Source organism: Gluconacetobacter diazotrophicus PA1 5 (genome assembly GCF_000021325.1).
Lineage (GTDB): Bacteria > Pseudomonadota > Alphaproteobacteria > Acetobacterales > Acetobacteraceae > Gluconacetobacter > Gluconacetobacter diazotrophicus.
This window is the reverse complement of sequence record NC_011365.1, coordinates 2,348,140-2,463,482: the sequence shown is the minus strand read 5'-3', so window position 1 is coordinate 2,463,482 and position 115,343 is coordinate 2,348,140. Positions and strand designations below refer to the sequence as shown.

The 115,343-nt window shown below is 68.1% G+C and carries 102 protein-coding genes, 2 tRNA genes and 1 pseudogene (2 of these 105 only partly in view); 76 read left to right on the top strand and 29 right to left on the bottom strand.

What is annotated here, in order from left to right:
- Positions 1 to 627 carry the 3' portion of a zinc-dependent alcohol dehydrogenase gene (locus tag GDIA_RS11195; RefSeq protein WP_012554202.1) on the top strand. The gene continues 405 nt to the left of window position 1, outside the view, so the window shows 627 of its 1,032 coding nt (coding positions 406-1,032); its start codon lies beyond the left edge, outside the window; its stop codon occupies positions 625 to 627.
- Here the strand turns inward: GDIA_RS11195 and GDIA_RS11190 are convergent.
- The gene (locus tag GDIA_RS11190) at positions 609 to 1,934 is read right to left on the bottom strand and encodes an MFS transporter (RefSeq protein ID WP_012224900.1); all 1,326 of its coding nucleotides are present in this window, start codon (positions 1,932 to 1,934) and stop codon (positions 609 to 611) included. The genes GDIA_RS11195 and GDIA_RS11190 overlap by 19 nt on opposite strands.
- A gap of 329 nt (positions 1,935 to 2,263) precedes the next feature.
- Here GDIA_RS11190 and GDIA_RS11185 point away from each other — a divergent pair, with 329 nt between their 5' ends.
- The 5 genes from GDIA_RS11185 to GDIA_RS11165 all read left to right on the top strand — a co-directional run bounded on the left by GDIA_RS11185 (position 2,264) and on the right by GDIA_RS11165 (position 5,836).
- Positions 2,264 to 2,824 carry a type 1 glutamine amidotransferase domain-containing protein gene (locus tag GDIA_RS11185; protein ID WP_012224898.1) on the top strand — a complete coding sequence of 187 codons (561 nt, stop codon included), beginning with the start codon at positions 2,264 to 2,266 and terminating at the stop codon, positions 2,822 to 2,824.
- A 69-nt stretch (positions 2,825 to 2,893) separates the two neighbouring features.
- Entirely contained in the window at positions 2,894 to 3,073 is a 180-nt protein-coding gene (locus GDIA_RS11180; RefSeq protein ID WP_012224897.1) for a hypothetical protein, read from the top strand.
- Between the two features lie 572 nt (positions 3,074 to 3,645).
- A complete protein-coding gene (locus GDIA_RS11175; protein ID WP_012554201.1) occupies positions 3,646 to 3,819 on the top strand; it encodes a hypothetical protein in 174 nt (57 codons plus the stop codon).
- 359 nt (positions 3,820 to 4,178) lie between these two features.
- Positions 4,179 to 4,832, top strand: a complete 654-nt coding sequence (locus GDIA_RS11170; protein ID WP_012554200.1) for a hypothetical protein — start codon at positions 4,179 to 4,181, stop codon at positions 4,830 to 4,832.
- A gap of 80 nt (positions 4,833 to 4,912) precedes the next feature.
- The gene (locus GDIA_RS11165; protein ID WP_012224891.1) at positions 4,913 to 5,836 is read left to right on the top strand and encodes a DUF6328 family protein; all 924 of its coding nucleotides are present in this window, start codon (positions 4,913 to 4,915) and stop codon (positions 5,834 to 5,836) included.
- A 102-nt stretch (positions 5,837 to 5,938) separates the two neighbouring features.
- On the opposite strand, the pseudogene GDIA_RS11160 reads toward GDIA_RS11165, so the two are convergent.
- The 4 genes and pseudogenes from GDIA_RS11160 to lepA form a co-directional block, all read right to left on the bottom strand.
- Positions 5,939 to 6,598: pseudogene (locus GDIA_RS11160) on the bottom strand (IS256 family transposase); the annotation flags it as partial.
- Between the two features lie 73 nt (positions 6,599 to 6,671).
- On the bottom strand, positions 6,672 to 6,830 hold the full coding sequence (locus GDIA_RS19905) for an Arm DNA-binding domain-containing protein (protein ID WP_407635490.1): 159 nt from the start codon (positions 6,828 to 6,830) through the stop codon (positions 6,672 to 6,674).
- 156 nt (positions 6,831 to 6,986) lie between these two features.
- Positions 6,987 to 7,077, bottom strand: a tRNA-Ser gene (locus GDIA_RS11155).
- Between the two features lie 128 nt (positions 7,078 to 7,205).
- Positions 7,206 to 9,011, bottom strand: a complete 1,806-nt coding sequence (gene lepA, locus GDIA_RS11150) for a translation elongation factor 4 (RefSeq protein ID WP_012224887.1) — start codon at positions 9,009 to 9,011, stop codon at positions 7,206 to 7,208.
- Positions 9,012 to 9,180: 169 nt separating this feature from the next.
- On the opposite strand from lepA, the gene GDIA_RS11145 reads away from it, so the two are divergent.
- From GDIA_RS11145 to GDIA_RS11125, 5 genes are read left to right on the top strand one after another with little or no spacing between them, the layout of a single operon-like run.
- The gene (locus GDIA_RS11145; RefSeq protein WP_012554199.1) at positions 9,181 to 10,476 is read left to right on the top strand and encodes a TolC family protein; all 1,296 of its coding nucleotides are present in this window, start codon (positions 9,181 to 9,183) and stop codon (positions 10,474 to 10,476) included.
- Positions 10,473 to 11,636 (top strand): efflux RND transporter periplasmic adaptor subunit, encoded by a 1,164-nt coding sequence (locus GDIA_RS11140; RefSeq protein WP_012224885.1) that lies wholly within the window; start codon positions 10,473 to 10,475, stop codon positions 11,634 to 11,636. Before GDIA_RS11145 ends, GDIA_RS11140 begins: the two co-directional genes overlap by 4 nt.
- A gap of 1 nt (position 11,637) precedes the next feature.
- Positions 11,638 to 14,733: an efflux RND transporter permease subunit gene (locus GDIA_RS11135; protein WP_012224882.1), complete on the top strand. Its 3,096-nt coding sequence runs from the start codon at positions 11,638 to 11,640 to the stop codon at positions 14,731 to 14,733.
- The gene (locus GDIA_RS11130; RefSeq protein WP_012554198.1) at positions 14,721 to 15,419 is read left to right on the top strand and encodes a winged helix-turn-helix domain-containing protein; all 699 of its coding nucleotides are present in this window, start codon (positions 14,721 to 14,723) and stop codon (positions 15,417 to 15,419) included. Before GDIA_RS11135 ends, GDIA_RS11130 begins: the two co-directional genes overlap by 13 nt.
- Positions 15,416 to 16,801, top strand: coding sequence for a sensor histidine kinase (locus GDIA_RS11125; RefSeq protein WP_012224875.1), 1,386 nt, complete (start codon positions 15,416 to 15,418; stop codon positions 16,799 to 16,801). The genes GDIA_RS11130 and GDIA_RS11125 overlap by 4 nt, the downstream gene beginning before the upstream one ends.
- Before the next feature lie 12 nt (positions 16,802 to 16,813).
- On the opposite strand, the gene GDIA_RS11120 is transcribed toward GDIA_RS11125, so the two are convergent.
- From GDIA_RS11120 to GDIA_RS11105, 4 genes are all read right to left on the bottom strand, one after another.
- Complete coding sequence (locus GDIA_RS11120) at positions 16,814 to 17,902, bottom strand: MFS transporter (RefSeq protein WP_231854244.1); 1,089 nt, start codon at positions 17,900 to 17,902, stop codon at positions 16,814 to 16,816.
- A gap of 304 nt (positions 17,903 to 18,206) precedes the next feature.
- The gene (locus GDIA_RS11115; protein WP_012224870.1) at positions 18,207 to 18,995 is read right to left on the bottom strand and encodes a copper resistance protein B; all 789 of its coding nucleotides are present in this window, start codon (positions 18,993 to 18,995) and stop codon (positions 18,207 to 18,209) included.
- Complete coding sequence (locus GDIA_RS11110; RefSeq protein WP_043458902.1) at positions 18,992 to 20,764, bottom strand: copper resistance system multicopper oxidase; 1,773 nt, start codon at positions 20,762 to 20,764, stop codon at positions 18,992 to 18,994. The genes GDIA_RS11115 and GDIA_RS11110 overlap by 4 nt, the downstream gene beginning before the upstream one ends.
- Before the next feature lie 79 nt (positions 20,765 to 20,843).
- Positions 20,844 to 21,188, bottom strand: a complete 345-nt coding sequence (locus GDIA_RS11105) for a hypothetical protein (RefSeq protein WP_012554196.1) — start codon at positions 21,186 to 21,188, stop codon at positions 20,844 to 20,846.
- Between the two features lie 253 nt (positions 21,189 to 21,441).
- Here GDIA_RS11105 and GDIA_RS11100 point away from each other — a divergent pair, with 253 nt between their 5' ends.
- From GDIA_RS11100 to GDIA_RS11090, 3 genes are all read left to right on the top strand, one after another.
- Positions 21,442 to 22,134 carry a CBS domain-containing protein gene (locus GDIA_RS11100; RefSeq protein WP_244410078.1) on the top strand — a complete coding sequence of 231 codons (693 nt, stop codon included), beginning with the start codon at positions 21,442 to 21,444 and terminating at the stop codon, positions 22,132 to 22,134.
- 62 nt (positions 22,135 to 22,196) lie between these two features.
- Positions 22,197 to 22,643 carry a host attachment protein gene (locus GDIA_RS11095; RefSeq protein WP_012224863.1) on the top strand — a complete coding sequence of 149 codons (447 nt, stop codon included), beginning with the start codon at positions 22,197 to 22,199 and terminating at the stop codon, positions 22,641 to 22,643.
- Positions 22,644 to 22,820: 177 nt separating this feature from the next.
- Entirely contained in the window at positions 22,821 to 23,018 is a 198-nt protein-coding gene (locus tag GDIA_RS11090) for a hypothetical protein (RefSeq protein WP_012554194.1), read from the top strand.
- Between the two features lie 28 nt (positions 23,019 to 23,046).
- On the opposite strand, the gene preA is transcribed toward GDIA_RS11090, so the two are convergent.
- From preA to GDIA_RS11070, 4 genes are all read right to left on the bottom strand, one after another.
- The gene (gene preA / locus GDIA_RS11085; protein WP_012554193.1) at positions 23,047 to 24,327 is read right to left on the bottom strand and encodes an NAD-dependent dihydropyrimidine dehydrogenase subunit PreA; all 1,281 of its coding nucleotides are present in this window, start codon (positions 24,325 to 24,327) and stop codon (positions 23,047 to 23,049) included.
- Positions 24,328 to 24,330: 3 nt separating this feature from the next.
- The gene (locus tag GDIA_RS11080; RefSeq protein WP_012554192.1) at positions 24,331 to 25,653 is read right to left on the bottom strand and encodes an NAD(P)-dependent oxidoreductase; all 1,323 of its coding nucleotides are present in this window, start codon (positions 25,651 to 25,653) and stop codon (positions 24,331 to 24,333) included.
- 91 nt (positions 25,654 to 25,744) lie between these two features.
- On the bottom strand, positions 25,745 to 26,674 hold the full coding sequence (locus GDIA_RS11075) for a LysR family transcriptional regulator (RefSeq protein ID WP_012224853.1): 930 nt from the start codon (positions 26,672 to 26,674) through the stop codon (positions 25,745 to 25,747).
- Positions 26,675 to 26,683: 9 nt separating this feature from the next.
- Positions 26,684 to 28,630 carry a tetratricopeptide repeat-containing sulfotransferase family protein gene (locus tag GDIA_RS11070; RefSeq protein WP_012554191.1) on the bottom strand — a complete coding sequence of 649 codons (1,947 nt, stop codon included), beginning with the start codon at positions 28,628 to 28,630 and terminating at the stop codon, positions 26,684 to 26,686.
- A 266-nt stretch (positions 28,631 to 28,896) separates the two neighbouring features.
- Between GDIA_RS11070 and GDIA_RS11065 the strand changes: the two genes are divergently transcribed.
- Both GDIA_RS11065 and GDIA_RS11060 read left to right on the top strand, forming a co-directional pair.
- Positions 28,897 to 30,630: a methyl-accepting chemotaxis protein gene (locus tag GDIA_RS11065; RefSeq protein WP_012554190.1), complete on the top strand. Its 1,734-nt coding sequence runs from the start codon at positions 28,897 to 28,899 to the stop codon at positions 30,628 to 30,630.
- Positions 30,631 to 30,640: 10 nt separating this feature from the next.
- Positions 30,641 to 31,999, top strand: coding sequence for an L-serine ammonia-lyase (locus GDIA_RS11060; protein WP_012224846.1), 1,359 nt, complete (start codon positions 30,641 to 30,643; stop codon positions 31,997 to 31,999).
- A 36-nt stretch (positions 32,000 to 32,035) separates the two neighbouring features.
- On the opposite strand, the gene GDIA_RS11055 is transcribed toward GDIA_RS11060, so the two are convergent.
- Positions 32,036 to 32,521 (bottom strand): hypothetical protein, encoded by a 486-nt coding sequence (locus GDIA_RS11055; RefSeq protein WP_012554189.1) that lies wholly within the window; start codon positions 32,519 to 32,521, stop codon positions 32,036 to 32,038.
- A 374-nt stretch (positions 32,522 to 32,895) separates the two neighbouring features.
- On the opposite strand from GDIA_RS11055, the gene GDIA_RS11050 reads away from it, so the two are divergent.
- From GDIA_RS11050 to GDIA_RS11035, 4 genes are read left to right on the top strand one after another with little or no spacing between them, the layout of a single operon-like run.
- Positions 32,896 to 33,879: an autoinducer 2 ABC transporter substrate-binding protein gene (locus GDIA_RS11050; protein WP_012554188.1), complete on the top strand. Its 984-nt coding sequence runs from the start codon at positions 32,896 to 32,898 to the stop codon at positions 33,877 to 33,879.
- A gap of 8 nt (positions 33,880 to 33,887) precedes the next feature.
- A complete protein-coding gene (locus GDIA_RS11045) occupies positions 33,888 to 35,438 on the top strand; it encodes a sugar ABC transporter ATP-binding protein (protein WP_012224840.1) in 1,551 nt (516 codons plus the stop codon).
- On the top strand, positions 35,435 to 36,466 hold the full coding sequence (locus GDIA_RS11040) for an ABC transporter permease (RefSeq protein WP_012224838.1): 1,032 nt from the start codon (positions 35,435 to 35,437) through the stop codon (positions 36,464 to 36,466). Before GDIA_RS11045 ends, GDIA_RS11040 begins: the two co-directional genes overlap by 4 nt.
- Positions 36,463 to 37,440 (top strand): ABC transporter permease, encoded by a 978-nt coding sequence (locus tag GDIA_RS11035; RefSeq protein WP_012224837.1) that lies wholly within the window; start codon positions 36,463 to 36,465, stop codon positions 37,438 to 37,440. Before GDIA_RS11040 ends, GDIA_RS11035 begins: the two co-directional genes overlap by 4 nt.
- Here GDIA_RS11035 and GDIA_RS11030 read toward each other — a convergent pair.
- From GDIA_RS11030 to GDIA_RS11020, 3 genes are read right to left on the bottom strand one after another with little or no spacing between them, the layout of a single operon-like run.
- A complete protein-coding gene (locus GDIA_RS11030) occupies positions 37,413 to 38,252 on the bottom strand; it encodes a TIGR01459 family HAD-type hydrolase (protein WP_012224836.1) in 840 nt (279 codons plus the stop codon). The genes GDIA_RS11035 and GDIA_RS11030 overlap by 28 nt on opposite strands.
- Positions 38,249 to 39,523 carry an FGGY-family carbohydrate kinase gene (locus GDIA_RS11025; RefSeq protein WP_012554187.1) on the bottom strand — a complete coding sequence of 425 codons (1,275 nt, stop codon included), beginning with the start codon at positions 39,521 to 39,523 and terminating at the stop codon, positions 38,249 to 38,251. The genes GDIA_RS11030 and GDIA_RS11025 overlap by 4 nt, the downstream gene beginning before the upstream one ends.
- On the bottom strand, positions 39,516 to 40,652 hold the full coding sequence (locus tag GDIA_RS11020; protein ID WP_012554186.1) for a class II aldolase/adducin family protein: 1,137 nt from the start codon (positions 40,650 to 40,652) through the stop codon (positions 39,516 to 39,518). Before GDIA_RS11020 ends, GDIA_RS11025 begins: the two co-directional genes overlap by 8 nt.
- A gap of 163 nt (positions 40,653 to 40,815) precedes the next feature.
- Between GDIA_RS11020 and GDIA_RS11015 the strand changes: the two genes are divergently transcribed.
- The 8 genes from GDIA_RS11015 (at position 40,816) to GDIA_RS10980 (ending at position 47,033) form a co-directional block, all read left to right on the top strand.
- Positions 40,816 to 41,604, top strand: a complete 789-nt coding sequence (locus tag GDIA_RS11015) for a DeoR/GlpR family DNA-binding transcription regulator (protein WP_012554185.1) — start codon at positions 40,816 to 40,818, stop codon at positions 41,602 to 41,604.
- Positions 41,601 to 43,148: an acetate and sugar kinases/Hsc70/actin family protein gene (locus tag GDIA_RS11010; RefSeq protein ID WP_012554184.1), complete on the top strand. Its 1,548-nt coding sequence runs from the start codon at positions 41,601 to 41,603 to the stop codon at positions 43,146 to 43,148. Before GDIA_RS11015 ends, GDIA_RS11010 begins: the two co-directional genes overlap by 4 nt.
- The gene (locus tag GDIA_RS11005) at positions 43,051 to 44,046 is read left to right on the top strand and encodes an ABC transporter substrate-binding protein (protein WP_231854241.1); all 996 of its coding nucleotides are present in this window, start codon (positions 43,051 to 43,053) and stop codon (positions 44,044 to 44,046) included. The genes GDIA_RS11010 and GDIA_RS11005 overlap by 98 nt, the downstream gene beginning before the upstream one ends.
- 49 nt (positions 44,047 to 44,095) lie before the next feature.
- On the top strand, positions 44,096 to 44,407 hold the full coding sequence (locus GDIA_RS11000) for a putative quinol monooxygenase (protein WP_012224819.1): 312 nt from the start codon (positions 44,096 to 44,098) through the stop codon (positions 44,405 to 44,407).
- Between the two features lie 182 nt (positions 44,408 to 44,589).
- Complete coding sequence (wrbA, locus tag GDIA_RS10995) at positions 44,590 to 45,189, top strand: NAD(P)H:quinone oxidoreductase (protein WP_012224814.1); 600 nt, start codon at positions 44,590 to 44,592, stop codon at positions 45,187 to 45,189.
- A gap of 26 nt (positions 45,190 to 45,215) precedes the next feature.
- Positions 45,216 to 45,833, top strand: a complete 618-nt coding sequence (locus GDIA_RS10990) for a YceI family protein (protein WP_012224813.1) — start codon at positions 45,216 to 45,218, stop codon at positions 45,831 to 45,833.
- A 7-nt stretch (positions 45,834 to 45,840) separates the two neighbouring features.
- Positions 45,841 to 46,452 (top strand): cytochrome b, encoded by a 612-nt coding sequence (locus GDIA_RS10985; RefSeq protein WP_012224810.1) that lies wholly within the window; start codon positions 45,841 to 45,843, stop codon positions 46,450 to 46,452.
- A 14-nt stretch (positions 46,453 to 46,466) separates the two neighbouring features.
- On the top strand, positions 46,467 to 47,033 hold the full coding sequence (locus GDIA_RS10980; RefSeq protein WP_012554182.1) for a YceI family protein: 567 nt from the start codon (positions 46,467 to 46,469) through the stop codon (positions 47,031 to 47,033).
- A gap of 29 nt (positions 47,034 to 47,062) precedes the next feature.
- Here the strand turns inward: GDIA_RS10980 and cysK are convergent, their stop codons facing one another.
- Positions 47,063 to 48,049: a cysteine synthase A gene (gene cysK, locus GDIA_RS10975; RefSeq protein WP_012554181.1), complete on the bottom strand. Its 987-nt coding sequence runs from the start codon at positions 48,047 to 48,049 to the stop codon at positions 47,063 to 47,065.
- Positions 48,050 to 48,235: 186 nt separating this feature from the next.
- Between cysK and GDIA_RS10970 the strand changes: the two genes are divergently transcribed.
- Positions 48,236 to 48,685 carry an RrF2 family transcriptional regulator gene (locus GDIA_RS10970; protein WP_012224804.1) on the top strand — a complete coding sequence of 150 codons (450 nt, stop codon included), beginning with the start codon at positions 48,236 to 48,238 and terminating at the stop codon, positions 48,683 to 48,685.
- Between the two features lie 52 nt (positions 48,686 to 48,737).
- Here GDIA_RS10970 and GDIA_RS10965 read toward each other — a convergent pair whose 3' ends face one another.
- Positions 48,738 to 49,298, bottom strand: coding sequence for a hypothetical protein (locus tag GDIA_RS10965; RefSeq protein WP_012554180.1), 561 nt, complete (start codon positions 49,296 to 49,298; stop codon positions 48,738 to 48,740).
- A 360-nt stretch (positions 49,299 to 49,658) separates the two neighbouring features.
- Between GDIA_RS10965 and GDIA_RS10960 the strand changes: the two genes are divergently transcribed.
- The 8 genes from GDIA_RS10960 (at position 49,659) to GDIA_RS10925 (ending at position 64,792) form a co-directional block, all read left to right on the top strand.
- Positions 49,659 to 50,216 (top strand): hypothetical protein, encoded by a 558-nt coding sequence (locus tag GDIA_RS10960; protein WP_012554179.1) that lies wholly within the window; start codon positions 49,659 to 49,661, stop codon positions 50,214 to 50,216.
- Between the two features lie 60 nt (positions 50,217 to 50,276).
- Entirely contained in the window at positions 50,277 to 52,313 is a 2,037-nt protein-coding gene (parE, locus tag GDIA_RS10955; protein ID WP_012554178.1) for a DNA topoisomerase IV subunit B, read from the top strand.
- Positions 52,314 to 52,351: 38 nt separating this feature from the next.
- A complete protein-coding gene (locus tag GDIA_RS10950) occupies positions 52,352 to 53,296 on the top strand; it encodes an EamA family transporter (protein WP_012554177.1) in 945 nt (314 codons plus the stop codon).
- Between the two features lie 37 nt (positions 53,297 to 53,333).
- Positions 53,334 to 54,962, top strand: a complete 1,629-nt coding sequence (locus GDIA_RS10945) for an ABC-F family ATP-binding cassette domain-containing protein (RefSeq protein ID WP_012554176.1) — start codon at positions 53,334 to 53,336, stop codon at positions 54,960 to 54,962.
- Between the two features lie 88 nt (positions 54,963 to 55,050).
- Positions 55,051 to 55,986 carry a 2-hydroxyacid dehydrogenase gene (locus GDIA_RS10940; protein WP_012554175.1) on the top strand — a complete coding sequence of 312 codons (936 nt, stop codon included), beginning with the start codon at positions 55,051 to 55,053 and terminating at the stop codon, positions 55,984 to 55,986.
- Between the two features lie 595 nt (positions 55,987 to 56,581).
- Entirely contained in the window at positions 56,582 to 59,776 is a 3,195-nt protein-coding gene (locus GDIA_RS10935) for a TonB-dependent receptor plug domain-containing protein (protein ID WP_012554174.1), read from the top strand.
- A gap of 600 nt (positions 59,777 to 60,376) precedes the next feature.
- Positions 60,377 to 61,918: an asparagine synthase gene (locus GDIA_RS18620; protein ID WP_012554173.1), complete on the top strand. Its 1,542-nt coding sequence runs from the start codon at positions 60,377 to 60,379 to the stop codon at positions 61,916 to 61,918.
- Positions 61,919 to 62,143: 225 nt separating this feature from the next.
- Entirely contained in the window at positions 62,144 to 64,792 is a 2,649-nt protein-coding gene (locus tag GDIA_RS10925; RefSeq protein ID WP_012554172.1) for a M1 family metallopeptidase, read from the top strand.
- Between the two features lie 54 nt (positions 64,793 to 64,846).
- On the opposite strand, the gene GDIA_RS10920 is transcribed toward GDIA_RS10925, so the two are convergent.
- Positions 64,847 to 65,722 carry a slipin family protein gene (locus tag GDIA_RS10920; protein ID WP_012554171.1) on the bottom strand — a complete coding sequence of 292 codons (876 nt, stop codon included), beginning with the start codon at positions 65,720 to 65,722 and terminating at the stop codon, positions 64,847 to 64,849.
- Between the two features lie 225 nt (positions 65,723 to 65,947).
- Between GDIA_RS10920 and GDIA_RS10915 the strand changes: the two genes are divergently transcribed.
- Genes GDIA_RS10915 through GDIA_RS10895 form a run of 5 tightly spaced genes read left to right on the top strand, consistent with a single transcriptional unit; the run spans position 65,948 to position 70,513 of the window.
- Positions 65,948 to 67,153 (top strand): aspartate aminotransferase family protein, encoded by a 1,206-nt coding sequence (locus GDIA_RS10915; protein WP_012554170.1) that lies wholly within the window; start codon positions 65,948 to 65,950, stop codon positions 67,151 to 67,153.
- Positions 67,150 to 68,145 (top strand): ornithine carbamoyltransferase, encoded by a 996-nt coding sequence (argF, locus tag GDIA_RS10910; RefSeq protein WP_012554169.1) that lies wholly within the window; start codon positions 67,150 to 67,152, stop codon positions 68,143 to 68,145. Before GDIA_RS10915 ends, argF begins: the two co-directional genes overlap by 4 nt.
- Complete coding sequence (locus GDIA_RS10905; RefSeq protein ID WP_012554168.1) at positions 68,142 to 68,462, top strand: hypothetical protein; 321 nt, start codon at positions 68,142 to 68,144, stop codon at positions 68,460 to 68,462. Before argF ends, GDIA_RS10905 begins: the two co-directional genes overlap by 4 nt.
- 17 nt (positions 68,463 to 68,479) lie before the next feature.
- A complete protein-coding gene (gene hslO / locus GDIA_RS10900; protein WP_012554167.1) occupies positions 68,480 to 69,442 on the top strand; it encodes an Hsp33 family molecular chaperone HslO in 963 nt (320 codons plus the stop codon).
- A gap of 54 nt (positions 69,443 to 69,496) precedes the next feature.
- Positions 69,497 to 70,513: a hypothetical protein gene (locus tag GDIA_RS10895; RefSeq protein ID WP_012554166.1), complete on the top strand. Its 1,017-nt coding sequence runs from the start codon at positions 69,497 to 69,499 to the stop codon at positions 70,511 to 70,513.
- Between the two features lie 23 nt (positions 70,514 to 70,536).
- Here the strand turns inward: GDIA_RS10895 and GDIA_RS10890 are convergent, their stop codons facing one another.
- A complete protein-coding gene (locus tag GDIA_RS10890; protein ID WP_012554165.1) occupies positions 70,537 to 72,663 on the bottom strand; it encodes a protein-disulfide reductase DsbD family protein in 2,127 nt (708 codons plus the stop codon).
- Between the two features lie 89 nt (positions 72,664 to 72,752).
- Between GDIA_RS10890 and hrpB the strand changes: the two genes are divergently transcribed.
- The 9 genes from hrpB to GDIA_RS10845 all read left to right on the top strand — a co-directional run bounded on the left by hrpB (position 72,753) and on the right by GDIA_RS10845 (position 81,285).
- Entirely contained in the window at positions 72,753 to 75,314 is a 2,562-nt protein-coding gene (gene hrpB / locus GDIA_RS10885; protein WP_012554164.1) for an ATP-dependent helicase HrpB, read from the top strand.
- Positions 75,315 to 75,406: 92 nt separating this feature from the next.
- On the top strand, positions 75,407 to 76,513 hold the full coding sequence (locus GDIA_RS10880) for a S1C family serine protease (RefSeq protein WP_012554163.1): 1,107 nt from the start codon (positions 75,407 to 75,409) through the stop codon (positions 76,511 to 76,513).
- Positions 76,514 to 76,590: 77 nt separating this feature from the next.
- On the top strand, positions 76,591 to 77,271 hold the full coding sequence (locus tag GDIA_RS10875) for a winged helix-turn-helix domain-containing protein (RefSeq protein ID WP_012554162.1): 681 nt from the start codon (positions 76,591 to 76,593) through the stop codon (positions 77,269 to 77,271).
- 19 nt (positions 77,272 to 77,290) lie between these two features.
- Complete coding sequence (locus tag GDIA_RS10870) at positions 77,291 to 78,838, top strand: sensor histidine kinase (protein WP_012224752.1); 1,548 nt, start codon at positions 77,291 to 77,293, stop codon at positions 78,836 to 78,838.
- Positions 78,839 to 78,858: 20 nt separating this feature from the next.
- Positions 78,859 to 79,188: a hypothetical protein gene (locus tag GDIA_RS10865; protein WP_012554161.1), complete on the top strand. Its 330-nt coding sequence runs from the start codon at positions 78,859 to 78,861 to the stop codon at positions 79,186 to 79,188.
- On the top strand, positions 79,185 to 79,910 hold the full coding sequence (locus GDIA_RS10860) for an SIMPL domain-containing protein (RefSeq protein ID WP_012224750.1): 726 nt from the start codon (positions 79,185 to 79,187) through the stop codon (positions 79,908 to 79,910). Before GDIA_RS10865 ends, GDIA_RS10860 begins: the two co-directional genes overlap by 4 nt.
- A gap of 70 nt (positions 79,911 to 79,980) precedes the next feature.
- Complete coding sequence (locus tag GDIA_RS10855; RefSeq protein WP_012224749.1) at positions 79,981 to 80,208, top strand: AbrB/MazE/SpoVT family DNA-binding domain-containing protein; 228 nt, start codon at positions 79,981 to 79,983, stop codon at positions 80,206 to 80,208.
- On the top strand, positions 80,205 to 80,597 hold the full coding sequence (locus GDIA_RS10850; protein ID WP_012224748.1) for a type II toxin-antitoxin system death-on-curing family toxin: 393 nt from the start codon (positions 80,205 to 80,207) through the stop codon (positions 80,595 to 80,597). The genes GDIA_RS10855 and GDIA_RS10850 overlap by 4 nt, the downstream gene beginning before the upstream one ends.
- Positions 80,590 to 81,285, top strand: a complete 696-nt coding sequence (locus GDIA_RS10845) for a GNAT family N-acetyltransferase (RefSeq protein ID WP_012554160.1) — start codon at positions 80,590 to 80,592, stop codon at positions 81,283 to 81,285. Before GDIA_RS10850 ends, GDIA_RS10845 begins: the two co-directional genes overlap by 8 nt.
- A gap of 52 nt (positions 81,286 to 81,337) precedes the next feature.
- Here GDIA_RS10845 and infC read toward each other — a convergent pair whose 3' ends face one another.
- The 4 genes from infC to GDIA_RS10825 form a co-directional block, all read right to left on the bottom strand.
- The gene (infC, locus tag GDIA_RS10840; RefSeq protein WP_012224746.1) at positions 81,338 to 81,859 is read right to left on the bottom strand and encodes a translation initiation factor IF-3; all 522 of its coding nucleotides are present in this window, start codon (positions 81,857 to 81,859) and stop codon (positions 81,338 to 81,340) included.
- Positions 81,860 to 82,136: 277 nt separating this feature from the next.
- Positions 82,137 to 84,062, bottom strand: a complete 1,926-nt coding sequence (gene thrS / locus GDIA_RS10835) for a threonine--tRNA ligase (protein ID WP_012224745.1) — start codon at positions 84,060 to 84,062, stop codon at positions 82,137 to 82,139.
- 41 nt (positions 84,063 to 84,103) lie between these two features.
- Positions 84,104 to 85,006 carry a glycosyltransferase family 9 protein gene (locus GDIA_RS10830; RefSeq protein ID WP_012224744.1) on the bottom strand — a complete coding sequence of 301 codons (903 nt, stop codon included), beginning with the start codon at positions 85,004 to 85,006 and terminating at the stop codon, positions 84,104 to 84,106.
- 323 nt (positions 85,007 to 85,329) lie between these two features.
- Positions 85,330 to 86,181 carry a tetratricopeptide repeat protein gene (locus tag GDIA_RS10825; RefSeq protein WP_012554159.1) on the bottom strand — a complete coding sequence of 284 codons (852 nt, stop codon included), beginning with the start codon at positions 86,179 to 86,181 and terminating at the stop codon, positions 85,330 to 85,332.
- A 150-nt stretch (positions 86,182 to 86,331) separates the two neighbouring features.
- Here GDIA_RS10825 and GDIA_RS10820 point away from each other — a divergent pair, with 150 nt between their 5' ends.
- The 25 genes from GDIA_RS10820 to GDIA_RS10695 all read left to right on the top strand — a co-directional run bounded on the left by GDIA_RS10820 (position 86,332) and on the right by GDIA_RS10695 (position 110,380).
- Positions 86,332 to 87,621, top strand: a complete 1,290-nt coding sequence (locus tag GDIA_RS10820; RefSeq protein WP_231854238.1) for a glycosyltransferase family 4 protein — start codon at positions 86,332 to 86,334, stop codon at positions 87,619 to 87,621.
- On the top strand, positions 87,611 to 87,865 hold the full coding sequence (locus GDIA_RS10815) for a hypothetical protein (RefSeq protein ID WP_012554158.1): 255 nt from the start codon (positions 87,611 to 87,613) through the stop codon (positions 87,863 to 87,865). Before GDIA_RS10820 ends, GDIA_RS10815 begins: the two co-directional genes overlap by 11 nt.
- Positions 87,862 to 88,041 (top strand): hypothetical protein, encoded by a 180-nt coding sequence (locus GDIA_RS10810; RefSeq protein ID WP_012554157.1) that lies wholly within the window; start codon positions 87,862 to 87,864, stop codon positions 88,039 to 88,041. Before GDIA_RS10815 ends, GDIA_RS10810 begins: the two co-directional genes overlap by 4 nt.
- Before the next feature lie 83 nt (positions 88,042 to 88,124).
- Positions 88,125 to 88,679 (top strand): dCTP deaminase, encoded by a 555-nt coding sequence (dcd, locus tag GDIA_RS10805; RefSeq protein ID WP_012554156.1) that lies wholly within the window; start codon positions 88,125 to 88,127, stop codon positions 88,677 to 88,679.
- Between the two features lie 10 nt (positions 88,680 to 88,689).
- Positions 88,690 to 89,952, top strand: coding sequence for a UDP-N-acetylglucosamine 1-carboxyvinyltransferase (murA, locus tag GDIA_RS10800; protein WP_012224739.1), 1,263 nt, complete (start codon positions 88,690 to 88,692; stop codon positions 89,950 to 89,952).
- A gap of 105 nt (positions 89,953 to 90,057) precedes the next feature.
- Positions 90,058 to 90,765, top strand: a complete 708-nt coding sequence (gene hisG / locus GDIA_RS10795) for an ATP phosphoribosyltransferase (RefSeq protein WP_012224738.1) — start codon at positions 90,058 to 90,060, stop codon at positions 90,763 to 90,765.
- A complete protein-coding gene (hisD, locus tag GDIA_RS10790) occupies positions 90,762 to 92,075 on the top strand; it encodes a histidinol dehydrogenase (RefSeq protein WP_012224737.1) in 1,314 nt (437 codons plus the stop codon). Before hisG ends, hisD begins: the two co-directional genes overlap by 4 nt.
- A gap of 140 nt (positions 92,076 to 92,215) precedes the next feature.
- Positions 92,216 to 92,434 carry a translation initiation factor IF-1 gene (gene infA / locus GDIA_RS10785; protein ID WP_003622234.1) on the top strand — a complete coding sequence of 73 codons (219 nt, stop codon included), beginning with the start codon at positions 92,216 to 92,218 and terminating at the stop codon, positions 92,432 to 92,434.
- Between the two features lie 13 nt (positions 92,435 to 92,447).
- On the top strand, positions 92,448 to 93,086 hold the full coding sequence (locus GDIA_RS10780) for a Maf family protein (protein WP_012554155.1): 639 nt from the start codon (positions 92,448 to 92,450) through the stop codon (positions 93,084 to 93,086).
- A complete protein-coding gene (locus GDIA_RS10775; protein WP_012554154.1) occupies positions 93,083 to 94,189 on the top strand; it encodes a ribonuclease E/G in 1,107 nt (368 codons plus the stop codon). The genes GDIA_RS10780 and GDIA_RS10775 overlap by 4 nt, the downstream gene beginning before the upstream one ends.
- Positions 94,186 to 94,434 carry a DNA gyrase inhibitor YacG gene (locus GDIA_RS10770; protein WP_012554153.1) on the top strand — a complete coding sequence of 83 codons (249 nt, stop codon included), beginning with the start codon at positions 94,186 to 94,188 and terminating at the stop codon, positions 94,432 to 94,434. The genes GDIA_RS10775 and GDIA_RS10770 overlap by 4 nt, the downstream gene beginning before the upstream one ends.
- A 59-nt stretch (positions 94,435 to 94,493) precedes the next feature.
- Positions 94,494 to 94,569: transfer RNA gene (locus GDIA_RS10765), tRNA-Phe, on the top strand.
- Positions 94,570 to 95,583: 1,014 nt separating this feature from the next.
- Positions 95,584 to 96,003 (top strand): hypothetical protein, encoded by a 420-nt coding sequence (locus GDIA_RS19205; protein WP_144879995.1) that lies wholly within the window; start codon positions 95,584 to 95,586, stop codon positions 96,001 to 96,003.
- A 389-nt stretch (positions 96,004 to 96,392) separates the two neighbouring features.
- Positions 96,393 to 98,738 (top strand): TonB-dependent receptor, encoded by a 2,346-nt coding sequence (locus GDIA_RS10750; protein WP_012554152.1) that lies wholly within the window; start codon positions 96,393 to 96,395, stop codon positions 98,736 to 98,738.
- Positions 98,739 to 98,890: 152 nt separating this feature from the next.
- Positions 98,891 to 99,106, top strand: a complete 216-nt coding sequence (locus tag GDIA_RS10745) for a hypothetical protein (RefSeq protein ID WP_012224725.1) — start codon at positions 98,891 to 98,893, stop codon at positions 99,104 to 99,106.
- Between the two features lie 343 nt (positions 99,107 to 99,449).
- Positions 99,450 to 99,860 carry an Hsp20/alpha crystallin family protein gene (locus GDIA_RS10740; RefSeq protein WP_244410075.1) on the top strand — a complete coding sequence of 137 codons (411 nt, stop codon included), beginning with the start codon at positions 99,450 to 99,452 and terminating at the stop codon, positions 99,858 to 99,860.
- Between the two features lie 113 nt (positions 99,861 to 99,973).
- Positions 99,974 to 100,990, top strand: a complete 1,017-nt coding sequence (locus GDIA_RS10735; protein WP_012224716.1) for a dipeptidase — start codon at positions 99,974 to 99,976, stop codon at positions 100,988 to 100,990.
- Positions 100,991 to 101,066: 76 nt separating this feature from the next.
- Positions 101,067 to 102,365 carry an adenosylhomocysteinase gene (gene ahcY / locus GDIA_RS10730; protein ID WP_012554150.1) on the top strand — a complete coding sequence of 433 codons (1,299 nt, stop codon included), beginning with the start codon at positions 101,067 to 101,069 and terminating at the stop codon, positions 102,363 to 102,365.
- Between the two features lie 80 nt (positions 102,366 to 102,445).
- Entirely contained in the window at positions 102,446 to 102,892 is a 447-nt protein-coding gene (locus GDIA_RS10725; protein WP_012224712.1) for a DUF3597 domain-containing protein, read from the top strand.
- Positions 102,893 to 102,900: 8 nt separating this feature from the next.
- Complete coding sequence (locus GDIA_RS10720) at positions 102,901 to 104,241, top strand: nucleobase:cation symporter-2 family protein (RefSeq protein WP_043458889.1); 1,341 nt, start codon at positions 102,901 to 102,903, stop codon at positions 104,239 to 104,241.
- Complete coding sequence (locus GDIA_RS10715; protein ID WP_012224710.1) at positions 104,234 to 104,740, top strand: nucleoside deaminase; 507 nt, start codon at positions 104,234 to 104,236, stop codon at positions 104,738 to 104,740. The genes GDIA_RS10720 and GDIA_RS10715 overlap by 8 nt, the downstream gene beginning before the upstream one ends.
- A gap of 60 nt (positions 104,741 to 104,800) precedes the next feature.
- Positions 104,801 to 105,928, top strand: coding sequence for a transporter (locus GDIA_RS10710; protein ID WP_012554148.1), 1,128 nt, complete (start codon positions 104,801 to 104,803; stop codon positions 105,926 to 105,928).
- Positions 105,929 to 106,005: 77 nt separating this feature from the next.
- Positions 106,006 to 108,204 (top strand): amylo-alpha-1,6-glucosidase, encoded by a 2,199-nt coding sequence (locus tag GDIA_RS10705; RefSeq protein WP_012554147.1) that lies wholly within the window; start codon positions 106,006 to 106,008, stop codon positions 108,202 to 108,204.
- Between the two features lie 180 nt (positions 108,205 to 108,384).
- Positions 108,385 to 109,767 carry a lytic transglycosylase domain-containing protein gene (locus GDIA_RS10700; protein WP_012554146.1) on the top strand — a complete coding sequence of 461 codons (1,383 nt, stop codon included), beginning with the start codon at positions 108,385 to 108,387 and terminating at the stop codon, positions 109,765 to 109,767.
- Positions 109,768 to 109,798: 31 nt separating this feature from the next.
- A complete protein-coding gene (locus GDIA_RS10695; protein WP_012224703.1) occupies positions 109,799 to 110,380 on the top strand; it encodes a peroxiredoxin in 582 nt (193 codons plus the stop codon).
- 21 nt (positions 110,381 to 110,401) lie between these two features.
- On the opposite strand, the gene GDIA_RS10690 is transcribed toward GDIA_RS10695, so the two are convergent.
- From GDIA_RS10690 to odhB, 4 genes are all read right to left on the bottom strand, one after another.
- Entirely contained in the window at positions 110,402 to 110,905 is a 504-nt protein-coding gene (locus GDIA_RS10690; RefSeq protein WP_012224701.1) for a hypothetical protein, read from the bottom strand.
- 130 nt (positions 110,906 to 111,035) lie between these two features.
- Positions 111,036 to 111,950, bottom strand: a complete 915-nt coding sequence (locus tag GDIA_RS10685) for a L,D-transpeptidase (protein WP_012554144.1) — start codon at positions 111,948 to 111,950, stop codon at positions 111,036 to 111,038.
- A gap of 308 nt (positions 111,951 to 112,258) precedes the next feature.
- Complete coding sequence (gene lpdA, locus GDIA_RS10680; RefSeq protein WP_012224697.1) at positions 112,259 to 114,004, bottom strand: dihydrolipoyl dehydrogenase; 1,746 nt, start codon at positions 114,002 to 114,004, stop codon at positions 112,259 to 112,261.
- Positions 114,005 to 114,081: 77 nt separating this feature from the next.
- Positions 114,082 to 115,343, bottom strand: partial view of a 2-oxoglutarate dehydrogenase complex dihydrolipoyllysine-residue succinyltransferase gene (gene odhB / locus GDIA_RS10675; RefSeq protein WP_012554143.1) — the 3' portion only. It continues 13 nt past the right edge of the window; the window shows 1,262 of its 1,275 coding nt (coding positions 14-1,275); the start codon falls outside the window, past its right edge; the stop codon is at positions 114,082 to 114,084.

Sequence of the window (115,343 nt, the reverse complement as noted above, 5' to 3'; positions counted from 1 at the left end):
GCCGGCGTGGCGGCTGAAATCCTGGCCCTGACCGAACCCGTTTCCTGTGTCGTGCGCGCCGCGCGCAAGGCGGGCGCGACCTTCGGGCAGTCGGTCGTGATCCTGGGGGCCGGGCCGATCGGCAACCTGCACGTCCAGATGATGCGGCTGGCCGGGGCCGCGCCGATCATCGTCGTCGAACTGTCGCCCGAGCGCGCGCGGCTGGCGGCGGAGGCCGGGGCCGACGTGGTGGTGACCGATCCCGACCGGATGCAGGACATCGTGCGCGCCCATACCGGCGGCCGCGGCGCCGATATCGTGATCGAAAGCGTGGGCGTGCCGGCACTGTATGCGCGTGCGTTCGACCTGATCCGCCCGGGCGGCCATGTGGCGGCGTTCGGCCTGACCGGGCCGGACGCCACCGTGCCCGTGGGCATCGTCGACATGATCCTGAAGGAAACGTCGATGGCCGGATCTGTGGCCGGCATGGGGCAGGATGTCCATGACGCGCTGACGCTTCTGGTACATGACCGGTTCCGCGTGGCGCCCTTCATCGGCACCGTCGTGCCGCTGGCCGATATCCAGCAGACCTTCGACACGATCAGGGACCGGCCGGAGGTGCTCAAGATTCAGATCGCGCCGACATAAGGGGACGGCGGGGACTGGCCCTTGCCGGGTTCGGGCAGAACCCGGCCCCTGGGCGGATCACGGGTCAGGACCTGGATGATGCACCAGGCCGTCAGATACGCACCGCCGCAGACGACGAACAGGATGTCATAGCCTTCCTCGATCCTGTGCAGGTGCCGGTAATGATCGAGCAGGACACCGACCCCCAGCGGGAACAGCATCCCGCCGATCGACCCCGCCATGCCGCCGATGCCCTGGACCGAGGCAATGATCTCCTTGGGGAAATGGTCCGCCGGCAGGGAATAGATATTCGCCGACCATCCCTGATGCGCCGCCGCGGCCAGGCTCAGGAGCCCGATCATCAGCCACATCGCCCCGACCTGCGCGGAAAATGCCAGCGGCACGACCAGCAGGGCCGTCAGCAGCATGACCGCCCGCCGGGCGTGGGCCACCGACCAGCCCTTGTGGACCAGAAAGGACGACAGCCATCCCCCCCCGACGCTGCCCACCGAGGTCGACAGGTAAACGGCCATCAGCGGCAGCCCCAGATGCTGCAGGTTGAGGTGATACCGGTCGGAAAAATAGGACGGCAGCCAGAACAGGATGAAGAACCAGATCGGGTCCGTCATGAACTTTCCGATTGCGAACGCCCACGTCACCTTCATCCGGAGCAGGTCGATCCACCGCCCCGCGAATACCGGCATTGCGTCCGGTTTCGTATCCTGGCGGATATAACGCAGTTCCTCCGGCGAGAGGGACGCCTTCTCCTCGGGAATGCGATAGAGACAAAGCCAGACCGCCAGCCAGACGAACCCGGACAGGCCGGTGATAATGAACGTCGCCTTCCAGCCCCACGTCACCGCCAGCCAGGGCACCGTCGCCGGCGCCATGATCGCCCCGATGCTGGTCCCCGCCGTCACGATACCCACCGCCAGGGTCCGCTCGCGTGCGGGAAACCATTCCGAAATCGCCTTCAGCGCCGAGGGAAAATTTCCGGATTCACCAAATCCCAGAAGCCCGCGTACCGCCGCGAAGCTGACCGTTCCGCCGACCAGGGCATGCCCGATCGAGGCCACGCTCCACACCACCATGCAGACCGCATAGCCCAGACGTGTCCCGATCCTGTCGACCAGTTTGCCGAAAGACAGGAACCCGAGCATGTAGCAGGCCTGGAAGGCAATCACCAGATAACTGTAATCCTTCTCGGTCCAGTCGAATGTTTTCTCCAGAAGCGGCTTCAGCAGGCTCAGGACCTGACGATCCACATAGTTGATGGTCGTGGCGGCAAAAAGAAGACTGCAGATCAGCCAGCGTTGCCTTGCGAGCATGACGTCCTCCGGTATTTTCTTGTTTTTTCGGAGACGAGCGACAGGAAGAGAAGGACCTTGTCCGGCTTTGATCGCATCATTACAGACGGCGCAGCCAGGGGAACGGTCCCGAGGGGGATCCGCGGCCTACGGAACGGCCAGGCCAGGATGATCGGCACTATCCCGGAATGTGCGGGGTACTCTTCGGAACGGTGCGGGCCCTCGCCTCTTCATCGGTGCCGCTCTCACACCGATGTGAGGGAACATGGCCCCCGAGAGAGGCGCTGACACCAGTCAGGCCGGGCGGGGCGTGAAAGTCCCACCGAACCGATCAAGGAAGGACCACGACAATGGGAATGTTGGATGGCAGAACGATTGCCGTACTGGCCACGGACGGCGTCGAAGAAGTCGAACTGACGCAACCGGTCGAGGCGCTGCGCGATGCGGGGGCGCGTACCGTCCTGGTGTCGCCGAAGACCGGACGGATCCAGGCCATGAAGGAGGATGTCAATCCGGCTGGCCACTATGACGTCGATCGCCCGGTCGCCCAGGCGGCGGCGTCGGAATTCGACGGGCTGGTCCTGCCGGGGGGCACCACGAATCCGGATCATCTGCGCATCGATGCGGAATCCGTGCGCTTCGTGCGGGAATTCGTGGAGTCCGGCAAGCCCATGGCCGCCATATGCCACGGACCATGGACGCTGATCGACGCAGGCGGCGTGGCGGGCCACCGCATGACGTCATGGCCGTCCCTGCGGACCGACCTGACCAATGCGGGCGCCCAATGGGTGAACGAGACGGTCGTCACGGACGGAACGCTGGTCACGTCACGCAATCCCGGTGACCTGAAGGCGTTCTGTTCGGCCATGATCACGCTGTTCGCGGACACGCCGGCGGCGCACGCGCTGTAACCGGCGCCGCCGGCGCATCCAATCCGAACCATAAAGTGTTAACGGGATTCCCTCCTGCGGAGTTGTCCGATGCTGACCCTTCTCGTGATCATCCTCATCATCTTCGCCATCGGGGGCGGCGGCTACGGTATTCGCTCGGGCTGGTATGGTGGCGGGCAGGGCGGGCGCTTCAACGGGCTGGGCCTGTTGCCGATCATCCTGATCATCGTTGCGCTGTTCCTGCTGTTCCGCGGCACGGGTCAGATGTGACACCGCCGCGCGCAACTCCGGCGAGGATATTATTTGAGAATATCCTGTCCATATCGCGCAGTTTTCGCACGATGGACGCATGAAATCACGAAAATGTTGTCGGAAACGTGAACCCATCGCGCCGCGGGGAGTTAACATCGGCTGACCCTCTGTTCGAACACAGGTAAAGAGAACAGCCATGCGTGCGTTTCTGTTCGTCCCCCTTTCAGTTGCCCTGGTCGCGGGTAGCGGTGCGGCGTGGGGTCAGCCCGCCCCGACCTCCCCGTCCAGCACGAATAACCAAAGCCCATCCTCCCAGCCTTCCAGGACCCACACGCACAAACCCGGCACGCCGCCCGCTGGCTCGAAGCAGGGGGACAACCTTCCACACACGAAAACACCCCCGTCGCCTTCATCCCTGAACGTGTCCCGGGGCGAGCATGAGGCGGATCGGATGCTGACACCCCCGATCCTGAAACCCGATAACAGCCCGCAATAACGGCCGGGTCAAAAACCCTCGAAACCAGACCGCGCCCGGCCCGGATGTGCCCGCCTCTGTGGTGGGCGCACCGCCGGTGCGAAAGGATATGTCGATGACGACCAATACAGGGAAGACGGTTTCGGTGCTGGCCCTGGCCGGCATGCTTCTGCTGGCGGCCTGCGGGCCCAATTACGGTGATCGCGGCACGCAGAAATTCCGTGGCCACGGGTACGGCGATGTCGGCCCCAGTGCCAAGGGCAACTATGGCTTCGACGGCCCCCCATGACGCATCGGCGTCCGGCGGAGGCCTTTTCATGAATGGCAGGATTTTTCACTGAACTTCGAAGAAGATGGCACGTTGGCACAATCCTCACAGAAGGATCATACCATGCCAATTCTGCTCTGGCTGCTGGGCGTTCCCATTCCGCTCATCATTCTTCTTCTTCTCTTTTATCATTGAAAGAATCCGCCATGCCCATCGCAAGGGATGATGTGGCTGCAGTATCACCGCGTGCGGGGATATCGTGGGCAGCCGTTCTCGCGGGGGCCATCGTCGCAACGGCAGTGGCCATCATGCTTCTATCACTTGGCTCGGGTCTGGGCCTGGCGTGGGTTTCGCCTGTTTCCGGAAACAACCCGTCCGGCATGACGTTTACCGTGGTGACCGCCATCTGGCTGATCGTCGTGCAGTGGGTGTCCTCGTTCTTCGGGGGATATCTTGCCGGTCGGCTGCGCCCCGCCCTGGGCGACGTTCATCGTCACGAGGTCACCTTTCGCGACACGGCGGCCGGTTTCGTCGCCTGGGCGGTCGCCGCCGTGCTGATCGTCGGACTGGTGGGTTCCAGCGCATGGTCCGTGGGAAAGACCGCCACGCAGACGGCGGGCAGCCTGGGCGCCGGTGCGATCGCCCATGCGGCCTCGAATCCGAGCGACTACATGCTTGATACCCTGTTTCGCACGTCCCAGCCGAATACGTCCTCTTCCAGCCAGGACGTGAAATCCGAGGCGGGACGGATCCTGGCCACCGCCGCCACCGGCGACGTCACGCCGGCAGATCACGATTATCTGGTTCAGATGATCGCCGCCCGCACGGGCATTTCGCCCGAGGACGCGGGAAAACGGCTGGACCAGGCGATTGCCAGCGAAAAGGACGCCGTCGCAAAGGCCAGGCATATTGCCGATGTCACCCGGAAGGCCGTCTCGTCCTTCGCGCTCTATACGTTCTTTTCCATGCTTGTCGGGGCCCTCATTTCCTGCGTGTCCGGCGCGATCGGCAGTCGGCAGCGGGACGCTTTCTAGATCCCGGCCGACGATCGAAACGGGACCGGCCGGGTGAAGAAACCTGAGGGTCGCACCCGGCAGGCCGCCGAGGACCTGAAATGGCACTGCACGACCGGGTGAAGACGGCGCTGGATGAGGCGCGCACCTTGATCCTGGGCGCACAGATTCTTCTCGGCTTTCAATACCAAGCGGCCTTTCAGGAGCGGTTCGATACGTTGCCCCCGCCCGCGCGTATCATGGCGACCGGGGCGCTGGGCCTGATGCTGGTCACCGTGGGCCTGCTGATCGCCCCTTCCGCGTTTCACCGCATCGCGGAGCACGGCCGCAGCACCGGGCGCATCCATATGCTGATCGGCCGCCTGGCCGCCGCGGCGCTGCTGCCCTTCGCCGCCGCCTTCGGTCTGGATGTCGCGATCGCGACCGACCCTATAACGGGCGGCGGCCTCCGGACAGGGATCATGGCCGGCACGGGCCTGACCGCCGCGGCCCTGGCCGGCTGGTACGGAGCAGGCATGCTGATGAGACAACGGACCGGTGTCCCGGAACGGCAGACGGCACGCGCGGAGCAGAACCTGTGCGACGTCGCCCCGCTGCATGCACGGGTCGAACAGATGCTGACCGAGGCACGGGTCATTCTGCCGGGCGCGCAGGCGCTTCTGGGGTTCCAGCTCACGATGGTCCTGACCACCGCGTTCGAGAAACTTCCTGCCCCGTCGCGCCTGGTGCACGGCGGGGCACTGCTGTGCGTGGCGATGGCCGTTATCCTGCTGATCATGCCGGCCGCGCTTCACCGCATCGTCTGGGCGGGCGAGAACACCGAACGGCTTCTGCGCATCGGCGGGGGCCTGACCGCAACCGCGCTGGTGCCGCTGGCCCTCGGCCTGTCCGGGGAAAGCTACGTAGTGGCCACGCGCATCATCGGTTCCCGCACTATCGGCCTGACCGTGGCGGTGGCCTCGATATTCGTCCTGATCGGCCTGTGGTTCATATGGCCGATGGCCGCGCGGCGGTCAGCCGCCTGACGGAAGGTATATCTATCCGATATTGCGGCTAAGAGCCTTGTATGGCGTGGCGGAGAGGGACTGTCAGGAATTTCGTGTGCGAGGCGTTGTTTACGTTGTTGATCAGACGGTGGCGCGGGCGAAGCGGTCACCGAAGAGAATGGCGAACTGTGCTTTTGCCATGGACCATTCCCTTGGCGGCATAGTCCATTCTTTCTCGGCCCGGTTCAAGGCCAGGAAGAGAAGCTTGAGGGCCGCGTCGTCATTGGGGAAATGCCCCCTGGCCCGGACGGCCCGCCTCAGTTTGGCGTTCAGCGCCTCTATGGCATTGGTGGTGTAGATCAATTTCCGGACTTCGGCGGGAAAGGCATAGAAGGGTATGACCTCTTCCCAGGCCCGCTCCCAGGACTGGACGATCGCCGCGTATTTCCGGCCCCAGGCGCTTTCGGCAAAGGCGGCGAGGGCCGCTTTTCCGGCTTCGGCATCCACCGCCCGGTAGATATCCTTCAATGCCGTGGCCACGGATTTACGGTCTTTCCAGGCGACGAAATCCAGCGAATGACGCAGCAGATGAACGATGCAGGTTTGCACCAGGGCATCGGGGAAGACGGCACGGATGGCGTCCGGGAACCCCTTGAGCCCGTCGACCACGGCCAGCAGGATATCCTCGACGCCGCGATGGCGCAGTTCGTTCATGACGCGGAGCCAGAATTTGGCGCCCTCGTTCTGCTCGATCCACAGGCCGAGGACCTCCTTCGTGCCGTCGGCGCGCACGCCCAGGGCGGGGGATCAGCGGCCGCGCTATGCTCGTAAGCGACGGCCAACTTGCCCGCGACCGCATACGACCGGCCGAGGGTCATGACCGCCTGCTGGCGCTGGACCAGCGCCGTCCGCCCCCCAGCCGCCACAGGCGAGAGCCATTCGGTTGAATCAAAAGGAAAAGGCCGCCAGAATCGGACAGCTTATAGGTCTTGTCCTGCGGCTTGGCCCGCCGTATCGCGGCATCGCTTAACAACGATACCCCCGCCAAGCACGTGCTACCCCCAGAACTACCCCCACCATATGCGTCATTCCCCGTATCTCGCTGTCATTCCGTGTCGCAACACGTGACAGAAAAACCGCAGATCTCCGGGGGGTGTGTCAATGCTTGACGCTGGCGGTCATCAGTAAATGGCGGAGAGAGTGGGATTCGAACCCACGGTACGCTATTAACGCACACACGCTTTCCAAGCGTGCGCCTTAAGCCGCTCGGCCATCTCTCCGGCGCAGGGACGAGTGGCCCCTGTTGGGCAGGGGCGTCGTCTGGGCGCGGAACATACCAGCATTTCCGGGTGGCGCAAGGGGGAATACGGGTGGCGCCGAGTCCTGGTTCCGGGACGGGTGGGGCGGGTCAGTGGTCCATCTTCAGCGCAGCCAGGAAGGCGCTCTGCGGGATTTCGACCTTGCCGAACTGGCGCATGCGCTTCTTGCCTTCCTTCTGCTTTTCCAGAAGCTTGCGCTTGCGCGAGATGTCGCCGCCATAGCATTTGGCGGTGACATCCTTGGACAGTGCGCCGATCGTCTCGCGCGCGATCACGCGGCTGCCGATGGCGGCCTGGATCGCGATCTTGAACAACTGGCGGGGGATCAGTTCCTTCAGCTTGGCGCAGATCGACCGGCCCCGGCTTTCGGCCGCCGAGCGGTGGGCGATGAAGGCCAGCGCGTCCACCGGTTCCTGGTTCACCAGGATCGAGATCCGGACCAGGTCGCTCTCCTCGTACCCGTCCATCTGGTAGTCGAAGCTGGCATAACCGCGCGAGACCGATTTCAGCCGGTCGTAGAAATCGAACACCACCTCGTTCAGCGGCAGGCGATAGACCGCCATCGCCCGGGTCCCGACATAGGTCAGGTCCTTCTGGATGCCGCGCCGTTCGGAGCACAGGGTCAGCACCGCGCCCAGATAGTCGTCCGGCACCATGATCGTCGCCGTGATCCACGGTTCCTCGATCTTTTCCACCACCGAGCCGTCGGGCATGTCGGCGGGGTTGTGCAGTTCCTCCATCCCGCCATTGGTGCGGTAGAGACGATAGACCACCGACGGCGCGGTCGCGATCAGGTCCAGGTTGAATTCGCGGCTGAGCCGTTCCTGGATGATTTCCAGGTGCAGCAGCCCCAGGAAGCCGCAGCGGAAGCCGAAGCCCAGCGCGGCCGAGGTCTCGGCCTCGTAATGGAACGAGGCGTCGTTCAGCCGCAGCTTCGACAGGCTGTCGCGCAGCTTTTCGAAATCGTCGGCGTCGATCGGGTACAGGCCGCACCACACCACCGGGATCGACGGCTTGAAGCCGGCCAGCGCGCGTTCGGCCGGGTGGCGGTCGTCGGTGATCGTGTCGCCGACATTGCAGTCGGCCACCGTCTTGATCGCCGCGTTGATATAGCCCATCTCGCCCGGGCCCAGATCGTCCACCGGGACCATGCGCGGCGCGAACACGCCCACCTGATCGACGTGATAGACCGCCCCGTTGGACATCATGCGGATGCGCGAGCCCTTGCGCAGGCGCCCTTCCTTGATGCGCACCAGGATGATCACGCCCAGGTACGGGTCGTACCAGCTATCGACCAGCAGCGCCTGCAGCGGCTTGCTCTCGTCACCGACCGGCGGCGGCAGGCGCGTCACCAGGGCTTCCAGCACGCCTTCGATGTTCAGGCCGGTCTTGGCCGAGATTTCGACCGCGTCGTCGGCCGGAATGCCGATCACTTCCTCGATCTGCGCCTTGACCCGCTCGGGCTCGGCGGCGGGCAGGTCCACCTTGTTCAGCACCGGCACGATCTCGTGGTTCGCGTCGATGGCCTGGTAGACGTTGGCCAGCGTCTGCGCCTCGACCCCCTGGGAGGCATCGACGACCAGCAGCGATCCCTCGCACGCCGCCAGCGACCGGCTGACCTCGTACGCGAAATCGACGTGGCCCGGCGTGTCCATCAGGTTCAGGACATAGGTCTTGCCGTCCTTGGCCGGGTAGGACAGGCGCACCGTCTGCGCCTTGATGGTGATGCCGCGCTCGCGCTCCAGCTCCATGTTGTCCAGGACCTGGTTCGTCATCTCGCGCGCCGTCAGCGCGCCGCAGGCCTGGATCAGCCGGTCGGCCAGCGTCGACTTGCCGTGGTCGATATGGGCGATGATCGAGAAATTGCGGATCAGCGAGAGCGGTGTGTCGGTCATGGGCGGAGACATAGGCCAAAAACCCGCGAAAGTCAGCGGGCATGATGCGAATTTCTACCCCCTGCCCTGCCCCCGTCCGGGGGTCGTTCAGGGTCCTGTCAGCTTCGTGTGCTAGATCGCCTGTCCGGCAGGGATGGCATCGGGCCGTCCGGATCGTGCGGACGGATGCATGGACAGCGCTTGCCAAGGCCACGACCACCCGGGACGCGGTGCCGCGCGCCGCGCCGCCGGCAGGCGGACCGTCATCGTGGCCGCCGCCCTGGCCGCCGCCATCGGGACGGCGCCGGCCGCGCGGGCGGGCGGGCTGTCCTTTCATGACGCGGTCACCGCCGCCTGGACGGCCGATCCGGTCCGGGTGGAACTGAGCACGAACCGCGAGTCCGCCGATGCGCGGGCCGATGCCGCGAAATCCTGGTTTCCCGGTGGCCCCGTCGTGTCGGCGCAGTATTTCGACGATCATTTCATCGGCAGCAATATCGGCTACACGACCTATCAGGGCACCGTGTCGGTCCCGCTGTGGCTGCCCGGGCAGGGCACCGCGACCACGCGGGTGGCGCAGGCCGAATCCGCCACCATCCAGGAGCGGCTGAATGTCGAGCACATGGCGGTGGCGGTGCGGGTGCTGGAGGCGACCGGCACGCTGGTGATCGCCCAGCGGCGCCATGCCCTGGCGCTGTCCATGCTGGGCATCATGCAGCGGATCGACGCCGCCGTGGGCCGGGCGGCGCGGGGCGGGGAATCCCCCCGGGCCGACCAGCAGGCCGCCGACGCCGAACTGGCCGCGTCCCGGACCGAAATCGGGCTGGCGCAGGAACAGGTCGATGCCGCCGAAGCGGCGCTGACAACCTTGCTGGGCCGCCCCGGCCTGCCCGATATCCTGTCCTATGACGCACGCTTCCTGGCCCGCACGCGCCTGGATACCCCCCAGTTGATCGAGGACAACGATCCGCGCGTGCGCGCCGCCCGCCGGGGCGTGATGGCGGCCGAGGAAGGGGTGCGGCTGGCCCGGGCGTCCTTCATGCCCAATCCCGAGATCGGCGTCGGCGCGATCCATGAAGGCCAGTACGGCAGCCCGTGGGACAACCGGGTGGGCGTCAACATTACCGTTCCGCTGCCCAGCGAGGCCCGCAGCGTGCCGATGATGGCCGACGCCCGGAACAAGCTGGCGGCGGCCAACAGCCAGGACGTGCAGGCGCGGCGCATGGTGCGGGTGGAACTGGCGCAGGTGCGCGCCCGGCTGGACGCCGCCGGCACGACCCTGAACAGCGCCCGGGCATCGGCCGGCGCGCTGAACCGGCGCGCCGATGAGATGGAACGGTCCTGGCAGGTAGGAGAAACGACCCTGATCGAGGCATTGCGCGCGCGGCAGGCCGCCTATAACGCCATCCTGTCCCTGAACGCGGCCGATGTCGGGTGGCACGCCGCCATCGTGCGGGCCGCGATTGCATCGGGCATGACACCATGAAATGGGCCTGCCCGCTGTTCCTGCTGCTGGCCGTCCTGTGTGGCCCGGCCCATGCGGACGCGCCCGGCGGCCTGTCCCCGGTGACGATGGGGGCGGAAGCCCAGCGTAACGAGGGGCTGGTGGTGGTGGCCGCCCGGGCCGGGACCCTGTCGCGCGTGCTGCCGGCGCTGGCCCGGGTGGTGCCGGACGAAAGCCGGGTGGTGCCGATCCAGCCCGTGGGATCGGGCAAGGTGCTGCGGGTCCATGTGATGGCGGGCCAGCATGTCGCCCGCGATGCCGTGCTGGTCGACTACCTGGATCATTCGCTGCATGTCGCGCGCCTGCAGGCGGTGCAGATGCGCGCGGCGCTGGATGCCGCCCTGGCCGCGCGCGACGAGGCCTATGTCGCCTGGCGCCGCGCGCGGGACCTGTCCGGCAGCACCGTATCGGAAGGCGAGACCCGCCGGCGCCTGGCGGTGTTGCAGGAGGCCCGGAACACCGTCCTGGCGCGGCAGGCCGATGTCGGCACCATGACCCATCGCTTCCACGAGGAATTCAACTCCGTCACCGAGCGCAGCGGCCAGGGCGAGGACGAGACATCGTCCCTGCTGGCGCCGGTCGAGGGCACGGTGCAATCGGTCGGCGTCGCGGTCGGGGGCGACATCAATGCGGGCCAGACCGCGGCCATGCTGGTCGATCTGTCCCGGGTCTGGATCGTGTCCGACGTGCCGCCGCAGGACGCGGCGCGGCTGGTGCAGGGTGGCGCGCAGACCACCATCCTGGGCACGCGGCGCCTGGCGTCGCGGATCGGCACGATCGACGGCATGGCGTCACCCGCGACCGGACTGGTGCGCGTGATCAGCGCCGTGCCCAACCCGGACGGCGCGCTGCGCCCCGGCATGATGCTGGAGGCCGAACTGGAAACCGACGACCGCGCCACGGGCATCGTCGTCCCGTCCGAGGCCGTGCAGCAGGTCGAGGGCCGCGACGTGGTGTTCGTCCGCGCCGGGACCGACAGCGCCGGGGCCACGATCTTCCGCCCCGTTCCGGTCACGGTGGGGCTGGAGAGCGGCGGCGGCACGGTCATCCTGTCGGGCCTGTCGGCGGGCCAGCCGGTCGCGGCCCAGGGCAGTTTCGCGCTGAAATCCATCCTGCTGCTGGCCGGCCTGGGCGGGGACTGACATGCACGCCGTCCTGACGTTTCTGCAGGCGAACCGCTTCGTCGTCCTGGAGGGTGCGCTGGCGATCATGCTGGCGGCCATCGCCGCGGTCATCGGCCTGCCGGTGGAATCGGTGCCCGACATTTCGCCCCGGCAGGTCCTGGTGTCGGTCACCGCCCCGGGCCTGGCAACCGAGGAAGTGGAGCGGCTGATCACCTTTCCCATCGAGACCAGCATGGCCGGCATTCCGGGCATGAACGACCTGCGTTCGGTTTCGCGTTCCGGCGTGTCGGTGGTCTACGTCCAGTTCGACGACGACACCGACATCGACCTGGACCGCACCCGCGTCAACGAACGCATCCAGCAGGCCCGGTCGCTGATCGCCGTGCCCGGCCTGTCGGTCAACATGGGGCCGCTGGCCACCGGCATGGGCGAGATCATGCAGATCGAAATCAGGGGGCAGGTCCGCAACGGGGGGGCGCGCCCGTCCCTGATGGACCTGAACCGGCTGATGACCTGGACCGTGGTGCCGCAACTGAAGCTGGTCCCCGGCGTGGTGGACGTGAACGTCAATGGCGGGGCCGAGGAGACCTATCAGGTCGCGCTGGACCAGGCGCGGCTGGTCGCCTACGGCGTGTCGGTCAGCGACGTCTATCGCGCCGTGGACGGCAACAACGCGGCATCGGGCGGCGGCTGGATCGAACACCACGCGGAACAGCAGATCGTCGTCGGGCGGGGGCTGGTGCGCGGCCTGGACGATTTCGCCGCCCTGCCGGTGCGGCTGAACCCGGACGGCACGGCCATCCGCCTGCGTGACGTGGGCGCGGTATCGATGGGCCCGCGCACCCGCCTGGGGGCGGTCACGCGCGACGGGGATGGCGAGATCGTCAACGGCGTGGTGCTGATGCGCATGGGCGCCAGTTCGGATGCGACCCTGGCCGCGATCCGCGCGGCGCTGCCGGGCATCCGGCGCACCCTGCCCGCCGGGGTCACGCTGGACCCGTATTACAGCCGGTCCGACCTGACCAACCGCACCATCGCCACGGTGCGCGAGAACCTGCTGATCGGCGCGGCGCTGGTGGTCCTGGTCCTGGTCGTGGTGATCGGGGACTGGCGGGCGTCGCTGGTCATTGCCTCGGTCATTCCCTTCGCGCTGGTCTGCGCCATGGCGGGCATGCGGCAGTTCGGCATATCGGCCAACCTGCTGAGCCTGGGCGCGATCGATTTCGGGATGATCGTGGACAGTTCGCTGGTGGTGGTCGAAAACCTGATGGCCCACCGCCAGAGGGGCGAGACGGAGGACCTGCGGACGTTGGTCGTGTCCTCGGTCATGCAGGTAATCCGGCCCGTGACCTTCGCCATCCTGGTCATCGTCATGGTCTATCTGCCGATCCTGACGTTGCAGGGAATCGAGGGCAAGATGTTCCGGCCGATGGCCCAGACCGTCATCATGGCGCTTCTGGCCTCGCTGGCGTACTGCGTGGTCTGCGTGCCGGTGATCGCGGCGCTGGCGCTGCGCCGGGCCCCCGCGCACGGCGACACGCGCCTGGTCGCGGCCCTGCGCCGCGGCTACGGCCCGATGGTGCTGTGGGGCGAGACCCATCCCGGCCGGCTGTTCGGCGCGACGGCCGCGATCTTCCTTGTCTCGGTCTTCCTGGCCACGCGGCTGGGCGGGGAGTTCATCCCCCAGCTTGGCGAAGGTGCGCTGGTCGTCACCAGCACGCGCCTGCCCAGTGCGTCGCTACCCACCGTGCTGCAGTCGGTGCGGAAGGAGGAGCAGATCCTGATGGGCTTCCCCGAGGTCGCCACCGTCGTCAGCAATACCGGCACCTCGGCGATTCCCACCGACCCGATGGGGGTGAACGAGACCGACAGCTTCGTGTTCCTGAAGGACCCGTCGCACTGGCGCACCGCCCACACGCAGGAGGGGCTGGTCACCGCCATCGACGCCACCCTGCGCGCGCAACTGCCCGACGCGCAGTTTTCCTGGAGCCAGCCGGTGCAGATGCGCATGGACGACCTGCTGTCCGGCGTGCGCAGCGAAATCGCGGTGTCGATCTACGGTCCCGACCTGGACATGCTGTCCCGTCTGGGCGACCAGGTGGCGGCGGTGCTGAAGGGCGTGCCCGGCGCCGCCGACGTGGCCCCGCAGGGCGACGGCACGCTGCCCTTCATCCATGTCGATGTCGACCGCGACCGCGCGGCGCGGCTGGGCGTGCCGATGGCCGACATCCTGGACACGGTCGAGGCCGTGGGCGGCCATATCGGCCGCCCCGTCATCGTCGAGAACGCGGTGATGAACACCCAGGTCCGCTTCGACCCCGCCCAGGCGGCGTCACGCGGGCAGATCGCGCGCCTGCGCGTGCGCCGCGCCGACGGCAGGGGAACGGTACTGCTGTCGCAGGTGGCGACGATTTCCGTCGTGGACGGACCGCCGCGCATCAGCCGCGACCGGATCCAGCGCCGGCTGATCGTGCAGGCCAACGTGCGCGGGCGGGACCTGAGTTCCTACGTCGCGGCGGCGCAGGCGGCGGTGGCGGCGAAGATCCACCTGCCCCCCGGTTATCGCCTGACGTGGGAAGGGCAGTTCCGCAACCTGCAATCCGCCATGGCGCGGCTGGATATCGTGGTGCCGATCGCGCTGGCGCTGATCTTCGCGCTGCTGGTGGTGGCCCTGGGGTCGGTGCGGGCGGCAATGCTGGTGTTCGTCAACCTGCCGATGGCGGCCACGGGGGGAATCATCGCCTTGACGGTGCGCGGCCTGCCGTTCAGCATTTCGGCCGGGATCGGCTTCATCGCCCTGTTCGGCGTCGCGATCCTGAACGGCGTGGTGCTGGTCAGCGCCATCCAGCATCTGCGCCGCACGGGAATGGACGTGGCCCGCGCGGCGTTCGAAGCGGCGGAAGAGCGGTTCCGGCCGGTGATCGCCACCGCGCTGGTGGCCAGCCTGGGCTTCTTTCCCATGGCGTTTTCCACCAGTGCCGGGGCCGAGGTCGAACGGCCGCTGGCCACCGTGGTGATCGGGGGACTGGTATCGTCCACGTTGCTGACTTTGCTGGTGCTGCCGTCGCTTTATGCGCGCGTCATGCGGGAGCGGAATGACCGGTGCGAATCCTGATCATCGAGGACGAAGCCCCGCTGGGATCGGCCGTGCAGGAACGGCTGCGCCGGGCCAGGCATGCCGCCGACTGGTTCACCACGCTGGGCGATGCCCGTGCCGCCCTGGCCGCCGCATCCTATGACGTCCTGCTGCTGGATCTGGGCCTGCCCGACGGCAGCGGCCGCGACCTGCTACGCGAGATCCGCCGAAATGGTCATGGGGGAAACGGCCTGGGGGGGAACGGGTCCGCGATGGCGATCCTGATCACCACCGCGCAGGACCAGATCAGCGACCGCATCGCCGGCCTGTCGGACGGGGCGGACGATTATATCGTCAAACCCTACGATTTCGACGAATTGCTGGCGCGGCTGGATGCCGTGTCGCGCCGCTATGTCGCGCTGGTCGATAATCGCCTGGCGCTGGGCGAGGTCGAGATCGACCTGTCCCGCCGCCGCCTGTCCCGCCTGGGCGCGGAAGTGGACCTGACGGCGCGCGAATGGGCGGTGATCGAACTGCTGGCCCGCCGCGCCGGCGCGATCTGCTCGCGCGAGCAGATCGAGGACGCGCTCTACGGCCTGGGCGAGGAAATCGAGAGCAACGCGATCGAGGTCTTCATCAGCCGCGTGCGCAAGAAGGTCGGGGCCGGGCTGATCCGGACGGTGCGCGGACGTGGCTATCGCCTGGCGCGCGAGGACGGCGCGTGACGCGCCCCGCCGGGGGACGCCCCACCGGAGGACGATGGAGCCTGGCCACCCGCATCATGGCCGGGGTGCTGGTGGTCGTTCTGGGCTGCCTGATGCTGCTGAGCGTGCTGGTCGCCGGCTTCACGCGCTACGAGGTCACGGAACGGCTGGACAATTCCCTTCAGGAAGTGGCCGAGCGGCTGGAATTCGTCATTGCCGCCGTGGCCCCCCGCCCGCATGGCGGCACAGCCGGCGACGTGGCCCTGCTGCCCCAGGTCGGGCCGCGCACCCTGGCCTACCAGATCGCGGCCGCGGACGGGCATCTGGTGCTGCGGTCGCAGAACGCGCCGGCTTCGGTGTTCGTGCCGTCGCTGCGGCCCGGTTTCTATGACCGGCCGCGCTTTCGCGTCTATGTCGTGAAATCGTCGGATGGCGGGCATACCATCCTGGTGGGCGAGCCGACCTTCCACCGGCGCGAGGCCGTGCGGCGGGCGACGCTGATTTCGGTCCTGCCGATGGTGGTGTTCCTGCCCTGCGTGTGGCTGCTGGTGCGCTGGGTGGTGCGTCGCGCCCTGCGCCCGCTGACCGACCTGCAGGCCGAAATCCGCGTGCGCGGCGGCGGCAACCTGGCGCCCATTCCAGCGCTTGACCTGCCCGGCGAACTGTCGGCCATCCATGCGGCGGTCAATTCGCTGCTGGACCGGCTGAAGAAGGCGCTGTCGTCGGAACGCGCGTTCGCGGCCAACGCGGCGCACGAACTGCGCAACCCGATCGGCGCCCTGCTGGGGCAGGCGCAGATGCTGCGCGAGCAGTTGCACGAACCCGAGGCCCCCGCCCGCGCCGCCGCCATGATCGCGCAGATCCGCCGGCTGGGCCGGATGACGGAAAAGCTGCTGCAGCTCTCGCGCGCCTCGTCGGGCGCGGCGATGGCCGACGACCGGTTCGACCTTGTCGCGGTGTTGCAGATCCTGGCCGAGGAATTCCAGGACATGCCCCCCGCCTTTCGCGAGGTCATCGTGACCTGCGACGGGATAGAGGCGCTGTTCGTGCGCGGCGACATGGACGCGGCGGGCATCCTGTTCCGCAACCTGATCGAAAACGCCGCCCATCACGGCACGCCCGGCACCCCCATCACCGTCATGCTGACCCGTGGGGGCGTGGTCGAGATTATCAACGACTGCGCGCCCCTGCCGCCCGATATCCTGGGGCACCTGACGGAACCGTTCGTGCGCGGCGGCAGCGGGGCGGACGGCAGCGGGCTGGGCCTGGCCATCGTGGCCAGCATCGCGGGCCAGATGGGCGCGCGGCTGGACATTGCATCACCCGTTCCGGGGGAATTTCGGGTGCGTGTGGCGGTGAAGGACGTGGCCTCTTTTTCTGAAGAAGAAGAAGCCACTTGCTGACCTCCGGACGCCTTATCCGGCCTGCGGCGACAGACGCCCCGCACGGGACAGCAGAACCAGCACCACACCAAGCAGGCTGATTCCCAGTCCCGCAGCCGAAACCATCGGATATCCGAACCCCAGGGACAGAACCGTTCCGCCCAAGGCCGCCCCCAGGGCATTGCCCAGATTGAACGCGCCGATATTGACCGACGACGCCAGGCCCGGCGCATCGTGCGCCGCCTGCATGGTCCGCATCTGCAAGGCCGGCATCAGGGAAAAACTGGCGGTCCCCCATAGCAGCACCCCGATCAGCGCACCGGCTGGCGTCTGGGCCGCGAAGGGAAAGACCAGCATGATCACGCCGAGGATCGGGAAGCACGTCAGCAATGTCCCGGCCAGCGACCGGTCCGCCGCACGGCCGCCGATGACGTTTCCGATGCTGAAGCCGACGCCGATCAGCATCAGCGCCAGGGTCGTCAGGACCGGCCCCGCCCGGGTGATATGCTCCAGCATCGGCACGATATAGGTGTAGAGTTCGAACATCGCCCCGGCGCCAATCACCGTGACGCCCAGTGCCATCAACACATTCGGGCGCATGATGGCCTTCATCTCGGCCGCTGCGTCCGGCCTGGGGCCGGCCTCGGCCAATGGAAGGGCGAGGGACAGGGCCGCCACCGCGATCGCCCCCAGCACCGAAATGGCGGCGAACGCGCTGCGCCAGCCCAACGTATCGCCCAGCCACGTCGCCGCCGGCACGCCGAAGATATTGGCGACGGTCAGCCCCATGAACATGCTGGCCACCGCACTGGCCCGGCGATTGGCCGCGACCAGGCTTGCCGCCTCCACGGCCCCCAACCCGAAGAACGCCCCGTGCGCCATGCTGGTCAGGATCCGCGACAACAGCAACTGCGCATAGTCGGCACTGGCCGCCGACGTCAGATTTCCGATTACATACAGGATCATCAGCCCGATCAGCGCATATTTGCGCGGATAGCGCGCCAGCAGCAGGGTGACGAAAGGCGCGCCCCCCATCACGCCGAAGGCATAGGCACTGATCAGGCTGCCTGCCTTGGGCACGCTGACATGGACCCCGTCAGCCAGGACGGGCAGCAACCCCATGGGTGTAAACTCGGTCACCCCGATCGCGAATGCCCCGCACGCCAGGGACAACAGTGCAGGACCGGACGAATATTCGGCTTTCGACAAAACGACCTCTTCTCCTTGTTCGGATTCATTTGGAGGCCAGGCAGTCCGCGGGCCCTGTGCCGGGCAGTGATCGCTGACTGAACCGCCCCGGGATTGGCGGAGACCTGTCTGATCAATTACGCGGCCCTGGGGATCTGGTCCATGGACTCGCAACATCGCTACTCTGCCTCGGCTGGCGTGATGGCCGCCCATCGTGGCGGATGATCGGCCGCGTGGTTCAGAACCAGGCCCTGATTCCGAAGACAAAAGTCAGGTCATGCACGCGCTGCCCCCGCGTGCGGGCCATGCTGGCGGCCTGGTCGAACGTGCTGTGGTACGTCACGCCCAGATAGGGCGCGAATTTGCGGTGCCATTCGTAGCGCAACCGCAGCCCGGTATCGATGTCGGACAGGCCGCGCCCGGCGCCGCGGGCCCGGTCGTTGGTGGAATAGACATTCATTTCGACCTGCGGCTGCAGGATCAGGCGGTTGGTCAGCAGCAGGTCGTACGACCCTTGCAGGCGGCCCGCCGCACCCCGGTCGCTGAAATAGGACGTGGCTTCCAGATTGAAGAAATAGAGGGCGAGCCCTTCCACGCCCACCGCGCCCCAGGCACGCGTCGGGCCGTTGTCGATATCCAGGCGCACCCCGGTCTGGACGTCGAAATAGCGCGAGATGGCGCGATCGTACAGGGCCTCGTGGTCGCCATCGCCGAATTGTCCGTTCGTGCCGACCGTGCCTTCGGATTTCAGCCACAGCTTGTCGTAGTCGGTGCCGTACCAGGCCTGCCCGTCGTATCGGAACTGGCCGCCATCGGCGCCGTACCGGGCTTCGAACTGATCCAGCAGCGCGTGCATGTAGGTCATGTGGTCCATGACCGGGGGGATGCCGTTGACATAGGCGACCGGCGCCCCCTGCCCCGTGCCGGCCGCCGGCGCCATCGGCATGGCCTGCGCCCGGACCTGGCCGGGCAGCGCGCCCGCCGCCAGCAGGGCGACGGCGATACCGAGGATGGGCCGCCGGGTCACGACACCACCACCGTGCGGAACATGCCGACTGCCATATGGTAGAGCAGATGGCAGTGATAGGCCCATAATCCGGGTTCGTCGGCCGTGACCAGATAGCTCAGCCGCTCGCCCGGCTTGACGGTAATCGTGTGCTTGTAGGGGCGGCGGTCCCCCTGCCCGTTTTCCAGCTCGCTCCACAACCCGTGCAGGTGGATCGGGTGTTCCATCATCGTGTCGTTGATCAGGACGAAGCGGACCCGCTCCCCCCGCGCGAGCCGGATCGGCGCGGCTTCCGAGAACTTCCTGCCGTCGAAGCCCCAGATGAAGCGTTCCATGTTGCCGGTCAGGTGCAGGGTGATCTCGCGCGACGGCGGGCGGGGATCGATGCCGGGGACGGTCGCCCGCAGATCGGCATAGGTCAGGACGCGGCGGCCGTTATGGTACAGCCCGTCCCCCGGTTCCGCCAGCCGGTCCATGGGCATGGCGGCGACATTCTGCACCTCGACCCCCGGCTTCAGCTTCGGCGCGGGCAGCGCCTGATGCGGCGCGGCCGGGGGTTCCATCTCCCTGGGGTCCATGTCCATTCCGGACATTCCGGACATGTCCATACCGTCCATGGCGGGCGCGTTGCCGGTTTTCGTAGGCGGGGCCATGCCGCCCATGCCCATGTCCGCCATGGTGCGCAGCGGGCGGGGGTCCATGGGCGGCACGGGGCCGGCGAGGCCCGGGGCGGTGGCCAGCGTGCCGCGCGCGTAGCCCGTGCGATCCTCGGCCTGCGCGAAGATCGTATAGGGGCCGGCGGCGGCGGGCGTCACGATCACGTCGTAGGTTTCGGCGGGCCCGATGCGGAATTCGTCCACCGTCACCGGGTCCACGTCGTTCCCGTCGGCCTGCACGACGGTCATCGCCAGTCCAGGAATCCGCACGTCGAACAGGGTCATCGACGCGGCATTGATGATGCGCAGACGGATGCGTTCGCCGGGGCGGAACAGGCCGGTCCAGTTGGCGCGGGGGGACTGCCCGTTGACCAGGTAGGTGTAGATGATGCCCGACACGTCCAGGATGTCGGTCGGCGCCATGTTCATGCCCCCCCAGGCCAGGCGGTCCCGCACCGCGGCGCCCAGCCCCTGGCGGTGCGCGTCGCGGAAGAAGGTGCCGACCGTGCGCTGGCGGAAATTGTAATAGTCGCTCTGGAATTTCAGGTTGGAGACGATGTCCGCCGGGTCCACGTCGGTCCAGTCCGACAGCACCAGCACATAATCGCGGTCGCACCGCCGGGTGTCGCCGCTGCCCGGGTCGATGACGATGGCGCCGTACAGGCCGGTCTGCTCCTGGAAGCCGGAATGGCTGTGGTACCAGTAGGTGCCGCTCTGCCGTACGGGGAAACGGTAGGTGAAGCTTTCGCCCGGCGCGATGCCACCGAAGCTGAGGCCCGGGACACCGTCCATGCCGGCCGGCAGCCGGATACCGTGCCAGTGGATCGAACTGGGTTCGTGCAGCCGGTTGGTGACGGTCAGTTCGACCGTATCGCCCTGTCGCCAGCGCAGGATCGGCGCCGGGGTCGATCCGTTGACGCCGACCGCGCGGACGCGCGCGCCCGTGACGTTGACCGGGACGTGACCGATCGCAAGGTCGAAACGGGTGCCGGGCCGGGGGGCGGGGATGCCGGAAGGCGGCGCGAACGCCCGCGCACCGGCGCCGGTCGCGGCCGCCGCACCCCACACGCCGGCCCCGACCACGAAGCGGCGGCGCGTCATCGCGCCCCGCCCCGTCGAGGATGGAAAAATCATGGCTCTGTCATCCGCCAAAGAAGAAAGACGGGCCCCGCCGCATGCATACGGCCGAATCCCGAAACGGTCAGACCTGGAGTCAGGCCATCCGTCTGGGCGGGGGCAAGGCGGGGGCGGACAGGACGCCCGAAACGCGTTCGGCGGGCGGAACGGCGAACGCCGCCGCCACCCGGCGCGGCACCGACGCCCCCACCGCCGGGGGCACCAGCCATGTGGCGACACAATCCCCCTGAAGACAGCATGCACCACCCGGATGGTGACGGGAGGCATGGCCGGGATGGACGCCATGACAGCAGTGCGATGCCATGACGGTCATGTCCGGCATGGCGTGCGCGCCCGTCTCGGCACGCCCGGGCGCGGTGAATGACAGCATCAGCCCGACCTGCAGCAGCAGGCAGGCCAGCAACCGTCCCCATTGCGTCATGCTGATCCTGTACACGCCGATCCCGTTGGTCCTGCGACACCTGTTTCCGATCGCGACCATCCACGGAATGACCCCGATCGTCCACCCTTTTATGGCGCCCGCCCCGTCATCACGAATCCCGGAGTGCGATTGCCCGGACGTCGCCGCGCACGCATCTACGAGGCCTGCCCCGGGAGGGATTCACCGAAGAGATTCACCGAAGAGATTCAGGGGCGCCTATTCAACGGGGGTTGTCATGCACGTCAGGGACATCATGACCTCGCCGGCCGTCTGCGTCGAATCGACGCGCTCCCTCGCCGACGCCATCGGGCTGATGCTGACGAACAGGGTCAGCGCCCTGCCGGTCGTGACCGAGAACGGGCTTCTGGTCGGCGTCGTGACCGAGGGCGACCTGATGCGGCGGAGCGAGCTGGAGACGCGGTCCGGCCATGGGTGGCTGGGGGACCTGTTCCGGTCGTCCGGACGACAGGCGTCGGAATACGTGCACAGTCACGGCCGCAAGGTGTTCGACATCATGTCGGACCAGCCGGTGTCGGTGGAGCCGGGGACCGTATTGCGTGACGCGGTCGAGGTCCTGCTGCTGCGCAATATCAGGCACCTGCCGGTGGTGGAAAACAACAGGGTCGTGGGCATGGTGTCGCGCACCGATGTGCTGCGGGCGCTGCTGCCCCTGATCGCGGACAAGACGGCGCCGTCCGACGACCAGACCATCAGGGCATCCATCCTGAAGGAATACCAGGATGAACTGCGTCTGGGGGTGCGGAACATCATCAGCGTGGAGGTCCATGACGGAAAGGTGGAACTGAACGGCACCGTCACGGACGAACGGATGCACGCCGCGGCCCGCGTGGCGGCGGAAAACGTTCGCGGTGTCGTGTCGGTGGCCGATCATATCACCTGCGTGGAGCCGTTCGAAGGGGTGACGATTCCTCCGCCTCCGTTATAGGCCTTCTTCTTTTTCCTTCCCGAAGAACAGGGAAACCCGTCCCCGATGAGGCGTATGAAAAGATGACCCGAAATATCCTGATCGTCATCGCCGACGGCGAACATGCCCGCTTCGTACGGCCGGCCGAAAATCATGCGCTGCACACCGTGGACGCATTCGATTCCACCATGGCGCACCTGCAGAATTCGGATCTGGGCGACGATGCCCCGGGGGCGAGCTTCCATAGCGGGTCCAGCGTGCATCACGCCCTGAATCCGCGCCATGACCGGCACCATGTGGAAATGGAAAAATTCTCCCGCCTGGTGGCGAACCATATCAACGAACAGTACCGGGGGTGCGACGGCATGGTGGTCTTCGCGCCGTCGCATACCCTCGCGTCCATTCTCGGCCACCTGGCGCCGGGAATCCGGGACCGCGTCGTCGGCACGGACCACAAGGACCTGGTCAAGGTTCCCGACAGCGCGCTGATGCCGCATATGGCGCCTTTCCGGCTGAAGTTGGGACTGTAGCCGTCAGGGACGACCGGTTTCGAATTCCGGGACCGCCACGCAGACGGGCGCGGGCATGATCCATCGATAAGAAAGCCAGTCAGAATCTGTGGAAAGACAGTCACGTTCCCGCGCCGGCGATTGAAGCGCCGTCCCGCATCCCCAGATCCAGGCGGGGTCTGCCGAAGGAGAGGGATCATGCAAGCGAATCTGCAACCGGTTCCGGCGGCGGCGATGGACCTGGTCGCCCGTCACGGGGACGACGCCCTGGTTATCGCCCGCCGCTACCGGGACGACGCGCAGGACGACGACGACGAGGTTCTGGTGGCCTATTGGAACGCGATTCTGGAAACGTCCCAATATCTGCTGGAGGAAAGCCCCGACCGGCATTCCTGAACCGGCATTCCCGATCGGGGGCGCTTCGTCAGCCGGTGCCGGAGGTCGGATGACGAAGCGGGTTGCTGGGGTGGTCGGACCATGTCAGCGTGCCCTCCGCCGGCTGCGGCACCATGGTGATGCAGTCATCGACGGGGCAGACATGGGCGCAGAGATTGCACCCGACGCAGGCCTCGTCGATCACCGCGTAATGACGCCGGCCCTCCACGCGCGTCCTGGCGATGGCCTGATGCGACGTGTCCTCGCACGCGATATGGCACAGGCCGCACTGGATGCAGGATTCCTGGTCGATCTTCGCGATCGTCCGGAAATTCAGGTTCAACTGGTTCCAGTTGACGAAATTCGGCACCGCGCGCCCGATGACGTCGGACAGCGCGGCGAAGCCCTTCTGGTCCATCCAGTTCGACAGGCCGTCGATCATGTCTTCGACAATGCGAAATCCGTAATGCATCGCCGCCGTGCAGACCTGCACGTTGGTTGCCCCCATCACCAGGAATTCGGCGGCGTCGCGCCACGTTGAAATGCCGCCGATGCCCGAGATGGGCAGGCCCGACATGTCCGGGCTGCGCGCGATTTCCCCCACCATGCGCAGCGCGATCGGCTTGACCGCCGGCCCGCAATAGCCGCCATGCGTCCCCAGCCCGTCCACCACGGGCATCGGCGCCATGGCGTCCAGGTCGACGGCGACGACCGACTGGATGGTGTTGATCAGCGACACCGCGTCCGCCCCACCGCGCAGGGCCGCGCGCGCGGGCACCAGGATGTTGGTGATATTGGGCGTCAGTTTCACGATGGTCGGCATGCGGGTGTTCTGCTTCACCCAGCGCGTGACCATTTCGACATAGTCGGGCACCTGCCCCACGGCGGACCCCATGTTGCGTTCCGACATGCCGTGCGGGCAGCCGAAATTCAGTTCGATCCCGTCGGCACCGGTGTCCTCGACCAGCGGCAGGATGCGCCGCCAGCTTTCCTCGACGCACGGCACCATCAGGCTGACGACGATGGCGCGGTCGGGATAATCGCGCTTCACCGACTTGATCTCGGCCAGGTTGACGGCCAGCGGACGGTCGGTGATCAGTTCGATATTGTTCAGCCCGACCAGACGGTTACCGTTATAATTGAAGGCGCCGTAGCGGCTGCTGACATTGACCACCGGCGGGTCCTCGCCCAACGTCTTCCACACCACGCCGCCCCAGCCGGCCTCCAGCCCCCGGCGGACATTGTATTCCTTGTCGGTCGGAGGCGCCGAGGCCAGCCAGAACGGGTTGGGCGAGCGGATGCCCGCCAGCGTGCTGCGCAGGTCGGCCATGTCTCAGATCCCCGTCGCGCTGGCCAGGTCGGCATGAATGGTTTCGGCGGCGTCCCGCCCGTCACGGACGGCGGCGACCGTCAGATCCTCGCCCTTCGTGCAGTCGCCCCCGGCATAGACCCCCGCGCGCGATGTGCGGCCGTGGGCGTCCACCCGGATCCGCCCGTCCTCGACCGCCAGCGCGCCGTCCAGCGGGTCCGGCGGGAAAAGCTGGCCCACGGCCTTCAGGACCATGTCGGCGGCCAGGGTGAATTCGCCCCGGTCGTGGTCCGGCGTGTCCTGGACGAACGTGATCGCGGTGACGGCGCCGTCCACGCCGTGAAACCGCGCGGGCGCGGCCCGGCAGCGGATGGAAACGCCGTTCGTCTGCGCCCATTCCCGTTCGACATCTGTCGCCGACATCTGCGCGACACCGCGACGATAGACCAGCGTGACCTCTTCCGCACCCAGGCGCCTGGCCTGCACGGCGGCATCGACGGCGGTATTCCCGCCACCGATCACCACCACCCGGCGCCCGACCGGCACGTCGTCCTTGCCGGAAGACGCGCGCAGGGTTTCGATGAAATCCACCGCGTTCAGCACGCCGCCGAGCTGTTCGCCCTCGATTCCCAGCGCGCGCACCCCCGCCAGCCCGATGCCGAGGAAGATGGCGTCATACGTCGCCCCCAGCGACGCCAGGGTAAAATCGCGCCCCAGCGCGCGGCCTGTCTCGATGGTGATTCCGCCGATGGCGATCAGGAAGTCGATTTCCCGCTGCGCGAAATCGTCGGGCAGCTTGTAGGCCGCGATGCCGTATTCGTTCAGCCCGCCCGCCCGGGGCCGGGCATCGAACACCGTGACGTCGTTTCCATGCAGGGCCAGGCGGTGCGCGCAGGCCAGTCCGGCCGGCCCCGCCCCCACCACGGCGATGCGCCGGCCGGTCGCGGCCGCGCGGACGAAGGGCTGCCTTCCCTGGCGCATCTGCCAGTCGGTCGCGTGGCGCTGCAAGGCACCGATGGAAAGGGGCTTCTGGTCCAGCGTATTGCGCACGCATGCCTGTTCGCACAGGATTTCGGTGGGGCAGACCCGCGCGCAGGACCCGCCGAGAATGTTCGATTCCAGGATGGTGCGGGCCGACCCGGCGAGGTTGCCCGTCGCGATCTTCCTGATGAAGCCGGGAATGTCGATGCCAGTCGGGCAGGCCTCGATACAGGGCGCGTCATAGCACGCGTAGCACCGTTCCGCCTCGATGACCGCCTGCCGGTCGCCCAGCGGCGGGTGCGCGTCGGCGAAATTGCGGGCCAGCACGTCCGGTGAAAGGCGGTTTGCGGCGATGTCCGGGGCCATGACGAGAACTCTCCACCATACGGGACGACAGTCTTGGGTCTTTTTCGAAAAAAAGAACCAAAAAACTTCGATCCGGTCCGCCCCGTGGCGGTCAGCAGGTCGATTGCAGCACCGCGCGGAACCGCTCCGCCATCAGGCTGGACTGGGCGTTGCGTTTCGTAAGGAAGTGGAACCGCGTGGCCAGCGCCAGGCCGCCGAACGGCAGGTGCCGGAACTGGCCGCGTGCGACGAACGGGTCCGCGAAGAGTTCCGGCAGGAAGCCGATGAACTGGCCCGTCAGGATCAGCAGGGCGCGCGCGTCGATATTTTCCGCCGACGCGGAAAAGGACAGGTGCGCGCGCAGGTCCGCCCAGCCGGGCCCGGTGGCGGAATCGGACACCGCGATCAGCCGCTGGGCGGCCAGCAGGTCCGGGGTCAGGTCCGCGTCCGCGCAGGCGAACAGCGCATGCTTGCGGCTGCAATAGAGGCGCAGCCGTTCCTCGAACAGCGGGGTCGCCATGAGGGCGGACTGAGCGTGCGGGCGCAGCGTAATTCCGGCGGTCGCCCGCCCGTCGAGCACGGCGTATTCGATTTCATCCGACGATGCGGACCGCAGGTCGATGACGACGTCGGGATGCTGGGCCGTGAAGAGTTCCAGCGCGCGGACGATCCCGGTTTCGCCATAGACGAACATGGCGTCGGTCACATACAGCGTCATGCGGCCCGACAGGATGCCGCTGGCGGAATTGACCCGGTCGCGGAACCGTTCGATATCGCGCAGCAGGTCCTCGGTCGCATCCAGCACCTGCTCGCCTTCCGGCGTCAGGGAAAACCCGCCCCGCCCGCGTGTGCACAGGGTGGTCCTGAGACGGCTTTCCAGCGCCGCGATATCGATGCTGATGGATGATTTGCTCTTGCCCAGCGCCAGTTCCGCGGCCGCGAAGCCGCCCTTGCGCGCCACGGTGCGAAAGACGCGCAGCAGGCGCAGGTCCACTTCGGCAAGCTGGCCGTTGAAGCCCGGCGGGCGACGGTTCCTGTTCATCGGTGGTCATTATGGGGCAAAATGGGCGCCAAGCCCATCCAGCAGGGGCCGCAACGTCGCATCGTCGGGCCGCCAGCGGCCGACGGCGCTGCGATAGATCGGTTTCCTGACCTGTTCCATGCTCGACGTCTTCACCGGCCGCCGGGTCTCGTGGAACCGCAGGCAGGCATCGTCCCAGGGCAGGCCGCAATAGGCGACGATCCGGCGCGCGCTGCCTTCAAGGTCGGCGACCACGTCCTCGTAGCGCACATCCAGCATCGCCCCGGCCGGCAGGACCTGCCGCCAGTGGTCCATCATGTCCCGATAGCACCGATAGCGGCGGCCAAGCTCCCCCAGGTCGAAGGAAAAATCCTGTGCCGCGAACGGAATCGAAAAGCACGACAGGCAGGTATCGATCGGGTCGCGGACTGTGTGGATGATCGACGCATGGGGCCAGAGCTGGCGAATCAGTCCGATAAAGAAATAATTGCCCAATGTCTTGTTCGTAACACGCGCCGTCGCCCCCGCCCCGTCCGGGACCAGCGCGTCCAGCCGCCGCAGATAGTCCTCGGCGACCGACAGGCGCTCGGCCTCCGTCAGGGCGGCCAGCGGCGCGATCGTCCGCCATGCGGGGAAGCGTTCCATGGCGTCCTTGAACGTATCGGCCAGCGTGGTGACTTCGCCCGCGCCGTGGACATCGGGATGGCTGGCCAGGATCTGTTCGACCAGCGTCGATCCCGATCGCGGCATGCCGACGATGAAGATGGGGCGGGCCGAAGGGTGCCCCGTCCGGGCCAGGTCCGCGATCGCCCCGGCCGAGAATTCCTCGCGCGTCCGGCGCAGCGCCGCGACCATCCTGTTCTCGTCATAGACGATCTCGCGTCGCCGCAGGGCGTTTCCCTTCAGGAAATGATCGAACGATTCCCGATGCCGGCCGATGTCGGACAGCGCCTTGCCGAGGGCGAAATGAATGTCGATCCTTTCGCCGTCGGTCAGCGCGGCCTCGTTTCCGGCACGCTCCTGCAGGGCGGTCAGGATGGGATCGTCGGCGGTCAGTTTCTCGATCCGGGTCAGGGCCAGGTAAACCGCCAGGCGGTCGGGCGCCAGGGCGATCGCGCGGCGAAAACACGCGGCGGCGGCGGCGATCTGTCCGATGACCTGCAACGACACGCCCAGGCCGGCATGGACCGACGCCGCATCGGGCTGCAATGCGCGGGCCTGCTCCAGATACCGGATCGCTTCGGCATAGCGTTCGTTTTTCTGGAGCAGCTCCCCCATCATGAGCAGCACGGTATAATTGTTCGCGTCCCGGTCCAGGACCGACTGGTAGCAGGCCATCGCGTCATCGATGCGGCCGAGTTCGGCCAGGGCGCCGGCGCGGTGCAGCCGGGCCGCGACGCGGTCGGGGGCATGGCTCGATGCCGCCTGGAAGTGCGCGGCCGCCTCCTCGCACCGTCCGATGGTCCGAAGCGCCGCGCCCAGCCTGATGAGGGTTTCGACGTCCGCCGGATCGGCCGCCAGGGCCGTGCGATAGTCCGCGATGGCGGCCAGTTGGGTGTCGAGCGTCAGGAGCGCGCGAAACTGCGCGATGGCGCCCGCGCGGTCGCCGCCGGCCACCAGGGCATTGCCCAGGTTGGTGCGCGCGCCCTGATGGTCCGGCCGGATGGCGACCGCCCTGCGAAAGCAGGCGATCGCGTCTTCGGCCTGTCCGGCATCGCGCAACGCCATGCCGAGAACGTTGTATCCTTCGGCATTCGCCGGCATCCGCGCCAGGGCGCGCCGCAACAGCGGTATGGCGCTTTCGAATTTTCCCTGCCGGGCGTGGATCGTTCCCAGAAGACAGGACGCGCCGGGGTGATCGGGCTCCTGGTCCAGGATGTGTTCGCACTGGCGGGCGATGGCGTCGATCTGCCCGCCTTCTTCCACCGCCGGAGGGAAAGGCGGCGCCACGGCCGAGCGTGGGTCTGTATGGGGCATCCTGGGCACCTGGCCGATCTGGACATTGCGTTACCGACAACAAACGAATGTACGCCGCCTGGGGGCGCGGGCGCACACGCCTTCCTTATAAAGATACGTACTGTAACCGAAGATTTCCAAGAGTGGCACATTGCCACAATCGTCCGGAATCGAGTCGCGGGAAATAGGGTTTCAGCCTTGCTGCATTGACATAAATTAAAAACATTATTAATAAAAAATTCATATACCTCAATCGACAAAAAATTTTGTCCAGGAAAGTGAAGAAAATGTTCGGATTTCGGCACCGCGACCGGACGGACGCACGGGCGACGCTGGCGGCGCTCGACCGTTCCCTCGCGATCATCGAGTTCGACCCCACGGGAAAGATCCTGACGGCCAACGCGAATTTCTGCACGGCAATGGGCTACCGGCTGGACGAGATCCAGGGCCGGTCCCACAGCATGTTCGTCGATCCCGACGAGGCCCGAAGCCCCGAATACACGGCATTCTGGGCCAGGCTGGCCCGTGGCGAGTTCGAGGCACGGGACTATATGCGTATCGGCAAGGGCGGCGAGGAGATCTGGGTTCAGGCGTCCTACAACCCGGTGCGCAACTGGCGCGGCGCGGTGACCAGGATCGTGAAGGTGGCGACGGTCATCACCGACGAAACGCTTCGGAATGCCGATTTCGCGGGCAAGATCGAAGCGATTTCCCGCTCCCAGGCCGTGATCGAATTCACGCCGGACGGGCACGTCCTGACCGCCAACGACAATTTCCTCAACGCCCTGGACTACCGGCTGGACGAAATCCAGGGCCGTCATCACCGCATGTTGGTCGAGCCGGAATTCGCACGTTCCGGTGCCTATGACGCATTCTGGAAAAAGCTGCGGAACGGCGAATTCGTCGCCGCCGAATTCAGGCGGATCGGCAAGCATGGCAAGGTGGTCTGGATCCAGGCCTCGTACAATCCGATTTTCGACCGGAAGGGACGGGTCATCAAGGTCGTGAAGTTCGCGACCGACGTCACCAGCCGCGTGAACGCCGTGGACGGGATCGTCGGCGCGCTGGAGGAACTGGCCTGCAACAACCTCGCCTACCGGCTCGAAGGCCCGATCGATTCCGCTTACGAGAAGGTGCGGGACGATTTCAACGCGGCCCTGGACATGCTGGAAGAGACGATGGTGGCCATTGCCGCCTCGGCCGGCGGCGTGGGCAACGGCGCGCACGAAATCGCCTCGGCCTCGGGCGACCTGTCGCGCCGGACTGAAACGCAGGCCGCCAGCCTGGAAGAAACCGCCGCCGCCCTGAACGAGATCACGGCCACGGTGACCCGTAGCGCCCAGGGCGCGCAAGAGGCGTCAACGGCCGCCTCGGCGGCGCGCGGCGATGCCGGGAAGTCCGGCAAGGTCGTGCGGGAAACGGTTTCCGCCATGGGCGAAATCCGGGATTCGTCGCGCGAGATCACGCAGATCGTCAGCGTGATCGACCAGATCGCCTTCCAGACCAACCTGCTGGCGCTCAATGCCGGGGTCGAGGCCGCACGTGCCGGGGACGCCGGCCGCGGTTTCGCCGTGGTGGCGTCCGAGGTCCGCGCCCTGGCCCAGCAATCGGCGCAGGCGGCGCGCGAGATCAGGGCCCTGATCGACAGGTCCGGCGCCCATGTCGAGCGCGGCGTGAAACTGGTGGGCGAAACCGGGGACGCCCTGGCCGCGATCGTGGCCAGGGTGGCCCAGATCGACACGCTGGTATCGGACATCGCGGCGTCGTCCCAGCAGCAGGCCATGGGGCTGGCCCAGGTCAATGTCGCGGTCACCCAACTGGACCAGATGACCCAGCAGAACGCCGCCATGGTCGAGGAAACGACCGCCGCCACGGCCAGCCTGAACCAGGAATCCCGGGAACTGACGCGGCTGATCGGCCGGTTCCAGACCCGGGGTGGAGAACCGCGCCCGCGGGCCCTGCCGCAATCCGCCCGGCCGCAGGCGCCCACACAGGTCGCCTATCGGCGGCTGTCCGCGTAAACTCTCACGGATGATCAGCCTTTTCGACCTTTTCAGGATCGGCATCGGCCCGTCCTCGTCCCACACGGTCGGGCCGATGCGCGCGGCCCGGCGCTTCGCCACGCACCTGCCCCCCGCGATGCCCGTCGCGCGGCTGCGCGTCACGCTCTATGGCTCGCTGGCCTGGACCGCCAGCGGTCACGCCACCGACAAGGCCGTCATCCTGGGCCTGGCGGGCGAGACGCCCGAGGGCATTGACCCCGACGCCGCCGGAGACATCGTCCGCCGGATCGGCGCCGCGCGCACGGTCCTGCTGCATGGGCGCGCCGTCGCCTTCGATCCCGCCCGCGACATCGTGCTGGACCGCGACACGATCCCGCCCGTCCACCCCAACACGCTGCAGTTCCAGGCCCTGGCCGCCGACGGCACGCCGCTGGAAACCGGGCGATTCTGTTCGGTCGGCGGCGGCTTCATCGTGCCGGAAGACGCCACGAAGCATGCGGGCTATGCCCAGCCGGCCATGCCGCTGGACTTCGCCAGCGGCGTGGAACTGCTGGACCGCACGCGCCAGAGCGGCCTGGGCATCGCGGGCGTCGTCCTGGCCAACGAGACCGCGCTGCGCCCGCCCGCCGAAATCACGGCGTACCTGGACCGGATCATCGACACCATGATGACCTGCGTCGAACGCGGTCTGGTCCAGCGCGGCACGCTGCCCGGGCGGATCAAGGTCCCGCGCCGCGCGGCGGCGCTGCACGAACGGCTGCTGGAGCGCACGCGCCTCAACCAGCGGCCACCGCACGAGGCGATGGACTGGATCAGCCTGTTCGCCATCGCGGTGAACGAGGAAAACGCTGCCGGCGGCCGCGTCGTGACCGCGCCCACCAACGGCGCGGCCGGGGTCATCCCCGCCGTGCTGCGCTATTACCGCGATTTCTGCCCCGGGGCCTCACGCGCCGGGATGCACGATTTCCTGCTGACGGCGGCGGCGGTCGGCGGCCTGTTCAAGCTCAACGCCTCGATCTCGGGGGCCGAGGTCGGGTGCCAGGGCGAGGTCGGGGTGGCGTCCTCGATGGCGGCGGCGGGCCTGGCGGCGGCACTGGGCGCGACCCCGCTGCAGATCGAGAACGCCGCCGAGATCGGCATGGAACACCATCTGGGCATGACGTGCGACCCGGTCGCCGGCCTGGTTCAGATCCCGTGCATCGAGCGCAACGCCTTCGGCGCGGTGAAGGCGGTCAATGCCGCCTCGCTGGCCATGCATGGCGACGGGGCGCACCAGGTCTCGCTGGACCAGGTGATCCGCACCATGGCGGAAACGGGGCGGGACATGAACCATCGCTACAAGGAAACCGCGCTGGGCGGCCTGGCGGTCAATTTCCCGGAATGCTGACCGCGCGGATAGGTCGCGGCCCGCTTCACGACCCCTTCACGACATGGTGATATAGGTCAGCAGGATCGATGCGATCGCGACGAAGGCGACGGACGCGCTGATGGCATTCATCATGCCCAACGTCTCGATATACGATTTCTTCCAGCCCGGGTCCTTTGACGGATCGGGTCCAAGCTTGGCCCACATGGTCGCCGGGTCGCCCTTGTGCTTGAACACGGACATGATGACCCTGGATTTTTCTTCCTGATATGTCTCCAAATGTTTGTTCATCGCACGATAGCGTGTCCTGTAATGCCACATATACAGGCCGAACAGGACGAAGACATACGCGACCAGGACAAAATACCACTCACTGCGCAGAACGATGATCCCGGCGATGATGAAGACGAAAGCGGGAATAAGGGTGGCCGAGACGACCTCCCGATGCGCGCAGATCGTCGCCGAGGGGCGGATCGTAAAGGTAAAGATCCAGATCAGGTAGAACATCGAAGCGATCGTAAAGGCGAGAATATAGTTGGTCATGAAGCGTCGGTTCTTTCCGCGCCGGCTCACCGTCGGAGTGTCGGTGAATGGGTTAAGGCCGTGATGTATTGATCGATGCAGTTCTTACAGGGTGTTCCACGGAATGGGAACGCCGTGAAAATTGCAAATATAGTGCCGGAGCGCAATGACATCGGGGCGACGTCTGGCACGATATCTTCACCTTTTTAGTGAAGGCACCTTTCTGATCTGATTCGATCACATTATGGCGCATTTGCTCCATAATGTGATCGATGATGATTGACTATGATCATAAATCCTCGTTAGCGTCCGTCATCGGCGCCCTTCCGGCCGGCGGGCGCCGTCTCAACGCTGTGGGAACCATGCGCAGACATGGGCCACGAGGAGACAACATCGTGAAGAAGCATTCGGCGGTGATCGCGGCGCTGGTGGCGGCAGGCCTGTCCTGCATGGCCCCGGCACAAGGCCGCGCGGAAACATTCCAGATCGGCTTCGTGCCCAAGGTTATCGGCATTCCCTATTTCAGCGCCATGCAGCAGGGCTTCCTGAAGGGGGGCCGGGCGTTCGACGCCAGGATCGTCTACCAGGGACCGACGACATCCTCGGTCGCGGCGCAGGCGCAGATCGTCCAGAGCCTGATCAACCGCAAGCTGGATGCCGTCGCCGTCGCCGCCAACAGCCCCACCGCCCTCGAAGCCCAGGCCGTGCATGCGCGCGAACGCGGCGTCATCTTCGCCTCGACCGACAGCCAGGTGGATGGCGACGCGGTGGACCTGCGGGTCATGCAGGCCACGGACGAGGCCCTGGCCCACACGCTGGTCGACCAGCTTGCCGCGCAGATCCCCGACGGGGGGCAGATCGCCTTCGTCTCCGGCGGGCCGACCGCGACGAACCTGAACATGTGGATTTCCCTGATGAAATCCTATCTGGCCGCCAAATTTCCCAAGTTCCAGCTGGTCAGCGTCCAGTATGCCGGCGAGGATATCAGCAAGGCGACCGAGATCACGTCGCAGATCCTGTCGGCCTATCCCGGCCTGAAGGGGATCATCGGCGTCAACACCACCGCGACGCCGGGCGCGGCCCAGGCGGTGCTGCAGGCCGGTCTGGCCGGAAAGATCGCCATTACCGGCATCGACGACCCGAACACCATCCGCCCCTACGTGCTGAACGGCACCGTCAAGAGCGCGGTGCTGTGGAACCCGGTCGACCTGGGATACCTGACGGTCTGGGGCCTGACGCAGCTTCTGCAGCACAAGCCGCTGCAGGTGCAGAACCCCGTGCCCGGCCTGGGCACCATCACGTACGACCCGAAGACGAAGACGCTGCTGCTGGGCCAGCCGATGGTCTTCACCAAAGAGAACATTTCCCTGGATTTCTGAGGTGCGTCATGAACCGTCTCGAACTGAGGGGGATCGTGAAGTCGTTCGGCGGCGTCAGGGCGCTGAAGGGTGTGGACGCGGTGATCGAAGCCGGCCGGACCCTGGTGCTGCTGGGCGAGAACGGGGCCGGCAAATCGACGCTGATCCGGACGCTGACCGGCGCGGTGCGCCCCGACGAGGGCGAGATCCTGATCGACGGCGTGCCGGTCGTGCTGCGCGACCCGATGCATGCGCGCGCACTCGGCATCACCGCCGTCTATCAGGAGCCGATGATCTTCCCGCACCTGAGCGTGCTGGAAAACATCTTCGCGGGCTTCGAGATCACCGACCGCTTCGGACGCGTCCAGACCGAGGCGATGCTGCGGGCGGTGCGGCCCTGGCTGTCGTCGCTGGACCTGGCGGAATCGCTGCTGCGCCGGCCGATGGCGGATCTGGGGCTGGGGCACCAGCAACTGGTCCTGATCGCGCAGGCGCTGGTGCAGGACGCCCGCATCATCGTCTTCGACGAACCGACGGCGATCCTGTCGCGCGCCGAGACGGACAGGCTGGTCGGCATCATCCACCGCCTGCGCGATGACGGGCGCGCGATCGTGTACATCACCCACCGGCTGGAGGAAGTGCCGCGCGTGGGCGACCATGTCACGGTGCTGACGGACGGGCGCGTGACCGGCGACTATGCGGCGTCCGACGTGACCGAGGACCTGCTGCTGCGCCTGATGATGGGCCAGCATCATGATGACGGCCGCCCGGACGATGCGGCGGCCGCGCCGCCGCCCGACGCGGCGAAGGCCCCGCCGGTCCTGTCCATCCGGGGCCTGAGCCATCCGCGCCATTTCCAGGACGTGGACTGGGACGTGTCCGCCGGACGCGTCACGGGCATCTACGGGCTGGTGGGGGCCGGGCGGTCGGAAGTGGCGATGACGGTGTTCGGCGCCCTGCGCGCCGCGCGCGGCCGGATCATGCTGGACGGGCGCGAGATCAGCCCCCGTTCCCCGGCCGAGGCGATGGCGCTGGGCATCGGATACCTGCCCGAGGACCGCAAGAAGCAGGGCATCTTCGCCCCCATGGGGCTGGAGAGCAACCTGACCTGCACCGCCCTGGTGCGCCTGTCGCACGGCGGCTGGCTGCTGGATTTCCCCGCCCTGCTGGACGAGACGCGGGCCATCATGCGGCGTTTCGCGATCAAGGCCGACACGCCGGACACCGCGATCGGCACGCTGTCGGGCGGCAACCAGCAGAAGGGGCTGTTCGCCCGCTGGGCGGGGCAGGACCTGCGCGTGCTGATCCTGGACGAGCCCACGCGCGGCATCGACCTGGCGACCAAGGCGGAAATCCACGGCTTCATCCGCCAGCTTGCACAGGCGGGCATGGCGGTCGTGGTGATTACGTCCGACCTCGCGGAACTGATGGCCGTCAGCCAGGACGTGATCGTGATGCGGCAGGGGCTGGTGGTGGATCGTTTCCAGCGGGATCGCGAGCAGGGGGCCGCGCCGGCGGCCGAACGGGTGCTGGCCGCCGCCATCGGCGCGGCGACGACCGGCCAGGAGCATGCGGCATGAAGAGTTCCACCCTGAACATGGGGCGTGCCGCGCCGGCCCCCACCTCAACCCTGGGCGGCCCGCAACGCGCGCCCGTCGCGTGGCGCGCGCTGCTGGCGCGGCGCGAAACCGCGCTGCTGGCCGTGATCGCGCTGGTGGTGGCGGTGGTCAGCCTGGGTGCGCATGGCGGGTTCTGGACCCGCGTCAACCTGGACGGGCTGATGGTCACCAGCGCCATCACCGCCGTGCCGGCGGCGGGCATGACGCTGGTCATCCTGACCGGCGGGATCGACGCCTCGATCGGTTCGATGCTGGGGCTGGTCTCGGCCATCGGGGGATTGCTGTTCGTCGCGGGGTGGCCGGTCGCGGTGGTGGTGCCGGTGTTCCTGCTGGCCGGGGCCGCGCTGGGCTGGATCAACGGCCTGGTCATCCTGTGCGGCCGCGTGCCGCCGATCGTCTGTACGCTGGGCACGCTCAGCATCTTTCGCATGGGCGTGTTCCTGATGATGGGCAGCGACTGGATCACCGCCCTGCCGCCGGGGCTGACGCGGTTTTTCGTGGCCGACCATCTGGGCCCCCTGCCGGGCGCCGCCGTCATCGCGCTGGCCGTCATGGCGGTGCTGGCGGTCTTCCTGCGGGTCCACCGCACCGGCCGCCGCCTGTTCGCGATCGGCAATAACGAGGAAGCGGCCCGCCTGGTCGGCATTCCGGTGCGACGGCTGCGCTGGATGACCTACGTGCTGCTGGGCGCCTGCGTGGGGCTGGGCGCGCTGATGCGGCTGGGCCAGTCCCCCATCGTCCAGACCACGACCGGCAGCGGCTTCGAACTGGGCGTGATCGCGGCGGTGGTGCTGGGCGGCACCGAACTGTCGGGCGGGCGCGGCGGCATGTTCGGCACGTTCCTGGGCACGCTGGTCGTGGGCCTGGTCGGCGACGCCATCGTGCTGATGCATATCCAGCCGTTCTGGAGCGGCGTCGTGCTCGGCTTCATCATCCTCGCATCCGTGGGACTGAACGAGGGCCGCCGGGCCCGGCAGGTGGTATCATGAGCGGCTTCCGGTCCGGACGGATCGTCATCCTGGGGCTGTTCGCCCTGCTGGTCCTGGGCGGATTCGCCTTCGGCAACCCGACCATCCTGTCGGCCGACAACGTATCCAGCATGGCGGTGTTCGCCGTGGAACTGGGCATCATCGCCTTCGGCCAGGGGCTGGTGATCCAGGGCGGCGACGGGGCCATCGACCTGAGCGTCGGCGCGATGTCCGGGCTGGCACAGGTCCTGACCGCCCTGTTCATCTCGCGCGGCCTGCCCTGGCCCGTGGGGGTCGGCATCGGCATCGCCTCCGGCGCCGCCATGGGGGGCTGCAACGCCGCCGCGATCGCGCGCTTCAGGATTCCGCCCATCATCGCGACGCTGGGCACGATGTTCGCCTTTTCCGGCCTGGCGCTGATCGCGTCGGACGGCAACACCATCGACCTGACCGCCGCCCCCGCGCCCTTCCTGGCCATGGGGCAGGGCACCGTCCTGGGGGTGCCGTTCCAGATCCTGTGCCTCTACCTGCCGCTGCTGGCCGTCCTGGTGGTGGTGCAGCACCGCAGCCGGTTCGGCCGCGCCCTGTACCTGGTGGGCACGAACGCCACCGCCGCCTGGCTGGCGGGCATACCGGTCAAGCGGCTGCGGGCGGCGACCTATGTGCTGTCGGGCGCGCTGTCCGGGCTGGCCGGGGTGATCGCGGCGGCGCGGCTGGGCACGGCCACACCCGACGGGGTGCCGGAAGCGAACCTGATCAGCATCGCGATCGTCGTGCTGGGGGGCGCCAGCATCTTCGGCGGGGACGGATCGCCCATCGGCACCGCGATCGCCACCATCGCCATCGCGGTGGTCAATTACGGGCTGAACTACAACGATTTCAACCCGACCCTGCAGGCCGGCATGATGGGCCTGATCCTGGTGCTGATCGTGCTGGTGGAAAATGTCGTGGTCGCGGCGGTGCGCGGTTACCAGACCAGCCCCGGCAGAACGTAATCCGGCCACACCCCATGCCGCACGAACGCGGCCCGCAGCGCGGCGGGGGCGGCATCGGCCAGGATGCCCGTCCGGACCAGCGCGCTGTCGGCGCCGAACCCGCGTGCGCCGGCGATGTCATGTTCCACGCTGTCGCCGATGCACAGCACGCGTTCGGCCCGCACGCGGCACAGCCGCGCGGCATGGGCGTAGATGGCTGGATGGGGCTTGCCGATCCAGTCCACCGTGCCGCCTTCCTCCTCGTACAGTTCGGCGATGCGCCCGGCGCCGAAGGCGGTCCCGCCGGGCACCAGCATCCGCCGGTCGGGGTTGGTGCAGACCGCGCGCGCGCCACGCCGGGCCAGCGGTGCCAGCATGGCGCGGTATTCGGCCTCGGTCACCACGTCGCCCCGGCTGCCCGCGATCAGCACCAGGTCCGCCCGCGCCGGTTCGGCCTCGACCACCAGGCCCAGCGCGTCGCAGAACGCCGTGTCCTGCCCGCCGCTATCGATCAGCAGGCAGCGCATGCCCGGCCGCACCGGGATTTCACCCGACCGTGCCAGCGCCAGGGCCGTGTCGCCCGAGGTCACGATCGTCTCGTACAGTTCGGGCCCCAGCCCCAGCCGCGCCAGCCGGCCCGCGTTATAGGGGCCGGGCCGCCCCGAATTGCTGAGCAGCACCACGCGCTGCCCCGCATCGCGCAGGCGGGCCAGCGCATCGCGCACCCCCGGATAAGGCGCCGTGCCATCATGCAGGACGCCGAACTGATCCACGAACAGGACATCGTAGTGCCCCACCAGCGCCGCGATGCCGGCCAGCGCGCGCGGGTTCATGCCGCCTTCCCCTCGGACAGGCCCCCGAACAGACCCAGACGCGCCGCGCCCACGCATGCGTCCTCGGACACGCTGGGCAAGAACGGCACCCCGATCCTGGCCTGGCGCAGGGCGGTCCAGCCCGCGTTCGCCGCACCGCCGCCGACCGTGCGGACCGAGCGCAGCGTCGTCGCGCCCAACTGTTCCAGCCGGGCGTACCCCGTGGCCTCGATCATCGCCATGCCTTCCAGCACGCCCTGGAAGAACACCCCGTCATCGGCCGGGCGCGGTTCCAGCCGGGGCGGGAACGCCGGGTCGCTGACCGGGAAGCGTTCGCCCGGGCGCAGCAGCGGATAATACTCCAGCCCCGTCGGCCTGTCGGGCCGCAGCGCCGCCGTCAGGGCGGCCAGCCGGTCGGCGCCGAACAGCGCCAGCAGGACCGCCCCCCCGGTGTTGGACGCCCCGCCCACCAGATACCGGCCGCCGATCCGGTGGCTGTAGATGCCGTAGGCGGCCGCGTCGACCTTCACGTCCGACAGCAGCTTGACCACCAGGGTGGACCCCAGCGCCGTCACCGCGTCCCCGGCCCGGTCGGCCCCCGTGGCCAGGAACGAGGCGCACCCGTCCGTCGTGCCCGCATGGACGACGGCACCGGGCGGCAGGCCCAGCGCCGCGGCCTCGGCCCCCACCGGCCCCAGCGGCGTGCCCGGCAGGTGGATGGCGGGCAGCAGCCCCGGCGCCAGCCCGGCCCCGCCCACCCAGTCCGGCCAGGCCAGCGCGTCCGGGTCCGCGCCGGTCTTGAGCGCGTTGTTGGCGTCGGTCGCGTCGAAGCGCCCGCGCAGGCGGCCGGCAATCCAGTCGGCCTGGTGCAGGATGGCGCGTACGCCGGGACGACGCGCCATGTCCACCGCCCGCGCCAGCGGCGAGCCCGCGCCCCGCGCCGGGCTGTCGGGGGGCGCCAGGTCGTCGATCCGCGCCAGCACGGCGGCATCGGCGGCCCGCGCGTGATACATGGAGGCCGGGCCGATCACGGACCCGGCCTGGTCGATGGCGACCAGCGTGCCGGAGGTACCGTCCACGGTGACCGACCGCACGCCGTCCAGCGGCAGCCGTGCCCGCAGCGTGCCGAGCGTATCGGCCAGCGCCCGCCACCAGACGGCCGGCGCATCGGCCGCCCCCAGGACCGCGAACCGCGCGCCCTCAACGGCCAGCACGTTCCCCCGCGCATCCAGCACCGCCGCGCGCACGCCCGACGTGCCCAGGTCGATCCCCAGCGCCGCGGCCTCAGCCATTGCGGGTGGTCCTGTTCTGGGTCTCTTTGTTCAGGGCCTGGCGGTAGGTCTCCGCCTCCCAATGGGTCAGGGCGTGGATGTCCGTGGCGGTCAGGCGGCGGATCGGGTCGGTGGGGGACAGGCGGGCCGCCACGTCGGCCAGGCAGCGCGCCATGGCGTCCATCCCTACCGTCCAGCCGTCGCGCCGCAGCAGCACGCCCCGGCCCGGCATGACCCGCATCGGCGGCGCGTCGGGCGCGGCGATCCGGGGCGGGCGGTCCCCGGGGACGCCATCGGGGTCGGCCCCGCGATCGGCCACGTCGATCCGGTCGCCCAGGAAGATGACGTGATCCGGGTAGAGCGGCGCCCCCCGCGCCACGGCCAGGGTGGCGGGGTCCATGGCGATGGCATGGGCGGCCGGGTCGTCCGGCAGGCGATAGGCCGACCCTTCGGCCAGGGCGGCCAGGTCCGCGAGGTCCGCCTGCGGCGCGGCGCGCGGCGTCACGGCCAGGGCGGCGATCACCCGTTCCAGCAGCGTTTCCGCCTTGGCCACCGTGTCGGCCGAGACGATCAGCCCGTGATTGGCCAGGATATGGACATTCGCCCGTTCCCCGAACGGGCGCGCCGCCATGATCGCGCGCGCCAGCGGCAATCCCGGCCGGATATAGGGCACCAGCGTCCAGTGCACGCCCCGCAACCCGTCCAGCCGCTCCGCCAGCCGGGCGCGCGCATCGGTGCGCACGGCATGCGCGAGCGTTTCCACGCAATGCAGGTGGATGACCACGCGCCAGGGGATCACCGCATGGACCGTCGTTTCGATCGACGGCCGCAAGGCGGCCGCCGGCGTGCCGGGCTGGGCCACCACGAAGCCGGCGGCCTTCTCGGCCTCCGGCTTGCCCTGCCGGCAGGCGTCCAGCAGGGGGGCCAGCGCCACCGGCACCATGATCGGCCGGTCCAGCGCATGGGCCAGCCATGTGCCGGACGCCTTGATCCACAGCGTGCCGCCGTCCTTGATCGAGGTATTGCCCCCCGCCCCCTGGGTGCGCCGGGGGTCCGCGCCCAGACGCGCCGACAGCCTGCGCAACGCGTCGAGCCCGTCCGCGACGGGAACGGGGGCGAGCGCTGGGTCCGGCCGAACATGCGACACCATGCGGGGTTCCTTTACGACGGGCTTTGCGACGGCATGACGTATTTCAATCACAAAAGATGGAATGCCATCATCATTTGACGCAGGTCAATCAAATTTCGCTTGACCACGGCCGGGAATACGGAGAATCGTGAGGCCCGGACACCATGAAGGAAGATACGGACCCGTGACCGAGACCGAACGCCAGCGCCAGATCATCACCATGCTCGAAACACGTCCCTTCGCGACCGTGCGGGAACTGATCGACATGCTGAGCGTGTCGCCGGCCACGGTGCGCCGCGATATCGAAAAGCTCCACGAGGCCGGCGAGGCGCGCAAGGTCTTTGGCGGCGTCGCGTCCCTGACCGCCGCGTCGCGGACCCACGCCCTGCCCTTCGCCCAGAGCAGCGACCTGGCCGTCGATGCCAAGCGGGCGATCGCGGCGATGGCGGCGGACCTGTGCCGCGACGGGGACATGGTCATGGTCGCGGGCGGATCGACCTGCCACCAGCTGGGCCTGCGCCTGGCCGGGCGGTCGATCGGGCTTTACACCAATTCGATGCCGCTGGCGGCGGCCCTGGGCACCCACGGCGCCTGTCACCTTTCGGTGGCCGGCGGCGCCCTGCATCGCGAACCGGGCATCCTGTACGACCCGCAGGCCGCGGCGCCGGATTTCTTCGCGTCGCGCCTGTTCCTGGGCGCGCAGGGGCTGGGGCTGGAGGGGGTGATGGAATCGCACCCGCTGCTGCCGGTGGCCACGCGCCCGATGCTGGAACGCGCCGACGACGTGATCGTGCTGGCCGACAGCCGCAAACTGTCGGTGCGGGCACGCTTTGTTTCATGTCCGATCGACCGGGTGTCCACCCTGATCACCGATGACGGCGTGCAGGAGGATGATGTGCGTATCCTTGAAGATGCGGGCGTGACGGTCCTGGTCGCCCCCGTGGCCGCCTGGCGCGCGGACGACAAGACGTGACCCCGGAAATCGCGCGCCCGACGCTGGCGGTATTCGATTTCGGCAAGACGAACGCCAAGCTGCTGGTGTTCGGCGCGGACGGATCGATCCTGGCCGAGCGGCGCACGCGCGCCGCCTGGCCGGTGGTGGACGGGGTGCATGTGCTGGACGACGCAGCCCTGCTGGACTGGATGCGGGAGGTGCTGCGCGAGGCCGTCGCGTCGTTCGATGTGAACGGTATCATGATCGCTACCCATGGCTGCACCTTCGCCCTGCTGGGCGAGGACGCGCTGGCGACGCCGATCCTGGATTACGAGGAAATCGTGCCGGCGGAGATCGAGGCCGCGTTCGCGCACATCCGCCCGCCCTTCTCCGAAACCGCGACCCCGGCGATGGAGCGCGGCTTCGCGTTCGGCAAGCACATCGTCTGGCAGGAAATGCGCGACCCCACGCTGGCCGCGCGCACGCGCCATATCCTGACCCTGCCGCAATTCTGGGTGTGGCGGCTGTGCGGCGCGCGCGTGTCGGAAATCTCGTCCCTGGGCTGCCATACCCATCTGTGGTCGCCGTACAGGGACGATTTCTCGTCCCTGGTGGACCGGCGCGGATGGCGCGGCAAGATGCCGCCCTTCCGCGAGGCCGGCGCCATCGTCGGCACGATGACGCTGGACGTGCCCGGGCGCGGGGCGGTGACGCTGGACGTGCATAACGGGGTGCATGACAGCAACGCGTCGCTCAGCCACTACCGGCGCGTGGTGCCGGGCGGCATGACGATGGTGTCCACCGGGACGTGGGTCATCGTCATGAACCCCGACTGCCCGCTGGACGCGCTGGTACCGGAACGCGACATGCTGGCCAATGTCTCGGTACGGCATGAACCGGTTCCCACCGCGCGCTTCATGGGCGGCCGCGAATTCGACCTGATTCGCGGTGACGGCCCCGCCGACGTGACGGAGGCGCGCATCGCGTCCCTGGTGGCGCGCGGCATCTTCGCGCTGCCGTCCTTCGCCGATGGCGGCCCCTATCCCGGGCAGGCCGGCGCCTTCGTCGACGATGCGGGGCGCAGCGTCGTTCCCGCGCCCGACGAGCGCGCGGCGCTGGCGGCGCTGTATGTCGCCGCGATGACGGACCTGACGCTCGACCTGCTGCGCAGCACGGATGCCGTCGTCTTCGATGGCGGGCTGGCGAAGGTGGGCGCCATTCCGCGCCTGGTCGCCGCCTTGCGCCCGACGCAGGCCGTGCTGGTCGGGCGCAACCCCGAGGGCACGGCTTGCGGCGCGGCGGGCCTGGCCTATGCCGCGCTGGGGCTGGACCCCTTCCGCGACGAACGGGCGGCCCGCGTGGCACCGTTCGACCCGCCCGGATGGCGGGAGTACGTCACCCGCTGGCGGCACCTGGCCGACCAGCGCACCAGGAGCCGGACCGAACCGGCCGCACCGGCGCCAGACGCGCCCAATAAGGATAATCATGATGCGCCCAGCGCACGTCCCGCCGACCTGCCATGGATCGGCACGCCCGTCCCGCCGGAAGATCCTGCTGCTGGCGGGGCTGCTCGCCCTTGGTAGCACCGCCGCCGCGCGCGCGGAGGATTCGGTTCACAAGATCGGGGTCACCGTCGGCTCGCTCGGCAATCCGTTCTTCATCGCCGCCATCAGGGGTATTACGCAACAGGCCAAGGCCCTGGGTCCCACCGCGCCGGTGCAGAGCGTCTCGGCCGATTACGATATCGGCAAGCAGGCGTCGCAGGTCGATTCCTTCATCGCCGCCGGCAACGACCTGGTGATGTTCAACGCGGTGGACTACCAGGCCGCCGCCCCGCTGGTCCGTCGCCTGCATGACAGCGGCGCGACCGTGGTCGCCTTCGATGTCGGCGCGCCCGGCGCGGATGCGACGATCACCACCAACAACGTCAAGGCCGGCGAAATCTCGTGCCAGTATATCGTCGATCGCCTGCATGGGCACGGTGACGTGGTGATCGTCAACGGGCCGCCCGTCACCGCGCTGAGCGACCGCGTGAAGGGCTGCCAGTCGGTGTTCGCCAAGGCGCCGGGGATCAGGCTGCTGTCCTCCACGCTCGACGCCAAGGGCTCGCGCGACGGCGGACTGGCGGTGGGGCAGAGCGTGATGGTGCGCTTCGACAAGGTGGACGCGATCTTCGCGGTCAACGACCCGACCGCGCTGGGCGTCGAACTGGCAGCACGCCAGGCGGGACGGCACGATTTCTTCCTGGCCTCGGTCGACGGCTCGCCCGACGTGGAACAGGAAATGCGCGGCGGCAACACGCTGATCGCGGCCACGGCGTCGCAGGACCCGTTCGCCATCGCGACCACCGCCACCCGCATCGGGTTCGATATCCGGGCCGGACGGATCAAGCCGGGCATCGTCCGGCTGCTGGCCCCCAGCCTGATCACCCATGACACGATCGGCGGCTACAAGGGCTGGAACGCGCCGCACAATAGCTGACCGGCCGTGTCTTTTTTCCAGAACATCAACAAGAACAAGGAAAACAACCATGACCGCTCCAGGCTGCACCCTGACCGCGACCCTGCGCGCCCGGCCCGAGAGGCGCGAGGAGCTTCTGGCCCTGCTCAGCACCTTCATCGACAAGTCCCGCAGCGAGCCCGGGTGCCTGGAATACCAGCTCCAGGTCAGCAAGGATGACCCGCTGGTCTTCATGTTCTATGAAAACTGGGTCGAGCGGGCGGACCTCGACCGCCACATGGCGCTGCCCTACCAGCAGGACTGGTTCAAGCGCCAGCCCGAGCTGCTGGCCCAGCCGGCGGAGATGAAATTCTTCGACATGGTCAGCGATTACGACCGGTAAGCGAGGGCCGGGCGGGGCGTCGGGCCCCGCTCCGGCCTGGGGCCGGCCCCGTGTCGGTAAAATTATGGAAACGAACAGTTTCGTTCATTTTCATTCTTTCGTCACCCTGATCGGTCTAACACTTCTGCATCGGCACGTGTCGTCGGCGAACCACCCGACGCCATCCGGGCAGGAGAGAAGCAATGACCAAGGTTCTCGTTCTTTACTATTCCACCTACGGCCACATCGAAACGATGGCCGAAGCGGTGGCCGAGGGCGTGCGCGCCGCCGGGGCGCAGGCCGACATCAAGCGCGTGCCGGAAACGGTGCCGGAAGACGTTGCCCGCACCCACCATTTCAAGCTGGACCAGGCCGCGCCGATCGCGACACCGGCCGACCTGGAAGCCTATGACGCGATCATCGTCGGCACGCCGACGCGCTTCGGCCGCATGGCGTCGCAGATGGCCAGCTTCTGGGACCAGACCGGCGGCCTGTGGATGAAGGGCGCGCTGATCGGCAAGGTGGGCGCGGCCTTCACCTCCACCGCGACGCAGCATGGCGGTCAGGAAACCACCCTGTTCTCCGTCATCACCAACCTGCTGCACCAGGGCATGGTCATCAGCGGCCTGCCCTATAATTTCCAGGGCCAGATGCGCCTGGACGAGATCACCGGCGGCGCGCCCTACGGCGCCACGACGATCGCGGCCGGCGACGGATCGCGCGCGGTCAGCGACAACGAACGCGATGGCGCCCGCTTCCTCGGCCAGCATGTGGCGCAGATCGCCGCCAAGCTTTCCGCTTAATTCCCCGACACATTCAGGATCATACGATGTTTCGTTCCCTTCTTTCGGCGTCCGCCGCCGCAACCGTCCTGCTCGCCGTCACGGCCGGCGCCGTCTCGGCCCAGACCCCGGCCAAGCCCGCCGACGTGCAGGGCGGCACCTACCAGGTCGAACCCAGCCACACGCAGGTCGGCTTCTCGCTGCTGCATTTCGGCTTCACCTATTATTCGGGCCTGTTCTCGAACGTATCGGGCACCCTGACGCTCGATCCCAAGGCGCCGTCCGGCTCGGCCCTGAACGTCACCATTCCCGTCGCGTCCGTGCAGACGACCAGCGGGAAGCTGGACGAGGAACTGAAGGGCGCGGAATGGTTCGATGCCGCCCAATTCCCCAACGCCACCTTCACCTCGACGAAGGTCATCCCCACCGGCAAGGATCGCGCGACCGTCACGGGCAACCTGACGATCCACGGCATCACGAAGCCTGAAACGCTGAAGGTGCGCTTCATCGGCGCGGGCGTGAACCCGATGGACAAGAAATACACCGTCGGCTTCGAGGCGACCGGCACGGTCAACCGCAGCGATTTCGGCGTGAAGAAGTATGTCCCCTATGTCGGCGACGCGGTGGACCTGCATATCGCCGGCGCGTTCGAACGCCAGGGCTGATCGGGTCATGCCGGCCGCCTCCGACACGGCCGGCGCCCCCGGCCGCTACAGCCTGGTCGCGATCATCCTCCATTGGGTGATCGCGGCGGGCATCCTGGCCCTGATCGGCATGGGCCTGGCCATGGACCATCTGTCCCTGCCGCCCATGCAGGTCTTCAAGCTTTACCAACTGCATAAATCGATCGGCGTCACCGTCATGCTGGCGGTCGTACTGCGCATCCTCTGGCGGCTGTTCCACACGCCGCCCGCCCTGCCGGCCACGCTGCCCGAAATCGAACGCAAGGCCGCGCATGGCACGCACGGGCTGCTGTACGGGCTGCAGATCCTGCTTCCGCTCAGCGGCTGGGCGCTGGTCTCGGCTTCGGTCTTCAATATCCCGACCGTGCTGTATGGCGTCGTGCCGTGGCCGCACCTGCCGGTCCTGGCCAGCCTGCACGACAAGGCCCCGGTCGAAGCCGCGCTGAAGACCCTGCATCACTGGAGCGCATGGATCCTGACGGCGGTCATCGCCCTGCATGTCGCCGCCGCGCTGCGCCATCATGTCATCCTGAAGGACGGCGTCCTGCGGCAGATGCTGCCCACCCGCCACGACGCCGCCAGACCGTCGCAACCTGCCTGACAGGAACCCGCTCCATGCGTCTTTCCCCCCTGGGAGCCGTGCTTCTCGGCACGGCCCTGCTCGCCCCCACCGCGCCGGCCCTGGCCGCCGAGTGGACGATCGATCCGGCCCACAGCACGATCACCTTTACCGGCACGCAGACCGGCGCCGCGTTCACCGGCCATTTCAAACGCTTCGGCGGCACGATCACCTTCGATCCCGCCCACCCGGACGCCGGGCACGCCCTGGTCACGATCGACGTCGCCAGCGCCGTGACCGGCGACCGGCAGCGCGACGAGGCCCTGCCGGGCGCCGACTGGTTCAATGTCGCGGCGTTCCCCAAGGCGACGTTCGAGGCCACGCATTTCCAGTCCAGGGGCGGGAATGCCTACACGGCCCAGGGCGAGTTGAGCATACGCGGCGTCGGCCAGCCGGAAACGCTGCCGTTCACGCTGGATATCACCGGCACGACCGCACACGCCAAGGGCCATCTCACCCTGATCCGCTCGCCGTTCGGCATCGGCCAGGGCCCATGGGCAAGCGGCCAGTGGGTGGCGCTGGACGTCGGTGTCGACATCGACGTGACCGCGCAGTCCTCATAGAAGACAGCGCAGGGGCCGACACCGGAACGTCAGGCCAGGCCGGTGAACAGCGACGTGGACAGGTAGCGTTCGGCGAACGAGGGCGCGATGACCACGATCGTCTTGCCCGCGTTTTCCGGCCGTTCGGCCAGCTTCAGGGCAGCATGCAGCGCGGCGCCCGAGGAAATGCCGATCGGCACCCCGTCCAGCCGCGCGCAGCGGCGGGCGGCGGCGATGGCCTCGCGCTCGGACACCGTCAGCACGCCGTCCAGCGCCGGCAGGTCCAGCGTGCGGGGGCAGAAGCCGGGGCCGATGCCCTGGATGCCGTGGGGCCCGGCCTCGTCCCCGTTCAGGATCGCGCTTTCGACCGGTTCCACCCCATAGACCGCCAGGCCAGGCTTGCGCGGCTTCAGCGCATGGGCGATGCCGCTGGCGGTGCCGCCGGTGCCCACGCCCGCCACCACGATATCCACCGCGCCGTCCGTGTCGGTCCAGATTTCCTCGGCCGTGGTGGCGGCGTGGACGGCCGGGTTGTCGGGATTGTCGAACTGGCGCGGCATCCAGGCGTCGGGCGTCTTCTTCAGGATGTCCTCGGCCCGGGCGATGGCCCCGGCCATGCCCAGTCGGGCCGGCGTCAGTTCCAGTTCCGCATCCAGCAGGCGCAGCATCTTGCGCCGCTCCAGCGACGCGCCCTCGGGCATGGTCACGATCAGGCGATAGCCGCGCGCGGCGGCGACGAAGGCCAGCGAAATGCCGGTATTGCCCGATGTCGGCTCGACCAGCACCGTCCGGCCGGGCGTGATGTCGCCCCGCTGTTCGGCGGCCAGCACCATGGCCGCGCCGATGCGGTCCTTGACCGATCCCAGCGGGTTGAAGAATTCCAGCTTCAGCAGGATGCGGCTGGCAATCTCGTCCTCGCGCGTCAGGTGCGGCAGGGCCACCAGCGGCGTGCCGCCGACCGTATCGACGATCGAATCGTACACCCGCCCCCGCGGGCGCGCCAGGCCCAGCCGGTCGTCCACCGCCGTGTTGTCCATGGGTCGGTCCTTCCTTCAATCCGTATGCGCAGTCCCTGGCACGGATTTAATCGTAATCTTCGACATAATCCACCTTCATACCAAACAGAAGCGTGGATCATCGTCCCCATTCCTGTTAGCTTCGCGCCATCACACGGGCCATGCCCCCCGATGGGCGCGGCGAATCCAGCACAGGAGAGACCCAGGATGCTTCTTCGGCGTGACAGGGCCATGATCGCGGTGCTCATCATGCTCGACGTCGCATTCCATGCCGGGCGAAGCGGTACCGTCAGCGCCGCCGACATCGCCGAACGCGCCGGCCTGGCCCGGCGCGGGATCGAGCCGCTGCTGCAGACATTGTCGCGGTCCAGCCTGCTGGAAAGCGTGCGCGGGCCGCGCGGCGGCTACCGCCTGGGCCGGCCCCGGCGGGATATCACCCTGGCCGACATCGTCGAAATCGCGACCGCCGATGATTCGTCGTCCGATGACGGGCCGGTGGGCGCGCTGTTCACCAAGGTGATCGAACCCTGCTGGCAGAAGCTGGACGACACGCTGTCCACCCAGTGCCGCAAGCTGACCCTGGACGACCTGGTCCGCCGCGCGGAATCCAGCGGCATGCGCCGGCCCATGGCGGAACCCATCACCTTCTCGATCTGACGGGCCGCGCCCGGCCCGGGCTCGGGCCGGACAATGGGCTCCCGAAGGCTCGTTAATGAGCCGCCGGCGTCGTCTTCTGGCTCTTCGCCGGGGTCCTGGTCGTGCGATGCCGGGTCGATGTCCGGGCCGGCGTCGCGGGCGCGGGGGGCGCCACGATCGGGGTCGGCACCACGACGCCGGTCGCATCGACGCTGGCCGTGACCGTCAGGTACTGGCGCGGCTGGCCGACCCCGCGAATCAGGGTCACGGTGAAATGATCGTTCCCGGCATAGGCGGTGTTGGGCGTATACATCACATAGGTGTGATCATCGTAATTATAGAGGAAGACCTTGCCGTGTTCCGGCGCGGGCGACACCCCGAACGAGGCATAGGACCCGCCGCCCGTCTGCTGGATCACGACGCCGCAATTCCCATCGTCGCTGCGGACGGCCATCGTCGCCTCCATCTGGCCGGAAGGCGAGGATTTGACCGGCCCGACCTGGCACACCGCCGAACGCTTCATGTAGCCGAACGGGTTCGGGGTCTTGGCCACCTGCAGCACAGGCTTGGTTTGGCATCCGGCCAGCAGGGCGGACGCCGCCACCAGGATTGCAGAAGACAGTCGCACTCGCACTCGTCAGCTCCGCTTTGCTCATGGACCCCCGTGCACGCGCGCGGGGTCGATAGTCCAGGACACCAGATAAAACAATGCCTTGACGGCATGCCGCTCTCCGAAATCCGTCTGCGAATTTCGGAGGCAGGACACTAGAACAATGGCGCCCCCTACGAAAGGCCCGACCCGATCCTTGCGAGTCGGCGATCCGGGGGATAGAAGCCGATTCCAGCCGGCGGCGGCATCAAAATGTGATTGCCAACACCATGGCGAAGGTTATGCTGCTATTATAAAGTTCTAGCAAGCCTAGTTCACATGCCGGTTCATGTTGCCGACCCCAACCCGGCGCAGCATCCTGGTCGGTCTTGGAGAAACCACACCATGTCCTTTCCGATTTGGCGCGCCACGGTTGCCGCCCTGGCCCTTGCCGGCATCGTGACCAACGCGCAGGCGGCCTTCGCCGTCAGCCAGTGCACGTCCTCGCCGGCGCACGAGGCCTTCGACGTCCAGGGGCTGAAGAGCGAACTGATGGTCACGGCGCTGTCGTGCAACATGCAGGACCGGTACAACAGCTTCGTCGCCAAGTTCCGCACCAAGCTGCTGGACGAGGAAGGGACGCTGAACGCCTATTTCCACACCACCTACGGCCGCAGCGCGCAGCGCGAGCACGACGACTACATCACCCAGCTGGCCAACGTGCAGTCCGAGCGGGGGCTGAAATCCGGCACCGCCTTCTGCGACCAGCGCGCCGCGATGTTCGACGAGGTCGCGGTCCTGGAATCCTCCGCCGACCTGTCCAGCTACGCCCAGGCCAAGGACATCATCCAGCCCGCGTCCTACGAGACCTGCGCCGCGCCGGAGCGCACCCTGCGCAACGAGGTGCGGACCCGCTATCGCGGCCGCAAGCCCTCCGCCGCCCATACGACGGCCCGGAGCTGACGCCGCCCCCGGACCGAGTCCGCTTGACAGCGGACCGGCCGGCGGAACAAAGAACACTCCATGAACGATGATCTCTTTTCCGCGGCGCGACCGAAGCGGGAGCCCCGGGGCCGCGCGGCCGCGTCCGCCCCGCCGGCCCCGGTGCGGGACGATGCCGGCGGGGAGTACGACGCCAGCGCCATCGAGGTGCTGGAGGGGCTGGAACCCGTCCGGCGCCGGCCCGGCATGTATATCGGCGGCACCGACGAGGGCGCGTACCACCACCTGGCATCCGAGATCCTGGACAACGCGATGGACGAGGCCGTGGCCGGTCACGCCACCACCATCGACGTCACGCTGGAAGCAGGCGACTGGCTGACGATCCGCGACAACGGGCGCGGCATTCCGGTCGACCCGCATCCGAAATTCAAGGATCGCTCGGCGCTGGAGGTCATCCTGACCACGCTGCACGCGGGCGGCAAGTTCTCGGGCAAGGCCTATGCCACCTCCGGCGGGCTGCACGGCGTCGGGTCGTCGGTGGTCAACGCCCTGGCGGCGCGGATGGAGGTCGAGGTCGCCCGCGACCGCGCCGTCTGGCGCCAGGTATACGAACGCGGCCATCCCGTCACGGTGCTGGAAAAGGTCGGCGCGACCCAGAACCGGCGCGGCACGCAGATCCGCTTCACCCCCGATCCGCAGATCTTCGGCCGGATCCATTTCTCGCCCGCGCGGCTGTACCGGCTGTGCCGGTCCAAGGCGTACCTGTTCCGCGGCGTCACCATCCGCTGGTCGTGCGACCCGGCGCTGGTCCGCGACGCGGACATCCCGGCCGAGGCGGTGCTGCACTTCCCCGGCGGCCTGGCCGACAGCCTGCGCGACGAACTGGGCAACGCCGCCCTGCTGACCGAGATGTGGTCCGGCGAGGCCGACCTGCCGGTGGGGCCAGACGGCGCCGATACCGGCCGGATGGAATGGGCGGTGGCGTTCCTGGAATCGGGGTCGGCCAGCCTGTCCTCGTACTGCAACACCATCCCGACGCCGCAGGGCGGCACGCACGAAGCCGGGTTTCGCGCCGCGCTGCTGAAGGGCTTCCGCGCCTGGGGCGAACAGCGGTCGAACAAGCGCGCGGCGGCGGTCAACGCCGATGACGTGCTGGGCGCCATCGCCGCCAAGCTGTCGGTGTTCATCCGCGACCCGCAATTCCAGGGCCAGACCAAGGAAAAGCTGACCTCGTCCGAGGCCAGCCGCCTGATCGAGACCGCGCTGCGCGACCGGTTCGAGCAATGGCTGGCCGGCCATCCGGCACAGGCCGACAACCTGCTGGCCTTCATCATCGAGCGGGCCGAGGAACGGCTGCGCCGCAAGGACCTGAAAGACACGCCGCGCAAGAGCGCGACCCGGCGGCTGCGCCTGCCCGGCAAGCTGACCGACTGCACGCGCGAGAACGCGGCCGAGACCGAGATCTTCCTGGTCGAGGGCGATTCGGCCGGCGGGTCGGCCAAGCAGGCCCGAAACCGCGAAACCCAGGCCGTGCTGCCGCTGCGCGGCAAGATCCTGAACGTCGCCAGCGCCTCGACCGAGAAGCTGCGCGCCAACCAGGAACTGCGCGACCTGGTCGAGGCCCTGGGCTGCGGCATCGGCGAACGGTTCGACGCGACCCGCCTGCGCTACGGCCGCATCGTCATCATGACCGACGCCGACGTGGACGGCGCGCATATCGCGTCGCTGCTGATGACGTTCTTCTATCGCGAACTGCCCGACCTGATCCGCCAGGGGCATCTGTACCTGGCGCAGCCGCCGCTGTACCGGCTGACGCAGGGCGGCAAGACGATCTATGCGATGGACGACACCGACCGCGAGCGGAAGCTGAAATCGAATTTCAAGCCGAATGCCAAGGTCGAGGTCTCGCGCTTCAAGGGCCTGGGCGAGATGCCGCCGGGCGACCTGAAGCAGACGACGATGGACCCACGGCACCGCACGCTGCTGAAAGTCGTCACCCGTCCCGAGGACCGCGCCCTGACCAGCGACCGGGTCGAACATCTGATGGGACGGCGGCCGGAACTGCGCTTCCAGTTCATTCAGGAACACGCGCAGACCGTCGAAGACCTGGACGTTTGAATGTCTGTCCGGGCTGCGCCCCGGGCCGCAGGAGTTCCATGACCGCCAGTACATCCCAGGCCGCTCTTGCACCCGGCGCGCCCGCCGACGGGCAATCGGACGGCGGGCCGGTGGGCGGCGCGCTGCTGATGCTGTGCGGGATCGCCTCGTTCCAGATGGGCGCGTCGATCGCAAAAGACCTGTTCCCGCTGTTCGGACCGCTGGGCATGGTCGGGCTGCGGCTGTGGATCGCCGCGATCGTGCTGTGCGCGCTGGCGCGCCCATGGCGCATGGTGCCGGACCGCGCCACCCTGTGGCTGATCGTGCAATACGGCACGGTGGTCTGCCTGATGAACATGACGTTCTACCTGTCCCTGGCGCGGCTGCCGCTGGGGATCGCGGTGGCGATCGAATTCCTGGGCCCGCTGGCGCTGGCCCTGCTGGGATCGCGCCGGCCCGTCGACCTGCTGCTGGTCGCGCTGGCGGCGGCGGGGCTGGACCTGCTGCTGCAACCGGGCGCGGTGCTGCGCGGGCGGGGGCTGGACCCGCTGGGCGTGGGCTTCGGCCTGCTGGCCGCCGCGTCATGGGCGGCCTATATCGTGATCGGCGCACGGGTCAGCCGGCGGATCGACGCCACGCGGGCCACCGCGATCGGGCTGGGGGTGGGGGCGCTGCTGCTGACGCCGCTGGCGGCGGCGACCCTGCCGCGCATCGTGTCCCATCCCCACGCCGGCCTCCTGGCCGGCCTGGTGGCGATCCTGTCCTCCGCCGTGCCCTATACGCTGGAAATGCTGGCCATGAAGCGGCTGCACCCGCGCCAGTACGGCATCCTCAGCAGCCTGGACCCGGCCATGGCGGTGGTCATCGGCCTGGTGCTGCTGGGCGAGCATCCGGACCCGTCGCAATGGACGGGAATCCTGTGCATCGTCCTGTCGTCGATCATCGGCATCGTGATCCGGCAGTCGGGCGGCCGGGCCGCCCCGCCGCCCGCCCCCGACCTCTGAATCCGCCCTTCCCAATCCAAACCCCACGGACCGCCTCATGCTCCAGATCGATTCGCTTGTCTTCAACGCCTGGGGGCGGCGGTTCTTCGACCGGGCCAGCGTCACGCTGCCCAACCCGTCCAAGGTCAGCCTGGTCGGCCGCAACGGGGTGGGCAAATCCACGCTGTTCAAGCTGATCAAGGGCGAGCTGCAACCCGATTCGGGCGAGATTTCCATCCCCCGCGCGGCCCGGATCGCCGCCGTGGACCAGGAACATCCCGCGACGCCGGTCAGCCTGATCGAGACGATCCTGGCGGCGGATACCGAACGCGCCGCCCTGATGGCCGAACTGGACACCGCCGAGCCCGAGCGCATGGGCGACATCTGGGCGCGTCTGATCGAGATCGACGCCGACAGCGCCCCCGCCCGCGCCGCCGAAATCCTGAACGGGCTGGGGTTCTCCACCGCCGACCTCGACCGGCCCATGGCCGAGTTTTCCGGCGGCTGGCGCATGCGCGTGGCCCTGGCGGCCGCCCTGTTTTCCCAGCCCGACCTGCTGCTGCTGGACGAACCGACCAACTACCTGGACCTGGAAGGTGCGCTGTGGCTGGAGGCCCGGCTGGCGCGCTATCCGCATTCGGCGCTGATCATCAGCCATGACCGGGAATTGCTGAACAATTCGGTCGATTTCACGCTGCACGTCACCGAGGGCAAGCTGGAACTCTATTCCGGCGGCTACGATTCGTTCGAGCACCAGCGCGCCGAGAAGATCCGCCTGCAAAGCGCCACCCGCGCCAAGCAGGAGGCCGAGCGCGCGCATCTGCAATCCTTCGTCGACCGGTTCAAGGCCAAGGCCAGCAAGGCCGCCCAGGCGCAGAGCCGCATGAAGCGGCTGGCCAAGCTGGAGCCGGTGGCCACCACGATCGAGGCCCGGGTGTCGCCCTTCATCCTGCCCTCGCCGCCGCGCCCGCTGGCACCGCCGCTGATGCGGCTGGAAGATGTCGAGATCGGCTATGGCGACGACGCGCCGGTGCTGCGCGGCCTGGACCTGCGGCTGGATATCGACGACCGGATCGGGCTGCTGGGCGTCAACGGCGCGGGCAAGTCGACCTTCGCCAAGATGGCGGCCGGGGCGCTGGCCGCGCGGTCGGGCCGGGTGACGCGGTCGGCGCGGATGGAGGTCGGCTGGTTCCACCAGCATCAGATCGAGGCCCTGAACCCCAGCGACACGCCGCTGGACATCATGCGCGCGGCGCGGCCGCAGGACAGCGACCAGTCGCACCGCTCGCGCCTGGCGCAGTTCGGCATCCATTTCGAAAAGCAGGGCACGACGGTCGAGGCCCTGTCGGGCGGCGAGCGGGCGCGGCTGCTGCTGAACCTGGTGGCGATGGCGGCCCCGCACCTGCTGATCCTGGACGAACCGACCAACCATCTGGACATCGACAGCCGGCGCGCGCTGCTGGACGCGCTGAACGAATACGAGGGCGCGGTGATCCTGATCACCCATGACCGCTCGCTGATGGAACTGGTGGCCGACCGGCTGTGGCTGGCGGCGGACAATACGGTGGCGCCGTTCGACGGCGACATGGACGATTACGCCCGCTTCGTCCTGGACCGCGCCCGGGGCGGCAGCACCGCGCCGTCCCAGGCGGCGTCGCGCGAAAAGCGGCGCAAGGCGAAGCGCTAAACCACGGGGCGCGGTGACAAGCCCCCCTTCCCAGCCGCCTTGCGATGCCGATAGGATCGGACCCGAACTGATCGGACGGGAGCGGGACATGAAGGATGCGGCGGTCTTCTACAGCCAGGTGGACAACCCCGAACCGTGGCGGGCCGCATTGGCCGGCCTGCTGCCGGACCTGGATTTCGTCCTGGCCGACGACGTGACCGACCCCGCCGCCGTCCGCTATGCCCTGGTCTGGAGCCCGCCGCGCGGCTTCTTCGCGCGCTTTCCCAACCTGCGGATGATCGTCGCCCTGGGGGCCGGGGTGGACGCGCTGGTCACACGCGACGACCTGCCGCCGGGGGTTGCGATCACCCGGCTGCACGACCCGCTGATGTCGCGGATGATGGCCAGCTACGTGCTGTTCGCGACCCTGCGCCTGGCGCGCGACATTCCGGCGTTCGAGGCCGCGCAGCGCCGGGGACAATGGCACTTCATCGAACCCCGGCCGCTGAACCTGACGCGGGTGGGCGTGATGGGCCTGGGCGAACTGGGCCTGCTGGCGGCACGTGAGTGCGCGCGGCAGGGCTTCACCGTGCGCGGCTGGTCGCGCAGCCCGAAATCCGACCCCGCCATCACCTGCTATTCCGGCATGGACAGCCTGCCGGACTTCCTGGGCGGCTGCGACATCCTGGTCTGCCTGCTGCCCAAGACACCGCAGACCATCGGGCTGCTGGACGCCGAACGGCTGGCGATGCTTCCGCGCGGGGCGGCATTCGTCAATGTCGCGCGCGGCGCCATCGTCGATCAGGACGCGCTGGTCGCGACCCTGGAATCGGGACAGATCGGCCAGGCGACGCTGGACGTGTTCGCGCAGGAACCGCTGCCCGGGGACCATCCGCTCTGGCGGATGGAGAACGTCCTGATCACCCCGCACGTGGCCTCGGCCGCGCTGCCGGACTCGGCCGCGCCGCAGGTGGCGGAAAACATCCGCCGCCTGCGCGCGGACCTGCCGGTCATGGACGCGGTGGACGTCGCACGCGGCTACTGACACCCGCGCGCGCGGTCCCGGACGCATTGTGGCTTTACGGATACAACCCCCGCACCACGCCGCGGCCACAGTGCGACATCGCAACGACTCGACAGAAAGCCCGAATAGCGCCCAATCTCAAAAAATAGGCCTGTCGGGCGTCATTTCTTATGTAGAACGCAATGATCTGGATTCAAATAGCGCAATATCGAAATAATATTACAAAAATCTAGATTTTTCGCACTTTATGAAAAATCCGAATCGAATCCGATTCGTTTCCTTCCCGATCGCATCAGTGCTGGTCGTTTCATGCGCCTGATCTTCGATCGGTGGATCACTTCGTTGTCATTCCGGATTATTCACAGGCCCGCACCAAACCTGCCGAACGGCAGGTCCGTCAGCGCGGCCACATCCCGTATCGAGAATCATTCCGATTTTATCGTGACTTTTGTAAACATCCGACGTGCAGGATCCGTTCCTGTTGCATAGATGCCACGGAAGGACAGTTTCAGCACATCCCCCCCCCGCCATGTTGCCAACAAGTTACGATTTGATGGCATATTGTACCGGAGCACCGCTCGATGGTTTTTCGAATCAACTTGAATGCAGGTATTTCATGGCACCAACCGGTGAGACGCCGCCCCGCGCACCGGGCGCGGAACGCAAGCGACGACGCCCTTCGCCCTTCCTCGTAATCCAACCCGCGCTGCGCAACCGCGGGCGCATGCTGCTGTGCGCCACGGCGATCGCCGCGACGCCCGCCCTGGCCTCGGCCCAGACGGCTGCGCCCGCCACGACGGCGACGCCGACCCACCACCACAAGACCACGACCCGTCACACGACGGCCAAGGCGAAGACGGTCACCCCGACCCGTGCGGCCCCCGCCGCCGTGGCTCCGGCGGCAGCCATCCCGCCGGCAGGGGTTCCCGCGACCACGTCTTCCGCCCGCAACGCGTCGATCATCGCGGGCGCGGCCAATGCCACGTCTGCGCCGGACAACGCGCCGGCGGCTGAAAACGTGATCGTGACCGGCACGCTGTTCCGCGATCCGAACCTGGCCAGCGCCTCGCCCATTACCGAGGTGACGCGCAAGGACATGGCCGCGCGCGGGCTGAAAACCGTGACCGACGCGCTGCAGGTCCTGTCCGCCAATGGCGCGGGCAACCTGACGAACTCGTTCTCCGCCTACGGCGCATTTGCCGGCGGTGCCTCCGCCCCCTCGCTGCGCGGCATGAGCACGGACTCGACCCTGGTTCTGATGGACGGGCAGCGTCTGTCCTACTACCCGCTGGCCGATGACGGCGAGCGTAACTTCGTCGACACCAACTGGATGCCGTCCTCGATCATGGATCGGGTGGACGTGATGCAGGATGGTGGCTCCGCCACCTATGGTGCCGATGCCGTGGCTGGCGTCGTCAACTACATCACGCGCAAGCAGATCAAGGGCTTCGAAGGTAATGCCGAAGGCGGCCTGAGCCAGCGTGGCGATGCCGGTCACCAGAAGCTGTATGCCACCTATGGCTGGGGCGATCTGGACCGCGACGGCTGGAACTTCTACCTCAACTCCGAATACCAGCAGGATGACGCGCTGTACAACCGTCAGCTCGGCTATCCGTACAATACAGGCGACCTCAGCGGGCTCGCCGGCGGGTATAACGGAAACACCAACGCCCCCGGATCGACGATCAACAACTTCGGCGCCACGCCGACGGCCGTCGTCTCGCCCATCGGATTTACGCCGACTTCAACCGGCGGCAGCATTCCGAGCAACACGGGCCCCTGGCAACTGCTGAACCCGAGCGCCGGGTGCACGGGCGCGGGCGTCATCGGCAAGGTCAGCGGCTCTGTGTCGGGTGCGCCGGGCGTCAGCACGACCTGCACGCAGAACGCGGTCGGTGCCTACAAGCAAATCCAGCCCGAACTCCGTCGCATCAACGCCACGGCGCATTTCATCGCCAACGTGACGCCGCGTTCGCAGTTCGTGACGATGTTCAACTACTCGCAGGTCCAGTCGAGCTACAACGCGAATCCGCCCTATTCGACCCTGGCATCGACCCCCTATCTGACCGCCACGGCGCAGAACACCTACCTGCCGAGCACGAGCCCCTACAACCCGTACGGGCAGGCGGCACAGGTCCTGGCCACGTACGGCGGACTGCAGCCGTTCACCACGGAGTTCAGCCAGAACTTCCGCGGATCGATGCGCTATTCCGGCTGGGCCCCGTCAAAATGGGGTTCGAACTGGAACTACGACATCAACTTCGTCGGCATGAACACGGTCCTGCAGCAGGTGGATACCGGTTTCCCGACGATCAGCGGCATCGAGAATTCGATCACGAGCGGCAGCTATAACTTCGCCAATCCGTCCGCGAATTCCAAGAGTGAACTGAATTCCATCGCGCCCCGCAACGTGCTGAATGCCCGTACGCAGGAATATTCGGAAGACATGCATGTCAGCAAGGGGCTGTTCAAGCTTCCGGGCGGCATGGTCAATGTCGCTATCGGCGGCAACATCCGCTGGGAATCGGTCAACGACCCCAATGCCAACCCGCAGACGGCCAATCCTGCGAACGAATGGGCCGGCATCAATCCCTTCAGCGCCAAGGGCAGCCGCTGGGTTGAATCGGGCTACTTCGAAGTGGGTCTGCCGATCATCAAGATGCTGAACGCGGACATCTCCGGCCGCTACGACAACTACTCCACCGGAATGCATCACTTCTCGCCGAAGGTTGGCGTGAACTTCAAGCCGGTGAAGCAGTTTGCGCTTCGCGGCACGTTCTCGCGCGGCTTCCGCGTGCCCAGCTTTGCTGAAACCAGCGGCTCCGTCCTCGGCTTCACGGGGTACACGCCGAACAGCTCCATTCCGGGCATCGCAGCCTGGCAGGCGACGCACGGCAACGACGGCTATGCAACGAATCCGTATTCCATCGGCGTCAACACGGTGGGCAATCCCAACCTGAAGCCGGAAATTTCGACCAACTTCACCGGCGGGGCGGTGATCAGCCCGCTGGACTGGCTGCACCTGTCGGCCGACTATTACTACATCAAAAAAACCAACTACATCATGGCGAACCCGTACGTGAATCCCGTCGCGGCGGCCAATGACTACATCCTGGGCGAAGCTCTACCGTCGGGCATCCTGTCGGCCACTCCGTCCATTGCGGATATCCAGGCTCCTGGCGCGAAGGCATCTCCGGGTATCTTCACTGACCAGTACATGAACGCCCGCAGCTACATGACCAATGGTGTGGATCTGTCGATCGACGCCACCCGTCATCTGCCCGGTCCGCTGCATGACGTGCTGTGGTTCAGTAAGGGCACGGCCACGTATGTGCATGCGTCCAACCTGACGCTGCCGGACGGCAGCGTCTATCACTACGCCGGGACGATTGGTCCGTACGAGCAGGTGTCGGCCTCTGGCACACCGCGTTGGAAGGCCAGTTGGTCGAACACCTTCAGCTGGAAGGGTCTGGGCGTCACGCCGACGGTCTATTACACCAGTGGCTACAAGACCACCGCTGAAGACCAGAACGGCGCCAACACCAACACGTGCGCATACACCCTGTCGGGCTACGGCGCGACCGGTGCCCCCAGCACCCAGTGCCATGTCAAAAACTGGTGGGACGTTGACCTGACGGTCAACTACCAGATCAACCCGCGCTGGTCGGTCTATGCCAACGTCTATAACCTGCTGGGCTTCCGCTCGCCGTACGATTACGCGACCTATGGTTCCTACCTGTACAACTCTTCCTGGACGCAGAAGGGCATCATCATGCGGTCCTTCCAGTTCGGTGTGAACGTCCGTCTCTGATCGTTCACAGCACCGTCAAGAGGGGGTGGTCTTTCAGACCACCCCCTTTTTTTTATCCGGATACACTGATTGAAAATCTGCCGTCGTATCCTTCCATTTACAGATACGACTCCGATGCGTTTTGGACCGCTTTCGCGTACCAGTCCCCATTGTCACACAGGCTCTGACATCCGCCGCCAATCGGTGCCTCCGCAGCAGACGCCGGGATATTGTGAAATAATATTCGATAAATATCGGGGCGTTTATTTATTTTTATTGCATACCACTGATTGCATGTCACATTTTTGCAAAACAAAACTGCAGCACGCTTCAATTACCTTGACAGGACTTCGAAACAGCAGCGAAAATCGTGCTACCTTCTTCTTTCCTGAAGGAGAAGGGGATTGACTTGCGTGAAACCATAACAAGGGATTGTGCTATGTCTTCTTCAAATAAAAATACCCAATTGCAGGACGTGTTTTCTGCTCTCCGCACTCTGCTCGTCGGAAGCGTGAACGAGCGCGGGGTTCGTCCCATCGTTCGCAAGAGGGTGGACGGATCGGACTCCATCGGTGGCTACCCGCCCGAATGATAAAATAGATACAAGCACTTCGTGTCATCATGTTTTCCGGAAGAATAAATTTTTCAGATCTCAATTCCCCCCTTGTTATTGATGGCGAGGGGATCTTTTTTGGCTCCTCCGGTCTCCATCCGTTTCAACATCGACTTCTTTTTACGGAAATACTCATCAGTCGGAAACGAGTCGCCATTTTCAACAGCGAACGATTTTCGGATGAATCATCCGGCTTTCTGGACGAAAAATCTGTTCGTGATGAATTAATAGACGATCGAATCAAACAGTATCATCTGAGACTTCTGGATTTTTCCGCGATCATAATCGACCGAGAGTCTCTGACTTTTTCCTGTCATGCCTCATCGATCGTTTACGCTCCGTTTTATCTCAAGCATGATCCAGGCGGAGTTTCCATCGACTGGGATTATCGGCGTCTGTTAAAAGATACTGATATCGACGTTGCATGGGACGTCGTGATCACCCAAATCCAGGGCATTATGCCCTACGGTCATCGTACAGTCGTTGAAGGCGTCGTTCGCACGACCGCGGGCGCTATTCTTGCAGCCTCCAAGAATGGTATAGAAATCAGCCTGCCCTATCCTGTTACTTTCTCCGCGCCATTCGATCAAATTGATAACGGCGACATTGAACGTCACTTCATAAGCGCGCTCGAAGCCCTGTTGGGCGCCCGCCCCCTGGAAAATCGTCGAACGGCCGTGGAATTGAGTGGCGGAATGGATTCCGCACTCAGTTCAATGATTGCAAAAAATCTTCTCGGTGACGGCCTGTTCAGCATTACCGCCCAATTCGATGGCACGATGGGAGCGGCCCAACAAGAAAGATGCACCGCCCTGATACAAGCCGGCGGCTTTGACAATCTGAACCTTCCCGCGGCGCGACTGGCACCGTTCGGCGAGACCAGCCTCCGCCGGGTCCGATATGGCGTCATGCCCGAAGATGAAAGCTATCCGGAAATTTTCGAAGCCAGCCTCGGCGTCGCGCAAGCCGCAGGCATAGACACCCTGATTTCAGGATTGGGCGGAGATGAACTCTACGTAATATATGAAGACGAAGATGGCGGCAGAAACCGGGAACACGCTGCCAACTGTCCGTTTCTGACCGAAGCGGGACAGAATTATGCACGCACCGTTCACATATCGTATCCCGCTGGATGGCTTGCGGAAAGTTGCTGGTACTCTTCCGCCAGCAGATCTCAACGGTTGCTGCGTCACGGGATCTGGCCGGTCTATCCGTACCAGAACATACAACTTTCGCAATTCATATCGAAACTTCCTTATAAATACAGAAGCAACAGGAATATCCTGCGAAAATCCATTTCCCTTCTCCTCAACAACGATATGTACGAAAGGGCCTACGTAAAAGAAACATTTGACCCCGTCGCAATACGGGGAATAAAAGAAAACGAATCATATCTTAGTGAACTGGTTCGATCCTCACGAATATCGAATCATAAATACTTAAAAAATAACAAAATATTATCTTCCATTCGAAGTGATTTTGACAAAATTGACCGACACACGTACAATTGTCTGTTTCAGACACTGAAAGTATTGTGTTTTTTCCAATAAAAATTGAATGGCACTGTTTTTAATTTATATATAGAGACGAGATAATTTTATTTATATTTTGTGGGTGTATTACGATCTTGACTTGAGAAATTTTCGAATATTTGACGGTTGGGTGCAGGATGCGACCGACTTACTCTACACTCTTTAATTTGCCTTGAGCAGACAACAGAGGAACAATGCCTGATGGAGAGTCACCTGTTATGACTCAGAAATCGGAGCTTCCGTATGAATTTTAGACCTGCCATCGCCACCCTGCTGCTAGCGGGCACGGCCCTGCTGTCGGGGCCGGCCTTTGGCGAATCACCGTTCGATTTTGTCCATGCGCCGGGCCAGTTGCCCAAGACCGTGGTACCCAGCGCGTACCGGATCGACCTCGTCACCGATATGAAGCGCCTGACCCTGCGTGGGCACGAGAGCATCGACGTCGACGCGACCGCCCCCACGGACAGCATCACACTGAACCAGGCCGGCCTGACGCTGGTATCGGCAACGCTTGACGGCGCAGCGGCCAAGATTACCCAGGACGACCACGCGCAGACGGCGACGCTGACCCTGAAGCATCCGATGGCAGCCGGCCACCATACGCTGGTCATCACGTATCGCGGTCCCATCCCCGCCACCCCGAACGGAATCTATTACGACGATTACCGTGCCCCCGACGGCAAGCAGCAGCGCATGCTGGTCACGCAGTTCGAGGTCGCGGACGCCCGGCGCATGTTCCCGGGCTGGGACGAGCCGTCCTTCAAGGCGACGTTCCAGCTGACGGCGACGCTGCCGAAAGCGTCGGTGGCGATCAGCAACATGCCCATCGTCTCCACCTCGCCGGCCGGGGGGCAGTCCAAGCGGGTCGTGTTCGGCACCACACCGCGCATGTCCACCTATCTGCTGGCGCTGGTGGCCGGAGACGTGTCCGCCGTCAGCGGCAAGGGCGGCGACACCCCGATCAACGTCTACGCCCCCACCGGCGAGCAGCAGAACGGCAGCTACGCCCTGACCGCCGCGTCGCAGATCCTGCCCTATTACAACGAGTATTTCGGCGTGGCCTATCCGCTGCCGAAGATGGACCTGATCGCCATTCCCGGAAATTACGAGGCCGGGGCGATGGAAAACTGGGGTGCCATCACCTTCATCGACGACGACCTGCTGTTCGATCCCAAGACCAGTGCGCCGACCACGCAGGAAATCGTCTATATCGTCGTGGCGCATGAAATGGCGCACCAATGGTCCGGCGACCTGGTGACCATGGGATGGTGGGACAATATCTGGCTGAACGAGGGCTTCGCCACCTGGATGGAGACCAAGGCCACCGACCATTTCAACCCGACCTGGCAGATGTGGCCGCGCCAGCATACCGACCGTGAACAGGCGATGGCGCAGGACGCCCATCCGACGACCCACCCGGTCCAGCAGGTGATCCATGACGTCAGCGAGGCCAATACCGCCTTCGACCGGATCAGCTACCAGAAGGGCGAGCAGGTCATCCGCATGATCGAGGACTGGCTGGGTCCCGATACCTTCCGCGACGGCATGCGCACCTACATGAAGACCCATGCCTACGGCAACACCACCAGCGCCGACCTGTGGGCCGCGCTGGCGCAGACCTCGCACCAGGACGTGGCCACCGTCGCACGCAGCTTCACCGAACAGCCGGGCATTCCGCTGGTCACGGTCGCGCGCCGCTGCCAGGCCGGCAAGACGACCCTGAGCCTGACCGAAGGCCGCTTCGCCATCAGCGACCCGCATCCGCTGCCCGCGCGCTGGAACATCCCCGTCACGGTGGGGGGCCCCGGCATCGCCGCCCAGCGCACGATCCTGACGCCGGACCATGCGGCGACGCTGACCTTCGACGGGTGCGACGCGGCGCTGAAGGCCAATCTGGGCGAGAACGGATATTACCGTACCCAGTATGACACGGCGTCCCTGGCGGCCCTGAAGACGGCATTCGCCAAGCTGGGCGCGGCCGACCGGGCCAACCTGCTGGGTGACCAGTTCGCGCTGTTCCAGGCCGGGCTGGCGCCGCTTTCGGCGTGGCTGGACCTGGTGGCCGCCCTGCCGGCGACGCACGAGGACAACATCGCCGTCTGGTCGGACACGATCGCGCACCTGAAGGAACTGGACGCCATGGAACGCGGCAGCCCGTCGCGCCCGGCCTTCCGCGCCTTCGCCCGCGCCCTGCTGGGCCCGCAGTTGGCGCGCCTGGGTTGGGCGCCGCGTCCGGGTGAATCCTTCCTGGATTCGCTGCTGCGCCCCAGCGTGATCGCCACCCTGGGCCAGTTCGACGATGCCGCCGTGGTCGCCGAAGCGCAGTCCCGCTTCGCGGCCTACCGCAAGGACCCGGCCTCGCTGCCGCCCAGCCTGGTGGCGCCCGTCACCTGGATCGTCGGCCGCCATGCCGATGCCGCGACCTACGCCACCCTGGCGCAGATGCTGCGCGCGGCGGGCAACACCGAGGACAAGCTGCGCTATTTCGATGCGCTGGCCGCGTCCAGCGACCCCGCGCTGATCCGCCAGACGGTGCAGATCGCCTATAGCGGCGTGATCCCGAACGGGCGCGTGGCACGGGCGCTGGCCGTGATCGCGGCACGCGGCGACGATCCGGACCTGGTCTTCAAGCTGGTGCAGGCGCCGGAGACCCAGAAGCAGATCCGCTCGCACCTCGCACCCTGGTCGCAGTCGGCCCTGCTGCCGGCCATCGCCGGGCACTCGGTCAATCCGGCGGTCGCCAAGGCGCTGATGGCCGATCCGTCGGTCACGGAGTCGACCGGTGCCACGATCGAAGCGAAGAAGGCCGTGGACCTGATCGCGGCCAACGCGGACATCGCGGCCCGGGCCCAGGCGGCCCTGACGCCGTGGCTGGCGACGCTGTCGCACTGACGCTATCGCACTGACGCTACCACCCCGGGACGGTCCTTCAGGACCGTTCCGGGTTCACTCGGCGGCGCTTCGCACGGCGGGCGGCGCCATATTCGACAGCACCAGCGCCGACGCCGGATTCATGCTGTCGATCATGCTGGTGGGGATCAGGATCGTCGCCCCGCGTTCCTTGGTCGTCTCGTAGATGATGTTCATGGCGCGTAGCTGCAGGGCGGCGGGGTGGCCGGCATAGGCCTCGGCCGCATCCACGAACCGGCCCGCCACCTCGGCCTCGGCCGACCCCAGGATGATCCGCGCCTGCTTTTCGCGCTCGGCCTGGGCCTGGCGCGACATCGCATCCTGCAGGGCGACGGGAATGGCGACGTCGCGGATTTCGACCGACATCACGTCGATGCCCCAGGCGGCGGTCTTGGTACCGATTTCCGCGCGCAACTGCTCGTTGGACGTCCGGCGGTCGGACAGCAGCGCCGCCAGCATGGACGCGCCGATCATCTCGCGCAGCGAGGTCTGGGCGATCCGGTCGATGGCCTCGCGGTAGTTTGTAATCCGCAGGGCCGCCGCCTCGGCATCGCGGACATGCCAGAAGATCACGGCATCGACATTCACCGGCACCGTGTCGCGGGTCAGCGCCTGTTCGGCGTTGAAGCCGGTGGTCTGGATGCGCTCGTCGATGATCGCGACGATCCGGTCGATGACCGGGACGATCATGAACAGGCCGGGGCCCCGTACCGCCTGCAGGCGCCCCATCCGCAGCACGACGAATTTTTCCCAGACATTGGCCATCCGCAGCGACAGGAACACCAGCACCGACAGGACCAGGAACGGCAGGGCGACCACCGGGCTGAACATCCCTTCGGCGCTCCACAGGCCGCCGAACAGCAGCCCGGCCAGAAGCAGCGCTGCCGACAGGACAAGTGTGATGGCATTCATGACACGCCCCCTTGGGCAGACCCGATCCGCTACGTTGGCACGCACGGGGCGGGGTTCAAGGACGGCGGGGCGGAGACAGGATTTGACTTGTGCCCGCGCCGACCCGCATCATGCATATGGAAACATGGCCCACCCGCCCCGGCGCGTGGGCCCTTTCGCGTTTCCGCCTGGACACCCCGAAACCCGGGCCCATGACCCGGACAGAACGATAAGGTCCCGCCTTCCATGATCCCCGCCCTGATGCCCACCTACAACCGTGCCGACCTTGCTTTCGAGCGGGGCGAAGGCTGCTGGCTGTACGCGGCGGACGGGCGACGATTCCTGGATCTGGGGGCGGGGATCGCGACCTCGTCCCTCGGGCACAACAACCCGCGCCTGGTGTCGGCCATTGCCGAACAGGCGGCGCGGGTGATGCATGTGTCGAACCTGTACCGCGTTCCCCAGGCCGAGCGCCTGGCCGAGCGGCTGGTCGCCGCCAGCTTCGCCGACAGCGTGTTCTTCTGCAATTCGGGCGCCGAGGCGAACGAAGGCATGGTCAAGATGATCCGCCGCGCCCAGGCGCGCGGCGGCCATCCCGAACGCAACCGCATCATCTGCTTCGACGGCGCGTTCCACGGCCGCACGCTGGCCATGCTGGCCGCCACCGGCAACCCGAAATACCTGGACGGGTTCGGCCCGGAGGTCGCGGGATTCGACCATGTGCCGATGAACAACATGAACGCCGTGCGCGCCGCCATCACGGCGGAAACCGCGGGCATCATGATCGAACCGGTGCAGGGCGAAAGCGGCATCAACGTCGCCGATCCGCGCTTCCTGCAGGAACTGCGCGCGGCGTGCGACGAATTCGGCCTGTATCTGGGCATGGACGAGGTCCAGTGCGGCATGGGCCGGACCGGGCGGCTGTTCGCCCATGAATGGTCGGGGGTGACGCCCGACGTGCTGTCCACCGCCAAGGGCATCGCCGGCGGCTTCCCGATGGGCGCCATCCTGGCGACCGAAACGGTGGCCCGCCACCTGACGCCCGGGTCGCACGGGACCACGTTCGGCGGCAACCCGCTGGCCTGCGCGGCCGCGAACGTGGTGCTGGACGTGCTGCTGGCCCCCGGCTTCCTGGACCAGGTGCAGGCGCGCGGCGCGCAACTGGCCCGCGCGCTGGACGAACTGGTGGCCGAATTCCCGGACCTGTTCGACGGGCGGCGCGGCATCGGCCTGATGCTGGGCCTGCGCTGCACGGTTCCGGTCGCGCTGGTGCAGGACGCGGCGATGCATGAGGGCGTGCTGAGCGTCACCGCCGGGGACAACGTGCTGCGCCTGGTGCCCCCCCTGGTGATCACCGAGGCCGATTGCGCCGAAGCCGGCCGGCGGCTGCGCCACGCGGCGCTGCGGGTGCGGGCGCACCTGGCGGCGACGGCCAGGGAGAGTGTGGCATGAACGCGCTGCCCACCACCGCCCGGAACACCGCCCCGCCCCGGCACTTCCTGGACCTGCGCGATTTCGACGGCGCCACGCTGCGCGCCATCCTGGACCTGGGCAGCCGCATCAAGCGGATGCAGCACGGACGGACCCGCCCGCTGCATCCCCGCCAGCCGCTGCTGGGCCGCGCGCTGGGCCTGATGCTGTCCAAGCCCTCGACCCGCACCCGCGTGTCGTTCGAGGTCGGGATGCGCCAGTTGGGCGGCGACGTCATCCTGCTGTCGCCCAACGACATGCAACTGGGACGGGGCGAGAGCGTGGCCGACACCGCGCGCGTGCTGTCGCGCTTCGTCGACGCCATCGTGCTGCGCACCGGCAATACCGCGGCCCTGCACGATCTGGCGCGCTGGGCCAGCGTGCCGGTCATCAACGGGCTGACGCCGGACTCCCACCCGGTGCAGATCCTGGCCGACATCATGACGTTCGAGGAACATCGCGGCCCGATCGCCGGCCGCACGGTGGCGTGGGTGGGGGACGGCAACAATGTCGCGACCTCGTTCATCGAGGCGGCGCGACTGTTCGGCTTCCGCCTGCGCCTGGCCACCCCGCCCGGGCACATGCCCTCCACCCAGGCCCTGGCATGGGCACGGCAGGGGGGTGCCGACATCGTCGTGACGACCGACCCGCGCGCCGCCGTCGCCGGGGCGGACTGCGTCGTCACCGACACCTGGGTCAGCATGTCGGACACCGACGCGGCGCAGCGCCTGATCGCCTTCGACCCGTACCGGGTCGATGCCGCGCTGATGGCGCTGGCGGCGCCCGACGCCCTGTTCATGCACTGCCTGCCCGCCCATATCGGCGACGAAGTGACCGAGGACGTGTTCGAAGGCCCCCATTCGGTGGTGTTCGACGAGGCCGAGAACCGGCTGCACGCGCAGAAGGGGCTGCTGGTCTGGGCAATGGGCGGCGAGCACTGGCAGGATTACGGACAGGAGGAACCGACCCGATGACAGGACCGGCCGAAACCCCCGCCCACCCCACCACCACCGAGGACGTTCCCGCCGCGCCCGGGTGGGTCGAAGGGGTCGTCGAAGCCGCGTTCGCCACCCTGCCCTGCTCCGGCCCCGGCGTGACGATCCTGCGCAACGCCTATCTGGACTGCCTGGCCGGCGCCACGCGGACCGAGGACCTGGACGCGGCGCACGATCGCTGCCGCCAGGTGCTGCTGAAGGCGCTGGCGAGCAAGGAAAAGGTGCGCCCGGACCTGCTGCGCGCCTTCGAGACGCGGCTGGAGGCCCTGGAGGCCGAAATCAGCGCCCGCATCTGATGCAGGAGAACCCCGGCATGATCGACACCCCCGCCTTCCTCGACACCCACCGGCCCGACGTGCCCGACCTGGTCGTCCCGCAGGGGGTGACGCCGTTCTACCTGGCCGGGCGGCCGGTACGCGGGCGGCTGGTGCGGGTGGGGGCGCTGACCGACGCCCTGCTGGTCCGGCACGACCATCCGGACATCGTGCTGCGCCTGGCAGGCGAGGCGCTGGCGCTGGTCGCCGGGCTGGCATCGGCCCTGAAATTCCAGGGATCGTTCTCGCTGCAGGCCAGGACCGACGGTCCGGTTTCCTCCCTGGTGGCGGACTGCACCCATGCCGGCGCGCTGCGGTTCCATGCGCGGTCGGACGCGGAGCAGGTCGCGGCGCTGGCGGCGTCCGAGCCCGATGCGGACGCGGCCCGGCTGCTGGGCGCGGGCTATCTGGCGTTCACCGTGGACCAGGGACCGGATACCGACCTCCATCAGGGCATCGTCGAAATCCGCGGCCCGTCGCTGTCGGACATGGCCGGCCATTATTTCGAGACCAGCGAGCAGCATGCCTGCTGGATTCGCTTGGCCTGCGTGCACACCGATGCGGGCTGGCGAGCCAGCGCGCTGATCCTGGAGCGCATCGCGACCGAGGGCGGGATCGCGGCGGAAACGGCGCCTGAAGGCGACGCGGACGAAAACTGGGCTACCGCCGTCACCCTGGCCGAGACGGTGACCGAGGCCGAACTGACCGACGACGCTCTGGCGCCCGAAACGCTGCTGTACCGCCTGTTCCATTCCGAGGATGTCTGCGCCGACCGTCCCCGGGCGCTGGCCTTCGGCTGCCGGTGCAGCCGGGCCCGGCTGTCCGGAATCCTGGAGACGTTTTCGGGCGACGACCTGGACCACATGGCCGAGGACGGGACGATCAGCATGAGCTGCGAGTTCTGCAATATCAGCTTCCGCTTTCCCCGGACCGAGATCGGCGGGGCGACGGCCGCGGATTGACCGGCGCAACGCGGGGCGGCACTTTTCCCGTTCCAATTGTTGGAGATACCGTCCATGCGTTCGTCCCGCCGGGCCGTCCGGTTGCCCCTGCTGCTGCTGCTCGCCTGCCCGCTTCTGCCGCTCGCGGCATGCGACGACACGCCGCCGCAGACCGCCTTCGCGCCGATGCATTACGACTACCTGCCGGTGCTGCACCTGAATGTCGGGACGATCACCACCGTCGATAACGGGCAGCCGGGATCGGTGCCGGGCGATATTTCCGGCCGCGCGCCGACGCCGCCCGACCAGGCGCTGCTGCGCATGGCGGCCGACCGGCTGATGGCGGCGGGCAGCGCCGGCAGCGCGGTCTTCACGATCGACAGGGCTTCCATCCTGCACATGCCCGGCGGCACGCTGGAAGGACAGATGGACGTGCATCTGGATGTCACCGCCGCCAACGGCCAGCGTTCGGCTTACGCCGAGGCGCATGTCCATCGCAGCTTCAGCCCGGGCGCGTCCGACGATGACGGCAATGCGGACAGCCCGGCCCATCTGTACACGCTGACGTCGCAGATGATGAAGGACATGAATATCGAGCTGGAATTCCAGATCCGGCATCATCTGGCGGACTGGCTGGTCGATACCGCCGGCACCAGCGCGGCCGGCGCGATCCAGCAGCAGACGCTGGGCCTGCCCGGAACGACGCCGGACATGACCGCCACCCCGGCGGCGGCCACCGTCCCGGCCGGTCCGGCCCCGGATTCGACGGCCCCCGCGGTAGCGCCCGCACCGGCCCCGGCACCCGCCGCCGCTCCTGCCGCCTCGCCCGACGCAACCCCGGCCGCGCCGGCCCCCGCTCCCGCTGTGTCCGCCCCCCCGGCAACGCCGCCGGCCAGCAGCGGGCCCGATGCGATCTTCCCCACCGGGGCCCCCGGCGGCGATGCCGCCAGCCCTGACCCGGCGGCGCCGCGCACCCTGTCGCCGCAGCCCGGCTACCTGACCCTGCCGCCGGGCACGGCCACCGCCGCACCCGCGACCACACCCGCGACCGGCACCCCCGCCAGTCCGGCCGACAACAGCAACGGCTACTGATCGCCTGAAGGGGAACGGACGCGCTATCCTTTCAGCGCGTCCAGCACCAGTCCGGTCGTCAGGATCTGCGGCAGGGCCCGGCCATCGCCGCTGCCCGGCGGGTAATAGAGGTAGAACGGCACCCCCGCCCGCCCATGGGCGTCCAGGAAGGCGCTGATCGCCGCGTTCCGGTTGGTCCAGTCGCCCTTCATGTAGACCACGTGCCGGTCATGGAACGCCGCCTGTACCGGGGCCGAGGACAGGGCCACCCGTTCGTTCACCAGGCAGGAAATGCACCACGCCGCCGTCATGTCCACGAACACCGGGCGGCCCTGCGCCCGCAACGTGGCCAGCCGGCTGGCCGAAAACGGTTCCGACCCGTCGGCGGCCAGACGCGCCGCGCCCCCGGATACGGTGCCGCCCAGCCCGGGCAGCAGCGCCATGGCCAGCGCCAGCGCGGCCAGCGCCACCGCCCGGCACAGGCGAATGCGCCGCGCCGGGCCGTCGCGCATGGCCATGCCCTGCGCCAGGCCGGTCAGCCACGCCGCCAGCCCGATCAGCACCAGCCCGATGCCCAGCACTGCGATCGCGCCGGCCCCGGCCTGCAACGCCAGCACCCACATCAGCCATACGCAGGTGCCCAGCACCGGAAAGGCCAGGCCCTGGCGCAGGATATCCATCCACGCGCCGGGGCGCGGCAGGTGGCGCGCCAGCCCCGGCACGCCGGCCAGCAGCAGGTAGGGCGCAGCCAGCCCCGCCCCCATCGCGACGAACACCGCCATCGCCACGACCGGCGAGGCCGCCAGCGCGCCCGCGATCGCCGCCCCCATGAACGGCGCGGTGCAGGGGGTGGCCACCAGCACCGCCAGCACCCCGGTCATCGCATCGCCCAGATAGCCGGTGCGCGACACGCCCACGCCGCCCAGCGCCGCGATGCCGTTGCCCATGCCGAACACGCCCAGCAGGTTCAGCGCCACCGCGAACAGCAGCCAGCACATGGCGGCGACAAAGGCCGCCGACTGGAACTGGAAGCCCCAGCCCGCGACGGCCCCGGCCGCGCGCAGCGCCAGGATCACGCCGCCCAGCATCACAAACGCGCCGATCACGCCGCCCGCATAGGCCCCGGCGCCGGCCAGCCGCGCCGACGCGCCCCCGCCGGCCAGGCGGGTCAGGGCCATCGCCTTCATCACCAGCACCGGAAACACGCACGGCATCAAATTCAGGATCAGCCCGCCGGCGAAAGCCAGCAGCAGCATGCGCGCCGCGCCGCTATGGGCCGGCCCGGGGACCGCCCCAGGGGTCACGGTCGGCACCGCACCGGGACGGGCCGAAACCGACAGGCCGCGTTCCTGCCCCGCCGCATCCTTCAGCACCAGCACGCCGTCCAGCGTGGGGGCGGCGTGGAAGGCGTCGCCGGGCTTCAGCGCCAGGGTCAGCCCGCCGTCATGGACCGACAGGGCCTGCGCCGCATCCTGGTCGATGGCGCCGGAGATCGTGGGCATGAACCAGGCATCACGCACCGTATCGGACGACAGCCCCGCGCCCGTGATCGCCAACACGCCATCGGACGCGATCATCGCGGCGAAGGGCGAGGCAACCGGCCGCGCGGCGGCGGCGCGCGCGAACAGCGGCGCCTGGTCCGAGGGCGCGGGGTCGCCCGGCGGCAGCGTCAGGGTGAACCGCCCCTGTTCGGGCACGCAGACGGCGGCGCAGACCAGCCATTCGGCCGTGGCCTGCAACACCATCGGCCCGTCCCCCGGTCCGGTCGGGCGCAGTTCGGCCGGCAGCAGCACCTCGCCGGTATAGCCGTAGGACATCAGCGGCCCGTCGGGCAGGCGCCGGGGCACCGGCCAGGCAATGGTGCCGGATGCGCCGGCGGCCCCGCCACCGGCCTGCACCGCCAGGGTCGGGGCCTCGCCCGCGTCGCCGGGATTGATCCAGTAGGTATGCCACCCCGGCTGCAGCCGCAGGCGCAGCCCGACATGCAGCGGCATGCCGGGCCGGTACCGGTCGGTGTCCGTCACCAGCGTCGCGCTGTCGCGCGTGGTGGTCAGCGCCGCACTCTCAGCCGCCCCCGCGCGGCCGGACGGCAGCGCCAGGAGGAAGACAAGCGGCGCCAGAAACAGCAATGACAGACGCAGGAACGGGGGCAGGCGCCAGGATAGGACCACGAAGGGGGCTCCGGAACGAGGGGGCGGAAGAATGGGCGTGCGACGGCCGGCGATTGCCGGTTCCAGGTCGCGGACGCATAAAGCAGGATATGGAATCCGACCACGCCCTGCAAAGCCCCCTTCCGGCGCTCGCCCTTCCGGCCGACCTGCCGGTGGCGGCCATCCTGCCGGCCCTGCGCGCCAGCCTGGCGGAGCATCCCTCCGCCGTGCTGGTGGCGCCCCCGGGCGCGGGCAAGACCACGACGGTGCCGCTGGCGCTGCTGGACGCGCCCTGGCGGGGGGACGGGCGCATCGTCATGCTGGAACCGCGCCGGCTGGCCGCCCGCGCGGCGGCGCAGCGCATGGCGGCGCTGCTGGGCGAGGACGCCGGCGGCCTGGTCGGCTACCGCACCCGGCTGGACTCCGCCATATCGGAGCGCACGCGCATCGAGGTGGTGACCGAAGGGCTGATGGTGCGGCGCCTGCTGGCCGACCCGACGCTGGAGGGCGTGGCCTGCGTCATCCTGGACGAGATCCACGAGCGCTCGCTGGACGCCGACGCGGCGCTGGCCTTCTGCCTGGACGTGCAGCGCAGCCTGCGGCCGGACCTGCGTCTGGTGGCGATGTCGGCCACCATGGACGGCGCGGCGCTGTCGGCGCTGATGGAGGCGCGGCTGATCGAAAGCGCCGGCCGGATGTTCCCCGTCGCGATCCATCACGCCCCGCGCGACATCCCGCATGTGCGCGACCTGCCCGAGGCGATGGCCCGCGCGATCCGCGCCGCCCTGGCCGAGCATGAGGGCGATATCCTGGCCTTCCTGCCCGGGGTGGGGGAAATCCGCCGCACGCAGGCGGCACTGGCCGGCGCGCCCGCCGCGATCCTGCCGCTGTATGGCGACATGCCGCCCGCCGAGCAGGACCGCGTGCTGCGCCCCGGCCCCAGCGACGGACAAAAGGGGAATGGCCGGCGGGTGATCCTGGCGACCTCGATCGCCGAGACATCGCTGACCGTGCCCGGGGTCCGGGTGGTGGTGGATGGCGGCTATCGGCGCAGCCCGCGCCTGGACCCCGGCACCGGCCTGTCGCGGCTGGAGACGGTGCGGATTTCCCGCGCCGCCGCCGCCCAGCGCGCCGGCCGCGCCGGACGCGAGGGTCCCGGCGCCGCCCTGCGCCTGTGGAGCGAGGCGACGCAACGCGGCATGGCCCCGCACGACCGCCCGGAAATCCTGGATGCCGAACTGACCGGCCTGCGGCTGGACACCGCCGCGTGGCAGGCGGCGATGGGCACCGCCCCGGACGAACTGCCCCTGCCCGACGCCCCGCCCAACGGCGCGTTCGAGGCCGCGCGCGCCCTGCTGCTGGCGCTGGGGGCCCTGGACGACGACGCGCGCATCACCGCCGAGGGCGAGCGCATGGCGGCGCTGGGCGCGCATCCGCGCCTGGCGGCGATGATGCTGGCCGCCCGCGATGCCGGCGAGGCCGCGCTGGCCGCCGACATCGCCGCCCTGCTGGAGGAACGCGACCCGCTGCGGCCCCGCCCGGCGGGCGGCCGGGGCGCGCCCGCCGTGCCCCCCGCCGACATCGCGCTGCGGCTGGACCTGATCGCGGGCGGCGACCATGCCGACGCCGATCGCGGCGCACTGGCGCGCATCCGGCAGGCGGCGGGCCAGTATCGCCGCCGGCTGGGCCTGCGGGCCGGCACGGCGGGCCAGGGCCATGCCGCGTCGCTGCTGGCCGCCGCCTTCCCCGACCGCATCGCACAGCGCCGGGGGGAGCCGGGCAGCTTCCGCCTGTCCGGCGGGGGCGGCGCGCGGCTGGGCAAGACCGACCGGCTGGCCGATGCCGGCCTGCTGGCGGTGGCGACGCTGCATGTCCGCACCGCCGCCGACATCCGCATGGCGGCGGCGCTGGACCCGGATTCACTGCCCGAGACGGTGCGCCGCCGCGCCACCGAGCAGGTGGAGACCACCCTGGACCCGGTGACCGGATCGGTGATGGCCCGGCGCCGGCTGAGGCTGGGGGCGCTGGTACTGCGGGACCGCACGGTCGCGGCCGCGCCCGGCGACGTGGCGGACCTGTTGCTGCGCCAGGTGGCGGACCGGCTGGACACCACCCTGGGCTGGACCCCGGCATCCCGCCAGTTCCAGGCCCGCGTGGCCCTGGCGCGCGGCCTGCCGGGGCGCGACGCGCTGCCGGATCTGTCGGACGCCGCACTGGCCGCCGACGCCGCCGAATGGCTGGCCCCCTGGCTGACGGGCCTGAGCCGCCTGTCCGAGGTCGCGGCGCTGGACGTGCTGGCAATGCTGCGCGGGCGGCTGGACCATGCCACGCTGGCGTGGCTGGACCGGGCGCTGCCCACGCACCTGGACCTGCCGGGCGGGCGGGTCCCGGTGGATTATACCCAGCCGGTTCCCACGGCCTCGGCCCGCGCCCAGACCTTCTACGGCGTGCGCGAGACGCCGCGCCTGGCCGACGGGCAGGTCGGGCTGCAGGTCGCGCTGCTGTCACCCGCCGGGCGGCCGCAGGCCATCACCGCCGACCTGGCCGGATTCTGGGCCGGAAGCTGGGCGGACATGCGCCGCGACATGCGCGGGCGCTACCCCCGCCACGACTGGCCGGAAAACCCGGCGACCGCCGCGCCCCCCGCGCGTCATGCCGGCCGCCGGCCGTGACCGCCGCCGCCATGACGGCGGCGCGAACATGCGCTATCGTCGCGATATCCGTAACGCGCCGACCCATGCGCCATGAACAGGATGTCATACCCATGCGGATGGTAAGCCGGCCGAAGCGTTGCGCGGCGGCCGTGGCCGGCCTGGCCCTGGGTTTCACCTGCGCCACCGCGCGGGCCGACGCCCCCCTGTTCGCGCCGCCCGCGCCGCCGCTGGTCACCTCCGGGCCGCTGACCTTCGCGCCGCTGGTGCGTCAGGTGGTGCCGGCCGTGGTCAATATCGCCGTGACGCAGGATGCCGACGACCCGCAGAAGCGCGTGCCGGTTCCCCCGGGCGTCAAGGGCACGCCCTTCGAGAAGCGGTTCCGCGAGCGCATGCGCTCGCGCGGCGAGGAGATGCTGGGCGCCGGATCGGGCTTCATCATCGACCCCAGCGGCGTGATCGTGACCAACAACCATGTGGTGGGCGAGGCCGACCACATCACGGTCTCGCTGTCCGACGGAACCGAATATCCCGCCCGTCTGGTGGGCAGCGACGACCTGACCGACATCGCGGTCATCAGCATCCAGGCCCCGCATCCGCTGCCGTTCGTGACCTGGGGCGACAGCCGGCAGATCAATGTCGGCGACTGGATCATGGCGGCGGGCAACCCGTTCGGCCTGGGCTCGTCCGTCACCGCCGGGATCGTGTCCGCGCGCGGGCGCGATATCGGCGCCAGCCCGTTCGACGATTTCCTGCAACTGGACGCGCCGATCAATCCCGGCAATTCGGGGGGGCCGTCGTTCAACCTCAGCGGCCAGGTGGTGGCGCTGAACACCGCCATCGTGTCGCCCACCGGCGGGTCGGTGGGAATCGGCTTCGGCATTCCGTCGGAAATCGTGGCCCCCATCGTGGCCGAACTGCGCCGCAGCGGGCACATCGCGCGCGGCTGGCTGGGCGTGACCCTGGCGGATGGCGACACCCATGACGGGGTGCGCATCACCGACATCGACCATGACGGCCCCGCCCAGCGGGCCAGGCTGCGCACCGGCGACATCGTGCTGAGCGTGGGGGACGAACCGATGGATACCTCCCGCACCCTGATCCGCACCATCGCGGCGGAACATCCCGGTTCGACCGTGCAGGTCCGCATCCGCCGCCACGGCGCCGTGCTGACGGTGCCGGTCGCGGTGGGAAGCCGGCCGGCGGATATGGACGACTAGGTACCTCCCGCTCTGGCCAGTGCGGCCGCATGCAGCGTAAGATGATCGGCCAAGGTTGAAACGGGAGCCGGACCGACATGCATATCCTGGTCGTCGAGGATGATCCGACCGTCCGCAATTTCGTCGCCAAGGGCCTGCGCGAGGCCGGGCACCTGGTCGAGCCGGTGGACAACGGCAAGGACGGGCTGTTCCTGGCGGTCAGCGAGAATTTCGACCTGATCATCCTGGACCGCATGCTACCGGGCGGGATCGACGGGCTGCGGCTGCTGGAAACCATCCGCGCGCAGAACAACAGCACGCCGGTCCTGCTGCTGTCGGCGCTGGCGGACGTGGATGACCGCGTGCAGGGCCTGAAGGCCGGCGGCGACGATTACGTCACCAAGCCCTTCGCCTTCAGCGAATTGCTGGCCCGGGTCGAGGCCCTGTCGCGCCGGGGGCGCAGCGACAACGCGCCGCTGACGCGCCTGAACGTGGCGGACCTGGAAATCGACCTGCTGTCGCGGTCGGTCCGCCGCGGCGGGCAGCGCATCGACCTGCAGCCCCGCGAATTCCGGCTGCTGGAATACCTGATGCGCCATGCCGGCCAGGTCGTGACGCGCACCATGCTGCTGGAAGGCGTGTGGGACTATCATTTCGACCCGCAGACCAACGTCATCGACGTCCATGTGTCCCGCCTGCGCCAGAAGGTGGACAAGCCGTTCGATACCCCCCTGATCCATACCATCCGCAACGCCGGCTACATGCTGCGGGCGGAATAGGAACGCGGGACCGCGCATCATGCAATCCGGGCAGCAGACCGCCTCGGGCACGGGCCGGCGCCGGTTCAGGCTGCCCCGTTCGGCCAGCCTGCGCTTTTCGCTGGGCTATGGCGTGCTGTTCGCCCTGTCCTCGATCCTGTTCATGTCCTTCATCTGGTGGGGGACGATCGGCTTCCTGGAACGGCAGGTGGAAACCGCGATCAATGCCGACGCCCGGGCGCTGAGCCAGCGCTGGGCCGAGGGCGGGCTGCCGACCCTGGCGCTGACGATCGACGACCGGCTGGAACAGAACCTGGATGACGACGCGATCTACCTGATGGTCGACCCGACCGGCCACCGGCTGGCGGGCAACCTGTCGGAATGGCCGGCCATGATCACCAGCACCGACCGGTGGTACGCGCTGGAGGTCACGCGGGCGGGCATGCGCGACATGGCGCAGGTCCATGCCTTCGCCCTGCCGGGCGGCTTCCGGCTGCTGGTCGGGCGGGATGTCCGGTCGCGCGCCGTGCTGCGCCGCCTGCTGACCGATTCCCTGCTTTGGGCGTGGATGATGGTGACGCTGCTGGCGATCAGCGGCGCGGTGCTGGTGCACGGCATGTTCCGCCGCATGATCAAGTCGATCGCCCAGACCACGTCGGCGATCGCGCATGGCGACCTGTCGCGCCGGATGCCGCTGGTCGGCAATGGCGACGAGCTGGACCAGGTGGCCGAGGCGATCAACGAGATGCTGGACCGCATCGTGCGGCTGATGGACGGCGTGCGCCAGGTGTCCAATTCCATCGCCCACGACCTGCGCACGCCCATCACCCGCGCCCGCACCCAGTTGGAGGACGCGGCCGAGCATGCAAGCGGCGAGGGCGAACTGCGCGCGGCCATCGACCGTGCCGTGGGTCACCTGGACAATGTGACGGCGGTGTTCGAGGCCCTGCTGCGGATCGCGCAGATCGAGGCCGGGTCCCGCCGATCGGCCTTCGCCCCGTTCGACCTGGTGCCGCTGCTGGCCGATATCGGCGACCTGTACGAGGCCGTGGCCGAGGAACGGCAGATCCGGCTGGTGCTGCGCCTGCCGCCCACCCTGCCCTTCTACGGCGACCAGGCGATGATGCAGCAGGCGGTGGCCAACCTGCTGGACAACGCCATCAAGTTTTCACCCGCCGGGGGAACGGTCACGCTGGCCGTCGCCCTGGGACCGGCCCTGCTGCCGGGGCTGAGCGGGTCCGCCCCGGGGCGCAATGCCGTATCCATCGCCGTCACCGACGAGGGGATCGGCATGAACGAGGCCGACATGGCGCGTGCGTCGGAACGCTTCTTCCGTGCCGAGACGGCCCGCAACACCCCCGGCGCGGGCCTGGGCCTGTCGCTGGTGCAGGCGATCGTGCAACTGCATGGCGGCGTGCTGCGGCTGCGCAGCAATGCGCCGGGGCTGTCGGTCCGCATGGTGCTGCCCGTGGCGCGCGAGGCCGCCCGCCCCCGCTTCGCCTCGCGCGCGCCCGTTCCGCTCCCGCCCGCGCCGCCGCCGGACGGCGTGACGGAGACTTCACATTCACCCCATGGGGGCGACACGTGACACGCCCTAGGCTTCGAATCATGAGCATGCAGCCTCCTCCGGTTCCAGTCCTGCTGGCCATGGGCTTCTGCCTGTGCGGTTTCGCGCCGGCACCGGACGAGGGCACGCCGCTGCCCGCCGGCAGCCACGCGGTTTCCGACAGCGGACATCCGGTCGTCATCACCAGCGACAGCCGCGCCTTCTGCGAACGGCTGGTCACCGTCATCGACGCCTATGGCCCCCCGCTGACGCGCGAGGTCCATGACCTGCGCATCCAGGGCGCGCATCTTTGCCGCGAGGGCAGGGTCCGTTCGGGCATCGTCCAGTTGCGCCGCGCCCTGATGGTGCTGAAGGAAGACAATCATTCATGACCCGTCGTCTCGTTCTCCCCCTCGCCGCGTCCGCCCTGCTTGCCATCGCCGCCCTGCCCGGTCCCGCCGCCGCCCAGGACATGCCCGCCCCGGATGCACGCGCGCCGGATACACGCCTGGCGGCCACCGAACTGACCCTGTCCGGGACGGGCACGGTCCATGCCGCGCCCGACCGGCTGACCGCGACGCTGTTCGCCGAGAGCGCGGCCGCGACGGCGGCTGCGGCGCAGGGGCGGGTCAACGCGCTGGTCCGCCAGGCCATGGACGCCGCCCATGCGGCCGGCGGCGTCACCACCGTGACCGAGGGCTATTCCGTCCAGCATGACGACAGCGCCAAGCCGCCCCAATGGGTGGCGCGCCAGACCATCCGCCTGGCCGGGGCCGACGGCACGGCGCTGCTGGACCTGGTGGGCAGGCTGCAGGCGCGCGGGCTGGGCCTGTCGGGACTGGACTGGTCCCTGTCGCCCGACCGGCGGCAGGATTTGACCCGCCAGGCCGAGTCCGAGGCGCTGAAGGATGTCCGCCGCCGGGCGGACTCCGCCGCGGCGACGCTGGGCCTGAAAATCGGGACCCTTCGCAGGGTCGCACTGGGCGACCGGACCATGCCGCGCCCCATGCCGATGATGATGATGGCCGCCCGCGCCGCCGTCGCGCCCTCCGCCCCCGCCGAGGAACAGGACGTCACCGCCTCGGCCACCGCGACGTTCCTGCTGCATCCGTAGAATCCGGGAAGAGTAGCTGACAGGGCGAATGCCGGAGCCTATATTACGTTTTGTAAGATAGGGGGCGAACATGGAAACGGTCGTGCTGCGCAAGCAGGGCAATTCGGTCGGCGTGACGCTGCCGGCGGAAACGCGCATCCGGCTGGGGCTGGAAGTCGGGCAGGAACTGACGCTGGTCGAGATGGCGGACGGAGTGAAGCTGGTCAAACGCAACCTGAAGCTGGAACGCCAGATGCAACTGGCGCGCGAGGTGCTGCGCGAACAGGCTGACGCGCTTCAGGAACTGGCCAAACGGTGAACGCCCCGGAATTTCTGGAACCTGATGCCGTCCTGTTCCTGCATGACCATGCCTTGCGCGAATATGGCGGCGCGCACGGGCTGAAGAACGAGGATCTGCTGCATAGTGCCCTCGGGCGGCCTCTGAACCGCTATCATTATGCCGATCCGGGCACTGTCGATCTCTTCGATCTCGCCGCCGCCTACGCGTTCGGCATCGCCGGCAACCATCCGTTCAACGACGCGAACAAGCGCACCGCGTGGGGCTGCTGCGTGCTGTTCCTCAAGGTGAATGATGCCGACGTCATGGCGGAGGCACCCGAAATCGTCGAGCAGATGGTGGCACTCGTCGAAAGTCGGATCGAGGAGGCGGGATTCGCGCGCTGGTTGCGGGAGCATCGACGTGACTGACTTCAACATCCGGCAGGAGGTTCTGGACCGTCCGGTCTGGAATGCGCTTTCAGGACGTCAGGGGGCGCTGGCCATCGGGGATGACGAGGTGCGTCGCTTCGATCCGGCCATCGGGCCGTTCGGCGCCGCGCGCACGAACACGGCACGGCATCTGGACCTGCTGGCGGATCTGTCCGGGAGCGGGGAATTCTGGACCGTCGAAAAGGAAGCGGTTCCTCCGCCTTCCGGCGCCGTCATCATCCGCAGCGCGGAATGCCTGCAAATGGTCGCATCCCGTGTGACGGAGGATAGCCGTCGCTTTTCGTTCTCCGAGCTCGGAGAGTCCGATGCCGCCGAGATGCTGGCACTTGCGACCCTCACCGCTCCGGGTCCCTTTCTCGCCGGCACGTGGCGCCTGGGCGGCTTCGTGGGCATTCGGGACCGGGGCCGCCTGGTCGCCATGGCCGGCGAGCGCCTGAAGCCGGGGCGTTTTACCGAGGTGAGCGGGGTCTGCACCCACCCGGACCATCGCGGGCGCGGCTATGCGGCCTTCCTGATGCGAACCGTCGCCACGCGCATTCTCGACCGGGGCGAAAGGCCCTTCCTGCATTCCTATGCCGACAATACCGGCGCGATCGCGCTTTACGAGGCCCTTGGGTTCAGGCCCCACCAGCGCGTGACGGCGACCGTGATGCGGGCGCGTAAATAAAAAAAAGCCCGGACCAGGGTCCGGGCTTTTTTCGTTCCAGGCCCTGCCGGGGTCAACGGGGCGACAGGACCATGATCATCTGGCGGTTTTCGAGCTTGGGCATCTGCTCGACCTTCGCCTGTTCGTCCATCTCGGTGCGGATGCGTTCCAGGACCTTGATGCCCAGGTCCTGGTGCGCCATTTCGCGGCCACGGAAGCGCAGCGTCACCTTGACCTTGTCGCCCTCGCCGATGAACGACTTCATGGCGCGCATCTTCACCTGATAGTCGTTCTCATCGATATTCGGCCGGACCTTGACCTCCTTGATCTCGATGACCTTCTGCTTCTTGCGGGCCTCGTTGCGCTTTTTCTGCTGTTCGTACTTGAACTTGCCGTAATCCAGGATCTTGGCGACCGGGGGTTCGGCGTTCGGACTGATTTCCAGCAGGTCGAGACCGACCGCATAAGCGCGCATCAGCGCGTCGCGTGTGGGCATGACGCCCAGCATCTCGCCGTCCGCGTCGATCAGACGCACCTGCGGGACACGAATTTCCTCGTTGACGCGTGGGCCCTCGCGGTTAGGCGGAGTGGGCATCGGAGGTCTGGCTATGGTCGGCTCCTGTCTTCGTTTTCGCCCCGGAGAGCGCACCACCCCCGCCACTGCCCGCGGGCAATGGGGTCGAGACAGCGCAAATGGCCTCCGAGTTTGCCGTTATTGGCGCAAACCGCCCCCCGAGATCAAGCTCTGTCGGTGCATGAACGGCGAAGCCAGCCATGCACCGGCAGCACAATGTCATCCCGGGCGGGACCTGACCGCCTAACGGGGTCCGACCGGAATCGTTGCCCGGCCCCGTCGAAATAAGGCGTGCGCCTTACCGGCGCAGGTCGGGCGGCAGGGCCTCGGCCGCCAGCGCGGTCGCGGCATCGGCCAGGCTCATGACCTCCTGCGCCGCGCCGCCCAGGCGGCGGATCGCGACGGTGCCGTCCTCGGCCTCCTTGCGGCCGACGACCAGGATCACCGGCACGCGGGCCAGGCTGTGCTCGCGCACCTTGGCGTTGATCTTCTCGTTCCGGATGTCGGTCTCGACCACCAGGCCCGCCTGCGTCAGCGTCTCGGCCACCTGTTCGGCATAGGGCGCGGCGTCGGTGACGATCGAGGCCACCACCACCTGCACCGGCGCCAGCCACAGCGGGAACCGGCCCGCATGCTGCTCGATCAGGATACCCAGGAAGCGCTCGAACGAGCCCAGGATCGCGCGATGCAGCATCACCGGGCGGTGGCGGGCGCTGTCCTCGCCGACGAAGGACGCGTCCAGCCGCTCGGGCAGCACGTAATCGACCTGCAGGGTGCCGCACTGCCAGTCGCGGCCGATGGCGTCGCGCAGCACGAATTCCAGTTTCGGCCCGTAGAACGCGCCCTCGCCGGGGTTGTACTCGTATTCGACGCCGGCCAGGCGGCAGGCCTCGATCAGCGCGCCCTCGGCCCGGTCCCAGGTCTCGTCGCTGCCGGCGCGCTGTTCCGGCCGGTCGGCGAATTTCACCCGGAAGCTTTCGAAGCCCAGGTCGGCATAGACTTCGGCCAGCATGCGCACGAAGCGCGCCGTCTCGGCCGCGATCTGCGACTCGGTGCAGAAGATGTGGGCGTCATCCTGGGTGAACGAACGCACGCGCATGATGCCGTGCAGCGCGCCCGAGGGCTCGTAGCGATGGCAGGCGCCGAATTCCGCCATGCGCAGCGGCAGTTCGCGATAGGACCGCAGGCCGTGGCGGAAGATCTGGACATGGCACGGGCAGTTCATCGGCTTCAGCGCGAGGGTCTTGTCCTCGTCCTCGACCGTCGCGATGAACATGTGCTCGCGATATTTGTCCCAGTGGCCCGAGGCCTCCCACAGCGCGCGGTCGACCAGTTGCGGGGTGCGGACTTCCTGGTAGCCGCCCCGGGTCTGGGCGCGGCGCATGTAATCCTGCAACGCGGTATAGAGGCGCCAGCCCTTGGGGTGCCAGAAGATCGAACCGACGGCCTCTTCCTGGATATGGAACAGGTCCATCTCGCGCCCGATGCGGCGATGGTCGCGGCGTTCCGCTTCCTCCAGCCGGTGCAGGTGGGCGTCCAGTTCCTTCTGGTCGCGCCACGCGGTGCCGTAGATGCGCGTCAGCATCGGGTTGCGGTGGTCGCCGCGCCAGTAGGCGCCGGCCACCTTCATCAGCTTGAAGGCGCTGCCCACGTCCGCCGTGCCGCGCAGATGCGGGCCACGGCACAGGTCCAGCCATTCGCCCTGGCGGTAGATCGAGATCGGCTCGCTTTCCGGCAGGTCGCGGATCAGTTCGGCCTTGAAGCGCTCGCCCCGGTTCTCGAAGAAGCGGATCGCCTCGTCGCGCGGCCAGACCTCACGCTCGAAGCGGGCGTTGGCGGCCACGATCTCGCGCATGCGGGCCTCGATCGCGGGGAAGTCCTCGGGCGTGAAGGGCTCGTTGCGATAGAAATCGTAATAGAAGCCGTTCTCGATCGACGGGCCGATGGTGACCTGGGTGCCGGGCCACAGGGACTGCACGGCCTCGGCCAGGACATGGGCGGTGTCGTGGCGGATCATCTCCAGCGCCGCGTCGTCCTTGCGGGTGATGAAGCGGACCGACGCGTCGTCGGCGATTTCGCGCGACAGGTCGACCAGCGCGCCGTCCACCTCCATCGCCAGCGCGGCGCGGGCCAGGCCCGGGCCGATGGACTCCGCCACCATAGTGCCCGTCACCGGACCGTCAAAGCGGCGAACGGATCCGTCAGGCAGGGTGATGGCAGGCATGATGTCGATGCTCCAGACAAAGGGAAGTCGCTGTAATGGCGTCAGCCGAGGCAGGCCGCAACCCTATCCACGCTCAGAGTGGCCAGATCGTCAACGCGCAGGACCCGCACCTGCCCCGGCGCGCGGCCCAGCGGCGCGGTCAGGGACGGGTCGCTGTCGCGCGAAAACAGCACCGTCGCGGGGCAGCCCATGGCGGCGGCCAGGTGCATCGGCCCGGTATCGTTGCCCACCGCCAGCGCCGCGCGCGCCGCCAGCCCGGCCAGGTCGGGCAGGCCGGTCCGGCCCGTCAGGTCGCGCGCGGCCGGGCAGGCGGCGCGAATGATGGCGGCCAGGCCGGATTCGGCCTGCGTGCCCACGATCACCGGCGTCAGGCCGCGCTGGTGCAGGCGGCAGGCCAGGGCCCCGAACCGTTCGGCCGGCCAGCGCTTGGCCGGCCGGTGCGGGGCAGCGCCCGGCACCAGCAGCGCATAGGGCGCGGGCAGGACCGGCCCGCCCCCCGCCAGCCAGGACAGGTCGGGGTCGGGCACCTGGGCGATGCCGGCACGGCGCAACTGGTCGCGCTGGCGGGCACGGGTATGCATGACATCGCGGTGGGGATTGTCGTGCGGCCAGCCCGCGCCCGCCGCGATCCCCGACCAGGCGGGACGGCCCGCCAGGCGAAAATAGCGCGACGACCGGCCGGATGTCTGCAGGTCGTAGACCATGTCGTACCCGACCAGCGTGCGGCGCAGCGCCGCCAGCCCGCGCAGGTTTCGCCAGGACGGGCGCGAATCCACCTCCACCCGGTCGAACCAGGGGGATGCGCGCATCAGGGCCGCGAACGGGGCGGTCGTCAGCAGGGTGACGGAGGCAGAACGATGATGGGCGCGGATGGCGGCGAAGGGGGCGAAGGCCTGGACCAGATCGCCCAGCGCACCCAGCTTGATCACGAGAATGCGCGTCATGCGTTCTCGTTAGGCCAGAATGTCCCGCGTGAAAAGAAGGCCGCCCCAACCATGAACCGGCGGGACGAACCGGCGTCGCCCCGAGGGGCCGGATTCTGGTTTGGCAGAATCAGGAGCGACGCCGGAAAAAGGGACAGCGGCAGCGCTACCCTTCTTCATGGAGGTTTCCGTCTCTTCTTGTTTCTTCTTGTTCTTCTATCTTCTTGGAGGTGGCACGCACCTCATGCCCTATCCGTAGCACAGTCTGGGGCGGAGTCGATGTTACACGATCACATATGACGCGAACGTGACAGTGCCACCCCTGCGTGCCTGTCCGAGCGGGATCAGGGGGCGTCCGGGTCGGCTTCCAGCACCGCCAGGTCCTGGCGGGCGAGGTCGGCCTGGCGGGAGTCCGGGGCGACCTCCATCACCTGTTCCCAATCCGCGCGGGCGCCGGGCATGTCGCCCAGCCGCTGCCGGACGATGCCGCGTTCCAGCAGGGCGGCGGCATCCTGCGGCGTGCGGCGCAGCGCCTGGTCGATATCGGCGCGGGCCAGGTCGATCCGCCCCAGCCGGCGATAGGCCGATGCCCGCACGACCAGGGCCTCGGCCTGCGCCGCCGGATCGGACGGCAGCGGCGTCAGGTCGGCGACCGCCTGGGCGGCGCGGTCACCGGCCACCGCCGCGCGTGCGTGCAGGATCAGCAGTCCCGCGTCCCTCGGGGCGAGGATCAGCCCGTATCCGGCGCTGTCGAGGACCCGGGGCGGGTCGCCATCCACCGCCCAGGCGCCCGCGGCGTCCCGCGCGATGGCGGCCCGGGTGGCGGGGTCGCCGGGGGCATGGGCCAGCCCGTCCAGCGCGACGGCCGCGCCGTGCGCGTCGCCCAGCGCCAGTTGCGCCAGCGCCCCGCAGCGCCCGGCGGCGATGCCGCCGCCGCCCCGCGCCGCCCAGGCGGCGGCATAATCCCGCGCACCGTCGGGGTCGTCGGGCAGATGCGACAGGCAGGTTGCCAGCGAGGGGCCGGACACCGCTTCCGGAAGGGGAACGGGCCGGGCCTGATCATGTCGCGGAGGCACGGCCCGCGCCTGCCCGCCGGCCGGGGCGGCCATCACCAGCCACGCCGGCAGCAGCCCCGCCCCCACCATGCGCAGGGCCGGCACCGCCCCCGGCAAGGCCGCGTGCGGTCGCCGGCGCACGTTTCGGCGCGCGTTTCCGGGCAGACACTGAAGCACCGAGACCGTCATGGGGTGATTTGGCGCAGGCCGGGAGGCGGCGGTCAAGCCCGCCCCCTTCGCGCAACGCGGGCGGAACGATGCACTGGCCGCCGGTTCATGCTAAGCGGGCGCATGGAGTCGCTTGCGCATCGCCCCGTCATTCTTCAGGTGCTGCCCGCCTTGGACGCGGGGGGGATCGAGCAGGGCACCATCGAAATGGCCGACGCCATCACCCGCGCCGGGGGCGTGGCGCTGGTGGCGTGCGCCGGCGGCCGGCTGCTGGCCCGCCTGCGCCATGCCGGCGGCGTGCATATGCCGATCGACCTGCGCACGAAGAACCCGCTGCGAATCCTGCTCAATGCACGGCGGCTGGCACGGCTGATCCGCGCGCAGGGGGTGCATCTGGTCCATGCGCGGTCGCGCGCCCCCGGCTGGTCGGCGGCGCTGGCCTGCCGGCGCACCGGGGTGCCGCTGGTGACGACATGGCACGGCGTGTACCGCGAGAGCGTTCCGGGCAAGCGGCGGTACAATGCCGTCATGGCATCGGGGCGGCGGGTCATCGCCATCAGCGCCTTCATCGCGCAGCGCCTGGCCCGCGATTACGGGGTGGGACCGGACCGGCTGCGGCTGATCCCGCGCGGGGTGGATACCGCGCGTTTCGACCCCGACATCGTGCGCGGCCCCCGCATCCAGGCCCTGGCCGAGCAATGGGGCCTGCCCGAGGACGCGGCGATCATCATGCTGCCCGGCCGGATCACCCCCTGGAAGGGCCAGGCCCTGCTGCTGGAGGCGCTGGCGCGGATGGAGGCCCAGGAGCAGGCCAGGGGCGGCAGCGGGCGCGACTGGGCCTGCGTCTTCGTCGGGCCGGCGCGGCGCCGCGACCGGTTCGCGCGCAGCCTGACGCAGATGGCGGAAACCCAGCCCGCCCTGCGCGGGCGGGTCTATTTCGCCGGCCTGTGCGCGGACATGCCCGCCGCCCTGGCGCTGGCGGACGTCGTGGTCATGCCGTCGCTGCGGCCCGAGCCCTTCGGCCGCGTGGTGATCGAGGCCCAGGCCATGGCCCGGCCGGTGATCGTGGCCGCCCACGGCGCGGCGATGGAAACCGTCGCGCACGGGCAGACCGGCCTGCTGGTGCCCCCCGGCGATGCCTCCGCCCTGGCCGGGGCGATCCGCGCGGTGCTGGACATGGCGCCCGAAGACGCCGCCGCCCTGGGCGCCGCCGCCCGGGCAAGCGTGCAGGCAAGCTACACCACGGCCGCGATGCAGCAGGCCACCCTGGCGGTGTATGATGAAATCCTGGGCTCCAGCCTGGCCGGATGGTTCGCCTGGCAGGCCGCCCAAGGCGATGCCACACCCGATGCCACGCCCGGGGATACGCCCCCCGACAGAACCGACCTCACAGGAACCGCCCATGTCCAGTAACCCGTCGCGGCGCGGCACGCGCGCCGCCCCGCGCCCCCCGGCCCGGCTGTCCACGTCCCTGGTGTCCTGGGCGCAGAGCCTGGCGGTGTTCTGCTTCGGCACCAGCATCCTGCTGGAAATCGGCCAGTCCCAGTGGCACTGGCCGCTGCTGTGGCACGGATGGCCCAGCCTGGTCCTGGACTGCACCGGCGCGCTGCTGATGGCGGGGTCGCTGGTGCTGCTGTGGGCGGCCCGGCGGCGATGACCGAAAAGAGCAAGGCCGAGAAGGCCGAGGCCGCCCGGCAGGAGCGCCTGGCGCGCGAGGCCGCCGCCCTGCGCGAGAACCTGCGCCGGCGCAAGCAGCAGTCGCGCGCCCGCGCCGACGCGCCCGCCGCGCCGCCCGTCCCGGACGCGGCGGCCGAGGACGGCGCAAAGAGCTGATTGCGGTCGGGCGCGGCCTTCGCTAGTGGTCGGGGCTGGCAGGGAGGAGGATGGTCACCCTCCACGCGACGGAAGGATCTTTGATGCCGATTATGCCCGATAGCTGGATCAGACAGCAGGCCCGCGAGGCCGGGATGATCGAACCGTTCGTCGAGCAGCAGACGCGCGAGGGCGTGATTTCCTACGGCCTGTCCTCGTACGGGTACGACGCGCGGGTGGCATCGGAATTCAAGATCTTCACCGACGTCGACAACGCCATCGTCGACCCCAAGAACTTCGCGTCCAACAGCTTCGTCACGCGTGAGGGGCCGGTCTGCATCATTCCACCCAACAGCTTCGCGCTGGCGCACACGGTGGAATATTTCCGCATCCCGCGCGACACGCTGGTCGTCTGCCTGGGCAAGTCCACCTATGCCCGCTGCGGCATCATCGTGAACGTCACCCCGCTGGAGCCCGAATGGGAAGGCCAGGTGACGATCGAGATCAGCAACACCACCCCCCTGCCGGCGCGCATCTACGCCAACGAGGGGATCTGCCAGTTCCTGTTCTTCCAGGGCGCGTCGCCGTGCGAGGTCAGCTATGCCGACCGGGCGGGCAAATATATGGGACAGCGCGGCGTCGCGACCCCACGGATGTAGGAGCCCGGCCATGGACCGTTTCATCATTCACGGCGGCCACCGGCTGCGCGGCGACATCGTCATCGGCGGCGCCAAGAACGCGGCGCTGAAGCTGCTGGTCGCGGGGCTGCTGACCTCCGAACGGCTGGTGCTGCGCAACGTGCCGCGCATCGCGGACATCACGACCATGCGCCGGCTGCTGGAACAGCACGGGGTCACGGTCGAGGACCTGGAGGGCGACGGCGGCACCCTGGCCGTCGGCGGCACCATCACGAACACCGAGGCCCCATACGACATCGTGTCGCAGATGCGCGCCTCGATCCTGGTGCTGGGCCCGCTGCTGGCGCGCTGCGGCGAGGCCCGGGTGTCCCTGCCCGGCGGCTGCGCCATCGGCACCCGCCCGGTGGACATGCACCTGAAGGGGCTGGAGGCGCTGGGCGCCGAGATCTCGCTGGAAAACGGGTATATCAACGCCCGCGCGCCGCGCGGGCTGGTGGGCGAACGCATCATCCTGCCGTTCGCCTCGGTCGGCGCCACGGAAAACCTGCTGATGGCGTCCTGCCTGGCACGCGGGCGGACCGAGATCATCAATGCGGCGCGCGAGCCGGAGATCGCGGACCTGGTCGCCTGCCTGAACGGCATGGGCGCGCGCATCACCGGCACGGGTACCGGCTCGCTGGCCATCGAAGGGGTCGAGGCGCTGCACGGCACGACCCACCGCGTGATGCCCGACCGGATCGAATGCGGCACCTATGCCTGCGCCGCCGGGATCACGGGCGGCGAGCTGCGGCTGATCGGCGGCCGGGCCGACCATCTGGGCGCGGTGGTCCGCGCGCTGGAGGAAGCCGGGGTCGAGGTGTTCCAGGAGGACGACGCCCTGCGCGTGCGCCGCACCGGGGCGCTGCGCGGCGTGGACATCATGACCGAGCCCTATCCCGGCTTTCCCACCGACATGCAGGCGCAGTTCATGGCCCTGCTGTCGGTCGCCGAGGGCGCGTCGATGGTCACCGAGACCATCTTCGAAAACCGGTTCATGCACGTGCCGGAACTGAACCGCATGGGCGCGCGCATCAACGTCCATGGTTCGTCCGCGATCATTCGCGGCGTGCATTCGCTGTCGGGCGCGCCGGTGATGGCGACCGACCTGCGGGCCTCGTTCTCGCTGATCCTGGCGGGGCTGGCAGCGCATGGCGAGACGATCCTGAGCCGCGTCTATCACTTGGACCGGGGCTACGAGGCCGTGGAACAGAAGCTGGCGCGCTGCGGCGCGCAGATCGAGCGCGTTCGGGAATGATGCGGCGCGCGCCCTTCCTGCGGCGGGGCGGAATGTGATAAGGCGCAGCCCACATGGCGCCTGGCCGGTATCGCATGGGGCGCGCGTTTTGTAGCTGGAGACCGCATGACCGCCCTAACCCGGGAGACAACCCAGGACACGAAGCTGATCCTCGCCCTGCCCAAGGGACGCATCCTGAAGGCCGCCGCCCCGCTGCTGGCCGGGGCCGGCCTGACGCCCGCCGCCGACTGCCTGGACGAGGGCAGCCGCCGCCTGCGCTTTCCCACCGACGATGCGATGCTGGACGTGGTGCGCGTGCGCTCGTTCGACGTCGCGACCTTCGTGGCCTTCGGCGGCGCGCAACTGGGCATCTGCGGCGCCGACGTGCTGATGGAATTCGACTATCCCGAGATCTACGCCCCGCTGGACCTGCGGATCGGCGCCTGCCGCGTGTCGGTCGCCCGGCCCAGGGGGCAGGAAGGAACCGACAATCCCGCGCGCTGGTCGCGGGTGCGGGTGGCCACCAAATATCCGGCCATCACCCGCCGCCATTTCGCCGCGCGCGGCATCAATGCCGACATCGTGCACCTGCACGGCGCGATGGAGCTGGCCCCGGTGCTGGACCTGTCGCACCTGATCGTGGACCTGGTCGATACCGGGTCCACCCTGCGCGCCAACGGGCTGGAGGAGACCGAGACGATCGCGACCGTCACCAGCCGGCTGATCGTCAACCGCACGGCGCTGAAGACCCAGCCGGAGCGGATCGGCGCGCTGATCGCGCGCTTCCGCCACGCCCTGGCCGCGTCCACGGTGGCGGAGACCGTCAGCGCATGAAACGGCTGGATACCGCGCAACCCGATTTCCGTGCCGCCTTCGCCCGCCTGCTGGACGACCGCGAGGGCGACACCGCCCGCGTCGATGCCCCGGTCGCCGAGATCCTGGCCGCCGTGCGTGCGCGGGGCGACGAGGCGCTGTGCGCCTATACCGCCCGGTTCGACCGCATGCCGGTCACGCCGGACCGCCTGCGCATCACCGAGGCCGAGATCGAGGCCGCCTGCGCCCGGGTCCCGCCCGACCTGCTGGCGGCCCTGGATGTCGCGGCCACCCGGATCGAGGCCTTCCACCGCGCCCAGATGCCGGCCGACCTGCGCTATACCGACGCGGACGGGGTGGATCTGGGCATGCGCTGGACGGCGCTGGACGCGGTCGGGCTGTACGTGCCCGGCGGCACGGCGGCCTATCCGTCCTCGGTCCTGATGAACGCCATGCCCGCGCGGGTGGCGGGGGCGGCGCGGCTGGCGATGTGCGTGCCGACCCCGGACGGCGTGCTGAATCCGCTGGTGCTGGCCGCCGCCCGACGCGCCGGCGTGACCGAGATCTATCGCGTCGGCGGGGCGCAGGCCGTGGCGGCCATGGCCTACGGCACCGCGACCATCCGCCCGGTGGACCGCGTGGTCGGACCCGGCAACGCCTATGTGGCCGAGGCCAAGCGTCAGGTGTTCGGCCGGGTGGGCATCGACAGCATCGCCGGCCCGTCCGAGGTCGTGGTGGTGGCCGACAGCGGCACCGATCCGCGCATCGTCGCGCTGGACCTGCTGGCGCAGGCCGAGCATGACGCCCTGGCGCAGTCGATCCTGATCACCCAGGACGCCACCCTGGCCGACCGGGTGGCGGAGGCGGTCGAGGCCGAACTGCGCACCCTGCCCCGCGCCGCCATCGCGGGGGCGAGCTGGGGCGCCCACGGCGCCATCATCACCGTGCGCGACCTGGACGAGGCCGCGTCGCTGATCGACGCGATCGCGCCCGAACATCTGGAACTGCTGCTGGCCGATCCGGAACCGCTGTTCGCCCGGGTCCGCCATGCCGGGGCGATCTTCCTGGGCCGGCAATGCGCCGAGGCGATCGGCGATTATGTCGGCGGTCCGAACCATGTCCTGCCCACCAGCCGGACCGCGCGCTTCGCCTCGGGCCTGTCGGTGTTCGACTTCCTGAAGCGCACGACCTTCATCGGCGCGGGGCCGGACGCGCTGCGCCGGATCGGGCCGGCGGCGGTGGCCCTGGCGCGGGCCGAGGGGCTGGACGCACACGCGCTGAGCGTGTCGGCGCGGCTGGACGCCGTGGCGCGCGAGTCCGACAAAGCTTGACCGCAGTGCCTACAATCCGCACATATCCGCCTGCATTCCACTTCATGGGCCGCTGGATCGCGCCACCTGGCCGATCCAGCGGTTCCGCCTGCACCGTTCTGCCGGCCCGGCGCCGGTCAACAAGATGATCGAAGGACACGATGTCTAAAGAAGACATGATCGAATTCAGCGGCACGGTGACCGAGCTGCTGCCCAACGCCATGTTCCGCGTGAAACTGGACAACGAGCACATGATTCTGGCCCACACCAGCGGCAAGATGCGCAAGAACCGCATCCGCGTCCTGGCCGGCGACCGGGTGAATGTCGAAATGACCCCGTACGATCTCAGCAAGGGTCGCATCACCTTCCGCTTCAAGTAAGGCGGACCGCTCCATGTCCGACAGCGCCCCGCCCCAGGTGGGGGATCCGGGGGTGGGGGAGCCCCGGCTCGTCCTGGCCTCCGCCTCGCCCCGCCGGCGCGACCTGCTGGCGCAGATCGGACTGGTGCCGGGGCGAATCATCGCAGCCGATCTCGACGAACGGCCGCACGCCGGCGAACTGCCCCGCCCTTATGCCCAGCGCCTGGCGCGGGAAAAAGCCGCCCATGTCGCGGCCACGCTGGACGAACCCGCCCTGGTGCTGGGCGCGGACACGGTGGTGGCACTGGGCCGGCGCATCCTGCCCAAGGCCGAGGATCGCGCAACCGCGCGGCAGTGCCTGTCCCTGCTGTCCGGCCGGCGCCACACGGTGCTGACCGCCGTGGCCCTGCACCCGACGGCATCGTGGACCGCGGGGCGCCCGGCCGAGCGCGTGGTCGTCAGCACCGTCGCCTTCTCCCGCCTGACCGACCGGCAGATCGACGCCCTGCTGGATGCGGGCGACTGGGACGGCAAGGCCGGGGGCTATGCCGTCCAGGGCCACGCCGCCGCCTTCATCCGCTTCCTGTCCGGCAGCCCCTCCGCCGTGATCGGCCTGCCGCTGTTCGAGGTCGCGCAGATGCTGCGCGGCCAGAAAGGGGACTGGATCCGGTGACGACGCGGATCCTGGCCGCCAGCGCGCCGGGCGAGATCCGCATCGCCGTCACCGACGACACCGGATTGCGCGACTACGCCCTGTGGCGCCCGGGCCGCCCCGACGGCGTGGGCGACCTGCATCGCGGCCGCGCCGGCGCGCGCATGCCCGCCCTGGGCGGCACCTTCATCGACCTGGCCGACGGCACCGCCGGCTTCCTGCCGGACTCGGCCGGCACGGCCCCGACCGAAGGCGATGCCGTGCTGGTCCGCGTGGTCCGTGCCCCGCAGGGTGGCAAGGGCGCGCGCCTGAAGGCCGAAGGCGGGAGCGACGCGGCCGGGCCGCCCGCGCTGCTGGCGCGTGGCCCCACCCCGCTGGACGCGCTGGCCCAGGCATGGCCGGATGCGCCGATCGTGATCGACGACGCCGCCATCGCCGCACGCCTGCCGCCCGGCCTGCGGCCCCGGATGCAACGTGTCCCCCGCGCCTTCGACGAGGAAACCGAGGCCGCGTGCGCGGCACTGGCCGACCCGGTGGTGGCGCTGCCGGGCGGCATGCGCGCCAGCATCACCCCCACCCCGGCGCTGGTCGCGATCGACATGGACGGCGGAGGCGCCAGCACCGACCGGCGCGCCAAGCAGACGGCGCAATTCGCCGCCAACCGCGACGCGCTGCCGGCGTTGCTGCACCAGATCCGCCTGCGCAACCTGTCCGGCGCCATCGTGCTGGACGTGGCGGGACTGGCGATCCGCAAGCGCCAGGCCCTGCGCGAGACGATCGAGGCCGCCTTGGCCCAGGACCCGCTGCGGCCGCGCTTCCTGGGCTTCACCGCCCTGGGGCTGGCCGAAATCCTGCGGACCCGCATCCGCCCGCCGCTGCACGAGATGCTGTCCGGCGCGCCGGGCCGGGCGCTGCAGATGCTGGATGACTGGGTCCGCCGGTCGGCGGGCCAGCCGGGACGGCCGCCGGGCCTGCGCGTGGGCACCGACCTGGCCCGCGCCCTGGCCGAGGATCCGGACGCGATCGCCGACGCCCTGCGCCTGTCGGGCCACCAGCCGGCCTGGCGGCTGGACCCCGCCCTGCCGCCCCAGGGCTGGACATACGACCGGGACACACGACCATGACCGACCCCACCCCGACGAATACCGACCTTGCCCCCCTGCCCCCTTGCCCGATCTGCGGCCGGCCGGGGCAGACGGCCTTCCGTCCCTTCTGCTCGAAGCGCTGCGGGGACATCGATTTGGGCCGCTGGTTCTCGGAAACCTATCGCGTGCCCGACCCGGACCAGGGATGGGACCACGGCGAGGACGGACAAATCTTCGACGAAAACGACCCGAGACGGGTTGATCCCGGCGATGAGGTGGGATAGATCACACCCCCACGGCGGCACGGTCCAACCGCACCGCCCGCGCCGGATGACGGCCCGGTGCCCAAGTAGCTCAGTTGGTAGAGCATGCGACTGAAAATCGCAGTGTCGGTGGTTCGATTCCGCCCTTGGGCACCATTCAAGCGACAAATCACAATAAATCGCCAGATATTCCCCGCGCTCAGGCACCGGTAGGCTGACGTTCGCCGATCTCCGGCTCCCTGGCGATCCCGGCGGCGCTGATCCGTCATTCGCCCGCTTGCGGACGTCGTCCGCCTGCGACCGCGCGGTCGGTCGAGGCTGCCCCATGATTGTTTTTCCTTGCCGGTACGCTTCTTGCGACTCTTACGACAGGTCTCGCGACGGGAAGACTGGAACAGATGGCATGACGATGCCGCGGACAGGCATCCTGTCGGCAGCATGGAAGATGCCGCACAGTAATGTTACGGTCCAAAGCTTTTGCCGCCTTCACATCACCACGCAAACCGTCAATGAATGTAAATTCGTGACACGTTACATTGATTGATCGACTCCACTTTACCATTCGGTAAAGACAGGGAGGGAGCACAGAATGCAACCGTGTGAGCAAAATGGCGTCCGGCGGACCGCCACACGCCGCAGCTTCAGGGTGGGCCTGCAAAGAATCGCGGCGGCAGGGGCTTTCGCCGCCGTATCCTTATCCTGTGCCCACGCAGCCGACCTTCCCGGACCCGCTGGCAATCCGGCACACGAGACCATTGTCGTTAACGGCATGTCCCGGGACGAGGTCCGGCAGGAAGTCGATAAAATGGTCTATGCGCCGTGGTATCGGCAGGTCGTGCGACGGGACAGTTCATTCTGCCCACTGGTCTCGGGTCTTCCCGAGCGCTTTCGCAGCTTCGTCGTCGATCGTCTGAACAAAGCCGCCGAATCGGTTATCCCAGGCATCTCGAAACATTGCGACACCGCGAACGTCATTGTCCTGTTTGCAGACAACGGGACGGACGCATTCAATGCGATTATCGCGCGCGCCCCGATGCTCGGCAGCGAACAACCTCCCAGGGGCATCGGGAGACATATTTCGATCCCACCCGAGATCGCGGCCGCGGACCTTCGGAAAATCTCCCCGTGCGCTGGTATCGAAGCAATCTCAGGGTCCCGGCACCTGGTGCAATGGACGCATTCGTCCCCGGTATTGGCGAGCATAACGAACAAGGAGTTCCTGAATTCGAATCCTATTCGGGAGGGGACTGGATAAAAAAGACAACCCAATCCGAAACAGGTTCAACGATCGTTATCGTGGATTTACCACTTGCTTCGGGATCGACCTGGGGACAACTGGCAGATTATATCTCTTTCGTCGTTCTTTCCGGACCGAGACTCGGAGAGATTTTCGACCAGAACTCCATCATGAGCCTGTTCAACGACAGCCATTTCCAGAAGACGGCGCCCTCCCGCCTCACGTCGTTCGACAGGGCGTTGCTTCACGCCCTCTATGCCGCCGATCCGGCCCAGGGCGCCAACGCCGAACAGGGCGAAATCGCCTATATGGTCGTGGACGACCTGTCCCTCCATCGTCCGACCGTGCGATAGCCGACAGGGGACCGGCGACGATCCTTATCGTGGATATCTTCTGAATCGCCGCTGCCGGGCAACGGCGGCCAGTCGGCGCATCCCGCCACGCACCGCGTCATTACTGCTATGGAACATAGGGGCCGGTCCCACGCATGGCCAGGTCATGGCCGCGGGGCGAAGCAGTATTTCCCACGTGTGCTCATCGCAGCAACAGCCTGATGATTCTTTTTTCCTTGAGGTGGCTGCGGGCCATCCATAAGTTTCGAAAATGAACTGATTTTCGGCGCATGGGGCCAATTTCGTTACGAAAGACGGGTGTCAGGCACGCCCGTCTTGGAGTATTGCGAGCCACGATTTCCGCACGACCTGACACGTGCGGAACAGGACGAACTGAGAAGGATCGAGGAATGACGCATCACCCCCGGAAGCCCGGACTGCGAAGCCGGCTTCTGGCCATGTCCTGTCTGGCCGGCGTCGTCTGCAGCGTTGCCCTGTCGGGTGCCGAAACCCGAGCCGCGACGACCACGACGACGCCGCCCAAGCGTCATGCCACGTCCAGCACCGCCGCCACGTCCGCGGCCCATGCCCCCGCCGCCCCGGCGGCCCATGCCGCGACCGCAGCCCACCCCGTGACCCCGCGCGCCGCCGCGCCGCGCACCACGGTGGCGCGGGCTGCCTCGCCCGAGGACATCTCGGTCGTCTCGTCACGCCAGGCGCTGAACGGCGGCGGCGGCATGATGCGGCTGGAAACGGCGCCGCATACCGTCCAGACCGTGGCCAAGGAATATATCGACATGCGCGCGCCAACCAGCACGGCGCTCGACCTGATCAAGAACCTGCCGAGCCTGAGCGTGTCCACGCCCGATACCGGCGGCATGCAGGGCGGCATGATCGAGGTGCGCGGCCTGACCGACCTGGACATGGGCCTGATGGTGGACGGCGCCCCCGCGGCGGCGGCCAAATACATGGCCGAGGACATCGATTCCGAGAACCTGGAAGAGGTCAACGTCACCCCCGGCAGCTCGGGCATCGACCTGCCGGTCATGTCGGCCGCCGGCGGCGTGATGAACGAACAGTCGCACATCGCATCGCACAAGGCCGGCGGGCTGATGGATTTCTCGTACGGGACCAACAACCTGTCGCGCGAATTCCTGCGTCTGGAATCGGGCGATATCGGCAACAGCGGCGTGCGCGCCTATGTCTCGTTCTCCAACACGCATGACAGGGCCTGGATGGGCGCGGGCATCAACGAACGCCGCCACCTGGATTTCGGCGTGCAGAAGGACTGGGAAAACGGCTCGACCGCCAAGGTCTTCGTGTCGTGGAACAACGAAAACTTCACCATCGACAATTACCCGACCGCGCAGGAATTCTACACCTTCAAGCACACCGGGCAGGGCTGGGGCCGTTCGGCCAATCCTTCGGACGACAATTACTGGAAGAACAACAAGGATCACTGGAACCAGGTCTTCCTGACCGCGCCGCTGCATATCGTTCTGCCGGCACGCTTCAGCTTCGACCTGCAGCCCTATTTCAGCTTCGGGCAGGGCTGGGACGCGTCTCCGGGCGGCGTCGTCGACGGTGTCAACCAGACGAGCTTCTTCCTGCAGAACGCCACCCGCCAGGTGGGCGCGGTGACGAAGCTGGGCTACCAGATCGACCCGCATAACGCGTTCTCGCTGGGTTACTGGTACGAAAACAACTACACCGACCAGTCCTATCCCAGCGGGGCGACGAATGCCGACGGCACCCCGCCGAGCCCGTGGTACCTGTACAAGACCACCTCGCCCTACGGCCAGAACGCCGGCTACGAGCTGCACTCGCTGTTCCTGCAGGACACCGCGAAATACCTGCACGACAAGCTGGTCATCCATGCCGGCTTCAAGTTCGTGATGGCCAATACCTGGACCGCGGACCCGTACAACCGGTACAGCACCAACACGACCGAGCCGCTGCCGCAACTGTCCATCGGCTATACGTTCAACGAGCATCACCAGATCTACGTCAACGCGGAAGGCGACTATCGCCAGCCCAGCGCCGTCGACATGGGCTGGCTGCCCACCGCCCCCAACGCTTTCCCGAAAAACCAGTATTCCATCAAGGAAGAGCTGGGATACCGCTATCACGACAAATACGTCATCGTTGACCTGGCGCTGTTCAACTACAACGTCACCAACCGTATCGTGAACCAGTATATCGGCTATAACAGCTTCAAGCCGATTTCGATCGGCAACCAGACCATGCGCGGCTTCGACCTGATGGTGTCCGGCCGGTCCATCCACGGCTTCAGCCCCTATGCGTCGATCGAATACCTCAACGCCCGGCAGGACAGCAATGTCATGGACCTCAACGAGGCCGTGCCGACATTGATCCATTCGAAGGGCACGCAGGCGGTCATGGCGCCGCACGTCATGGCCAATTTCGGATTGACCTATACCTACAAGGGATTCTTCGCCAACGGCAGCGTGCATTATACCGGCGCGCAGTCGGTCAGCGTCGCCGGGGACCAGCGCATGCCGGGCTACGTCACCAACACGCTGTCGCTCGGCTATCACTTCAAGCCGTTCATGTTCGCCAAGTCTCCGACATTCCGTCTGAACTTCACGAACCTGACCGGCTCCATCGTCCGCACCGGCCCGATGGGCGTGGTCTATCGCGCCACGGATCAGAACGCCAACACGACCGGCACTGGAAATTCCTTCATGGTCGAACCGCGTTTCACGATGACAGGCACCGTCTCGACCGCTTTCTGACGGCCAGCCGGGGGCAGCGATGCCGCCCCCTTCATGCTCCGGCGGGCGCCATGCGGCGCCCGCTTTTTTTTGCCCGCGACCCGTCGCGATATTGAACCCCGCCGCCCTGCCGCCAATCTCTGGCAGACCGCCATCAGAGAGGGAGGCAGGCCATGCAGAACCATCGCAAACTGGTCCCGGCCGAGGCGGTCGAACTCGTCGCGCGCCACGGACCCGACGCCGTGCTGATCGCCCGGATGTACCTGGTCCAGGCCCGGGAAGCCAATGACGAGCTCCGGACCATCCATTGGCAGACCCTTGTCGAAGCCGCCGAGGCCCTGCTGGCCGAGCGCAACAGCGACCCGGGCCGCCGGTCCCTGGCCGGATGAGGGAACGGAAGGGAAGGCGACTTCGGAAATCAATTGTTTATCCGTCAGGAGATTTCAGGAATACCTCTTGATATCGACCCCTGTCGTCCCAGCTTCCAGGGGCCGGGTCGCAGCCACGGTCAGCGTGGCGTCTCCGGCCATGCCAGAGCAGATCGTGATGAGGTAAGATCACCTGATCACGTGAAGATGCTCTGAAAACAAAAGCCTGGAATGCGTGATCGGGTTTACCCGATCACGCATTCCAGAGGGGAACGAACCAATGGCTATGCGCTCTCTGATGCCCTGGGGACGGGATGACAGTCGGCCACCCATGCCGGCGCAGGACCGGCAAGGCGGTCCGTTCATGAGTCTCCAGCGGGAAATAGACCGGCTGTTCGACGATTTCATGCAGGCATGGGATCCGCGCAGCCCCACCGGCAGCACCTGGCCCAGTGTCGAGGTCGCCGATACCGATACCGCGATGACCGTCACCGCCGAACTGCCGGGCCTGACCGAAAAGGATGTCACGCTCAGCGTCGATAACGGGGTGCTGTGCATCTGCGGCGAACGCCGCCAGGAAAGCACGGATGCGTCCAGCGGGTACAGCGAGCGACGCTATGGCCGCTTCGAACGCCGCTTCTCCCTGCCGCACGGCGTCAAGGAGGACGAAGCCACCGCCCGGTTCCAGAACGGCGTGCTGACCGTCACCATGCCGAAGGGGGCGGAAGCCCCGCAGGGGCGGCGCACCCCGATCAACACCGAAACCCAGCATTGACGACCTAACCGCCCGCCGCGATGCGCCCCCGCCCGGGGGCGTGTCGCTTCGGGGGGCGCATCGCATGCGGACAAACTCTTACGGGATGGCGTAATCCGGGCTACATTTCCGCCATGACCGAATCCCAGGCCCTGCACCGATCCATCCTGACGGTCGATACGCATATCGACATTCCCTGGCCCGACCGGGGCGACATCGCGCAGGAGACATCCTACCGCCATGTCGACCTGCCGAAGCTGCGGCGGGGCGGCATCGCCGCCGCCTGCCTGGTCGCCTATGTCGGGCAGGGCCCGACCGATGCGGACACCCATGCCGCCATCGGGCAGCAGGCGCTGGACATGCTGGATGCGATCGGCCGCAGTGGCGCGACCGGCGAGGCGCGGATCTGCCCCCTGGCGGACGAGATCGAGGCCGCCTTCCGCGACGGCGTCACCGCGATCGTCCCGGCGGTGGAAAACGGCTACGCGATGGGCGAGGACCTGTCGCTTCTGGCCCGATTCCGCGCAAAGGGCGCGCGCTACATGACCCTGACCCATAACGGGCATAACGCATTGGCCGATTCCGCCCGTCCCTCGGCCGCGCTGGGCGACGTCGAGAGCCGCCATGGCGGGCTGTCCGGCCTGGGGCGCGAGGCGATCGCGGAGATGAACCGGCTGGGCCTGATGGTCGATATCTCGCACACCGCGCGCAGCACCATGATGCAGGCCGTGCGCCTGTCGCGCAGCCCGGTCCTGGCCACCCATTCCTGCGTCCGCGCGCTGTGCGACCATCCGCGCAACCTGGACGACGAACAGCTCGACGCATTGCGCGACTGCGGCGGCGTGGTCCATATCACGGCGGTCGACGCCTTCCTGCGCCCGCGCGAGGCCCGGCGGAAGCGGCCGGTGAACGTGGCGGACTATGTCGATCACATCGACTATGTCGTGGACCGGATCGGGGTCGGGCATGTCGGCATTTCGTCGGATTTCGACGGCGGCGGCACCATCGAGGGCTGGCGCAACGCGGCGCAGTCCCCCGCCCTGACGGCGGAACTGCTGCGCCGGGGCTACGACGCGGCCCAGATCGCCGCGATCTGGGGCGGCAATTTCCTGCGCGTGCTGCGGGCGGCCGAGGACGTCGCCGCATCCTGACGGGACGCCGGCTCTAGCCCCCGGGAACGTGACCGCCTATACCTGCCGGGATTTTTCTCTACGGACAGGACGGAACATGACCGCCAGCACGGATTACAAGGTACGGGACATCTCGCTCGCCGAATGGGGCCGCAAGGAGATTTCGATCGCCGAGGGTGAAATGCCCGGCCTGATGGCACTGCGCGAGGAATTCGGTGCCAGCCAGCCGCTGAAGGGCGCGCGCATCGCCGGCTGCCTGCACATGACGATCCAGACCGCCGTGCTGATCGAGACCCTGACCGCGCTGGGCGCCACCGTGCGCTGGTCGTCGTGCAACATCTTTTCGACCCAGGACCACGCCGCCGCCGCCATCGCCGCGACGGGCGTGCCGGTCTTCGCCTGGAAGGGCCTGTCCGAGGACGAATTCTGGTGGTGCATCGAGGCGACGGTGAAGGGTCCGGACGGCTGGACGCCGAACATGATCCTGGACGATGGCGGCGACCTGACCGTGCTGATGCACGACAAGTACCCCGACATGCTGAAGGACGTGCGCGGCCTGTCCGAGGAGACGACCACCGGCGTGCATCGCCTGTGGGAAATGGCGAAGAAGGGCACGCTGGCCGTGCCCGCGATCAACGTCAACGACAGCGTCACCAAGTCGAAATTCGACAATCTGTACGGCTGCCGCGAGAGCCTGGTGGACGCGATCCGTCGCGGCACCGACGTGATGATGGCCGGCAAGATCGCCGTCGTCGCCGGCTATGGCGACGTGGGCAAGGGATCGGCCGCGTCGCTGCGCAATGCCGGCTGCCGCGTTCTGGTAACCGAGGCCGACCCGATCTGCGCCCTGCAGGCGGCGATGGAAGGCTACGAGGTCGTGACGATGGAAGGCGCCGCCCCGCGCGGTGACATCTTCGTCACCTGCACCGGCAATGTCGACATCATCACCATCGACCACATGCGCGAGATGAAGCACCGCGCCATCGTCTGCAATATCGGGCATTTCGATTCCGAGATCCAGATCGACGCGCTGCGCAACTTCCCCTGGGACAACATCAAGCCGCAGGTGGACGAGGTCGTCTTCCCCGACGGCAAGCGCCTGATCGTCCTGTCCGAGGGCCGTCTGGTCAATCTGGGCAACGCGACGGGTCACCCGTCCTTCGTGATGTCGGCGTCCTTCACCAACCAGACGCTGGCGCAGATCGAACTGTGGACCGCGCCGGCCGGCAAGTACGAGCGCAAGGTCTACACCCTGCCCAAGCACCTGGACGAAAAGGTCGCGGCCCTGCACCTGGCGAAGGTCGGCGCCGAATTGACGCGGATGACGGCGAAACAGGCCGACTATATCGGCGTTCCGGTCAACGGGCCGTTCAAGAACGACCTGTACCGGTACTGACGGTCCGGCGCACCGGATGCGCCGCATTGCATGCGGTCGCATCCGGTCCCCGGGACCAACGACCAGGGGAGTTTCAGACCATGAGCATCTTCGGAACCATTCTTTCCACGATCTTCGGCCATGCCGGCGTCACGCCCGCGGGCGCGTCCACGGCCAATCCGCAGGTCACGCTGACGCCGTCGGGCACGGCCGCCCCCCAGGCCACGCCGCCGGGCGCATCCCCGACCACGGCCCCAGCCCCAGCTCCGGCTGCAGCCACCGCTCCGGCGCAGCCGGTCGACGTCGCCGCCATCCTGTCCGCCCTGGCGGCCAAGGCGCCGCAACCGCTGAACTGGCGGCAGTCGATCGTCGACCTGATGAAGCTGCTGGGCCTGGACAGTTCGCTGGCCGCGCGCAAGCAACTGGCGGAAGAACTGCATTATACCGGCGACATGAACGATTCCGCCGGAATGAATACCTGGCTGCACAGGCAGGTCATGCAGAAGCTGGCGGACAATGGCGGCAAGGTTCCCGACGACCTGAAATGACCCGCTTAATGAACCATGTCGCGAACCGGCCCGACCCTGTCGAGGCGCGCCTGCCGCCCTGGCAGCTTCTGGTCTGCGGTTTGCAGCATGTGCTGGTGATCTATGCCGGGATCGTCGCGGTGCCGCTGATCATCGGCAGCACGCTGGGGCTGGACGGCGCACAGCAGGCGATGCTGGTCAATGCCAGCATCCTGACATCCGGCATCGCCACGCTGATCCAGACCCTGGGGCTGGGCCCGTTCGGCGCACGCCTGCCGCTGATCCAGGCATCGTCCTTCATCGCCCTGCCGCCCATGGTCATGATCGCGCGGGAATACGACCTGCCGACCGCCTATGGCGCGGTCATCGGCGGCGGGCTGGCCACCTGCCTGCTGGCGCCCCTGGCCAGCCGGCTGACGCGCTTCTTCCCGCCCGTGGTGATCGGCAGCGTGATCACCGTCGTCGGGCTGTCGCTGATGCCGGCGGCGGCGAACTGGCTGGGCGGGGGGCGGCCGGGGGACCCCGGCTTCGGCGCGCCCGCGCACCTGCTGCTGGGTTTCGCGACCCTGGCCCTGACCCTGCTGATCACCGCGCGGGCCGGCACCATGGGGCGGACGCTGGCCATCCTGCTGGGCATGGCGGCCGGCTGCGTGCTGGGCATCCTGACCGGGCAGGCCGATTTCACCCCCATGCGCCAGGTGGCGTGGATGGCGCCGCCGCCGGTGCTGCCATTTGGCGCACCGGCCTTCCACACCGTGCCGATCCTGGTCATGACCATGGCGATGATGGTCATCCTGGTGGAGACCACCGGCAACTGCCTGGCCGTCTCGCGCCTGGCGGGGCGGACGGCATCGCGCGCGGTGCTGGCGCGCACCTATGCCGCCGATGGATTGTCCACCCTGCTGGGCGGATTCCTGGGCGGCACGCCCTATAATGCCTTCGCCCAGAATACCGGGCTGATCGCCCTGACCGGCGTGCGCAGCCGCTTCGTCGTCGCGGCGGCGGGCGCCCTGATGGTCGCAATGGGCCTGTTTCCCCGCCTGGGCGCCGCCGTCGCCTGCATGCCCCGGCCGGTCCTGGGAGGTTCGGCGATCCTGATGTTCGGCATGACCGCGATGGCCGGCATCCAGGACCTGGCGCGCATCCGCCCCTCCGGCACGGCGCACGCGCTGGTCGCCGCCGTGGCGATCGCGGCGGGCGTGCTGCCGATGGCCTGCCCGACGCTGTTCGCCCACCTGCCCGGTCCGCTGCGCATCCTGACCGCCAGCGGCGTGTTCATGGCGGCGTTCTGCGCGGTGACGCTGAACCTGCTGCTGTCCCCGGACCAGATATCCCGGGCCGGACCCTGCGAGGACGCAACCGATGCATGAAGCCCCCACACCGACCGACCTGGACCTGCTGCGGCGGGCCATCGCGCTGTCGGCGGACGCGCGCGCGCAGGGGCGGCATCCGTTCGCGGCGCTGGTCGCCGATGCGCAGGGGCGGGTGGTCAGCACCGCCATCAACAATTCCATGCCGCCCGAAGGCGATCCGACGCAGCATGCCGAACTGCGCGCCGTGGCCGGCGCCGCGCGCATCCTGCCGCCCGACGCGATGGCGGACTGCACGCTTTATACCAGCGCCGAGCCCTGCTGCATGTGTGCCGGCGCGGTCTACTGGACCAATATCCGCCGCGTGGTCTACGCGCTGTCGGAGCACCGGCTGCTGGCCCTGACCGGCGCGCACCCGGAAAACCCGACCTTCGCCCTGCCCTGCCGCGAGGTATTCGCCCGTGGGCAGCACCCCGTCGCGGTGCTGGGCCCGATGCTGGAGGACGAAGCCGCCGGCCCGCATGCGGGCTTCTGGTGCGACGGCCCGCCGGCAGGCTGATCCCCCCGCCCCCCCGGCCGGTCCCCGGGCGCGGCGCGGGATTGCAACCGGAATACGGGCATGCCAAGTGTGCCCTTGCGTCCCGAGCGGTCCCGGATGTCCCCCATGCCCGATACGATTGCCCAGACCGAGATCTCCCTTGTCGACACGCCCGTGACCGATGCCGCCGACGGCCTGGTCTGGGCGGTGTCGTGCATGCCCGGACATCGGCCGGTGCAATTGTCGGCGCACGAAGCAACGTTGCACCTGAACGACCATCCGCCGGCCCGCCTGGACGGCGAGGACGCCGCGCCCGGCGCCGCGGCCGATCGGGGCTGGGTGTGGCTTCATTACGACGTCGTCCATACCGCCAGCCGCGCCCGGGTCGAGGCGATCGGCTGCCTGCCCGAGGAAGCCCGCGCCACCCTGGGCGGTACCGACCGGGGCACCCGGCTGGAAGCGGATGGCGAGCTGGTGTACGGCGCCCTTCCCGGCTTCGACGACAGCATGAGCGACGACGACACCAACGTGTCGGCCTGGCGCTTCGCCGTGCTGCCGGACCTGCTGATCACCACGCGGCGGCATCCGGTTCCGGCCCTGGGCGCCGCCTATCGGTGGTTGCAGCGCGGCGACACGCCGCGCACGCCGGCCGAGATCGTGGACCGTACGCTGCTGGAATTCGCCGACACGGTGCGGCGCAATATCGCCATGCTGGACGATCAGCTTGACCGGGCCGAGGATCTTCTGCTGACTCTGGACCAGCATACCGATTTCGGCCGCATCAGCGGCCTGATCGGCAAGGTGCGGCGCCGGTCGACCGAACTGCGCCGCGTCATTTCGCCCGTCGACCGGATTTTCCACAGCGAGGACCTCGAATTGCCGGAATGGGCCGAGGACGACATCCGCGACCGCTCGCAGCGGCAGATCCACGCGGCGCTGGATGATCTTCTGGCGCTTCAGGACCGCGCCCGCTCGCTGCAGGACGAACTGGCATCGGGCCAGGCCGAGGAGACCAACCGGCGCCTGTATACCGTGTCGGTGGTCACCACGCTGATGCTGCCCGCCACTTTTGTGACCGGATTCTTCGGCATGAATACCGGCGGGATGTTCCTGGCCACCGGCGCCATGGGCACTGTCGAGGCCGGCGGCGTCTGCTTCCTCTTCATGGTCATCACCTGGCTGCTGCTGAAATTCGCCAAACTGCTCTGACCCCATCCGGTCGGGTCGGCCCCCATCAGTCCGGACCCCGGAACAGACGATCCGGCAACCGCGAAGGACATACCGTCATGGACACTCAATCCGAGACCCATCCGCCGCCGCCGCCCGCCGCCGACCTGGACGGCTTTCCGGTCGCCGCGAAGTCGCTGCTGTCGGAACGGCGGCTGCACACCCTCAAGCAGGGGGACATGTTCGGCGTCTTCGACCAGACGGGCGACATCCTGTTCGGCGACGGCATCGCGGACGGGCTGTATTTCCATGACACGCGCTACCTATCCGGCCTGTCCATGACCCTGCAGGGCGTGCGGCCGATCCTGCTGTCCTCGACGGTGCGCGAGAACAACGTGCTGCTGTCGGTCGACCTGACGAACACGGACATCGACGGGCCGGACGGCCGGAAGATGAATCACGACCTGCTGCATGTCCGCCGGTCGCGCTTCCTGTGGAACCGCGTGTGCTACGAACGGGTCGAAATCCGCAATTTCGACGTGGAACCCCGCACCGCGCTGCTGGACATCCGCTTCCTGGCCGATTTCGCGGACCTGTTCGAGGCCCGCGGTTCCACCCGCGCCCGTCGCGGCACGCAGCGCGAACCCGTGGTCACCGACAGCGAGGTAACGCTGGCCTATGACGGGCTGGACGGGCGGCGGCGGACCACCCTGCTGCGCTTCTGGCCGCCGCCGGCATCGCTGGACGCACGCCATGCCGCCTTCCGCTTCGACCTGCCGCCGGGGCAGCGGGTGCTGATCCATTACGAGGTCGAGTGCGACCCCGACGGCGTCCACGACGCCCAGCCGAACCGCCGCTTCCTGACCGGCGCGGTCGAGGCCCGGCGGGCGCTGCGCCTGTCCTCGTCCCGGGCGGCGGCGATCGCCACGTCCAACGAGATCTTCAACGAGGCCATCCGCCGCTGCATCTGCGACATCTACATGCTGCTGACGGACAAGAAGACCGGTCCGTACCCCTATGCCGGCGTGCCGTGGTTCAGCACCGCCTTCGGCCGCGACGCGCTGATCACCGCCATGCTGACGCTGTGGCTGGACCCGGAGATCGCGCGGGGGGTCCTGAACTACCTGGCCCGGCACCAGGCCCGGGTCGAGGACCCCGTCGCCGACGCCGAGCCGGGCAAGATTCTGCACGAGGTCCGGCACGGCGAGATGGCGGAACTGGGCGAGGTACCGTTCCGGCATTATTACGGATCGATCGATTCCACGCCGCTGTTCGTCATGCTGGCGGGCCAGTATCTGGAGCGGACGGGCGACGTCGCGCTGATGACCATGATCTGGCCGAACATCGAACGCGCGATCGACTGGATCGACCGCTACGGCGACCGCGACGGCGACGGGTTCGTCGAATATGGCCGCCGCAACAAGGACGGGCTGATCAATCAGGGCTGGAAGGACAGCTACGACAGCATCTTCCACGCCGACGGCACGCTGGCCGAAGGCCCGATCGCGCTGTGCGAGGTCCAGGCCTATGTCTACGCCGCGCGGCGCGCCGCCGCGACCATCGGGCGCCGGCTGGGCAAGACGGCCTATGCCGAGCGGCAGGACCACCTGGCCGAGGCGCTGCGCGTGGCCTTCAACGCGCGCTTCTGGATCGAGGAACTGGGCACCTTCGCTCTGGCGCTGGACGGCCACAAGAAACAGTGCCGCGTCCGGTCGTCGAATGCCGGGCATGTCCTGCTGACCGACATCACGACCCCGGACCGGGTGCCGTCCCTGGTCCAGGGGCTGATGCACCGGTCGTCCTTCACCGGCTGGGGCATCCGCACGATCCCCGAGGGCGAGGCGCGCTACAACCCGATGGCCTATCACAACGGATCGGTCTGGCCGCACGACAACGCGCTGATCGGGCTGGGGCTGGCCCGCCACGGCTATCGCGACGAGGCCGCGCGCCTGTTCCGCGGCATGTTCGAGGCCGCGTTCTATACCGACCTGCGGCGCCTGCCGGAACTGTTCTGCGGCTTCACCCGCAACCGGGCGGAGGGGCCGGTGCGCTACCCGGTGGCCTGTTCGCCACAGGCCTGGGCGGCGGCGACGCTGCCGGCGCTGATCCAGTCTACCCTCGGCCTGAGCTTCGACCCCGCGACGGTGGCGGTGCATTTCGAGCGGCCGCGCCTGCCGGAATTCCTGGACGAGATGACGCTGTACAACCTGGAAATCGGCGGCGACCGGGTGACGGTACGCCTGGTCCGCGTCGGCAACGAGGTCGCGATCAACGTGGTCGAGCGCACGGAATCGATCCGGGTGCAGATCGCAAGCTGAGGAGACAGGCGGCGCACGCGATTCTGTTGCGCCAAAGATCGGGTTTCTGTAAAGCCTTAGAGGACATTCCTTTCCATCGACCTGAAGTGGTCCAGAATTTCGCCACAATCGGTCCCGAACGTCTGTCCTCTTCACGGCGTGGCCCGTCCGGGCCCGGCGCCTGTTCCGGATGAGTCCCTGATGACCCGACGCCCGCACGGTTCCGCCCCCCGTCCATTCCGGCACAAACAGGACGACCGGGGGGCCGGGGCCACCGTTGCGGCCAGGGTCGCGGGCGCCGTGGCGGCCCGCGTCGCAGGGGTGGCCGGGCTGGCCGGGCTGCTGGCGGCCTGTGCCGGCACGCCGGGCCCGCAGATCCCCGTGACGCAGGAAGCCGCGAATTACCGCGCGCATGCCAAATCCTACTACGCCCCGCCGGGACCGCCCGAGGACCCGTGGGGCCCGTATATCGAGGAAGCGTCCAAGCGTTTCGACGTGCCGGATACGTGGATCCGCTCCGTCATGCAGCGGGAATCCGGCGGCCAGTTGTTCCGCAACGGCCAGTTCGTGACCTCGGCCCCCGGGGCGATGGGCCTGATGCAGTTGATGCCCCCCACCTATGACGAGCTGAAGGGTGAGTACGGGCTGGGCGACGACCCGTTCAACCCGCATGACAACATCCTGGCCGGCACCGCCTATATCCGGCAGATGTACGACATCTACGGCTCGCCCGGCTTCCTGGCCGCGTACAATACCGGACCGGGGCGCCTGGACGATTTCCTGGTCCATAACCGGACCCTGCCGCGCGAAACCCGCAACTATGTCGCCGCGATCGGCCCGCAGATCGCCGGCATCACGCCCAATGTCCGCTCGCAGGCCGACCTGATGGTCGAAGCCCACGACGTGGCGCGCGGCCATGTCTACGCGGCCGCGCAGACCAGCGCGGAAACCCGCTCGGTCCGCATGGCCTGGGCCCGGCGCGCCGACCATGGCGGCACCGACGATACCCAGCCCGTCCAGGTCGCCGAGGCCCCGCCCGAGACCGACCGCGCGCCCGCCCCCGCCTATACGGCCTGGAAGAGCGTGGCCCCCGCCGGCGGCGGAACACCGGCCGACGCGGTCCGCGCCGCCTGGGCCGCCCGTGCGCGGCCCGAGGACGAAAGCCCCGCCACGCCCCCGGCCCTGGCCGCGGCGGCCCCGCCGCTCGCGCCGCTGCCCGCCGCCCCGCCGGCGGCAGGCCCCGCCAGCGGGCACGGCTTCCACCTGGTCAACCCGGCGATGGCCGAGCCCGCGCCCCTGCTGCGCCGGTCCAGCCTGGCGCCGGCCCCCCGCGACTGGGCCATTCAGGTCGGGGCGTTCGGTTCGTCCGCGCTGGCGTCACAGGCGGCGGGCCATGCCCGCCAGCGCGCCGCCACCGTGCTGGGCGCCGCCCGGCCGCAGGTGGCCAGCGTGCATATCGCCAGCGGGCACCTGTATCGCGCGCGACTGACCGGCCTGTCACACGATGCGGCGATCGAGGCCTGCCGCCGCCTGTCGGGCGGCGCGGATAATTGTGTTGTCATTTCCCCCGATTCGCGGTCCTGATGGCAACGTACCTGAGCGTATAGGGCCCATCATGCTCCGCACTCTTCTTCTGCGCCGCTGCGTCAGGTTGGGCATGGCGCTGCCCCTGGCGATCGCGCTGTCCTTCATGGCCGTCACATCGCTCTCGCCCGCGCGGGCGGCGCTGCCGCCCGGCAGCATGGCCCCGCTGTTCGATGCGCCGGCCAGCCTGGGCGGCAAGCAATTCCATTTCGCCCTGGCCGACGCCCTGCGCCACGGGCCGGTGGTGCTGTATTTCTACCCCGCCGCCTTCACCCGCGGCTGCACCATCGAAGCGCATGATTTTGCCGACGCGATGGATCAGTTCAAGGCGCTGGGGGCCACGGTCATCGGGATTTCGATGGACAAGATCGAGACACTGGACCGGTTTTCGGTCAGCGAATGCCGCAGCCGCTTTCCCGTCGCGTCCGATCCGGCGGGACGGATCGCCAGTTCCTACGATTCCAAGATGCCGCTGCTGCATTATGCCAGCCGCACGTCCTATGTCATCGCGCCGGACGGGCACATCCTGTCCGCCTACAGCGCCATGGCCCCGGCGGGCCACATCACGGGCAGCCTGGCCGCGCTGCGGGCCTGGAAGGCGCATGGCGCGTAAACGGCCACGCGTAGAATCGTCCTACCGCTTCACCCCGCCCAGGACCGCCAGGCACTGGTCGCGCACCGCACGCAGCGCCCCGTCCCGCACATGGCGCAGCGCGGCGCGGGTGCGGCGGACATAGCCTTTCATGTCCGGCACCTCGTCATGCATGAAGGGCCGGGCACAGACGCGTTGCGGGTCCAGCGCCGGATAGCGCGCATCCATCGCCTGCAGCACCAGCGGCGCGTTCTGCGGCAGCGCCAGGGCCAGCGCCGCCGTCACGGCCGGCCCGCTATCGGAATCCAGCCCCGGGGCCATGGCCGGCACCAGCGCGACCCACGCCGGATCGGCCCCGGCAATTCCGTCCGTCACCGTATCGAACCCGTCGGAATCGGTCAGGCCGCCCAGCGCCTGCGCCGCGCCGTCCCTCTGGATGGCGGCCGCGACACTGGCCGGGGTGGGCGTGTCCGGAGCGGCAGGGGCCGCATGGCCCGGCACGGCCGCCAGCAGGAACAGGCACAGGGTCGGTCCGATCTTTTTCATCACATTATCATGAGCGAACCGGGGAAGGTTGGGAAGCGATGGTCCCTGTTCTTTTTTTGAAAAAAAGAACCAAAAAACTTTTGATCCGTTCAGGGATTTTTTGCTGGGACACACGAGTCCCCTTAACGAATCAAAGTCTTTTTGCTTCTTTTTCTTCAGAAAAAGAAGAATCCACCACCACCAACGCATCCCCCGCAATCGGCGAAGGCACACGATCACGCGGCAACAGCGCACGGAACCGCCCGTCATAGCTGGCCGCCTGTTCGTACAGCACATCCAGCAGGCCGTGACGGTCCATGAAGACGTTCAACGCCGAGGGAATACGCACGCAGCCTTCGGATGCCGGATGGCCCAGGCGGGATTCCAGAAAATCCGGGTCGGTGGCATGGATTTCCAGCCGGATCTGTCCCTTCTCGCGGCTGGGCAGCCAGCCTTTTTCCGCCCATTGCCAGCCCATGTCCCACACCCGCATGCCCCGCACGCCGATGCCGCGAATACCGTTTTCGTTGCGCGTGCCCTGGGCACGATAGCCCAGCCGATCGGGCAAATTGATGAAGACCCCCGTAGGGGTCACGTAATTGAACTTCCGCCCGGTGCGCCCGGTGGAGACACGTGTGCCGCCCAGCACCTGCCATGGCGCAGTCCCCGGCAGGGCCAGGACGAAACAGACACGCTGCACGCGGGGACTGCGATCGACCACCATCAGCAACTGCGCGCGATCGACCACGACGTCCGACTGCGCCATCTGCGCGCGGGCCAGCCCGATCCAACGCGCCTCGTCGGCCGGCGACAGCGGCTGGAAATGGGGAATGTCGCGCCGCATCAGCGTGGCCAGGCGCGCGGCCTCGGCCCGGGCGGCATCATCGTCCAGGGCAGGCAGCGGGGGAATGTCGATGGCCGGATTGTCTTCGGCAGGGGCGACGATCGTCGCCGGGGCGGCGGCCGGGGGCGCGGGGACAGGCGAGGCAGCACAGGCCGAAAGCGCGGCGGCCAGGATGACACCGCCCGCGATGGTCGTCCCGACCATCGAATAGACTGCCCGCATGCGCCCCCCTTCAGAAGCTGTTTCAAAAGCCCCGCTGCTGGCGATCCGACGCGCGTTTCCTGCGCTCCGCTGCTCACGGCCCACAAGGCCGCTCCGCTTCGGTGCTCTGAAACACACGCCGGGCGCGGCCCTTCGGGCCGCTCTCGCTCAGCATCAGAACTTCTGAAACAGCCTCTCAGCCCCGCCACCGGCCCGGCAGCGTCATAACAACCCTGTGTCATGACGCCCGGCACGGCTTCGCGTTCCCGGACGGGACGTGATGCACGGATGGGCGGGCCCAGGGGCCGCCCATCCGTGCGGCCGGTCGGTCAGATGTGGATGGCGCGCTTCTCGACGTCCAGCGCGGCCTCCTTCAACGCCTCGCTGAGGGTCGGATGCGCGTGGCAGGTGCGGGCGATGTCTTCCGAGGAAGCCCCGAATTCCATCGCCAGCGTGGCCTCGGCGATCATTTCGCCGGCGCCGGGGCCGATGATATGCACGCCCAGCACGCGGTCCGTGGTCGCTTCGGCCAGCACCTTCACGAAGCCGTCCGTCATGCCGATGGCACGCGCGCGGCCGTTGGCGGTGAAGGGGAACTTGCCGACCTTGTAGGTCACGCCGGACGATTTCAGGTCCTCTTCGGTCCGCCCCACGGTCGCGACCTCGGGCCACGTATAGACCACGCCCGGGATCGCGTCGTAATTCACATGGCCCGCCTGGCCGGCCAGGATTTCCGCGATCGCGACGCCTTCCTCCTCGGCCTTGTGCGCCAGCATCGGGCCGGCGATCACGTCGCCGATCGCATAGACGCCCGGCACGCTGGTCGCGAAATGACCGTCGGTGATGATCCGGCCGCGCTTGTCCAGTGCGACGCCGGCCTCTTCCACACCCAGGCCCTTGCTGTAGGCGTTGCGGCCGATCGCCAGAAGGACGATGTCCGCCTCCAGCGTCTCGGCCGTGCCGCCCGCCGCCGGCTCAACCGTCAGGGTCACGCCCTTGCCGGTCTTGTCCGCCTTGGTGACCTTGTGGCCCAGCTTGAACTGCAGGCCCTGCTTGGTCAGGATGCGCTGGAACTGCTTGGCGATTTCGCCATCGGTCCCCGGTACCAGGCGGTCGAGGAATTCGACCACCGTCACCTCGGCGCCCAGGCGGTGCCACACGCTGCCCAGCTCCAGGCCGATGACGCCGCCGCCGATCACCACCATCTTCTTCGGCACGGCGGACAGTTCCAGCGCGCCGGTCGAGGTCACGATGACCTTCTCGTCCACTTCGACGCCCGGCAGGCCGGCACTGTCGCTGCCGCTGGCGATCACGATGTGCTTCGCCGTCACCGGCTTGCCGTCCACCGTGATGCGGCCGGTGCCTTCCAGCTTCCCGGTGCCCTTCAGCCAGGTGACCTTGTTCTTCTTGAACAGGAATTCGACGCCCTTGACGTTGGCCTCGACCACCTCGCCCTTGCGGGCCATCATGCGGGCCAGGTCCAGCTTCACGCTGTCGAGCACGATGCCGTGCCCGGCATAGTCATGCGCCGCGGCATGATAGTTCTCGGACGATTGCAGCAGTGCCTTCGAGGGAATGCAGCCGACATTCAGGCAGGTTCCGCCCAGGGTCGCGCGCTTCTCGACGCAGGCGACCTTGAAACCAAGCTGCGCCGCGCGAATGGCGCAGACATACCCGCCCGGGCCGGCCCCGATGACGATGACGTCGTAATCGGTTTCCGCCGGCGGGGCGGCGGCAGGGGTCGCGGCCGGGGCCGGAGCGGCGGCCGGCTTGGCCTCCGCCTTCGGCGCGGGCTTGGCGGCGGCTGGGGCAGCCGCCTTGGGGGCGGCACCGGCGGCGCCTTCCTCGACACTGGTCAGCAGGGCGCCGACCGCGACCTCCTCGCCCTCGGCGACGGCATGCGCGCCCAGGCGGCCGGCGGCGGGGGCCGCGACCTCGACGCTGACCTTGTCGGTTTCCAGTTCCACCACCGGTTCGTCGGCAGCAACGCTGTCGCCCGGCTGCTTCAGCCATTTGCCGATCGTGGCGGTCGTGACGCTCTCACCGAGAGTCGGCACCTTGATTTCAATGGTCATGTTTCTGTCCTGCGTTCGATGGGTCGGATGGATCGGCGGGCCGGGCTGGGATTAGGAACCCGGCCCGGCCCGGCGCATCAGACCTCGAGCAGCAGACGACGCGGGTCTTCCACGTTCTGCTTGACGCGCACCAGGAAGCTGACAGCCTCCTTGCCGTCGACGATGCGGTGATCGTAGGTCAGGGCGATGTACATCATCGGCCGGATCACGACCTGGCCGTTCACGGCGACCGGACGGTCCTGGATGGCATGCATGCCCAGGATGCCCGACTGCGGGGCATTGACGATCGGCGTGGACATCAGCGAACCGTAGATGCCACCGTTGGTGATCGAGAACGTGCCGCCCGACAGTTCGTCCAGTTTCAGCGACCCGTCACGCGCACGCTTGCCGAAGCCCGCGATCGCGCTTTCGATCCCCGCGAAGTTCAGCTTGTCCGCGTCGCGGATGACCGGCACGACCAGCCCGTTCGGGCCGCCGACCGCGATGCCGAGATTGATGAATTCGCGATAGATCACGTCGTCGCCGTCGATTTCCGCGTTGATCGCCGGGAATTCCTTCAGCGCCGCGATGGCCGCCTTGGCGAAGATCGACATGAAGCCCAGCTTCACGCCGCCGTTCTTCTTCTCGAACAGATCGCGATATTCGGCGCGCATCGCCTTGGCCGCCGACATGTCCACCTCGTTGAAGGTGGTCAGCAGGGCGGCGGTGTTCTGCGCGTCCTTCAGGCGGCGGGCGATGGTCCGGCGCAGGCGGGTCATCTTCACCCGTTCCTCGCGCGGGTCGTCGGTGCGCGGGGCGGCCGGGGCCGCGGCGGCCTTGGCCACCGGCGGCTGCGACAGGAAGGCCAGGACGTCACCCTTGGTCACGCGCCCGTCCTTGCCGGTGCCGATTCCGATTTCGGCGGTCGTCACGCCCTTTTCGGTCATCATCTTCTGGGCCGACGGCATCGGCGCGTGGGCCGCCCCCTGGGCCGCGACGTCGGACGGCGGGGTCGCGGGACGGGCGACGGGGCCGCTGGTGGTCGGCTGGGCCTGCACGCCGGCCGGGGCCTTCGGGGCCTCGGCGGCCTTCTTCGGCGCCGGGGCAGCGGCCGCGGGCTTGGCGGCGGCGCCGCTGCCGGCCTCGACCGAGGCCAGGACGGTGCCGACCTCGACCTCGTCACCCTCGGCCACCAGTTGCGGGCCCATCACGCCGGCTTCGGGCGCCGCGACCTCGACGCTGACCTTGTCGGTCTCCAGTTCCACCACCGGTTCGTCGGCCGTCACCGCTTCACCGGGCTTCTTCAGCCATTTCGCAATCGTGGCGGTCGTCACGCTCTCGCCCAGAGTCGGGACCTTGA

Coding starts and splice junctions, on each gene's coding strand:
- GDIA_RS11190 (WP_012224900.1), bottom strand. CDS start 1,934: ATGCTCGCAAGGCAACGCTGGCTGATCTGCAGTCTTCTTTTTGCCGCC.
- GDIA_RS11185 (WP_012224898.1), top strand. CDS start 2,264: ATGGGAATGTTGGATGGCAGAACGATTGCCGTACTGGCCACGGACGGC.
- GDIA_RS11180 (WP_012224897.1), top strand. CDS start 2,894: ATGCTGACCCTTCTCGTGATCATCCTCATCATCTTCGCCATCGGGGGC.
- GDIA_RS11175 (WP_012554201.1), top strand. CDS start 3,646: ATGACGACCAATACAGGGAAGACGGTTTCGGTGCTGGCCCTGGCCGGC.
- GDIA_RS11170 (WP_012554200.1), top strand. CDS start 4,179: ATGACGTTTACCGTGGTGACCGCCATCTGGCTGATCGTCGTGCAGTGG.
- GDIA_RS11165 (WP_012224891.1), top strand. CDS start 4,913: ATGGCACTGCACGACCGGGTGAAGACGGCGCTGGATGAGGCGCGCACC.
- lepA (WP_012224887.1), bottom strand. CDS start 9,011: ATGACCGACACACCGCTCTCGCTGATCCGCAATTTCTCGATCATCGCC.
- GDIA_RS11145 (WP_012554199.1), top strand. CDS start 9,181: ATGGACAGCGCTTGCCAAGGCCACGACCACCCGGGACGCGGTGCCGCG.
- GDIA_RS11140 (WP_012224885.1), top strand. CDS start 10,473: ATGAAATGGGCCTGCCCGCTGTTCCTGCTGCTGGCCGTCCTGTGTGGC.
- GDIA_RS11135 (WP_012224882.1), top strand. CDS start 11,638: ATGCACGCCGTCCTGACGTTTCTGCAGGCGAACCGCTTCGTCGTCCTG.
- GDIA_RS11120 (WP_231854244.1), bottom strand. CDS start 17,902: ATGGGGTTGCTGCCCGTCCTGGCTGACGGGGTCCATGTCAGCGTGCCC.
- GDIA_RS11110 (WP_043458902.1), bottom strand. CDS start 20,764: ATGATTTTTCCATCCTCGACGGGGCGGGGCGCGATGACGCGCCGCCGC.
- GDIA_RS11105 (WP_012554196.1), bottom strand. CDS start 21,188: ATGACGCAATGGGGACGGTTGCTGGCCTGCCTGCTGCTGCAGGTCGGG.
- GDIA_RS11100 (WP_244410078.1), top strand. CDS start 21,442: ATGACCTCGCCGGCCGTCTGCGTCGAATCGACGCGCTCCCTCGCCGAC.
- GDIA_RS11095 (WP_012224863.1), top strand. CDS start 22,197: ATGACCCGAAATATCCTGATCGTCATCGCCGACGGCGAACATGCCCGC.
- GDIA_RS11090 (WP_012554194.1), top strand. CDS start 22,821: ATGCAAGCGAATCTGCAACCGGTTCCGGCGGCGGCGATGGACCTGGTC.
- preA (WP_012554193.1), bottom strand. CDS start 24,327: ATGGCCGACCTGCGCAGCACGCTGGCGGGCATCCGCTCGCCCAACCCG.
- GDIA_RS11080 (WP_012554192.1), bottom strand. CDS start 25,653: ATGGCCCCGGACATCGCCGCAAACCGCCTTTCACCGGACGTGCTGGCC.
- GDIA_RS11075 (WP_012224853.1), bottom strand. CDS start 26,674: ATGAACAGGAACCGTCGCCCGCCGGGCTTCAACGGCCAGCTTGCCGAA.
- GDIA_RS11070 (WP_012554191.1), bottom strand. CDS start 28,630: ATGCCCCATACAGACCCACGCTCGGCCGTGGCGCCGCCTTTCCCTCCG.
- GDIA_RS11065 (WP_012554190.1), top strand. CDS start 28,897: ATGTTCGGATTTCGGCACCGCGACCGGACGGACGCACGGGCGACGCTG.
- GDIA_RS11060 (WP_012224846.1), top strand. CDS start 30,641: ATGATCAGCCTTTTCGACCTTTTCAGGATCGGCATCGGCCCGTCCTCG.
- GDIA_RS11055 (WP_012554189.1), bottom strand. CDS start 32,521: ATGACCAACTATATTCTCGCCTTTACGATCGCTTCGATGTTCTACCTG.
- GDIA_RS11045 (WP_012224840.1), top strand. CDS start 33,888: ATGAACCGTCTCGAACTGAGGGGGATCGTGAAGTCGTTCGGCGGCGTC.
- GDIA_RS11040 (WP_012224838.1), top strand. CDS start 35,435: ATGAAGAGTTCCACCCTGAACATGGGGCGTGCCGCGCCGGCCCCCACC.
- GDIA_RS11035 (WP_012224837.1), top strand. CDS start 36,463: ATGAGCGGCTTCCGGTCCGGACGGATCGTCATCCTGGGGCTGTTCGCC.
- GDIA_RS11030 (WP_012224836.1), bottom strand. CDS start 38,252: ATGAACCCGCGCGCGCTGGCCGGCATCGCGGCGCTGGTGGGGCACTAC.
- GDIA_RS11025 (WP_012554187.1), bottom strand. CDS start 39,523: ATGGCTGAGGCCGCGGCGCTGGGGATCGACCTGGGCACGTCGGGCGTG.
- GDIA_RS11020 (WP_012554186.1), bottom strand. CDS start 40,652: ATGGTGTCGCATGTTCGGCCGGACCCAGCGCTCGCCCCCGTTCCCGTC.
- GDIA_RS11005 (WP_231854241.1), top strand. CDS start 43,051: ATGATGCGCCCAGCGCACGTCCCGCCGACCTGCCATGGATCGGCACGC.
- GDIA_RS11000 (WP_012224819.1), top strand. CDS start 44,096: ATGACCGCTCCAGGCTGCACCCTGACCGCGACCCTGCGCGCCCGGCCC.
- wrbA (WP_012224814.1), top strand. CDS start 44,590: ATGACCAAGGTTCTCGTTCTTTACTATTCCACCTACGGCCACATCGAA.
- GDIA_RS10990 (WP_012224813.1), top strand. CDS start 45,216: ATGTTTCGTTCCCTTCTTTCGGCGTCCGCCGCCGCAACCGTCCTGCTC.
- GDIA_RS10985 (WP_012224810.1), top strand. CDS start 45,841: ATGCCGGCCGCCTCCGACACGGCCGGCGCCCCCGGCCGCTACAGCCTG.
- GDIA_RS10980 (WP_012554182.1), top strand. CDS start 46,467: ATGCGTCTTTCCCCCCTGGGAGCCGTGCTTCTCGGCACGGCCCTGCTC.
- cysK (WP_012554181.1), bottom strand. CDS start 48,049: ATGGACAACACGGCGGTGGACGACCGGCTGGGCCTGGCGCGCCCGCGG.
- GDIA_RS10970 (WP_012224804.1), top strand. CDS start 48,236: ATGCTTCTTCGGCGTGACAGGGCCATGATCGCGGTGCTCATCATGCTC.
- GDIA_RS10960 (WP_012554179.1), top strand. CDS start 49,659: ATGTCCTTTCCGATTTGGCGCGCCACGGTTGCCGCCCTGGCCCTTGCC.
- parE (WP_012554178.1), top strand. CDS start 50,277: ATGAACGATGATCTCTTTTCCGCGGCGCGACCGAAGCGGGAGCCCCGG.
- GDIA_RS10950 (WP_012554177.1), top strand. CDS start 52,352: ATGACCGCCAGTACATCCCAGGCCGCTCTTGCACCCGGCGCGCCCGCC.
- GDIA_RS10945 (WP_012554176.1), top strand. CDS start 53,334: ATGCTCCAGATCGATTCGCTTGTCTTCAACGCCTGGGGGCGGCGGTTC.
- GDIA_RS10940 (WP_012554175.1), top strand. CDS start 55,051: ATGAAGGATGCGGCGGTCTTCTACAGCCAGGTGGACAACCCCGAACCG.
- GDIA_RS10935 (WP_012554174.1), top strand. CDS start 56,582: ATGGCACCAACCGGTGAGACGCCGCCCCGCGCACCGGGCGCGGAACGC.
- GDIA_RS18620 (WP_012554173.1), top strand. CDS start 60,377: ATGTTTTCCGGAAGAATAAATTTTTCAGATCTCAATTCCCCCCTTGTT.
- GDIA_RS10925 (WP_012554172.1), top strand. CDS start 62,144: ATGAATTTTAGACCTGCCATCGCCACCCTGCTGCTAGCGGGCACGGCC.
- GDIA_RS10920 (WP_012554171.1), bottom strand. CDS start 65,722: ATGAATGCCATCACACTTGTCCTGTCGGCAGCGCTGCTTCTGGCCGGG.
- GDIA_RS10915 (WP_012554170.1), top strand. CDS start 65,948: ATGATCCCCGCCCTGATGCCCACCTACAACCGTGCCGACCTTGCTTTC.
- argF (WP_012554169.1), top strand. CDS start 67,150: ATGAACGCGCTGCCCACCACCGCCCGGAACACCGCCCCGCCCCGGCAC.
- GDIA_RS10905 (WP_012554168.1), top strand. CDS start 68,142: ATGACAGGACCGGCCGAAACCCCCGCCCACCCCACCACCACCGAGGAC.
- hslO (WP_012554167.1), top strand. CDS start 68,480: ATGATCGACACCCCCGCCTTCCTCGACACCCACCGGCCCGACGTGCCC.
- GDIA_RS10895 (WP_012554166.1), top strand. CDS start 69,497: ATGCGTTCGTCCCGCCGGGCCGTCCGGTTGCCCCTGCTGCTGCTGCTC.
- hrpB (WP_012554164.1), top strand. CDS start 72,753: ATGGAATCCGACCACGCCCTGCAAAGCCCCCTTCCGGCGCTCGCCCTT.
- GDIA_RS10880 (WP_012554163.1), top strand. CDS start 75,407: ATGCGGATGGTAAGCCGGCCGAAGCGTTGCGCGGCGGCCGTGGCCGGC.
- GDIA_RS10875 (WP_012554162.1), top strand. CDS start 76,591: ATGCATATCCTGGTCGTCGAGGATGATCCGACCGTCCGCAATTTCGTC.
- GDIA_RS10870 (WP_012224752.1), top strand. CDS start 77,291: ATGCAATCCGGGCAGCAGACCGCCTCGGGCACGGGCCGGCGCCGGTTC.
- GDIA_RS10865 (WP_012554161.1), top strand. CDS start 78,859: ATGAGCATGCAGCCTCCTCCGGTTCCAGTCCTGCTGGCCATGGGCTTC.
- GDIA_RS10860 (WP_012224750.1), top strand. CDS start 79,185: ATGACCCGTCGTCTCGTTCTCCCCCTCGCCGCGTCCGCCCTGCTTGCC.
- GDIA_RS10855 (WP_012224749.1), top strand. CDS start 79,981: ATGGAAACGGTCGTGCTGCGCAAGCAGGGCAATTCGGTCGGCGTGACG.
- infC (WP_012224746.1), bottom strand. CDS start 81,859: ATGCCCACTCCGCCTAACCGCGAGGGCCCACGCGTCAACGAGGAAATT.
- thrS (WP_012224745.1), bottom strand. CDS start 84,062: ATGCCTGCCATCACCCTGCCTGACGGATCCGTTCGCCGCTTTGACGGT.
- GDIA_RS10830 (WP_012224744.1), bottom strand. CDS start 85,006: ATGACGCGCATTCTCGTGATCAAGCTGGGTGCGCTGGGCGATCTGGTC.
- GDIA_RS10820 (WP_231854238.1), top strand. CDS start 86,332: ATGGAGTCGCTTGCGCATCGCCCCGTCATTCTTCAGGTGCTGCCCGCC.
- GDIA_RS10815 (WP_012554158.1), top strand. CDS start 87,611: ATGTCCAGTAACCCGTCGCGGCGCGGCACGCGCGCCGCCCCGCGCCCC.
- GDIA_RS10810 (WP_012554157.1), top strand. CDS start 87,862: ATGACCGAAAAGAGCAAGGCCGAGAAGGCCGAGGCCGCCCGGCAGGAG.
- dcd (WP_012554156.1), top strand. CDS start 88,125: ATGCCGATTATGCCCGATAGCTGGATCAGACAGCAGGCCCGCGAGGCC.
- murA (WP_012224739.1), top strand. CDS start 88,690: ATGGACCGTTTCATCATTCACGGCGGCCACCGGCTGCGCGGCGACATC.
- hisG (WP_012224738.1), top strand. CDS start 90,058: ATGACCGCCCTAACCCGGGAGACAACCCAGGACACGAAGCTGATCCTC.
- hisD (WP_012224737.1), top strand. CDS start 90,762: ATGAAACGGCTGGATACCGCGCAACCCGATTTCCGTGCCGCCTTCGCC.
- infA (WP_003622234.1), top strand. CDS start 92,216: ATGTCTAAAGAAGACATGATCGAATTCAGCGGCACGGTGACCGAGCTG.
- GDIA_RS10780 (WP_012554155.1), top strand. CDS start 92,448: ATGTCCGACAGCGCCCCGCCCCAGGTGGGGGATCCGGGGGTGGGGGAG.
- GDIA_RS10770 (WP_012554153.1), top strand. CDS start 94,186: ATGACCGACCCCACCCCGACGAATACCGACCTTGCCCCCCTGCCCCCT.
- GDIA_RS19205 (WP_144879995.1), top strand. CDS start 95,584: ATGGACGCATTCGTCCCCGGTATTGGCGAGCATAACGAACAAGGAGTT.
- GDIA_RS10750 (WP_012554152.1), top strand. CDS start 96,393: ATGACGCATCACCCCCGGAAGCCCGGACTGCGAAGCCGGCTTCTGGCC.
- GDIA_RS10745 (WP_012224725.1), top strand. CDS start 98,891: ATGCAGAACCATCGCAAACTGGTCCCGGCCGAGGCGGTCGAACTCGTC.
- GDIA_RS10740 (WP_244410075.1), top strand. CDS start 99,450: ATGAGTCTCCAGCGGGAAATAGACCGGCTGTTCGACGATTTCATGCAG.
- GDIA_RS10735 (WP_012224716.1), top strand. CDS start 99,974: ATGACCGAATCCCAGGCCCTGCACCGATCCATCCTGACGGTCGATACG.
- ahcY (WP_012554150.1), top strand. CDS start 101,067: ATGACCGCCAGCACGGATTACAAGGTACGGGACATCTCGCTCGCCGAA.
- GDIA_RS10725 (WP_012224712.1), top strand. CDS start 102,446: ATGAGCATCTTCGGAACCATTCTTTCCACGATCTTCGGCCATGCCGGC.
- GDIA_RS10720 (WP_043458889.1), top strand. CDS start 102,901: ATGAACCATGTCGCGAACCGGCCCGACCCTGTCGAGGCGCGCCTGCCG.
- GDIA_RS10715 (WP_012224710.1), top strand. CDS start 104,234: ATGCATGAAGCCCCCACACCGACCGACCTGGACCTGCTGCGGCGGGCC.
- GDIA_RS10710 (WP_012554148.1), top strand. CDS start 104,801: ATGCCAAGTGTGCCCTTGCGTCCCGAGCGGTCCCGGATGTCCCCCATG.
- GDIA_RS10705 (WP_012554147.1), top strand. CDS start 106,006: ATGGACACTCAATCCGAGACCCATCCGCCGCCGCCGCCCGCCGCCGAC.
- GDIA_RS10700 (WP_012554146.1), top strand. CDS start 108,385: ATGACCCGACGCCCGCACGGTTCCGCCCCCCGTCCATTCCGGCACAAA.
- GDIA_RS10695 (WP_012224703.1), top strand. CDS start 109,799: ATGCTCCGCACTCTTCTTCTGCGCCGCTGCGTCAGGTTGGGCATGGCG.
- GDIA_RS10690 (WP_012224701.1), bottom strand. CDS start 110,905: ATGAAAAAGATCGGACCGACCCTGTGCCTGTTCCTGCTGGCGGCCGTG.
- GDIA_RS10685 (WP_012554144.1), bottom strand. CDS start 111,950: ATGCGGGCAGTCTATTCGATGGTCGGGACGACCATCGCGGGCGGTGTC.
- lpdA (WP_012224697.1), bottom strand. CDS start 114,004: ATGACCATTGAAATCAAGGTGCCGACTCTCGGTGAGAGCGTCACGACC.